The 114,341-nt window shown below is 70.1% G+C and carries 90 protein-coding genes and 13 pseudogenes; 53 read left to right on the forward strand and 50 right to left on the reverse strand.

Translation table 11 applies throughout. The features are described from left to right. Positions 1 to 1,290 precede the first annotated feature (1,290 nt). The gene (locus ACIP8Z_RS05170) at positions 1,291 to 2,166 is read left to right on the forward strand and encodes an IS5 family transposase (protein WP_402078948.1); all 876 of its coding nucleotides are present in this window, start codon (positions 1,291 to 1,293) and stop codon (positions 2,164 to 2,166) included. A gap of 14 nt (positions 2,167 to 2,180) precedes the next feature. Here the strand turns inward: ACIP8Z_RS05170 and ACIP8Z_RS05175 are convergent, their stop codons facing one another. Continuing rightward, positions 2,181 to 2,612 carry a hypothetical protein gene (locus ACIP8Z_RS05175; protein ID WP_402078950.1) on the reverse strand — a complete coding sequence of 144 codons (432 nt, stop codon included), beginning with the start codon at positions 2,610 to 2,612 and terminating at the stop codon, positions 2,181 to 2,183. Positions 2,613 to 2,902: 290 nt separating this feature from the next. Here ACIP8Z_RS05175 and ACIP8Z_RS05180 point away from each other — a divergent pair. After that, positions 2,903 to 6,032: pseudogene (locus ACIP8Z_RS05180) on the forward strand (Tn3 family transposase). Here the strand turns inward: ACIP8Z_RS05180 and ACIP8Z_RS05185 are convergent. Beyond that, a complete protein-coding gene (locus ACIP8Z_RS05185; RefSeq protein WP_402078953.1) occupies positions 6,029 to 6,541 on the reverse strand; it encodes a carboxymuconolactone decarboxylase family protein in 513 nt (170 codons plus the stop codon). The pseudogene ACIP8Z_RS05180 and the gene ACIP8Z_RS05185 overlap by 4 nt on opposite strands. A 181-nt stretch (positions 6,542 to 6,722) precedes the next feature. Here ACIP8Z_RS05185 and ACIP8Z_RS05190 point away from each other — a divergent pair, with 181 nt between their 5' ends. The 3 genes and pseudogenes from ACIP8Z_RS05190 to ACIP8Z_RS05200 form a co-directional block, all read left to right on the forward strand. Next, positions 6,723 to 7,625 carry an RNA polymerase sigma-70 factor gene (locus tag ACIP8Z_RS05190; protein WP_402078956.1) on the forward strand — a complete coding sequence of 301 codons (903 nt, stop codon included), beginning with the start codon at positions 6,723 to 6,725 and terminating at the stop codon, positions 7,623 to 7,625. Between the two features lie 342 nt (positions 7,626 to 7,967). After that, on the forward strand, positions 7,968 to 8,882 hold the full coding sequence (locus tag ACIP8Z_RS05195) for a recombinase family protein (RefSeq protein ID WP_402078958.1): 915 nt from the start codon (positions 7,968 to 7,970) through the stop codon (positions 8,880 to 8,882). A gap of 245 nt (positions 8,883 to 9,127) precedes the next feature. Continuing rightward, a pseudogene (locus ACIP8Z_RS05200) lies at positions 9,128 to 9,476 on the forward strand (IS21 family transposase); the annotation flags it as partial. A gap of 388 nt (positions 9,477 to 9,864) precedes the next feature. Here the strand turns inward: ACIP8Z_RS05200 and ACIP8Z_RS05205 are convergent. The 3 genes and pseudogenes from ACIP8Z_RS05205 to ACIP8Z_RS05215 all read right to left on the reverse strand — a co-directional run bounded on the left by ACIP8Z_RS05205 (position 9,865) and on the right by ACIP8Z_RS05215 (position 12,185). Continuing rightward, positions 9,865 to 10,803 carry a MerR family transcriptional regulator gene (locus ACIP8Z_RS05205; RefSeq protein ID WP_402078961.1) on the reverse strand — a complete coding sequence of 313 codons (939 nt, stop codon included), beginning with the start codon at positions 10,801 to 10,803 and terminating at the stop codon, positions 9,865 to 9,867. A gap of 161 nt (positions 10,804 to 10,964) precedes the next feature. Next, positions 10,965 to 11,626, reverse strand: a pseudogene (locus tag ACIP8Z_RS05210) (M15 family metallopeptidase). Continuing rightward, positions 11,623 to 12,185 (reverse strand): annotated as a pseudogene (locus tag ACIP8Z_RS05215) (GNAT family N-acetyltransferase). The pseudogenes ACIP8Z_RS05210 and ACIP8Z_RS05215 overlap by 4 nt, the downstream one beginning before the upstream one ends. 192 nt (positions 12,186 to 12,377) lie before the next feature. On the opposite strand from ACIP8Z_RS05215, the gene ACIP8Z_RS05220 reads away from it, so the two are divergent. Continuing rightward, positions 12,378 to 13,061: a maleylpyruvate isomerase family mycothiol-dependent enzyme gene (locus ACIP8Z_RS05220; protein WP_402078964.1), complete on the forward strand. Its 684-nt coding sequence runs from the start codon at positions 12,378 to 12,380 to the stop codon at positions 13,059 to 13,061. A 176-nt stretch (positions 13,062 to 13,237) separates the two neighbouring features. Here ACIP8Z_RS05220 and ACIP8Z_RS05225 read toward each other — a convergent pair. The 5 genes and pseudogenes from ACIP8Z_RS05225 to ACIP8Z_RS05245 form a co-directional block, all read right to left on the reverse strand. Further along, positions 13,238 to 14,050: pseudogene (locus tag ACIP8Z_RS05225) on the reverse strand (IS5 family transposase). A 1,770-nt stretch (positions 14,051 to 15,820) separates the two neighbouring features. Then, positions 15,821 to 16,078 (reverse strand): hypothetical protein, encoded by a 258-nt coding sequence (locus ACIP8Z_RS05230; protein WP_402078967.1) that lies wholly within the window; start codon positions 16,076 to 16,078, stop codon positions 15,821 to 15,823. 56 nt (positions 16,079 to 16,134) lie between these two features. Beyond that, positions 16,135 to 16,407: a hypothetical protein gene (locus ACIP8Z_RS05235; protein ID WP_402078970.1), complete on the reverse strand. Its 273-nt coding sequence runs from the start codon at positions 16,405 to 16,407 to the stop codon at positions 16,135 to 16,137. 283 nt (positions 16,408 to 16,690) lie between these two features. After that, on the reverse strand, positions 16,691 to 17,080 hold the full coding sequence (locus ACIP8Z_RS05240) for a hypothetical protein (RefSeq protein WP_402078973.1): 390 nt from the start codon (positions 17,078 to 17,080) through the stop codon (positions 16,691 to 16,693). A 53-nt stretch (positions 17,081 to 17,133) separates the two neighbouring features. Continuing rightward, positions 17,134 to 17,593: pseudogene (locus tag ACIP8Z_RS05245) on the reverse strand (transposase); the annotation flags it as partial. 419 nt (positions 17,594 to 18,012) lie between these two features. Here ACIP8Z_RS05245 and ACIP8Z_RS05250 point away from each other — a divergent pair. Next, entirely contained in the window at positions 18,013 to 19,236 is a 1,224-nt protein-coding gene (locus tag ACIP8Z_RS05250) for a hypothetical protein (protein ID WP_402078975.1), read from the forward strand. 151 nt (positions 19,237 to 19,387) lie between these two features. Next, entirely contained in the window at positions 19,388 to 19,966 is a 579-nt protein-coding gene (locus ACIP8Z_RS05255) for a hypothetical protein (RefSeq protein WP_402078977.1), read from the forward strand. Positions 19,967 to 20,428: 462 nt separating this feature from the next. Here ACIP8Z_RS05255 and ACIP8Z_RS05260 read toward each other — a convergent pair. From ACIP8Z_RS05260 to ACIP8Z_RS05270, 3 genes and pseudogenes are all read right to left on the reverse strand, one after another. Further along, positions 20,429 to 21,360, reverse strand: a pseudogene (locus tag ACIP8Z_RS05260) (IS5 family transposase). A gap of 818 nt (positions 21,361 to 22,178) precedes the next feature. Continuing rightward, a complete protein-coding gene (locus tag ACIP8Z_RS05265; RefSeq protein ID WP_402078980.1) occupies positions 22,179 to 22,535 on the reverse strand; it encodes a PRC-barrel domain containing protein in 357 nt (118 codons plus the stop codon). Positions 22,536 to 22,905: 370 nt separating this feature from the next. Continuing rightward, the gene (locus ACIP8Z_RS05270) at positions 22,906 to 23,067 is read right to left on the reverse strand and encodes a hydrophobic protein (protein WP_402078983.1); all 162 of its coding nucleotides are present in this window, start codon (positions 23,065 to 23,067) and stop codon (positions 22,906 to 22,908) included. A gap of 271 nt (positions 23,068 to 23,338) precedes the next feature. On the opposite strand from ACIP8Z_RS05270, the gene ACIP8Z_RS05275 reads away from it, so the two are divergent. Then, entirely contained in the window at positions 23,339 to 23,515 is a 177-nt protein-coding gene (locus ACIP8Z_RS05275) for a CsbD family protein (RefSeq protein WP_402078985.1), read from the forward strand. 765 nt (positions 23,516 to 24,280) lie between these two features. Then, the gene (locus ACIP8Z_RS05280) at positions 24,281 to 24,670 is read left to right on the forward strand and encodes a hypothetical protein (RefSeq protein WP_402078987.1); all 390 of its coding nucleotides are present in this window, start codon (positions 24,281 to 24,283) and stop codon (positions 24,668 to 24,670) included. A 65-nt stretch (positions 24,671 to 24,735) separates the two neighbouring features. Here the strand turns inward: ACIP8Z_RS05280 and ACIP8Z_RS05285 are convergent, their stop codons facing one another. The 4 genes from ACIP8Z_RS05285 to ACIP8Z_RS05300 form a co-directional block, all read right to left on the reverse strand. Beyond that, a complete protein-coding gene (locus ACIP8Z_RS05285; protein ID WP_402078989.1) occupies positions 24,736 to 25,128 on the reverse strand; it encodes a hypothetical protein in 393 nt (130 codons plus the stop codon). A 224-nt stretch (positions 25,129 to 25,352) separates the two neighbouring features. Beyond that, on the reverse strand, positions 25,353 to 25,622 hold the full coding sequence (locus ACIP8Z_RS05290; RefSeq protein WP_402080772.1) for a DUF6415 family natural product biosynthesis protein: 270 nt from the start codon (positions 25,620 to 25,622) through the stop codon (positions 25,353 to 25,355). Positions 25,623 to 26,267: 645 nt separating this feature from the next. Beyond that, positions 26,268 to 26,474 carry a hypothetical protein gene (locus ACIP8Z_RS05295; RefSeq protein ID WP_402078992.1) on the reverse strand — a complete coding sequence of 69 codons (207 nt, stop codon included), beginning with the start codon at positions 26,472 to 26,474 and terminating at the stop codon, positions 26,268 to 26,270. A gap of 281 nt (positions 26,475 to 26,755) precedes the next feature. Next, positions 26,756 to 27,007, reverse strand: coding sequence for a DUF5959 family protein (locus ACIP8Z_RS05300; protein WP_402078995.1), 252 nt, complete (start codon positions 27,005 to 27,007; stop codon positions 26,756 to 26,758). Here ACIP8Z_RS05300 and ACIP8Z_RS05305 point away from each other — a divergent pair. After that, a pseudogene (locus tag ACIP8Z_RS05305) lies at positions 26,951 to 27,430 on the forward strand (IS30 family transposase); the annotation flags it as partial. The gene ACIP8Z_RS05300 and the pseudogene ACIP8Z_RS05305 overlap by 57 nt on opposite strands. 9 nt (positions 27,431 to 27,439) lie before the next feature. Here ACIP8Z_RS05305 and ACIP8Z_RS05310 read toward each other — a convergent pair. Continuing rightward, positions 27,440 to 27,877: a hypothetical protein gene (locus ACIP8Z_RS05310; RefSeq protein ID WP_402078998.1), complete on the reverse strand. Its 438-nt coding sequence runs from the start codon at positions 27,875 to 27,877 to the stop codon at positions 27,440 to 27,442. 381 nt (positions 27,878 to 28,258) lie between these two features. On the opposite strand from ACIP8Z_RS05310, the gene ACIP8Z_RS05315 reads away from it, so the two are divergent. Next, the gene (locus ACIP8Z_RS05315; protein ID WP_402080774.1) at positions 28,259 to 28,723 is read left to right on the forward strand and encodes an alpha/beta fold hydrolase; all 465 of its coding nucleotides are present in this window, start codon (positions 28,259 to 28,261) and stop codon (positions 28,721 to 28,723) included. 630 nt (positions 28,724 to 29,353) lie between these two features. On the opposite strand, the gene ACIP8Z_RS05320 is transcribed toward ACIP8Z_RS05315, so the two are convergent. The 3 genes from ACIP8Z_RS05320 to ACIP8Z_RS05330 form a co-directional block, all read right to left on the reverse strand. Next, entirely contained in the window at positions 29,354 to 29,575 is a 222-nt protein-coding gene (locus ACIP8Z_RS05320) for a hypothetical protein (protein ID WP_402079001.1), read from the reverse strand. 267 nt (positions 29,576 to 29,842) lie between these two features. Next, a complete protein-coding gene (locus ACIP8Z_RS05325) occupies positions 29,843 to 32,062 on the reverse strand; it encodes an Orn/Lys/Arg decarboxylase N-terminal domain-containing protein (RefSeq protein WP_402080776.1) in 2,220 nt (739 codons plus the stop codon). A gap of 1,624 nt (positions 32,063 to 33,686) precedes the next feature. Continuing rightward, complete coding sequence (locus ACIP8Z_RS05330; protein ID WP_402079003.1) at positions 33,687 to 34,283, reverse strand: TetR/AcrR family transcriptional regulator; 597 nt, start codon at positions 34,281 to 34,283, stop codon at positions 33,687 to 33,689. 84 nt (positions 34,284 to 34,367) lie between these two features. Between ACIP8Z_RS05330 and ACIP8Z_RS05335 the strand changes: the two genes are divergently transcribed. Together ACIP8Z_RS05335 and ACIP8Z_RS05340 are read left to right on the forward strand one after the other, a co-directional pair. Further along, complete coding sequence (locus ACIP8Z_RS05335) at positions 34,368 to 34,817, forward strand: DUF1707 domain-containing protein (RefSeq protein ID WP_402079006.1); 450 nt, start codon at positions 34,368 to 34,370, stop codon at positions 34,815 to 34,817. A 180-nt stretch (positions 34,818 to 34,997) separates the two neighbouring features. Next, positions 34,998 to 35,501 carry a hypothetical protein gene (locus ACIP8Z_RS05340; protein WP_402079009.1) on the forward strand — a complete coding sequence of 168 codons (504 nt, stop codon included), beginning with the start codon at positions 34,998 to 35,000 and terminating at the stop codon, positions 35,499 to 35,501. A gap of 7 nt (positions 35,502 to 35,508) precedes the next feature. Here the strand turns inward: ACIP8Z_RS05340 and ACIP8Z_RS05345 are convergent. Next, positions 35,509 to 36,189: pseudogene (locus ACIP8Z_RS05345) on the reverse strand (transposase); the annotation flags it as partial. An 89-nt stretch (positions 36,190 to 36,278) separates the two neighbouring features. Between ACIP8Z_RS05345 and ACIP8Z_RS05350 the strand changes: the two are divergent. Then, a pseudogene (locus ACIP8Z_RS05350) lies at positions 36,279 to 36,970 on the forward strand (MBL fold metallo-hydrolase). Positions 36,971 to 37,056: 86 nt separating this feature from the next. On the opposite strand, the gene ACIP8Z_RS05355 reads toward ACIP8Z_RS05350, so the two are convergent. The 4 genes from ACIP8Z_RS05355 to ACIP8Z_RS05370 form a co-directional block, all read right to left on the reverse strand. Beyond that, the gene (locus ACIP8Z_RS05355; RefSeq protein ID WP_402079012.1) at positions 37,057 to 39,237 is read right to left on the reverse strand and encodes a hypothetical protein; all 2,181 of its coding nucleotides are present in this window, start codon (positions 39,235 to 39,237) and stop codon (positions 37,057 to 37,059) included. After that, entirely contained in the window at positions 39,234 to 40,022 is a 789-nt protein-coding gene (locus tag ACIP8Z_RS05360) for an ABC transporter ATP-binding protein (RefSeq protein WP_402079015.1), read from the reverse strand. The genes ACIP8Z_RS05355 and ACIP8Z_RS05360 overlap by 4 nt, the downstream gene beginning before the upstream one ends. A gap of 165 nt (positions 40,023 to 40,187) precedes the next feature. Then, entirely contained in the window at positions 40,188 to 40,556 is a 369-nt protein-coding gene (locus tag ACIP8Z_RS05365) for a hypothetical protein (RefSeq protein WP_030326431.1), read from the reverse strand. A 132-nt stretch (positions 40,557 to 40,688) separates the two neighbouring features. Further along, positions 40,689 to 41,678, reverse strand: coding sequence for an AraC family transcriptional regulator (locus ACIP8Z_RS05370; protein WP_402079018.1), 990 nt, complete (start codon positions 41,676 to 41,678; stop codon positions 40,689 to 40,691). 259 nt (positions 41,679 to 41,937) lie between these two features. Here ACIP8Z_RS05370 and ACIP8Z_RS05375 point away from each other — a divergent pair, with 259 nt between their 5' ends. Further along, entirely contained in the window at positions 41,938 to 42,333 is a 396-nt protein-coding gene (locus ACIP8Z_RS05375; RefSeq protein WP_402079020.1) for a DUF4259 domain-containing protein, read from the forward strand. Positions 42,334 to 42,556: 223 nt separating this feature from the next. Here ACIP8Z_RS05375 and ACIP8Z_RS05380 read toward each other — a convergent pair whose 3' ends face one another. After that, positions 42,557 to 42,730 (reverse strand): CsbD family protein, encoded by a 174-nt coding sequence (locus ACIP8Z_RS05380; RefSeq protein ID WP_402079023.1) that lies wholly within the window; start codon positions 42,728 to 42,730, stop codon positions 42,557 to 42,559. A 220-nt stretch (positions 42,731 to 42,950) separates the two neighbouring features. Here ACIP8Z_RS05380 and ACIP8Z_RS05385 point away from each other — a divergent pair, with 220 nt between their 5' ends. From ACIP8Z_RS05385 to ACIP8Z_RS05415, 7 genes are all read left to right on the forward strand, one after another. Next, a complete protein-coding gene (locus ACIP8Z_RS05385) occupies positions 42,951 to 43,112 on the forward strand; it encodes a hydrophobic protein (protein WP_402079026.1) in 162 nt (53 codons plus the stop codon). 364 nt (positions 43,113 to 43,476) lie between these two features. Further along, on the forward strand, positions 43,477 to 44,694 hold the full coding sequence (locus ACIP8Z_RS05390; protein ID WP_402079028.1) for a phosphatidylserine/phosphatidylglycerophosphate/cardiolipin synthase family protein: 1,218 nt from the start codon (positions 43,477 to 43,479) through the stop codon (positions 44,692 to 44,694). Between the two features lie 489 nt (positions 44,695 to 45,183). Then, the gene (locus tag ACIP8Z_RS05395; RefSeq protein ID WP_402079031.1) at positions 45,184 to 45,987 is read left to right on the forward strand and encodes an alpha/beta fold hydrolase; all 804 of its coding nucleotides are present in this window, start codon (positions 45,184 to 45,186) and stop codon (positions 45,985 to 45,987) included. Beyond that, positions 45,987 to 47,261, forward strand: a complete 1,275-nt coding sequence (locus tag ACIP8Z_RS05400) for a PP2C family protein-serine/threonine phosphatase (RefSeq protein ID WP_402079034.1) — start codon at positions 45,987 to 45,989, stop codon at positions 47,259 to 47,261. Before ACIP8Z_RS05395 ends, ACIP8Z_RS05400 begins: the two co-directional genes overlap by 1 nt. Further along, entirely contained in the window at positions 47,258 to 47,596 is a 339-nt protein-coding gene (locus tag ACIP8Z_RS05405) for an STAS domain-containing protein (RefSeq protein WP_402079037.1), read from the forward strand. The genes ACIP8Z_RS05400 and ACIP8Z_RS05405 overlap by 4 nt, the downstream gene beginning before the upstream one ends. A 1,196-nt stretch (positions 47,597 to 48,792) precedes the next feature. Further along, positions 48,793 to 49,113, forward strand: a complete 321-nt coding sequence (locus ACIP8Z_RS05410) for a hypothetical protein (RefSeq protein ID WP_402079040.1) — start codon at positions 48,793 to 48,795, stop codon at positions 49,111 to 49,113. Positions 49,114 to 49,277: 164 nt separating this feature from the next. Then, positions 49,278 to 49,586, forward strand: a complete 309-nt coding sequence (locus ACIP8Z_RS05415; protein WP_402079042.1) for a hypothetical protein — start codon at positions 49,278 to 49,280, stop codon at positions 49,584 to 49,586. Between the two features lie 444 nt (positions 49,587 to 50,030). Here ACIP8Z_RS05415 and ACIP8Z_RS05420 read toward each other — a convergent pair whose 3' ends face one another. After that, positions 50,031 to 50,432 (reverse strand): DUF5958 family protein, encoded by a 402-nt coding sequence (locus tag ACIP8Z_RS05420; RefSeq protein ID WP_402079044.1) that lies wholly within the window; start codon positions 50,430 to 50,432, stop codon positions 50,031 to 50,033. A gap of 2 nt (positions 50,433 to 50,434) precedes the next feature. Continuing rightward, entirely contained in the window at positions 50,435 to 51,061 is a 627-nt protein-coding gene (locus ACIP8Z_RS05425) for a DUF6000 family protein (protein WP_402079046.1), read from the reverse strand. A 215-nt stretch (positions 51,062 to 51,276) separates the two neighbouring features. Here ACIP8Z_RS05425 and ACIP8Z_RS05430 point away from each other — a divergent pair, with 215 nt between their 5' ends. The 4 genes from ACIP8Z_RS05430 (at position 51,277) to ACIP8Z_RS05445 (ending at position 56,431) form a co-directional block, all read left to right on the forward strand. Continuing rightward, complete coding sequence (locus ACIP8Z_RS05430) at positions 51,277 to 51,432, forward strand: hypothetical protein (RefSeq protein WP_402079049.1); 156 nt, start codon at positions 51,277 to 51,279, stop codon at positions 51,430 to 51,432. A 266-nt stretch (positions 51,433 to 51,698) separates the two neighbouring features. Next, on the forward strand, positions 51,699 to 52,382 hold the full coding sequence (locus tag ACIP8Z_RS05435) for a hypothetical protein (RefSeq protein WP_402079051.1): 684 nt from the start codon (positions 51,699 to 51,701) through the stop codon (positions 52,380 to 52,382). 1,473 nt (positions 52,383 to 53,855) lie between these two features. Then, positions 53,856 to 55,541: a SpoIIE family protein phosphatase gene (locus tag ACIP8Z_RS05440; protein WP_402079054.1), complete on the forward strand. Its 1,686-nt coding sequence runs from the start codon at positions 53,856 to 53,858 to the stop codon at positions 55,539 to 55,541. A gap of 626 nt (positions 55,542 to 56,167) precedes the next feature. Further along, positions 56,168 to 56,431: a hypothetical protein gene (locus tag ACIP8Z_RS05445; protein WP_402080779.1), complete on the forward strand. Its 264-nt coding sequence runs from the start codon at positions 56,168 to 56,170 to the stop codon at positions 56,429 to 56,431. A 1-nt stretch (position 56,432) separates the two neighbouring features. Here ACIP8Z_RS05445 and ACIP8Z_RS05450 read toward each other — a convergent pair whose 3' ends face one another. Next, complete coding sequence (locus ACIP8Z_RS05450; RefSeq protein ID WP_402079057.1) at positions 56,433 to 57,050, reverse strand: TetR/AcrR family transcriptional regulator C-terminal domain-containing protein; 618 nt, start codon at positions 57,048 to 57,050, stop codon at positions 56,433 to 56,435. A gap of 63 nt (positions 57,051 to 57,113) precedes the next feature. Here ACIP8Z_RS05450 and ACIP8Z_RS05455 point away from each other — a divergent pair, with 63 nt between their 5' ends. Then, positions 57,114 to 58,364, forward strand: coding sequence for a beta-ketoacyl-[acyl-carrier-protein] synthase family protein (locus tag ACIP8Z_RS05455; RefSeq protein ID WP_402079059.1), 1,251 nt, complete (start codon positions 57,114 to 57,116; stop codon positions 58,362 to 58,364). Between the two features lie 31 nt (positions 58,365 to 58,395). Here ACIP8Z_RS05455 and ACIP8Z_RS05460 read toward each other — a convergent pair whose 3' ends face one another. Then, positions 58,396 to 58,830: a DUF6892 domain-containing protein gene (locus ACIP8Z_RS05460; RefSeq protein WP_402079062.1), complete on the reverse strand. Its 435-nt coding sequence runs from the start codon at positions 58,828 to 58,830 to the stop codon at positions 58,396 to 58,398. 573 nt (positions 58,831 to 59,403) lie between these two features. On the opposite strand from ACIP8Z_RS05460, the gene ACIP8Z_RS05465 reads away from it, so the two are divergent. The 3 genes and pseudogenes from ACIP8Z_RS05465 (at position 59,404) to ACIP8Z_RS05475 (ending at position 61,156) form a co-directional block, all read left to right on the forward strand. Next, entirely contained in the window at positions 59,404 to 59,850 is a 447-nt protein-coding gene (locus tag ACIP8Z_RS05465; RefSeq protein WP_402079064.1) for a hypothetical protein, read from the forward strand. A gap of 340 nt (positions 59,851 to 60,190) precedes the next feature. Then, a pseudogene (locus ACIP8Z_RS05470) lies at positions 60,191 to 60,277 on the forward strand (type II toxin-antitoxin system PemK/MazF family toxin); the annotation flags it as partial. Positions 60,278 to 60,409: 132 nt separating this feature from the next. Next, positions 60,410 to 61,156, forward strand: a complete 747-nt coding sequence (locus ACIP8Z_RS05475) for a GNAT family N-acetyltransferase (RefSeq protein WP_402080781.1) — start codon at positions 60,410 to 60,412, stop codon at positions 61,154 to 61,156. A 687-nt stretch (positions 61,157 to 61,843) separates the two neighbouring features. Here ACIP8Z_RS05475 and ACIP8Z_RS05480 read toward each other — a convergent pair. Both ACIP8Z_RS05480 and ACIP8Z_RS05485 read right to left on the reverse strand, forming a co-directional pair. Continuing rightward, positions 61,844 to 62,527 (reverse strand): hypothetical protein, encoded by a 684-nt coding sequence (locus ACIP8Z_RS05480; RefSeq protein WP_402079067.1) that lies wholly within the window; start codon positions 62,525 to 62,527, stop codon positions 61,844 to 61,846. 761 nt (positions 62,528 to 63,288) lie between these two features. Next, the gene (locus ACIP8Z_RS05485) at positions 63,289 to 64,428 is read right to left on the reverse strand and encodes a PucR family transcriptional regulator (protein ID WP_402079070.1); all 1,140 of its coding nucleotides are present in this window, start codon (positions 64,426 to 64,428) and stop codon (positions 63,289 to 63,291) included. 88 nt (positions 64,429 to 64,516) lie between these two features. Between ACIP8Z_RS05485 and ACIP8Z_RS05490 the strand changes: the two genes are divergently transcribed. Further along, positions 64,517 to 65,572, forward strand: a complete 1,056-nt coding sequence (locus ACIP8Z_RS05490; RefSeq protein ID WP_402079071.1) for a ferredoxin reductase — start codon at positions 64,517 to 64,519, stop codon at positions 65,570 to 65,572. A gap of 7 nt (positions 65,573 to 65,579) precedes the next feature. After that, positions 65,580 to 66,698, forward strand: coding sequence for a fatty acid desaturase family protein (locus ACIP8Z_RS05495; RefSeq protein ID WP_402079073.1), 1,119 nt, complete (start codon positions 65,580 to 65,582; stop codon positions 66,696 to 66,698). A 361-nt stretch (positions 66,699 to 67,059) separates the two neighbouring features. Here ACIP8Z_RS05495 and ACIP8Z_RS05500 read toward each other — a convergent pair whose 3' ends face one another. The 3 genes from ACIP8Z_RS05500 to ACIP8Z_RS05510 all read right to left on the reverse strand — a co-directional run bounded on the left by ACIP8Z_RS05500 (position 67,060) and on the right by ACIP8Z_RS05510 (position 68,331). Next, on the reverse strand, positions 67,060 to 67,272 hold the full coding sequence (locus tag ACIP8Z_RS05500) for a hypothetical protein (protein ID WP_402079075.1): 213 nt from the start codon (positions 67,270 to 67,272) through the stop codon (positions 67,060 to 67,062). A gap of 293 nt (positions 67,273 to 67,565) precedes the next feature. Next, on the reverse strand, positions 67,566 to 67,769 hold the full coding sequence (locus ACIP8Z_RS05505) for a cold-shock protein (RefSeq protein ID WP_030303412.1): 204 nt from the start codon (positions 67,767 to 67,769) through the stop codon (positions 67,566 to 67,568). A 223-nt stretch (positions 67,770 to 67,992) separates the two neighbouring features. Next, complete coding sequence (locus ACIP8Z_RS05510; RefSeq protein WP_402079078.1) at positions 67,993 to 68,331, reverse strand: MerR family transcriptional regulator; 339 nt, start codon at positions 68,329 to 68,331, stop codon at positions 67,993 to 67,995. A 970-nt stretch (positions 68,332 to 69,301) separates the two neighbouring features. Here ACIP8Z_RS05510 and ACIP8Z_RS05515 point away from each other — a divergent pair. Further along, the gene (locus ACIP8Z_RS05515) at positions 69,302 to 69,550 is read left to right on the forward strand and encodes a hypothetical protein (RefSeq protein WP_402079080.1); all 249 of its coding nucleotides are present in this window, start codon (positions 69,302 to 69,304) and stop codon (positions 69,548 to 69,550) included. Between the two features lie 105 nt (positions 69,551 to 69,655). On the opposite strand, the gene ACIP8Z_RS05520 is transcribed toward ACIP8Z_RS05515, so the two are convergent. Beyond that, positions 69,656 to 70,849 carry a serine/threonine-protein kinase gene (locus tag ACIP8Z_RS05520; RefSeq protein WP_402079082.1) on the reverse strand — a complete coding sequence of 398 codons (1,194 nt, stop codon included), beginning with the start codon at positions 70,847 to 70,849 and terminating at the stop codon, positions 69,656 to 69,658. 537 nt (positions 70,850 to 71,386) lie between these two features. On the opposite strand from ACIP8Z_RS05520, the gene ACIP8Z_RS05525 reads away from it, so the two are divergent. The 5 genes from ACIP8Z_RS05525 (at position 71,387) to ACIP8Z_RS05545 (ending at position 79,121) form a co-directional block, all read left to right on the forward strand. After that, the gene (locus tag ACIP8Z_RS05525) at positions 71,387 to 72,223 is read left to right on the forward strand and encodes an SDR family oxidoreductase (RefSeq protein WP_402079084.1); all 837 of its coding nucleotides are present in this window, start codon (positions 71,387 to 71,389) and stop codon (positions 72,221 to 72,223) included. A gap of 210 nt (positions 72,224 to 72,433) precedes the next feature. Further along, complete coding sequence (lanKC, locus tag ACIP8Z_RS05530) at positions 72,434 to 75,097, forward strand: class III lanthionine synthetase LanKC (protein WP_402079087.1); 2,664 nt, start codon at positions 72,434 to 72,436, stop codon at positions 75,095 to 75,097. Between the two features lie 44 nt (positions 75,098 to 75,141). Next, positions 75,142 to 75,270, forward strand: coding sequence for a SapB/AmfS family lanthipeptide (locus tag ACIP8Z_RS05535; protein WP_015037662.1), 129 nt, complete (start codon positions 75,142 to 75,144; stop codon positions 75,268 to 75,270). 147 nt (positions 75,271 to 75,417) lie between these two features. Next, positions 75,418 to 77,241 carry an ATP-binding cassette domain-containing protein gene (locus ACIP8Z_RS05540; protein WP_402079090.1) on the forward strand — a complete coding sequence of 608 codons (1,824 nt, stop codon included), beginning with the start codon at positions 75,418 to 75,420 and terminating at the stop codon, positions 77,239 to 77,241. Beyond that, a complete protein-coding gene (locus ACIP8Z_RS05545; RefSeq protein ID WP_402079092.1) occupies positions 77,238 to 79,121 on the forward strand; it encodes an ATP-binding cassette domain-containing protein in 1,884 nt (627 codons plus the stop codon). The genes ACIP8Z_RS05540 and ACIP8Z_RS05545 overlap by 4 nt, the downstream gene beginning before the upstream one ends. A gap of 31 nt (positions 79,122 to 79,152) precedes the next feature. Here ACIP8Z_RS05545 and ACIP8Z_RS05550 read toward each other — a convergent pair whose 3' ends face one another. Then, positions 79,153 to 79,767, reverse strand: a complete 615-nt coding sequence (locus ACIP8Z_RS05550) for a LuxR C-terminal-related transcriptional regulator (protein WP_402079095.1) — start codon at positions 79,765 to 79,767, stop codon at positions 79,153 to 79,155. A 439-nt stretch (positions 79,768 to 80,206) separates the two neighbouring features. Between ACIP8Z_RS05550 and ACIP8Z_RS05555 the strand changes: the two genes are divergently transcribed. Next, positions 80,207 to 80,896, forward strand: coding sequence for a hypothetical protein (locus ACIP8Z_RS05555; RefSeq protein WP_402079098.1), 690 nt, complete (start codon positions 80,207 to 80,209; stop codon positions 80,894 to 80,896). Positions 80,897 to 81,090: 194 nt separating this feature from the next. Here ACIP8Z_RS05555 and uvrA read toward each other — a convergent pair whose 3' ends face one another. The 4 genes from uvrA to ACIP8Z_RS05575 form a co-directional block, all read right to left on the reverse strand. Beyond that, positions 81,091 to 83,559, reverse strand: a complete 2,469-nt coding sequence (gene uvrA / locus ACIP8Z_RS05560) for an excinuclease ABC subunit UvrA (protein ID WP_402079101.1) — start codon at positions 83,557 to 83,559, stop codon at positions 81,091 to 81,093. Positions 83,560 to 84,168: 609 nt separating this feature from the next. Beyond that, positions 84,169 to 84,384: a DUF6243 family protein gene (locus ACIP8Z_RS05565; RefSeq protein WP_402079104.1), complete on the reverse strand. Its 216-nt coding sequence runs from the start codon at positions 84,382 to 84,384 to the stop codon at positions 84,169 to 84,171. Positions 84,385 to 84,760: 376 nt separating this feature from the next. Then, on the reverse strand, positions 84,761 to 86,215 hold the full coding sequence (locus ACIP8Z_RS05570; RefSeq protein ID WP_402079107.1) for an RNB domain-containing ribonuclease: 1,455 nt from the start codon (positions 86,213 to 86,215) through the stop codon (positions 84,761 to 84,763). Positions 86,216 to 86,325: 110 nt separating this feature from the next. Beyond that, on the reverse strand, positions 86,326 to 87,663 hold the full coding sequence (locus ACIP8Z_RS05575) for a PLP-dependent aminotransferase family protein (RefSeq protein ID WP_402079110.1): 1,338 nt from the start codon (positions 87,661 to 87,663) through the stop codon (positions 86,326 to 86,328). Positions 87,664 to 87,763: 100 nt separating this feature from the next. Here ACIP8Z_RS05575 and ACIP8Z_RS05580 point away from each other — a divergent pair, with 100 nt between their 5' ends. Beyond that, on the forward strand, positions 87,764 to 88,387 hold the full coding sequence (locus ACIP8Z_RS05580; protein ID WP_402079113.1) for a DJ-1/PfpI family protein: 624 nt from the start codon (positions 87,764 to 87,766) through the stop codon (positions 88,385 to 88,387). Between the two features lie 281 nt (positions 88,388 to 88,668). On the opposite strand, the gene ACIP8Z_RS05585 is transcribed toward ACIP8Z_RS05580, so the two are convergent. Beyond that, a complete protein-coding gene (locus ACIP8Z_RS05585; RefSeq protein WP_402079116.1) occupies positions 88,669 to 89,517 on the reverse strand; it encodes a hypothetical protein in 849 nt (282 codons plus the stop codon). Positions 89,518 to 90,071: 554 nt separating this feature from the next. On the opposite strand from ACIP8Z_RS05585, the gene ACIP8Z_RS05590 reads away from it, so the two are divergent. Continuing rightward, positions 90,072 to 91,436: a DUF4157 domain-containing protein gene (locus ACIP8Z_RS05590; RefSeq protein ID WP_402079119.1), complete on the forward strand. Its 1,365-nt coding sequence runs from the start codon at positions 90,072 to 90,074 to the stop codon at positions 91,434 to 91,436. A gap of 310 nt (positions 91,437 to 91,746) precedes the next feature. Beyond that, positions 91,747 to 92,811: a sugar ABC transporter substrate-binding protein gene (locus ACIP8Z_RS05595; protein ID WP_402079122.1), complete on the forward strand. Its 1,065-nt coding sequence runs from the start codon at positions 91,747 to 91,749 to the stop codon at positions 92,809 to 92,811. A gap of 78 nt (positions 92,812 to 92,889) precedes the next feature. Here the strand turns inward: ACIP8Z_RS05595 and ACIP8Z_RS05600 are convergent, their stop codons facing one another. Further along, complete coding sequence (locus ACIP8Z_RS05600) at positions 92,890 to 96,690, reverse strand: helix-turn-helix domain-containing protein (RefSeq protein WP_402079124.1); 3,801 nt, start codon at positions 96,688 to 96,690, stop codon at positions 92,890 to 92,892. Positions 96,691 to 97,008: 318 nt separating this feature from the next. Between ACIP8Z_RS05600 and ACIP8Z_RS05605 the strand changes: the two genes are divergently transcribed. From ACIP8Z_RS05605 to ACIP8Z_RS05625, 5 genes are all read left to right on the forward strand, one after another. Then, a complete protein-coding gene (locus ACIP8Z_RS05605; protein WP_402079127.1) occupies positions 97,009 to 97,176 on the forward strand; it encodes a hypothetical protein in 168 nt (55 codons plus the stop codon). Positions 97,177 to 97,461: 285 nt separating this feature from the next. Continuing rightward, positions 97,462 to 97,770 carry a hypothetical protein gene (locus ACIP8Z_RS05610; protein WP_402079130.1) on the forward strand — a complete coding sequence of 103 codons (309 nt, stop codon included), beginning with the start codon at positions 97,462 to 97,464 and terminating at the stop codon, positions 97,768 to 97,770. Between the two features lie 248 nt (positions 97,771 to 98,018). Next, entirely contained in the window at positions 98,019 to 98,756 is a 738-nt protein-coding gene (locus ACIP8Z_RS05615) for a class I SAM-dependent DNA methyltransferase (protein WP_402079132.1), read from the forward strand. 281 nt (positions 98,757 to 99,037) lie between these two features. Beyond that, positions 99,038 to 102,850 (forward strand): helix-turn-helix domain-containing protein, encoded by a 3,813-nt coding sequence (locus ACIP8Z_RS05620; RefSeq protein WP_402079133.1) that lies wholly within the window; start codon positions 99,038 to 99,040, stop codon positions 102,848 to 102,850. 142 nt (positions 102,851 to 102,992) lie between these two features. Next, positions 102,993 to 104,270, forward strand: a complete 1,278-nt coding sequence (locus tag ACIP8Z_RS05625; RefSeq protein WP_402079136.1) for a pentapeptide repeat-containing protein — start codon at positions 102,993 to 102,995, stop codon at positions 104,268 to 104,270. A 279-nt stretch (positions 104,271 to 104,549) separates the two neighbouring features. Here ACIP8Z_RS05625 and ACIP8Z_RS05630 read toward each other — a convergent pair whose 3' ends face one another. Together ACIP8Z_RS05630 and ACIP8Z_RS05635 are read right to left on the reverse strand one after the other, a co-directional pair. Further along, positions 104,550 to 106,289 (reverse strand): lysyl oxidase family protein, encoded by a 1,740-nt coding sequence (locus ACIP8Z_RS05630; protein ID WP_402079138.1) that lies wholly within the window; start codon positions 106,287 to 106,289, stop codon positions 104,550 to 104,552. A gap of 612 nt (positions 106,290 to 106,901) precedes the next feature. Beyond that, positions 106,902 to 107,291, reverse strand: a pseudogene (locus ACIP8Z_RS05635) (cytochrome P450); the annotation flags it as partial. 42 nt (positions 107,292 to 107,333) lie between these two features. Here ACIP8Z_RS05635 and ACIP8Z_RS05640 point away from each other — a divergent pair. The 4 genes from ACIP8Z_RS05640 to ACIP8Z_RS05655 all read left to right on the forward strand — a co-directional run bounded on the left by ACIP8Z_RS05640 (position 107,334) and on the right by ACIP8Z_RS05655 (position 110,534). Beyond that, on the forward strand, positions 107,334 to 107,534 hold the full coding sequence (locus ACIP8Z_RS05640; protein WP_402080783.1) for a ferredoxin: 201 nt from the start codon (positions 107,334 to 107,336) through the stop codon (positions 107,532 to 107,534). Between the two features lie 667 nt (positions 107,535 to 108,201). Further along, positions 108,202 to 108,396, forward strand: a complete 195-nt coding sequence (locus ACIP8Z_RS05645; RefSeq protein ID WP_402079141.1) for a hypothetical protein — start codon at positions 108,202 to 108,204, stop codon at positions 108,394 to 108,396. Then, the gene (locus tag ACIP8Z_RS05650) at positions 108,393 to 108,965 is read left to right on the forward strand and encodes a GNAT family N-acetyltransferase (protein WP_402079144.1); all 573 of its coding nucleotides are present in this window, start codon (positions 108,393 to 108,395) and stop codon (positions 108,963 to 108,965) included. The genes ACIP8Z_RS05645 and ACIP8Z_RS05650 overlap by 4 nt, the downstream gene beginning before the upstream one ends. A 339-nt stretch (positions 108,966 to 109,304) precedes the next feature. Further along, a complete protein-coding gene (locus ACIP8Z_RS05655) occupies positions 109,305 to 110,534 on the forward strand; it encodes an aromatic acid exporter family protein (protein ID WP_402079147.1) in 1,230 nt (409 codons plus the stop codon). Positions 110,535 to 110,951: 417 nt separating this feature from the next. On the opposite strand, the gene ACIP8Z_RS05660 is transcribed toward ACIP8Z_RS05655, so the two are convergent. Beyond that, on the reverse strand, positions 110,952 to 111,479 hold the full coding sequence (locus ACIP8Z_RS05660) for a hypothetical protein (RefSeq protein ID WP_402079149.1): 528 nt from the start codon (positions 111,477 to 111,479) through the stop codon (positions 110,952 to 110,954). A 193-nt stretch (positions 111,480 to 111,672) separates the two neighbouring features. Continuing rightward, positions 111,673 to 112,410, reverse strand: a complete 738-nt coding sequence (locus ACIP8Z_RS05665) for a VOC family protein (RefSeq protein WP_402079152.1) — start codon at positions 112,408 to 112,410, stop codon at positions 111,673 to 111,675. Positions 112,411 to 112,439: 29 nt separating this feature from the next. On the opposite strand from ACIP8Z_RS05665, the pseudogene ACIP8Z_RS05670 reads away from it, so the two are divergent. Further along, positions 112,440 to 112,769, forward strand: a pseudogene (locus ACIP8Z_RS05670) (transposase); the annotation flags it as partial. 6 nt (positions 112,770 to 112,775) lie between these two features. Here the strand turns inward: ACIP8Z_RS05670 and ACIP8Z_RS05675 are convergent. Continuing rightward, the gene (locus tag ACIP8Z_RS05675; RefSeq protein ID WP_402079155.1) at positions 112,776 to 113,021 is read right to left on the reverse strand and encodes a hypothetical protein; all 246 of its coding nucleotides are present in this window, start codon (positions 113,019 to 113,021) and stop codon (positions 112,776 to 112,778) included. A gap of 354 nt (positions 113,022 to 113,375) precedes the next feature. Continuing rightward, positions 113,376 to 114,251 carry an endonuclease/exonuclease/phosphatase family protein gene (locus ACIP8Z_RS05680; protein WP_402079157.1) on the reverse strand — a complete coding sequence of 292 codons (876 nt, stop codon included), beginning with the start codon at positions 114,249 to 114,251 and terminating at the stop codon, positions 113,376 to 113,378. Between the last annotated feature and the right edge of the window lie 90 nt (positions 114,252 to 114,341).

Consider the following 114,341-nt stretch of genomic DNA (forward strand, 5'->3'; position numbering starts at 1 on the left):
GCGCGCGGTCTCCTGCGGAGACACGACGCGGAGTGACTGCGTCACTCCCAGTGCTGCGGCGCCGCTGCGCAGCGCTCGGCTGGCTGCCTGAGGGGCAGTCACCTTCGGTGTCTGCGGGGTGGTGAGGTGAATCGAGGAGTGCGGGCCATGGGGTGGGGCTAGGTGTTGGCGACCGCTTGTTGCACTCTATGAATTCAGTAAGTGGGTTGTTTCTCTTGGTTATTGATGATCTGTTGGGTGGGGGTCTGGATGTCGGTCCCTGGCGGTACCGGCCGGCAAAGGCATGCTTCCGCTTCGTACCGGAGGGCTCCAGGAGGCATCTGGAGCTCCTCGGACAGCGCTCAGGGGCTCCCTCGGTCCGCAAGAAAGGCTGTCACTCTAAGTAGAGATCGACAGTATCCCTCGACATCAAGTGGTCTAGACCGTACCTACTCGGAATGATCATGCGCGGCACCCCCAGAGTGGACACGTGACGTTCCGAAGCCGGAAGCATGCCGAAAACGCAAAACTGCACCTACCACCAACCCTCACCGCCAGACGGTCATATGACGACAACGCAAAACCTCCACCACCGGCGCCGCCTGGCGACACATCACCAGGCCATACGCAAGGCGCATAAGACAGCCCATCACCCACGCGGAACATCGCACCCTCCAGCACAGAGAACAGCAACAAACACAGGGCCTGCGGCCCCGCACCACAAGCCCCCAAGGCCAACCACAGGGCCCAGGGCCTCGACGTACCCCAAGCCCCAGCAAGCCCGAGGCAGGGCTGCCACCACCAGAACAACCCAGGTGCAGCAGGGGGGCGGGTGCAGGCATACGGCCGTCCTCGATGAGTCACTCACCCGATGACGGCCGGCACCACACAGGCAGGCAGGGCAGCGGGAGCAGCAACGGGCCAGGACGGGCAGGCGTCAGAGGCATTAGACCGCGTATGCAGAAAACGCAACAAGTCACAGCTCTGGAGCTGGGCGTATGCGCAAAACGCAAACACCGCCCTCTTCTTGTCCGTATGCAGGAACTGCATACGGACAAGATCACTCACAACTCAGCCCGCACACCTCAACCCCTCCATGACGCGAGCGCGGGGAGCAGCCACCTGCTCCCCGTCCCGGTGGCGCGTGACAGGACCATCCCCCCGGGAACGGGGAGCAGAGAATGAAATTCGTGGTCGTCGTCGCGACGTTGGGACCATCCCCGCGAACGCGGGCGTAGCAAGGCAAGGCGCACCCGGCCCTCCTAGGCCGTGTATCGAAAGTGGATCTTGAGCTGTGAATGATCACAGTTCATGGGTCGGGGAGATCTCACGGATGAGCAGTGGGCGGCGCTGGAGCCGTTGTTGCCAAAAGGTGCCAGGGCGGGGCGGCCGCCCGTCTGGCCTCGGCGGCGGTTGATCGACGGCATACGGTTCCGGGTCCGGACCGGTGTTCCGTGGCGGGACGTGCCGGTTGAGTACGGACCGTGGGGTCGGGTGTACGACCTCTTCCGCCGGTGGCAACGGGACGGAACCTGGCAGCAGATCCTCACCCGGCTCCAGTCCCTGGCCGACGCGAAGGGCGCGATCACGTGGGACCTGAGCGTCGACTCCACGGTCTGCCGCGCCCACCAGCACGCGGCCGGGGCCCGGAAACAGGGTGACCTGCAGAAGGAACCACCGGGCGGCATCTTCGTCGAGCCTGGTGATCACGCCCTTGGACGCTCGCGCGGCGGATTCACCACCAAGCTGCACCTTGCCGTCGAGCAGGGTCAGAAGCCCATGTCGATCGTGGTCACGGCAGGGCAGCGCGGGGACTCGCCGCAGTTCGAACCCGTGTTGGAGAAGGTCCGCGTGCCCCGCATCGGCCCGGGGCGGCCACGTGTCCGTCCCCACCGGGTCCGCGCCGACAAGGCGTACGCCTCTCGCAGAAACCGCGCTTACCTGCGCCGCCGCGGAATCCTCTGCACCATCCCGGACAAGGCCGACCAGGCACGCAATCGCCAGAAGCTCGGCTCCCGCGGCGGCCGACCGCCACATTTTGACGCGGTCGACTACCGCAAGCGTCACGCGGTCGAGTGCGGGATCAACCGCCTCAAGAGGCACCGCGCCGTCGCCACCCGGTACGACAAACTGGCGGTCCGCTACAAGGCGACCGTCCTCATCGCGGCCATCAACGAGTGGCTGTGATCGGCATCCCGTCGCTAGAGCTCGTAGTCCTGGGCCAGCTCCTCCCAGCGAATGCTGCGCAGCACAAGGTCGGCGTCCTCGCCCGACGGGACATCCAAGCCGGCCTGGAACCAGACCACGGTGAGAGCGGAACGGTGCAGCACCGAGTCGAGCTCAGAGGCGACCGCCGTCGAGCGGAAGGCACCGATGCAGGCCACGGAAGGCAGCACCTCAACGGGGCCGAAGGCGCCGGCAGTCTGGTCCGGGTACTCGAAGGAGGGTGGCACCAGATGGACCGGCGTGGAGGGAAACGCGCGTTCAGCCTGCCGCTGGAGGCCCCTGACCTTCATGTCATTGATGGGCTTGCAGGGGTAGCCCTCCAGCATCCCTCCGTAGGTCGAAGACATTCGCAGCTCGGTGAGCTCGATCGAACGTCCGGACGAGAGGGCTATGTGGCTCAGCGACATGCCGACACCATATGCGCAAGATCCACTTTCGATACACGGCCTAATGTTGAGGCCATCCCTGTGGCGCGGGGAGCAGGCAGCAGACGCCTCGACGCCCGGAGTCGTCCGGGGACCATCCCCGCCGGCCAGGACCAGCCGCCAGCCCATATATACGGCCTCGGGGAACATCGGTACAGCGGTTGTCGGTGAGAACGATCATGGGCGTCTAGCACACTGATCCACTTCGCCGCTGGGGTTCGGTGAAACGCCTCCGGGCCTGTTCTGGGGCTGGCTACGGTCCGGCTCGCCCGGTGGAATTTCTGAGCGACGAGCAGGCCGAGGCGTACGGGACGTTCGCCGAGGAGCTGACGAGGCCCGAGCTGGAGCGGTTCTTCTTCCTGGACGACGTGGACCGGGACTTGATCGCCCTGCGGCGGACGAAGCACCACCGGCTCGGGTTCGCGCTCCAGATGTGCATGGTGCGGTACGTCGGCCTGTTCCTGGAGGACCCGCTCGCGGTGCCGTGGCCAGTGGTCGAGCACCTGGCCGCGCAGCTCGGCATCGAGGACCCGTCGGTGGTCAAGCGGTACACGGAGCGGCGCCAGACGCTGTACGACCACGCGTGGGAGATCCGAGACGCCTACGGCTACCAACCCTACGAGGACGCCGAGTGGGGCCGGCAGTTCCGTACGTTCCTGCATGGCCGGGCGTGGACGCACGCCGAGGGCTCGAAGGTGCTGTTCGACCACGCAGTGGGCTGGCTGCGCCGTCACCGGGTCCTGCTGCCCGGGGTGTGGGTGCTGGCCCGGCAGGTGTCGGAGGCGCGGCAGGTCGCGGAGAAGCGGCTGCACGCCACGGTCGCGGGCGCCGCCCGCCGCGCGGATCCGGCGCTGCCTGGGGTTCTGGTGGCGACGCTGAAGACGCTGGAGGGCTCGCGGTTCTCGGAGCTGGAGCGGCTGCGCCGGCCGCCGACGCGGACCACCGGAACGGCGTTCGCCCCGTGCGCTGGAGCGGGTGGACGAGATCGGCGCGTACCGGCTCGGCCGGCTGAGGCTGTCGCGGATCCCGCCGAACCGGATGGCGGCGCTGGCCCGGTACGCGCTGGGGTCGGAGGCGCCGCTGCTGGAGCGGGCGGCGGAGCCCAAGCGCACGGCGATGCTCACCGCGGTGATGCGGCACCTGGAGGCCAAGGCGATCGACGAGGCCCTGGACCTGTTCCAGGTCCTCATGGCCACCCGCCTGCTGAACACCGCGAAGCGCAAGACGGAGAAGGAGCGGCTGTCGACGCTGCCGCAGCTGGGGAAGGCGTCACGGGTGCTCGCTCGGGCTGCGAAGGTGCTGTTCGAGGAGCTGGAGCTGGTCGAGGAGCAGGAGGCGGACCTGGACGTGGCCGCGCTGTGGGCAGCCGTGGAGGAAGTTGTCCCGCGCGCCACCGTGATGACGGCGGCGGCCACCGTGGTGACCCTGGTGCCCGAGGACGAGAACTCGGCCGAGGTTGCCATGCGGGCCGCGCTCGCGAACCGGTACGCGACGGTGCGTCCGTTCCTCGCGTTGCTGGGTGAGTCGAAGGCGCTGGACGCGGCGAGCGCCGGAGAGCGGGTCCTGGCCGGGGTCCGGGGTCTTCCGGTGCTGGCCTGGCGGAAGGTGGGCGTCAAGCCGCTGTTGCCGCGCGAGGTGGACGACAAGCTGGTGCCGCCCGCGTGGCGCAAGGCGGTGTACGCCAACCCGGATCTGCTGCAGGGCGCGGTGGACCGGGACGCGTACGTGGTGTGCGTGCTGGAGCAGCTGCACCGGGCCCTGAACAACGGCGACGTCTTCGCCGCTCCGTCGCACCGCTGGTCCAACCCGCGGGCCCGCCTGCTGGACGGGCCCGACTGGCACGCGGTCGAGGAGGACGTCCTGGCGGCCCTGAGCCTGGACGTGCCCGTGGAGGAGCACCTGGCGGAGCTGGTGCGGGGCCTGGACGCCGGATGGAAGCAGCTCGCGATGCGCCTTGAGGAGGCGGGGCCGGCGGCGAAGGTCTCCATCGAGGTCCAGGATGACGGTCGGGTGAAGTTGAACGTCGACAAGCTCGGCGCGCTTGGAGAGCCGAGGTCCCTGACCTGGCTGTGCCAGCGGGTCGGGAAGATGCTCCCGAAGATCGACCTGCCGGACCTGCTGTTCGAGGTGAACGCCTGGACCGGGTTCCTCGACGCCTTCGTGCACCTCGGCGACGGCACCACCCGGATGAAGGACCTGCCCACCTCGGTCGTCGCGCTGCTGGTGTCCGAGGCGTGCAACATCGGCCTGGCCCCGGTGGTGAACCCCGGCTATGAGGTCCTGATCCGCGCCCGGCTCGTGCACGTCGACCAGTGCTACCTGTGCGCCGACACCATCGCCGCGGCGAACGCCGCGCTGATTGCCGCCCAGGCCGGCATCCCGATCGTGCGCCACTGGGGCGACGGGCTGCTCGCCTCCGTGGACGGGCTGCGCTTCCAGGTGTCGGTGCGCACCATCAACGCCGCCCCGTCACCGAAGTACTTCGGGTTCAAACGGGGGATCGCCTGGCTCAACGCCGTGAACGACCAGGTCGCGGGCATCGGGCAGATGGTCGTTCCCGGCACCCCGCGTGACTCCCTGCACATCCTGGACGCCCTGCTGAACCTCGACGGTGGGGTGAAGCCGGAGATGGTGGCGACCGACAACGCCTCGTACTCCGACATGGTGTTCGGCCTGTTCAAGATCCTCGGCTACAACTTCAGCCCAGGGTTCCGCGACCTGGACGACCAGCGGTTCTGGCGGGCCACGATGCCCGGCGTCGCAACGGGCACCTACGGTGCGGTGGAGGTCCTCGCCCGCAACCGTGTGAACCTGAACAAGGTGATCACGCACTGGCCGGACATGCTGAAGGTCGCCGGTTCCCTGGTCACCAACCAGCTCCGCGCCTACGAGCTGCTGCGGATGTTCGGCCGCGACGGCCGCCCGACCTCGCTCGGGGCGGCGTTCGCGGAGTGCGGGCGGATCGCCAAGACCGAGCACTTGCTGCGGGTGGTCGACCCGGTGGATGACACCTACCGGCGGCAGATGAACCGGCAGCTCACCGTGCAGGAGTCCCGCCACAAGCTCGCGCGGGACGTGTGCCACGGCAAGCGCGGCACCATCCACCAGGTGTACCGCGACGGGATGGAGGACCAGCCCGGCGCGCTCGGCCTGGTCCTCAATGCCATCGTGCTCTGGACGACGAAGTACATCGACGCCGCCGTCGCGAAGCTGAAGGCCGAGGGCCACGAGATCCGGGACCAGGACATCGCGCGGCTCTCCCCGCTCGAGCACGGCAACCTGAACCTGCTCGGCCGCTACAGCTTCACCGCCTCCACCCCCGCCGCCGGCGCCCTGCGCCCGCTGCGTGACCCGGATGCGCCGGAGCTGGACGAGGACGACGACGGGGGCGGGCTGGACTAGCTCCCGCCCGCTCCCGCACGACCGAGACCGGCGACGGAGGTCAGGTTGCCGGGCACATGGGATCCACCCCGGTTGTTGAGGATCACGCCGAGCCGGTTGGTCGCGTTGATCATGGCGACGAGGGAGACGAGAGCGATAGCCTGCTCCTCGTCGTAGTGCTTGCGCACCTGGGCCCAGGTCTCGTCAGTGACCCCTACATGTTCGTCGATGATGCGGGTGCCCTCCTCGGTGAGGGCCAGCGCGGCCCGCTCGGCGTCGGTGAACACGGTGGAATGCCGCCAGGTGGCGACGAGGCTGAGCCGGGCCGCATCCTCGCCGGCCGCGGCGGCGTCCTTGCTGTGGATGTCGACGCAGAATCCGCACCCGTTGATCTGGCTGGCTCGCAGCTGCACCAACTCCTGGGTGGATTTGGGCAGCGGCGACTCCTGGATGACCTGGCTGACGGCGTAGATCCGCTTCCCGACCTTCGTGCCGAGCTCGGTGTCGAACAGGTTCATACGGGTTTCCATCGGGGTTTCCTCACTCGCGGAATCGTGTGGCTGATGCCCATGAGGCGCCGGGGGCCGCGCTCCTGTGACACGGGGCAGATGTGATGTGGGCCACAGGGCGCGGCTGTCACGGAACTGGGGTTAGCGGCGTCCCGTGTACGACATGCACTACACGTAGCGCGACAGAAGTCGGGAGCTGACGATGGCGGACAGGGATGCCGGCACCGATGCGGGGGCGGCCACGACCACGGCCACGGATACCTTCGTCGCCCACCGCAATCTGCTGTTCACGGTGGCCTACGAGATGCTGGGCTCGGCAGCCGATGCCGAGGACGTGCTCCAGGAGACGTGGCTGCGCTGGTCGGGCGTCGAGCACACCGCAATCCGCGACCCACGCGCCTTCCTGGTCCGCATCACCACCCGCCAGTCCCTGACCCGCCTTCGCACACTCCGCCGCCGCAAGGAGTCCTACGTCGGCCCGTGGCTGCCCGAGCCGCTGCTTATCGCGCCCGACGTGGCCGAGGACGTCGAGCTCGCGGACAGCGTCTCCATGGCGATGCTCCTCGTGCTGGAGACCCTCACGCCGACCGAGCGTGCCGTGTTCGTGCTGCGGGACGTCTTCGACCTGGACTACGACGAGATCGCGCTGGCCGTCGACAAGACCCCGCCCGCCGTCCGCCAGATCGCGCATCGCGCCCGCACTCACGTCGCCGCGCGCCGTCCTCGCGAGACAGTCTCCCCGTCCCAGACGCGCGACGCGCTCGCGGCCTTCCAGCAAGCGGTGGAAACAGGTGACTTGACCCGGCTCCTCGACATGATCGCCCCGGACGTCGTCCTTCTGACGGACGGCGGCGGAGTCGTCCGGGCCGCCGTGGAACCGGTGGTGGGCGTGGCCGACGTGACCGAGGTCCTGGCCAGGCTCAGCGGCGCCCTGCTGCAACCGACCCTGGTGAACGGCCACCCGGCCCTGATCATCCGCTGCGACGGCCGGATCGACACGGTCGTGGCCCTCCGCCTGGACGCCGGCCTCATCACCGGCCTCTACGCCGTCCGCAATCCAGAGAAGCTGTCACGCATGAACCGCGAGACGGCGATGGGCCGCTGACGCCGGGACCGCCGCCTGGGCTCCAGCGACGGAACAGGTCGTACACCCCAGGCCACGGACCGTACGGCTTGGGCACGCCGCGCCACGGCACACCCGCCTGCGTCCGGAGACCGTATCCCGTCGATGAGGTCCTCTAACTACCAGCCGCCCAGGAAGTGATGGCCTCCGGGTCAGCCTTACCTGTCGGCAAACGATCGTTTGACGACAGGTGGGCGGCGCGTCCAATGAACCCGTGCAATCCGGGGGTTCGGGGCGGCGCGAATCGAATCAGATCCGATGGTGATTGCTGACAGGGTTTGACGACAGATTTGGTCCGATCCTCCGCACGGAAGGGGCCTCTCGGTGGCGAACCTGGTCTACAAGCGGGTCTCGACGGACCAGCAGTCCACCGCCCGGCAGGACCTCGTCCTGGCCGGGGCAGGGATCGAGGACCCGGTCGTCTTCGAGGAGGACCCGGGCATCTCCAGCCGTCTCCACCCGCTCCAGCGTCCGAAGTTCGGCGCACTGCTCACCTGCGCGCGGCCGGGCGACACCGTGCACATCTCGGAGATGTTCCGCCTCGTACGCGGCAACCAGCACATTCTCGACGTGCTCGACGTCCTGCACCGAGACCGTCTCGCGCTACGCATCCACGACGGCGCGTTCTCCGCGATGGACCTCACAGCCCGCCACCCGCGCACCGGCGAGCTGCTGTCCACCGTGCAGTTCATGGTGCAGTCCCTCGCCGCCGCCGGCGAACTCCAACGCGACCTGCAGCGTGAGCTGACCTACGACGGGCTGCGCGCCGCCGAGGCCAAGGGCAGCAAGGGCGGACGCCGCCCCGCCGTCGCGGCCGCGCAGACCGCCGGCGTACGCACCGCGTACCTGGAGGGCCGCTCCATCGCGGCCCTGGCCCGCGACCACCGGGTCAGCCGCGGCGCGATCCGCACGGCCGTCGCCGACCTGCTTCCTGACCACGCCGCCGAAGAGAGCACGCCCGCCCCGGAGTTGCCGGTCACCCTCGACATGCCGGGCAAGGTCGCCGACTACCTCCGCACCACCGAGCTGGAGCCTGCCGAGCGGGCCGCACTCGACCAGGGCGTGGCCGTACGGCGCGGCCAGGGCTGCACCCTGCGCGTCAGCGCCGTCCCCGCCGTGCACCGCCAGCTTCTCGCCCGCTGCCAGCCGCTCGACGGCGTCCAGGGCGCCCCGGCGGTTCCGGCCCAGCGCAAGGCACGCCGCGAGTACGAGAACCGCGTCGGCACCCTCGTGCCCTGATCAAGATCGTTCTCGCCGATAACCGCTGCACCGATGTTCCCCGAGACCGATATAGCCGACCCGGCCCCATGGACCATCCCCTCCAGGGCGGGAGCAGCGGGCCCAGCAGCACCGGCGCCGGGGCTGTCGGCGTACACGTGAACGTGCAGGGCCCGCGTACGGATGAACGTGCAGGGTTGCTGATGTGCTGAGGTTCAGGGTTCGGCACTCTGCTGCCTGTTGGTCGAGGTCGCAGTGGGGTGGCCGTGGCCTTGGATCCGCAGCGCCGGCTGGAACTACGGCGTTTCCGTGGCCTGGTCGAGTCCGGAGCCATGAGTCTGACCGAGGTCGCCAAGGAGACGGGCCTGAACTGGCGGACGGTCAGGAAGTACCTGTCGCCCGCTGGACCCGCCTCGCGCCGCGGCGGTCACCGAACGGCCGGTCACGGGTCAGGGTCATCGACGACGGGTCAAGGTCACCGACGAGTTCGCACCGCTGGTCGACTCGATGCTGCGGGCGGAGATCTTGATGAAGGCCGCGGTGATCCACGAGCGGCTGGCCGCGGAGTACGGGTTCACTGGCAACTACCAGCGGACCAAGCTCTACGTCGTCGAGGTCGGGTCTCTCACCGGCTTACACCAACACCTCGCGCCCTTCGGCCAGCGCCCGCCAACTGTTCGCGAACTGAACCGGGTTGTACCTCAAGGACAGCGAAGCCGAACCGGTCCCCCGCTGCCCAGCCCTGCTGCTGAGCCTGCACCCAGCGTGTCCCGTCGGAATCGTTGTCCACGACAGAGCTCGCCCACCGGCGCAGTGCCCGATCCCGGCTCACCTCGACCATGCGGCAACGTCCTCCATGCACCAGGGACGAAGAACGAGAGCGGGAGAGACCGGCGAGGCGGTCACCTGAAGTACGACCGGGGACTCATCGACCGATGATGTGCGGCGGCGTTTTCACCCGACGCCGGCCGCATCCGCCCCATGCCGCCTTGTGACCGCCCCGTCATTGCCGTGTCCGGGCGCGCAGAGCCTGGACGGACCAGTCGAACACCGGAGCCAGGCTCTCCGGGGCCGGCCAGCCGTTGACCACTGCGAGCAGCTGGAGGTACCGCTCCCAGCGCGGATCGTTCACGCTCTCCAGCCGAGTAGCCAGCCAGCGGCGTAGCTCGACGTCGTCGGGGCGGCCGAGGGGGTGCGCGTAGTACGCCGTGAACTGCGCGACGATCGGATCAGCCTGGGGCGAGGCCGGGTCGATGCCGGCGGCCAGGGCCGGGCCGGCCTGGTCACGGACGGCTGCGGTGATGTCGCGGCGCGGGACCGTCATGCCGCTTCGGGCCTGCTCGGCGGCCTGGTCCTCGGCCATCCGCCGCACGACGGCGCGGAAACCCGGGTCCAGGGACATTTCGGCCAGCTCCACCCACGCCTGGACCTGCTCTGTCTTCGGGTTACGGGGCAACTCGGGGGTCATCGAGCGCATGACCCCCGCAAAGGTGGGGGCGGCGTCAAGGCCGCCGAAGACGGCGTCGAGGAAATCGCCGGTCAGACGGCTGCGTTCGTCCTCGGAAAGCCGGGCCAGCTGGTGCATGATTTCCGTCTCCTCAGGTGTGGACCCGCGCTCGGCCACCGCCGTCAGCACCGCGCGCCGCAGGCGAAGGACGCGGATCTGCACCGTCAGTGCTTCGGCGTGCGCTGCGGCGGCCTCCGGAAGCGAGAGCTCGCGGTCCACGACCTTGCGGATCGTGGGAAGGTCCAGTCCCAGCTCGCGCAGGGTGCGTACGAGGTCCAGGCGTGCGACGGCGTCGATGTTGTAGAGGCGGTAGCCGGCCGGGCTGCGGTCCGTCGGCGCCACGATTCCGCGATCGGAGTAGAACCGAATGGTCTTGACCGTGAGACCGGTCCGTCGAGCAAGTTCGCCGATCGAGTAGAGGGTGTCGCCGTTCATGTCCCCACCTTCGTGTCTCCTCCTACGGGAGACTCAAGTCCCTTCGCCTGTCGGCAGGCAAGCACTTCTCATCCACGAGTCTTGACAATTCCTCTTGCCGGACCAGGGCGGGCGGCTCGCCGTCGGTGCGCTGCCCGGGGCGGAACAGGAGGTCTGGTCGGTCAGTTGCGCGAGCCGAGCTCCTTGGGGCCGTAGAGGGCCGCGGGCTTTGTGGTGAGCAAGGCCCAGTAGCGGTCCCCGAAGGACCAGTGCCACCACTCCGTGGGGTACACCAGCCCTGCGGCCGTGAGCACGGTGCCCAGCAGCTTCCGGTTGGCGCGGGCTTCCTCGCTGATGTCCGGGGCGTGGGTGTAGCAGGCGCCGGCGCTGTCCTCCGGGTCCGCGTTCATGCGCGTGCCCAGGTCCAATTCGTGTCCGTCGGCATCGGCGAGGGTGAGGTCGACGGCCGCGCCGGCGCTGTGGGGCGCGATGTCGGGGGGGGTGAGACGTACCTGCTCGCCGCCGAGTGGATCTCGGGGGAGGACCAGTCGGGGTTGGCGGCTCGCAGTCGGCCTGCGCACTCCTCGAAGTACTCCTGCTGGAGGGAGGGGGGTCGGTATCCCTCGACGATCAGCAGCCGGATGTCCGCCGGCAGCGTCGTCTGTGCCGTGAGCAGCCGCTCCAGCACGCCTTCCCGCAGGTGCGCGAAGGCGTCCGCCGGGTCCTGCTTGCGGGTGTCGACGAGCAGTCGGCCGCCGGGGCGGACGTCCACGAGGTGTTCGCCGTTCTCGATCAGGGGCACGGCGGCGACCTTCGGACCCGACATCAGGACGATCGCGTTCATGGCGCCGCCCTTCGTCCGGCCGGTGTGGCCGGGGGGCGCACGCCGAACCACTGCTCGGCGCCGTACTCCTCGTACCGCTCGACCTCAGTGAAGCCCAGTCTCGCCGCGAGGCGCATCGCCCGGTCGTTGGCGTTCTGGATGGAGAGCACCACGGTTCGCCGGGCCGTGCGCCGGTGAACCAGTCGAGTGCCGCTGCGCACGCCTCGAAGGCGTACCCGCGTCCCCACGCCTGGGGCAGGAACAGGTAACCGAGTTCGGTCTCTCCGGCCTCGGGGCGGAGGTGTCCCAGGCGCTCGGCGCCGCGGGGGTCGAGCGTGATCATGCCGATCATCGTTCCGTCGAGTTCGACCACGAAACAGCCTGGGCGCCGGCCGGGCACTTCGTGTATCGCGCGTTCAAGTTCGTCGCGAGTCCGGGCGACGCCGATGCAGGTGCCCACCTCGGGTGAGGCAAGCAGCTCGACGAAGGCCGTACGGTCCCGGGCCTCGGACGCGCGGAGCACGAGTCGTTCGGTGGGTATCGGAGTCGTCGGCCAGGTGAAGGTTCCAGGTTCGATCATGGCGGGAACCGATCGCCCGCCCCGCGAGGACGATCGGCGGAGAAGCCTGGCGCCTGCTTGGCGCTTTTCCGGCGGTCTGCAACCGGGAGCGCTTCGGCGCGCGTGTCGATGATCTGAGAAGCGAGCGCGGAGCGGAACCGGCGGGACGGCGAAGTGAGCGCGGGGCGGCGAACGGACGGAAGGCGGCACAGCGTGGGTCGCGAGCAGGTTCTCGAAGCGTTTCAGCTGGAATGCGGAGCCCTCGGCGACGCCGTGGCCGGACTGTCCGAGGCCGAGTGGAACCTTCCGACACGCTGCGCTCCTTGGACCGTACGCGGCCTGCTCGGGCACGTGTGCGTGGTGATCGACTGGCTTCCGGCCATGCTGGACGCGCCGGAGCCCGGCGAGGCGGAGATCTCCGCGGTGGAGTACTACCGCCCGGACGAGCGCTTCTCACCGCAGAGCAACGGAAAGCGGATCGCCCTGGCCCAGGACCGTGCGGCGAGGCCGGCCGACGGCGCCGCCTTCGCCGAGGACTTCGCCGCGACGTGGCGGCGGGCCTACCGGCTATGCCGGGACCAACCCGGGGGCCGGACCGTGCGGACACGTCATGGCGACGCCATGCTCCTGTCGGAGTTCGTCCTCACCCGCGTCGTGGAAGTCGCCGTCCACGGTCTCGACCTGGCCGACGCACTCGGGCGCGAAGCGTGGCTCACCCCGGCGGGCGGTGACGCCGTGGCGGAGCTGCTCCTGGGCGCGGAGCACGCCACGGCGGCCGACAAGCTGGGGTGGAGCCGTTCCCGCTTGCTGGGCAAGGCCACTGGCCGGGAGCCGCTGAACGAGTCGGAGGCCGCGCAGGTCGAACGGCTCGGCATCCGCTGGCTCGCCTTGGGCTGATTTCCGTGTACCAAGTGGTCTGGGTCGGAGACCGCGCCGAGGTGGTGGTGGCTGGTCATGTGGCACCAGGCGGGCAGGTCGAGAGGGGTGGCCGGGAGGTGCTCGGGGCGGCGCGGTCGATCTACTTGCGTTGGCTCACCTGCGGCTTCGCGCTCTATGGGGCGTAGCTGATCGTCTCAGGACGAGGTTCGCAGGCGGCGCTGGCATATGAGGCTGCAGGCCAGTTCGGGCAGGCCCTGTTGGAGATCGGCGCGTCGTTCGTAGCGGGTGCGGAGCCGTTTGAACTGGTGCAGCGAGGCGAGGGCGGGCTCGACCACCCAGCGCACCTTGCCCAGTCCGGAGCCGTGGGCGGCGCCGCGCCGGGCGATCAGCGGCTTGATGCCGCGCTTCCACGGCAGGCGGCGGTACTTGTCGAAGTTGTAGCCCCGGTCCGTATACGGGTGCCGGGGCCTGCGGCGGGGAGGTCCGCGCAGGCCCCGGATCGGCGGAACGGCGTGCAGTAGCGGCAGCTGCTGGGTGATGTCGTGCTGGTTGCCGGCGGTGAGGGTTGCGGCGAGCGGGGTTCCGTGGCGGTCGACGATCGGGTGGTTTTGGAGCCTGGGCGGGCGCGGTCGACGGGCGAGGGGCGAGGGGCCGACGTGATCCCCTCTTGGAGGGCCCGGGTGTGTGGTCCATCCTCGGAGCAGTCGTCGAGGTTCAGCTGGTTGGCGCGGCGCAGTTCGGTCAGCAGGGCGGCGTGCAGGTGTGGCCAGACGCCAGCCTCGGTCCAGCCGCGCAGTCGGCGCCTGGGTGTCACTCCGGAGCAGCCCACCGTTTCTGCGGGAACGTCACGCCGCGCGATACCGGTCCGCAGCACGAACAGGACGTCGGCGAGTGGGGCCCGGTCCGGAGCGCGAAGCCGCCCGGGTTGCCGGGCGCCGTTCGGGAGCGGGCGGCAGCAGTGGGGCGACCCGCTCCCGCAGGTCATCGGGAACAAGATCAGCAGGCACGCCGGACGCCCTGCCGACCAAGATCGTCGAGTGCAAGATCTGCGAATCAACTCATTCTGAAACGATCAGTAAGGCGGCCCATCAGCCGCGCCGAGGATCGCCCCTCTCCAAGGTGGAGGCGGGCAAGAAGCGCAGGGCCTGCGGCCCTGCACCACAAGTCCGGCCCCCACAGGGGGCCCAGGATGTCGAGGTGCCCCGCACCGCAGATGTACGGGGCGAGGGCAGGAGTCCCCCGCATTGCGGGGCAAGGCCGCCGCCACGGGAGGAACGTCAGGGCGCAGCAGGGGCCCGTGGTTGCGAGCGCCGGGCTGAAGCGCAGGGTGTTGTGGCCGGCCGTGAGGAGTCGTGCACCTGATGGGCTCCGTATTCGGTACACAGGCCCGGAGGGCAGCGAGAGCTGCAATGGGCCAGGGCAGGGCGAGGGTACGGGCGTCAAGAGTTGCCAAGCCGCGTATGCAGAAAACGCAAACATCCACACTCTCTGGACCTGCACGTATGCGGAAAACGCAAGTCCTGGGGAGCGATCTCTCTTGAAGATGCGCGAACCGCATACGGTGACGGAGAACGAACGACCAGGCACTGGCCGGCCACACGGACCCGGGTCCGTACAGATGACCAACCGTGAATCCCAGTCGCTCCAGTCGCTCACGCCCAGGTCCCCTCCCCCAGCAGGCCCGGCTCAAGGAACAGGATGAGAGCGGTCCTCCGCTGGAGGCCGGTGAGATCCCGTCGTTGAACACGCCAGTGCGAAAGCAGGAGGCGAGGCGGCCGACGTCGTCGGCGCTGTCCGCCTAGTGAGCGTGGGCCGGGATGGGGCGGCTGGGGTGGAGGCAGGTGGCAACGTTCGGCAAGACCGGTCAAGGTTGGCGCAGTGCAGGGCCGGCTGCGTTCCAGCGTTGCCTCACGGCCCTGGCGCAGTGGGTGGAGCGCGAAGGTGCCCACCGGGCGGCCCCGGGTGGCGCGGTCGTCGAGGTCGACGGTGAGGCGGTGGCGGTGGCGGTGGCGGTGTCCGTATGACTGGGGGTGTGGGTCTCGAACGCCAAGGCGAGGTGGGACAAGCCCGGCCAGGAGCAACGCAACGCATTACGGGAACTCGGTGTCGGGTGGGTTTGACGGTCGTCGGCCAGGGCCGCCCGTATCCCGTATCCCGTATCCCGTATCCCGCCAGATCAGTGGTGCTACGCCTGGCGCGAGGGGGGGCGAGACGGGAGTCCTGTGGAGGGGGTCGCCGGGAAGACCGCGGCTCAGTGAAGTTCAGGTCGCCAGGCTGGAGCAAGAGTTGGGGCGTGGTCCATTGGCTCAGGGGTGGGCGGATCAGCGGTGGACCCTGGCACGGAACATCTTTTCGATAGCAGGGCGTGCCGGCATCACAGCGGGTCCTGAGGGGATCAGAGGGCGGATTTTGTCCCCGGCTCGCGCGCTGCAGCAGGGGGTCCGCATGTGCCGTTTCATGTCGGGCTTCGTTTCGGCCCTCCGTCCTCCTCCACCGTCACCGGCACCTGGGAGAGCAACGCGACCGCCGAGCAGAAGTCCGCCGGCCGCGAAGAGTCAGGCGCGCTCCGGTCCTGTGCCCAAGGGCCTGGAGCTGATGGGGCTGATGGGGCTGATGGGGCTGACGATGGCGAGGCTTTACGAGAAGGGCGGCCGCGGCCGGCATCCCGGGCCGCTCGTCCATGAACCACGAGCGGCTCGCCGACGCCCTCGCCCACGCCGGCCGCGGCCGGCGTAAGGCCTGGCCGCCGCGTGGTGGGAGGTCATGCGCGGTCGTGGTCAGGCCACCGTGACGTGCAGGATGTACGGCTCGCCTGTGCTGATCGCCTGTGCCTGTTCACGGAGGTCCGCGTCCGTGAAGCCGAGCAGTGCCTCGTCGGCGGCCCGGCGCAGCGGCGGGAGGATCTCGGAGACGGGCCGGCCTCGGTGCGCTTCGGCGAGTTGGGCGAAGGCCCGTTGGTAGGGGGCTTCGTACGTGCTCGTGCTGTCGGCCAGCAGATGGTCAAGGTGCTGTCGCTCGATGCTGATCTCGCCCATGGCCCGCTCCTTCGGTCCCTCTGGGGCCCGTCTGGTCCGGGGCCTCGTCTTCGACGCTACGAGGCCGGTCTGACATCGACCGCCGCCGCGGCATGGGGCGCGTTCCGGCTGATGAGGTCCTGGAGATGCTCTCGGACGGGTGGGGGCATCAGCCCGTCGGTGGCGAGGAGGTGCCACTGGCAGCCGGGAACGAGCCGGTCGAGCCGTTGGAATTCCTCGAGCTGGTAGAGCAGCACCAAGGTGTCGAGGGCGTGCGGGGCGGGTGGCCAGTCGCGTTCCTTCAGGGTGCTGGGCACGGCCAGGCCGGCCATCGCGTAGCGGCCGTTCATCCACTCCAGGGCCGCCTCGCCCAGGTGCCCTGCGGCGAGTTCTTCCTCGACGCGGCCGCACAGGTCCAGGGCCCACTGCCGTACGTCGGTGGCGGTCTTCCAGGCCCCCGCCAGGTCCTGGAGCGGAGCGGTGGCAGCCAGGTCGCGCAGGTGGTCTCGGGCATCGCGCGCGGAGCCGAGGGCCAGCTGACTGTCGTCGGTGAGGACCGCGTCGGCGGACTCGGGAACGTCTTTGCGGGTGGTCTCGATGAGGAACGCGATGGGTTGGCCGTGGCGGTGGGGTTCATCGCGCGGAGCAGGTCGCCGACGTCTTCCAGGGACATCGTCCCGTTGCTGGCCGCGGCAGCCGCGGCCAGCGCGGCGTCCTTGGGTGTGGTGGTCGGCGTGGCGGGGTTCTCGTCGAAGGCAGTGAGCTCGGGCGGGGCCAGGTGTGTCCGCGGGCGCGGGCGAGGCGGGCGATGCCTTCGTCGATCCGTCGGGCGCGGGCGGGGACCAGGGTCACGGTCAGGCCGGCGTCGGCGATGTGGTTGGCGAGGCCGTCGAGCCGTTGTTCCGGGTCGGTGTCCGGTTCGTCGTCACCGTGGACGGTGAGGGTGTCGACCGCGGCGGTGAAGGCGGCCCGTACCGTCTGCTCGGGTACCGGGAGCTCTTCGTCGAACAGGAGCAGTGCCACGTCGTTCGGGCGCTTGCCGCGGCCGGCGTGACGGGCGAGGCCGAGGAGGAGGTCGAAGCTCTCGGGTGCCGGGGTGGGGTACTGCCCTTGCCGCGGCCCAGGCCTCCGCCGGGGAGATTGCGCAGAACGCGGTCCGAGCGCATCCGGGCCAGCACCTGCACCGGCAGATTCTTCAGGAGAAGGGCGGGGCGGGGTGCGTCGTATCCGGCGTCCGCGATGACGGGAACGTCCGGGTCCCCGGCCTGCCACTGCCCTGCGGTGATCAGCCGCTCGATGAGTTCGCGCATGCCGGGCGGTGACGGTGGCGGTGTCGTCTCCAGGGGCGAGACGCAGCGCGTCCAGCGGCGCGGTCCACGAACTGCGGCCCGGCTCCAGCGCGCAGACAATCGAGTACGGCCAGCCCGGAACGGGGATGTGCTGGTCCTTGCCCCGGCCGCAGGTGTTGCAGAGGATCCGCTGTGGTGAGGTGTGGGCGTCCGGCCTGAGCCGGCACGTGACGTCGACGGCCAGGACCGTTGGCTCACTGGGTGACCGGATGACGCGGGAGTGTCAGGGGAAGAGACACGGCTGCCGGAGCACGCCGAGAACCTGCTCGGCGGCGGTAGGCCCTGAGTAAGAAACAAGTCCGGTCCGCGCAGCTCCACAGAAGGTGTGCCAGAACCCGTTCTCGTGGACAGAGCCACCCCGGGATCTCCGCCGCGCTTCGGCTGTGCCATCGCGGTCTCGGTCTGGGGCAGTGCGGGGTGTGCAGCCGGGCCCCAACCGACCCGGTACTTAGCGCAGTTGGCTTGTTCACCGTAGGGTCTGCTGCCGAGGGGGAAACCCCTCGCTCGGCGGGGGAAAGGGGAACCATGGAGATCTATGCCCACTGGCTTGATGGTGAGCACCTGCGCGTGTCCGGGTGGGGTCCGCAGGACACGTCCTTGGCCGTCATGCTGAAGATTCAGGCCCTGTTAGGGCACACGGTGGTGCTGAGCGACGTGCAGGTCATCGACAGCCATGCGGTACAGGCGCTGTTCGAGACGGAGGATTTCCGGTCCTTCGTGCGCGGCTGCCCGTCGTTCCTGCGCTGCACCACCGCCGCTCCGGTCGGCAGCGACCCCTTCGCCCTGGTCACCACCGGCCTGCACCGCGCCCTGGAGCCTGGCTGGCTCTCGTCTTCGTTCGACTCGGCGGAGCCCCTGGTCAGGCTGTCCGAAGCCGTTCTGGAGCGCGGGGAGGCGAATCCCGGGCCGCTGTTCGCGCGGGGTACCGCGCTGGGCGCACGGTACGAGGAGGGCGGGGTGATCCGGCGCAGGCTGGAGGCCGTGGCCTGGACCCTGCATCACTTCTCCCGCGAGGCGGGAGTGCCGCTGGGCACGAGCGCCGTGACGCGCCCCTGCTCGTACCGCGACGTGCTGGAGGAGGTGGCGGAGCTGCCGGGGCTCCCCGGCCACGACTACGCCCCGGTGGAACGCACCCTCGCCTATCTCGACGAGCACGTGGAGCGGTCGAACCGGCACCGCAGGGCCGCGCTCTTCGCCCAGCTCGACGCGGCGGACCCGCCCCACAGGACGGCAATGTGGAACACCGCGACGCAGGCCTGGAACGCAGCGGTGCAGCGGACGCTGGGCACCGACGGGGCGTCCCCGCGGTCGCTCCCGAAAGCGGCCGACATCGGGCTCTACCTCGGGCGTCCGACGGACGCGCTCTTCGAGCCCGCCGGCCCCGGGGCCACGGCCCCTGCGGAACACGGGATGGCCCCGGGCAGCCTGGCGGCGGTCGCCGAGCTGGGCTGGCAGGACATCGCGAAGATCCATCAGGACGAGGTCGTGACCCGTCGGCGCGACGCCTTCCAGGCGGCGCTGCGCGCCGGGGACGCGGCGGCGGCCGACGATGCCCTCCCCGCCCTGCTCCGGGCGGTCCGGCGGAAGCTGCCGGCGTGCGGAGAGCGGCCCGGGCGGCTGGCCTGGGCCGCGGCCGAGACCGGCCTCGGGCTCGCTGGCGCGGGGCTGGCGCTCGGCACCGGCGAGACCCTCGGTCTCGTGGGACCCGCGCTGGCGTTCGGCCTGGCGGCCGAGCGGCTGCTTCGGGGCGGCCGCAACCGGTCGCACATCGTCAACACGCTGATGACGGCGGGTGGAAGAGGGACCTGGGCCCGGCGCGGCGAAGCCTGACAGGCTGCTGGGTGCCGGGCGGTCGAGCGGTCCGAGCGGTCGGCGCCTCTGCCCTGACACATGCCGCAGGCGGCGCTGAACTGGTGGGCACGGCCGCCGCGCTCTCTATAGAGGCAGGGACGTTGTCGGTGGCGGCCGGTACGTTGCGATCATGGGTGTCTATCTGGTGAGTGTCACCGCGCGGGACTGGTCACAACCCGGGGAGGACGGATACGGGGACGTCGCCGCCGCGCTGAACACCGAGCTGGAGCGGCGCGGGCTGCCCCCTTACGAGCTGCGGCAGGTCGCAGGGCAGGCACCGGGCTGGTTCGAGGAGAAGGCCAGCCCGTCCATCGACGGCTTCGTGGCACTGTGCAGGACGCGGCTGACCGATGCGGAGCTGCCGGCCCTCCTCGACTGGAGTGTGCTGGTGCCGTTCGCGCTGGAGGAAGAGATCGTGCTCCCCGTCGGCACCGCGTACTGCGGCGAAGAGACAGTGGTCGCCGGGGCCCCACGGGTGCTCGCCCTGAGCGAGCGGCTCGCCGACGCCGTCGGACTGCCCCTGGACGCGATACCGGCGGGCGACACCCTCACACTGAGCTTGTGGTTCCTGCAGGGCGGGGCGGAGCGGACCGCCCGGACGCGGACAGGACCATGGGCCGAGGACCGCAACGCGGCCTTCTACGTGGCTCTCTGTCTACGCGCCGCGCAGTACTCCATACGGCACGGCTGCCCCATGACCTACTCCTGAACCACCACGGGGCCAAAGGCCAGGAGCCATGCCAGCACCCTCTTGCGCTGTGGCCAGCACGGGGAGCAACCGGGCCCGCGACGCTCAACACCCCCGAAGGCGGAACCGTACCCGCGGGCGCGGGTCGCAGACGGGATCGGCCGCGGCTGACCACGGCCGTCTGGGACCATCCCCACGCGAGCAGAGAGAAGCCGGATGGCGATCGAGCAGGCGAGCCTTGGCAGGGGCGATCCCCGCGCGAGCGGGGAGCAGGTGAGACCAACGATCCCCCTCGGCCGCCTGTGTCCGGTCCATCCCCGCGCAAACAAAGACCAGTGCGGACCGGACGAGTTGCCAGGCGAGCCGACAGGACCATCCTCCGGCTGCGAGGCCACCGGCAGGGGCGACGGTGACCGGCGGCCGACGACCTCCCTACGCGTGCGGGGAGCAGCGCGTTCCTAGGACTTGTCCGGGCGATCAAATTCATAGCCAGCGGGCGAGAGCTGCTGCGGTCGCGGTGCCGAGGTAGACGTAGCCGCCCTTGTCGTAGCGGGTAGCGACCGACCGGAACTGTTTCAGGCGGTTGATCGCCCGCTCGACGGTGTTGCGCTTTCTGTAGCGGACCTCGTCGAAGCCGGGTGGCCGTCCGCCGCATGTGCCTTTGCGCAGGCGGGCGGCCTGGCTGTCGGTCTTCTCCGGGATTGTGTGCCGGATACCGCGTCGCCTGAGGTGCTCGCGACACGGGCCTTGCTATAAGCCTTGTCGGCCGCAAGGCAGTCCGGCTTCCTGCGGGGCCTGCCCGGCCCCGGCCGTGGCTCCCGGATCTTCTCCAGGACGGACTTGAACTGGGTGCAGTCCGCCCGCGGCCTGCGGTGACGATCAGGGACAGCGGGCGGCAGCGGTCGTCCGCGCTCAGGTGGAGCTTGCTGGTGAACCCGCCGCGCGACCGGCCCAGGCCCTCGCCTCCAGCACCACCTCCACCAGGCAGGCAGGCAGGCAACCAGGCTCTGCCACGGCGATTCGTTTTGCTGTTCCGCCGGTTCGCCCCCCTTTGACGCGGGTGTCAGCGGCGGGCCGGTGCGGGCGCCGGCAGCATGCTGATGCGCGCGGACGATGGTGAAGTCGACTGAGATGTCCCAGTCGATCTCGCCCGCCGCGTCGGCTGCGGCCTGGACCTGCTGGAACAGTCGTTCCCAGGTGCCGTCGGCCGACCACAGCCGGTGGCACTCGTAGACGGTCTTCCACGGCCCGAACCGTTCGGGCAGATCACCCCACTGAACCCCGGTTCGCACCCGGTGCAGAATCCCGTCGATCACCTGCCGGTGATCACGCCACCGGCCACAACGCCGGTTGCTGACCGGCAGGAACGGCCGCAGTCGTTCCCACTCGGCATCCGTCAGATCAACCCGCCCCATGCCCGCACTAACGCCCTGGCGGCGAAGCAGTCACTCGGTCGGACTCCCGGGTACCGAGACATGCCAGAATCGGCGGATGGTGCTTGTAGGAGAGTTCTTCCTTGCTGGAGACGATGAGTCAGCAGTGCGGGTAGAACCGCGCAGGAGTCATGATTTTCCTGCCGTGCCGTGTGACGGCATCTATCCGGATGACGCAGTTCCGAGGTGGGAAGCCCTGTTGACGGGGGCTGAGAGTCCGCTCCGGCACGTGGCGCCTATGGCCAACGATGGCTTCACTGTCTTCGCTGTTCCGCAGACGCTCTCGACGGCCTTGGCCAGTGCAGGAACGGATCAGCTCAGAACTACCGCCCTCACGTGGGCCGAGACCGTCTCCGAGATAAGCGATGAGATTGGGCCGGACAGCGCCGTTGACCTCCTTGAGCGTCTGTCAGCCCTAGCCGTGAGTCGTGCTGAACAAGGCCAGAACCTGTACTGCTGGTACTTCGCGCCCTGACCTCACTTGCTGACATTCCTGTAGTCGTGATCCCAGCCCTCACTGGGACAGCGTGAGCGCCTTCTCGCCTTGGCGCACCTGGAGTGATCGGCCGGACAGGTCCTAGCCGTTGCCGGCTGCGGGAAGCCGGGACCATCACCAATGTCAAGAACCTTCGAATCACGTGTGACACGGGAAAGACGGATCTGCCGTTCGGCATACCCAGTCCCCTTGCGCATCTCCCAGGCGCGCAGCCCTCCGCGGTGACCACGTGCGGAGAGGACATGGGTGTGGGGCGGCAGCCCGGTGGCTGCCGCCCCACACCCGCACCGCCTCTGCGGCTGCCTCAGAGGCGGTTCGAGAGGCCCCCGTAGTAGTCGCCGACCTGCCGGTGGTAATCCTCGTTGCCGAGGTGCTTGTCCTTCTCGAACTCCGGAGCGGCCTTGATCTGGTCCTTGGTCCAGCCGACGTAGACCTTCTCCTCCCGCGCGTCGACCCGGTCGATCGTGCCCGCCGGCAGAAGAACCTCCTTGCCGAAGATCCACGGGCCGGTGTCGACCACGATGTACGAGGAGCCGACCTCGTCGGAGTGCTTGTCGACCTTGCCGATGGAACCGTCGGCCGCCTCGACCTTGTAACCCGTCAGGTCGGCTCCGACCGTACGACCGGACGTCTCGCGGTAGCCCCACACATTCTCAGTCATTCGGATTTCCTTCCGTGAACGGCAACCCGGTCGGGAATGGAATTCCCGTACCGGCCTTCCTCAGGTACATCACGTATGCAGCGGAACTCGCGTTCCGGCCTGGACTTCGACTGCCCCGTGTTCGCGGCGCTACACGTCCGCGCCTTTTTTCGGTTCGGGCCGGGACGGCCGCCGTTCTGCGGAGGCGAGCAGGTTCCCCGCTGCGTCACGGCCACCGCCCCGGCCCGCATACGGCTACCCGCAGCATCCGATGTCACCGGAAAGCAAGAGAAGAACCATTTCCCGGCATGACGGTGGCCGTCCACACCCCTTCGATCGGGGGTGGACGGCCACGTCATGCCGACCCTGAACCACGCCAGGAGCGGCCGTGCTACCAGCGGTACCAGCGGCCGCTGCTGTTCTTGGGCCGGGCAACGAAGCCGATCAGCCAGATCACCAGCACGGCGATCGCGACCCACCAGAGAATCTTCACCGCGAAACCGGCACCGAACAGCGCCAGAGCGAGCAGAAGAACAAGAATCAGGGGAACCATAGTTATCAACCTCCGAAGCACCGGATGCCCTACCACCCCTCACCCATGCAGATGAATTTCACTTGTTTCTTATCGGCGCAGATGGGCATAACGCGCGCCCGGCTCCCCACTCCCCCGCCACCCGCCTTTCCCGCCGCGCCGCGCCTCGGGCCGGCCGAGGCGCCTCAGGGAACCGGAAGATCTGACGCCGGCGAGCCGCACGGGGTTTAGGCCTCGGAATCGTGAGCAGGCGGTGGTCACGACCAATCCGGTACTACACGAGGAGGTCCCCATGTCGGGCACCGAGAAGGCCAAGGCACAGGCCGAGCAGACCAAGGGCAAGGCCAAGGAGATGACGGGCCGGGCACTCGGCAACGAGCGGATGACCGCCGAAGGACACGCCGACCAGGCCAAGGGCAACGCCCGCCAGGCCAAGGAAGACGTCAAGGACACCCTCCGCCACCGCTGAACCGCACACCTCGCCACTGGGCCCCGACCACTGCCCCGGTCGGGGCCCAGTCACGTCCCCCGCCCCCCGCCCGCTGCCCCGCGTCCCGCGTCCCTTCCCGAGACACAACTTCCTTGGCCGCCCTGGTACGGCCGCGCAGCGGATGTACGCCTGCGCCCGCCAGCCGGCCCGGCCAGCGAAGCAAGAGCGCTGACGGCGAAGGGGAAGCCCGGGTACGTGGCCGAGCCCTCGCCCACGTACAGATCCGCCCCCTGCGGCCCGACGCCGCAGGCGGTTCAGATGAACCGGTGATCCCTAGAGCTACCGCCGACGCCCTGCCACCCGTGCCCGAGGCTCGAGCGTTCCGGCATCGACACATTCGGCGACGGCTCCGTCGGCCTCGACGTACGCGACGAGGATGACCGTTGCGACGACGGCAGGGATGCAAGAGAGCACAGCGAACAGATCGCGGTCGGCGGCGGAGCGGAGCCGGTGACCGTGAAACTGGGCACATGGATTTCGAACACGCATGCGAGATGCGAGAAGCTCGCCGCTGGCCAGCTCGCCGCAATCGCGGCGCTGGGCGTGGACTGGGCGTGACACCGGCTGCGACTGGTCGTGAACAGGACGGTCAAGCGCAGTGCACCGAGAGGCCCCGGGCGTCACCGCCCGGGGCGTCGTGGTGTCGGCGGCGGCCCCGCCCGAACATGACGCGGGCCTGCAACGCGAGGTGCAACACCGGTTCCACGAACCTCTATCCGCAGCATCACCGCAGGTCAAAGCGCGGTGCGCGGCGGTGTTCGCACTGAACGTGTCGCCCTGGCCGCTATCGGCGCTGCGGCCGCTCCGTGGCGTGAGGCCCTCCAGGACCTGAACGAAGACGTCCTCGCCGAGACCGCCGCCGAAGCGCGGGCCTTCGGCGCCGGCCCGGCGGCCGCCGTCGACGAGCTGGTGCGCGGCCCCCTCGGGCAGTTGGCCCACGGACAGCAGTCGATCGGCGAGCCGGTCCGCGCGCTCACCACGGCAGCTAAAGGCCGACCGCCACCCGGCTGGACCACCGACGCCGGCCGCACCGAGAACATCGGGTGGCACCAGGCCCCGCACCACGCCGCTCGAGGCCGTCGCACGCCACCACCACGCTCACCTGCTCGCCGCCATCGTCGAGCTCGGCGGTGAGCTGAAGCTCCCAGCCACCCGTAACGGGCGCTCCAGCGGCGCGGCCACCCCAGAAGGCTGCGCGGTCAGCGACGCCGGCCGCCGCCGATGCGGCGGTCGTCGGCCAGCGCGGTAAGCGGGCCGAACTCGCAGGCAAGCTGGCTCCACGTCAGAACCTCGCCACAGCGGTCCGGGAACTCCTTCGGGTTGAACTCGGGCATGGTCCAGGTGCCAGTGCCCCGATCCCGCAGCCACAGGTCCCCGTCACCGTCGACCACAGTCGGCGGGACCGGAACGGGCTCGGCCTGATCGGTGGGGTCCCAGGTGACCCGGCCCGGGTGGGAAACGCGGCGCAGCTCGGTGGTGGCCAGCCGCGCGGCCACCTCACGGGTGGACTCTTCGGCGTCCTTGACCGACGCGAGCCGGAATGCGTCGTCAAGCACGGGCAGGGCTGGATTCTTGCTGCGCTTTGAACTCATACGCTGACTACCTCCGGTGGGGGGCGCCACATCCGATATGGCACCCCGCAGAGCAACACGGTATCCGAGGCGGGAGCCGGGCCAGGCCTCCTCCGCCGGAACGGTCGACAAGCCCGCCGACGCCCAGGAAGATGCTCTGCGCCAGGTCAGCGACTTGCCGGGGAGGCCAGGAAGGCACTCGACACGCCGACGAAGGACCTGGAAGCCACCGACCAGCCCACGGTTCAGCCCCCGCTCGGAACAACCCTCTCCAGGGCGAGCGCGACCCCAAGGCGCTCCAGCCGTTCACAGAGAGCGCGGAACGAGACGGCGCGGACCTGGACGCAGCGCACGGTGCCCTCCCGCGCCGCGGACAGCCGGCCCTCCGCCTCGCACACGACGACATCGGCGAGCGCCCAGGGGCCGCTGCTCTTCGCCAGCCGGCCGGCAAGGCGCCGCACGCCGGCGGCGAGCGCGCGGGCATGGCCGGTCAGCCGGAGGGCGATCTGCTCCAGGCCGCGGGTCGCGAGCGTGCCCTCGCCGGTCCACGCAAGGACAGCCTTGAAGAGGCACTCGCACGGCTCGCGGCCCGCGACCGAGCGGGAGCTCGGCTTCGATCAGGCTCGGGGCCCTACAGGACCCTGCGGACGCTGGTGTGCATGGCGGGCCTCGCTACCAGCAGCGCCGTGAGCGGACGGCCGGAGGCCACCGCTGGGAGTCCTCGCCCCCGCCATCCGACCACCAGACCCGGAGTTGGCAAGGAGAACGCCGTTGCCGCCATACCGTCAGACCCCACTGGACCGCCAGAAGATGCCGCTGCCACAGGTCAGCTCAGACCGTGAGACACCGGGCACGGGCACACACCAGGACCCGACCGGCATACGAAGCCCTCCTCCACAAGCACCGAAAACTCCATGCGATACCAGATATCGAGCATCTCCACGGCGACACCCTGCAGATTCTCATCTGCTGCCCCCACCTGCCGCTCTCAGGGTGGCGGGCAGCTCGACCAGGCGCGGGCGGTACACCCTTGGCGGATGGTCGCCCCACCTCCGCGATCAGCGCCGGCCCGAGGAACTCGTTAAAGATGCGCATGAACCTGTCCGTGGAGTACATCGCAGACAGCATGCCGTTCTCGACATAGTCGCCCTTGACCCAGTTCACGGTGCGCCCATGCCCTGCCCTTGCCCTCCCTGACAGCCGACCGCATCGGCCGACTTGAAGAAGACGAAGACCCGGCCGCCTTCATCTACGCGAGAAATGCCCCGACCTTGTTCCCGGCGCATCAACTCGATGAACTCGACCAAGGCGAAGTCCAGGCGGCCGACGCCCCTTCCGATCAGCGATCCCCGGGCCGGTACGAACACACCCCCTTGACCGGCCGGACAGGCCCACGCATCCGTCGCCGAGGCCCGCGAGCGCCGCGGCGAGACTTCGGAGGGCGGGAGCGAGGCAACGGTGCACGAGATGCCCAAGCCGAAGAAGAAGACAGCCGCGAAGAAGACAACGCCCAAGAAACGCCCGCGAAGAAGACCCCGGCAAAGAACGCCGCGTCCCGGCGGCGTAAACCCGCCCGAACGGCCAGGCCAGACGCGAGGCACAAGCAGCGCTGACTGGCCACTGCCGCGCCGATCAGGGGGCCAGGCAGCTACCGCAGTGCGGTTGGGTGCACATGTCTCCAAGCCCTGCGGATTCCGTGGAGCAGCTCACGCTGCTCTTCGATCCAACCACGGTTCACTTCCAGACTGATGGTCACCCGTGTTGTCTGCTGGTCGACGACCGTGACAGATATCTGGTCCTGGTCGTCTTCCCCCAGCAGCGTCAGCCCCGTTATCGGCACCCCATGGTGATGATCAGCGAACGTCCTGCCGAGGTCGCCGACCGCGCCGTTCCCGGCCACTGGGAAGGGGATCTGATCATCGGCAAACGGGTCCGCCATCGGCACCCTGGTCGAACGCACCACCCGCTACGTGATGCTCCTGCACCTGCCCAACGGCCGCGGCGCCGGGCTGGTCCGTGACGCGCTGGTGAAGGTCGTGACGTCTCTGCCGGCTCATCTCACGCACGAGTTCACCATCGCCACGGACGTTCCGGTCTACTTCTGCGATCCGGCCAGTCCCTGGCACCGTGGGTCGAACGAGAATACGGACGGCCTGCTACGGCAGCACTTTCCCAGGGCACCGATCTGTCGGTTCACAGCCGAGAGCACCTGGACGCTGTCGCTGCCGAACTCAACGGACGCCCACGCAAAACGCTCGGCAGGGAAACTCCAGCCGAGCGCCTCGCTGCACTGCTCGCGCGGCCGATCACCCCGTCTACATGAGGCAATGACTCATGATCGCTCTCCGGCGCGGAAGTGCAGCGCCGATACATATCGGCCCCGAATCCGTGCTCGCAGGTGCTCGCTCAGCACAACATCATGCGAAAGCCCGGCCAGCTCCTGCGCTTCCACATCCACGCCCTGCTGCGTGAGGATGCCGGCCAGGAAGCTCCAGTGGCCGGCCGCCACCTGCTCGTGTGTTCCGCTACCGGTCGGCTCGTCCGGCCCGACCACGGTCCGGGCCTCCTCCTCGATTTCCTCGGCGGAGATGTGCGACCAGGTGTCCGTGGGAGCCGATGAGGTCCAGCTCCACCCCCGGTCGTTCAGCAGCACCAGGCTGCGGTCATCTGCCAGTACAGCTTCAAGCCGCGCGGTCACCGACGTGTGCTGAGCGTCTGTGGCGGCCTTGTCCAGATCGACATAAGTGACCAAACGAGTCACAGCAGTCACTTTGCCCTCCTCTCAGCTCACCAACTCCTGGTCGAGCCATCGCGCTGAATGGCCACGATATCCGGGACCGGCTTCCGGCCCACACATCCGCCTCCCGGGCCGGGCCAGCCTTCGTCAACCACCGAGCGCCATCTACCCTGATCGCACCTACAGCCTCTGTGTTGCGACGACTGCTGGAATCCGCCCATGCGGGGAGTGGGGGCTTTCCCGCTGCGCTGCGGTGCCAGCCGGGCCGAACCAGGGTGGCGGCCCGGCTGGCACTCGGGGCGAAGAAGCGGTGCCCCGCCACCGGTGGTTCGGTGACGGGGCAACGAGGCGGAGGCTGACTCGGCTCAGGGCTGGTCGCCGGTGTAGCGGTAGATCTTGGCGTTGGCGCTGGCGTTGACGCCCCCACTCGGCGGTCACTCCTACGGGGTCTGGATCGCTGCCCACTACGCAGCCCGGTACCCGAAGCGGATCGCCGGCCTCGTCCTGCTCGACCCGGCGCGGGTTTTTGCCGGATTCCACCCCGGCTACGTCCTGACGGCGCTGCCGATGCTCGTGCGGCCCACTCCACGACGGATCCGTTCCTTCCTCGCCTGGGAGACCGGCGGAGCCACCCTCGACGCGGCCTGGCTCCGGCTCCCAGGAAGAGAGCGCAGCCTTCCCAACCATCCGCCCGGTCACTGGACCGCGGCCGGACCCGGCCCCCTTGCGGCAATCGCCGATTCACGTGCTGCTCGCAGGGCGGGCCCGCTGCCACAACCCCGGCCGCGTCGCCCAGGCCATCACCGAAGTACTCCCGGAAGCGCGGACCGAAGTCCTGACAGGAGTCTCGCACCATGCGTACCCGCTGGCCGCAGCTGACGCAATTGCCCGACGGATCGGCGTCAACTCAAGCTAGTGGCATCCAAGGAGGGCGCCCTGCCCCGTTCCCTCGGGGCGGGTCGACTCCGCCGTGAGGGGCGTAAAGACAGGTCCTTTCGCGTGTACAGGCCCGCGGTTGGGTCGGAGTCAGGCGACATAGGCGAGGGCGTCCTACCGGGATCGCCGGTGCCGGGCGGAAGGGGGGCAGGGGTAGTCGGCGGTCCAGTCTGTGGTCAAGCGCTCGGGTTACAGGCGCGTCGGCTCGGGGACGTTGGGGCCGGGCCGAAGGACCGACGTCGCGCGGTACTCACCGCCCCAGTCCCCCTGGCTTCGCACCCGATCATGCGGAAGGCCCACACATGGGCGGTGCGGGCCTTCTGGTCCTACAGGCGCGGGCCATGTCGCGGTGGCGCGGTCCAGGCCGGACGGGCGCACCAACACCGCGGGGGACAGCCGCCGCTCCGGCCTACGCTCCGGATGAGCCGGGCCCCCACTTGCGTTCGAAATCCTCGCGGTTGACCTGTCTCTCGCGCAGCGCCCACTCGTCGAGCCGGCGGGCCGCCGCTCTCCGCTCCCCGGGATCACCGGCGAAGTAGTCCCAGAGCACCCCTAGGTCCAACTCCTCGTCTGTCACAGGCCCCGGTTCCGGTTCCAACGCGAGATGTGCATGGCGTAGAAGACGTTCCCGATCCCGCAGGTAAGCATCAGCAGGACGCAGTGGAGCCCGAACGACTGGCGCCGGCGCCGGACCATCCCGTACCCGCCCACCACAGCCGCCGAGGCGGCGACGTTGTTGTTGATGATGATCGGCGGCTGCCCGACCGGAGCGGGAGGCTGACCCGGAGTCGTCATGGCGTTGTCCTTCGTGCGCAGTGATCAGGAAGACTCGCACGATAGGGCCGCCCCGCCCGCAGCGAATACGGAACGCCCAACCATCACACTGACCGGGGACCACTCGATCGCCAGTCCCGCAGCTGACGGCTCGTCCGCGACTAGGCTAGCGGCCGCGTCCCGGTCGTTCGCGTACGCCTGCCCAGCGACCAGGGTCCGTTGCCGGTCCTGGTGCCCCAGCGCCTGGACGGTGCCCAGAGCGCCGGGGGCGTGGTTGACGGTACGAAATCATTGCTCCTGGCGCAGGCATTCGATCAGGTAGTCGCCTGTGCGCGGTTCAAGGGTGACGCCGTGGGTCTCACTGTGGAATCCGGGGAAGCGGCGGTCGAAGCCTTCCAGCGCGCGGAGGTAGCGCAGCAAGGGGCCGTCGGTGGTGCCGGTGGACTCGCCGGGCATGAGCACGGGGATGCCGGGTGGCGTGACGGTGACCATGGCGGCGGCGACGCGGTCTGCGGCCTTGGCCACGGGCACGCGTTCGGTGCCACCGCGGATGAGCTGCTGGTAGCAGTGCTGCGGTGGCAGTACGGGCGCGGGCAGGTGGCGGAACGCTGCGTCGAGTGCGTCGATCAGTTCGGCGCGAGTCAGATGTTCGTGCATCTGCCGGCACAGCTGTTTGAGGGTGAGCCCGGCGTAACGGTCGGGGTGCTCCGCGGTCAGGGTGGGCAGTACGCGCTCTAGCGGTGCGTCGTTGTCGTGGAGGGCCTTGAAGTCCATCAGGGCGTCCATGAGGGTGCCCCACTTGCCCTTGGTGATGCCCATGGAGAAGAGGATCAGCGTGCTGTAGCTGTCGGTCTTCTCCACGACGATTCCGCGGGTGGCGAGGTAGGAGGTGAGGATGCGTGCGGGAATGCCCAGTTCGGAGCGCTGTCCGGTGGCGGTGACGCCGGGGCAGGTGATCGTGACCTTGATCGGGTCGAGCAGGCCGTAGCCTTCGTCCAGTCCGGTGAAGCCGTGCCAGTCGGCGTCGGGTTCGAGATGCCAGCAGCGCGGCTCTTGGCTGAGTACGGAGGTGGGGACGTCGGTGAAGTCGATCCGTTCGCCGGTGCGAGGGTCGGTGATGGTGTCTGGCTGCCATACGCCGAAGAACCATGTCGGCCTGTCGGCCGCCTCGGCGATCCGCCGTCCGGTGGTTACGACGGCCTGTCGGAAGCGGATGGCTTCGGTGATGGCCTCGTCGATCAGTGATCGGCCCGGTGCGCCGTCCATCATGGCCGTGGCCACGTCCAGCGAGGCGATGCCCGGGTAGAACGGTGAGGTGGTGCCGTGCATCATGAACGCTTCGTTGAACCGGTCGTGCTCGACCGGCGCCCGCGGCGCGGATTTCACATGCACCATCGCGGTCTGGGACAGGGCTGCGAGGAGCTTGTGGGTCGACTGGGTGGCGAACACCGTGGGCCGCACCTCGTCGTCGAGAGCGTCTGGGCCGACCGCCATCCCGTACCGGCCCTCGTAGAGCGGATGGAAACGCGCATAGGCGAACCACGCCTCGTCGAAGTGGAGGCGCGGTGTGCTGGGCGCGAGCTGACGGGCGGTGCGAATCGTGTCGTAGCACAGACCGTCGTAGGTGGAGTTGGTGATCACCGCGTACTGCGCCTCGGAAGAGACGGCGCCGGCCGTCAACGGATTCGCCGCCACCCTGGCCCGCACCGCCGCCGGCTCGGTGTGCGCCGGCGGCAGCGGCCCGGCCAGCCCGTATCCGTTGCGGGTGGGCACCAGGTAAACGGGACGGGCACCGGAGATCACCAGGCCGTGCAGGACAGACTTGTGGCAGTTGCGGTCCACAAGAGCGATCTCGTCGCAGGTGACGCTGTAGTGGCCCACCATGCGGTCGGCGGTGGAGTCGCCGTGGAGCACGAAGTAGGTACGGTCCGAACCGAAGACGCGTGCCGCGTTGTGTTCGGCCTCACCGATCGGGCCAGTGTGCTCGAACAGGGATCCCAGATCGCCGACCGAGATCGACAGGTCCGTGCGGAACAGGCGCTCACCGTAGTAGTCGAAGAACTGCCGGCCGACCGGGGACTTCAGGAAAGCGACCCCGCCGGAGTGCGCTGGGGTGTGCCACGAGTACTCGTGCGCCTGGTCGAAGCGGCGTAGCGCCCTGAAGAACGGCGGCAGCATCTCCTCGTGGTAGGCGCGAGCTGCGGAGGCCACCCGCCCCGCGACGAAAGCCGGGGTGTCCTCCAGCGGCCAGAGGTACCCGGAAACCACCTCCGAAACCCACAACGGCAGCTGCTCGAACGCCCGATCGGCATCCATCTCGTGCGACATCACCAGCAGCACCGGCAAGTCTTTGAACCGCCGCCCGATCAGCCGTAGAACCGCCGCACCACCGCTCTCCTGGTCCAGATCACCGCCACCAGGCAGGTCCCATGCCACCACCGCCCCCGCAAGCCCCGCCTCCGTCTGCAGGACGGCTCGGGCGTCCTCGGCCTGGGAAGCCCACCGCACCTCCAAGCCCTGAGCTTCCAGTTCCTTACCGATCCTGGCCAGCTGCTCGCCGACGCGGACCGGCCCTCGGGTACCGCCACAAGGATCGCACCGTTCACCATGCCCAGCGCTCCTACCGATTCCGGGGGTGTCAACGACGCTCAGTGTCCTCGTGGCGAGAGGCCGACCGGCGGTATACGGAACCGGCTCGCCTGAACGAGTGATCAACAGCCTCGCCTCCCAGGTCACCACATCCCAGGCCTCACCGCACAGCTCGTGGTGAACGGCGGCCAAGACGGCGCTTCGGGGGAACTCAGCCTCCAGCACATCGAGAACGCCCCGTGCGAGCAGGCCGAATGGGCGGACTGATGCAGGAGCGGTAGATCGTGAGGCGCCAGCTGACCACAAGCGGAAACAGGTCGGAGAAAAGCAGACACCTGCCGCGCTGGCCTCCACCGACTGCTCGTATGTCGAGGACCGGGCGCCCGATGCCGTCGTCGAACGGCACCACATCACCCAGACGCAGCTCCCACGGCATAACGTCCTGCGCCATCAAGCCGGGAAGGGGCCGCGGCAACACCGTGGTGATCACCGGAACCGTACCGCGGCATTCCTCATGGTCGATGACCCATGTCTGCTTCACAGGGAGCAGCCCTACCCCTGTTCACCAGCCCTCCACACATGACAGGCCTGCACGCTTCACGTACCTCAAGGTCAGACTGCCGACGCGCCCGAGTCCCGCTCACCCGTGCGGAAGCAGGCCTTACCGTCGCCTCCCTGCTCGTCCAGGACGAAGCGCACCGCACTCAAGCACCGCCATCACATCTGGCCGACACCGCTCACACCAGGTAAGGGCAGGCCGGTATCCGGGCCGTGATCCAGTTCGCTTCAGTCCGCCTGAGGAACAGATGGCAGGCGCGGCCCCCCCGTTCCCCTGGGGCCCCCGCAGGCCGTAGCCGGGCGCACGCCGACGCTGATGGGCGGGCCGGAGTCGTCGACGGCGGTGTTGCGGGTGACGAAGAAATGAGGGTTGGAGCTATCGGGCCGGCGCCGGTGGCGCCGGAGTTCCCAGGCTGTGGCCAGGCGCAGAGTGAAGGCGTTGAGGTAGACGACGTGGTCCATGCGTCCCGGCCGACACAGGCGCAGTCGGCCCTTGCTGCGGTCGAGGTTGGTTCGCCGGAGGTGGGTGAGCTGTCCGGGGAGAAGGGCGTAGATGGCGACGAGGGCGACCATGAGGCGGTCGCGCGGGTCCCCAAGGCGGCCAACACCACCAGCACCACCGCACCCGCACCCATACCCCGCTCCTCCCCCACTGCCGCCAACCAGCTACTGCTCCCCACCCACAGCCCGCCCTACGCATCAGCGGCTCCCGGCCCACAGGGCCCGCCGTTCCGGCCGACAGCTCCAGTAGCGAGGGGCGGACCGTTCGGGAGCTGCGGAGCGTGCCCCATTCGTTCGAGCGCTGGCTGGGCAGGAGAAGGCCGTCGTCGTGCGGCGAAGACGGTCGTCATCCCCCTGGCTGGGCTCCACTTCGCTGGCACCTTCCTGTGGTCCGCCCGATGCTCCGATGAAAGCCCCGATCTGAGGTTGACGGCCGCCTTCCGGATCGACGGCGGCGTCTCCGGCACGACCCGGTCTCCACGGCCTACTCGCGGAGATGCCGGACTGCCCCATGGCCCGGGATCAGGGTGTCCAGCGCGTGGTCCAGGACTGTGAGCAGGTGCTCCCGTTGCTGTGGGGCGTACAGCATGCGCAGTGCCAGGCCGTCTGAGAGTGCGATGACGGCATCAGCGACGGTCGGCGCATTGGTCGCGTGCCCGGCTGACTCCAACCAGTTGGCCAGTGCCTGACGGATGTCTCGGTCGACCTGCTGCCGGATCGCGGCAAGGCGGGGGTGATGTGCGGCGTGGACGGCAAAGGCGAGTTGTGCGGTGGCCTCAGCGCGTCGCTCGGCGTCCATGGGGAGCGTGGTGAGGATCAGGTCGCGCAGCGCTTGGCGCAGCGGCAGTGCGGTGTCCACCTCGGCCATCCGGCGCTCGACGCGCTCGCCGACCAGCTCGGCGGCGAACGTGAGCATCTCGTCCTTGGTGCGGAAGTACTTTTGAACGGCGCCGGGGGAACGGCCCGTTGCGGCAGCCACGGTGCGCACGCTGACCTCGTCGAGGCCACGTTCGGCGACCAGTTGGAGCAGGGCCGCACCGATCTGCCGACGCTGTTCCTCCCTGTCGACGGTCTTGGGCATCGTCGCGCTCCCATCTTTGAGATACAGTCGTATTCTAACCTGCCGTCAGGTGAGACGTTGCACGGAGCCGCAAGGAGACTGGTGATGGATATCCGACGTGAGCCTCCGGTGCCCGCAGTGCGGGTTTCGGACCGCGACCGCGACGAAACGCTCGGCGGGCTGGCCGCGGCGCTGGCCGAGGGGAGACTCGATCCGCACGAGCACGAGATCCGTTCCGAACGTGCCCTGCGGGCGCGTACAGCAGAGGATCTCGCTGTACTGACGGCCGACTTACCCGCACCGGCGCCGACCCGCTCGGAGCAGGACCGTAGAGACCTCAGGGACTGGCTGGCCGAATGGCGCTACTGGCTCGGCGGGGCGGTGATCATGTCCGGAATCTGGGCCGCACGCTGTGCACAGAAGGGAGAGCTGACTTACTACTGGCCGGTTGCGCCGCTGGGGGTGTGGGCGGCTGTCCTGATCGCCATCGCCATCTGGCCACGCGACACGGACGACAGCGACGAAGGCGATGGTGGTCCTACTGCGGTCCACTAAGGGCTGTCCCGCAAACGAGTCTGGTGCCGCTTGGAACACGCGGTCACTGAGCGATCGAGGTGGGGTTCCAGTGGCCACCTGGTCTCGTCTGCCCTGCGCTGACCAGCTGGTTCACACCTGCCTTAGTCCCCACACCGGCTTCGATAGTCTGCGCTAGTGGCTGACGCTTCGCTGAGATTCATGATCGATGCCGATCACGGGCAGTTCTACGTCCAAGACCTTGATCCCTATGACGCGTGGATCGCCGAGCACGCTATGGACCCTGACCTTGCACCCGCCAGCTGGACGGACGACGCGGTCTACGTCCACCGCATCGGTGTGGAACCGCACTCGATCTCTGTCGGCACGGCTCGGGTCGACATGGTCGAGTCGCTCATCACTGTTCACGCGTCCGCGCCAACGACGGAGCCAGCGGCCGAGCACATCGTGGAGACCGACCTTGACGCCCCCACGGGTCAGCTCACCATGTCCAGCCCCGGGACGGATCCCGCCGACGGGCCGAGCCTGACTGTCCCCGCTGGATTGCTCCGTGCTCGGATCTCCAACGTCCCGGCCGAACCTCCACCAGTCGACACCAGTGGAGGTCCCGGTGACCACTTCCTGTACCAGGTGGATCTCTGGCCCTCCGACCGGACGTACGGACTCGTCATCGTCAAGCAGGGGCCGGAAATCTGGGCAGGGTAGGTCCTCCTCATCTACCGCGCGCCTGCCGGCTGGGTGCGAGGTTGGGCAGGCGGCCGATGCCTCTCATCGCGTGATGGACGCCGTCGCCCTTCAGCCGGCAGTCCCGCAGGATCTTCCAGGTCTTCATGCGGGCGAAGGCGTGCTCGACACGGGCACGGGCCTGGCGGTGGGAAGCGTTGTGCTCTTCCTTCCAGGCCGGCAGTTCGCTCTGCCCGTGCTCGCGGCGATGCGGGATGACCAGGCCGGTGCCCCGGTAGCCGCCGTCGGCGATCACGGTGGTGTTGCCGACGGCGTTCTTGGCGCCGGACAGTGCCCATGCCTTGCAGTCGTTGCGGTTGCCGGGCAACGGCCGGCCGACCACGACAACGCGCTGGGTGTGGGCATCGATGACGACCTGGTGGTTGGTGGAGTACCGGTAGTTCTTCGATCGCTCGGCCACCGTATGGTCGCGAGTGGGGACCAAGGTGCCGTCCACGATGAGGACGGTGCTCTTGCGGAATCGCCTGCGGGGCTTGAGCGCGAGCAGAGGGCCGAGGTGGCTGACGATGCGGTTGGCCGCGGACTTCGAGACACCGAACAGCGGGGCGAGCTGCCGCAACGTCAAGTTGGCACGCCAGTAGGTCGTGACCTTCAGCACCCGGTCCTCCAGCGGCAGGCTCCACGGTCGACCTCTGCGAACCGCGCAGGATCCTGTCCGCCACCCAGCGGTGACGCACCCCGACACCACAACCCGCCCCGCTCCCCGGCCCCCGTCGCCTGCACTCCAGCCGCGCCCACGTGGACAACCTGCCGCTTCTGGACGCCGTCGTCATCTCGCACGACCACTACGACCACCTCGACGCCCCCACCATGCGCGCACTCACCCGCCTGCAGAGCGCACCGTTCGTGGTGCCGCTCGGCGTCGGCGCGCACCTGGAAAGCTGGAACGTCCCCCAGACCGCATCATCGAACTCGACTGGGACGAGAGCGTCACAGCCAACCGTGTACGGCTGACCGCCGCCGAAGCCCGGCACTACTCCGGCCGCGGCCTCACCAGCGACAAGACCCTGTGGGCCTCCTGGGTCCTGGCCGGCGAGAACCGGCGCGTCTGCTACAGCGGCGAATCCGGCTATTTCCCCGGCTACGCCGACATCGGATCCGCCCACGGCCCGTTCGACGTCACCCTCATGCAGATCGGCGCCTACGGCGACGCCTGGGCAGACATCCACATGACACCGGAACAAGCCCTCACCGCCCACCACGACGTCCCCGGCGACCTCCTCATCCCCCGAGCGGGGGGCGACGACGTCGCTCGGGCGTCACGCCGTCTACTACCACTCCACCTGTGGCCAAGGTCTGGCTGGCCAAGCGGCGCCTGCCCGTCTGGACTGACTCAGTGGTGGGCCGGATTCGTCAAAGGAGTCTGTGCCCTGCGCCAGCCGCAGCGCCCGATCCGGTGGCGGCCGGGGCCAGCCACCGAGTATCTGTAGGAGCCTTCCCTCACCAGTCCGGGACCTCAAGGCAGCGCTTCAGCATGGCCCGGGCACGGGGGGGGCGCCCGGGTCGGTGGCGGGGTTCAGTCGCCGACCGGCCGCCACCCGGTTGCTGCCCGTAGCGCCGTGGCTGCCCCCCACACCGTGAGCGCGAGGGCGCACACCAGCGCGCCCGAGGTGAGGGACGCCAGGCCCAGGGGGTCGCTGGGGGCGACGCTCCTGACCGGCGCGGCCAGCCACCAGGCCAAGCCGACCCCGGCGAGCGAGGCCAGGGCTGCCGGGAGCAGGAGCGACCAGCCCGCGACCGCACCGTAGAGCCGCCTTCCGGGCGCTATCACGGACAGTGGCGCGAGTTCGCGTCCGAAGCGCAGGAAGTCCGTTATCGCGCCGATGCCCGCGCTCAGACAGACGATGGTGATGCCGGCCGTGGACAGTAGACGCAGCCAGCCCGCCGCGATGGTCAGTTTGCCCAGGCCGCCGCCGTTGAGCACGTAGTCGACTCTGGCGGTCATGGCGAGGTGGCGGTGGGCAACCCCGTTCAGCGTGGCCAGCGGAAGTTGCTGGCCGCCGGTGCCGAAGAGAACCAGCTCGCGTCCGGCATCGGCCGCCGCGGCTAGCTGCGCGATATCGCCAGATCGCACCACGACCTCCATGCCGTCGGCTGCGCCGACACCGCCGAGGTACTCCCGCAGCCGTGACTCGGATGTTGCGAAGGAGATCGGCTGCGGACGCTCGTTGCAGGCTATGCGCAGCTCGCGCAGCGCGGGACAGTCGCCGACGAGTTCGACCTGGCCCTTGCCTTCTGCGTGCACCTGCACCGCGAGTGCGTGCACTTCCGGCGGTAGCGCGTCGTGGAACGCTTGCACCTTGGCGGGTTCTGCGTACGGGGCGACCCGCAGCACACTGGTGCCCAGCTGCTCGCGCGAGTCGACCGCTCCCTGGCCTGCCGCGGTCAGGGATGCCGTCCACACCTGGATCTGAACGGCGATGCCGATGGCGATGACGAGGGCGGCGACCAGGCGAGTGACCGTGTGGGGCGCCGCGGCCATCCGCCGCCCGGCGAGTAGCAGGCCGGCGGCGCCCCTCCGGTAGCCGAGGGTCGCGAGATGCGGTCCCAGCAGGCTGACGCACGTGCCGATGGCGCTGGGGAGGGTGACCAGGACGAGCAGGTACCCGGTGGCGTAAAGGACCACGACGGTGTCGGGAGGCGCCAGGTCGACGACCCGGACCGTGAAGAGCAGCGCGACGGGGAACAGCCACAGACTCCAGGTGGCTCTGCGGGTGCGGGCTGCCGTCGGGCGGGTGGCCCGCGCGCGGCGGCGCGGTTGCGCGAGGGCAGTCACGAGGAGGATGGCGGCCGGGACGGCTACCAGGATTCCTGCCAGCAGCGGGGCTGCCGCACGTACGTCCCGGGCGGCCAGGATGAACGTGGTGGAAGGGAGGGGGATGTCGATGATGAGGGCGGGCAGCGTGGCGACCGCTCCTGCGGCCGCGCCCAGTGCAACCGGCCGGGCCGCCTCGCCGGCTGTGCAGCAGGCACGCGCGAACCAACTGCTGCCGAGTGCCGCGAGCAGCATGGTCCTGCGGTCCCGGGCAGTGGCTCCCGTGCGGACGGCAATGACGACGAGCAGGGCCACGGGCAGGAGCACGAACCCGGCGTAGGCGGCGAGGAACTCGCCCTTCCCGAAGTAGTGCAGGTGCTCGCCCAGGACGCCGGTACCGGTCGTCTCGCCGAAGCCGCTGATTCCTTGCATCACAGAGCGGTCCAGCATGGCTGCGGTGGGCCGGGTGTAGACCAGGAACTCGCCGGGGGCTTCCAGACCGGCGGGGTCGATCACACCGGCGAGGCGGCCGTACTGCGCGGCCACCGCGTCTTCGCCGGAGGCGTCGAGCAGTGCCCGGGATGCGAAGGCTTCACCGGGCAGGGGCCAGCGTGGCAGGCCGGGTGGGGGCGTCAGTCGGTCCGTGAGCGGCTCGAGGTGGATGACGTCGTAGGCCAGGCCGTCGGCCTCGGCGGGATCCCATCTCCACAGGGCTCGCACCGGCTCGTCGGGGTAGGCCGCGGTCTGACGGGGAGAGCGTTCCAGAGTGCGTTGTGTGCGGCCGTCGAAGGAGGCGTCGGTGACCGCCAGTCCGCTGACGGCGAGGGTGAGCAGGGCGGTGGCCAGGGCCAGGGCCCAGGAGCGGATGCGGCCGGCTTCCGCACGGTGTGCGGTCGACGCACCGATCCTCCACAGCTGCGAAGCGAGCCTGCCTGTGGTCATGAGCGGGCCCTGGAAGGGGAGGTGGAGCGAGCGCCGGGTAGCCGGTTGAGCGGCGCGGTGCGTTGTCGGCCGGTGGAGGTGTCGGGTGGTTGCGGTGTGGCGGTGGCGTCTTGCGGCACCAGGCGCCCGGCATCGAGGGTGACGCGCCGGTCGGCGCGCCGGGCTACTGCCTCGTCGTGGGTGACGAGCAGCAGGGCGCACCCTCGGGTGGCGGGGAGGGTGTGGAGGAGTTCTGTGACGGCGTGGCGGTGGGCGGGGTCCAGCGAGCCGGTGGGTTCGTCGGCCAGCAGCAGTGCCGGTTCGTTCATCAGAGCGCGGGCGACCGCGGTGCGCTGGCGCTCGCCGCCGGACAAGGTGTCCACGGGTCCGTCCACCGGGTGGACGCCGAGCTCGCCCAGCAGATCCGTCGCGCGGCGGTCTGCCTCCTTGGGCCGCATGCCGCCGAGCAGGCCGGCCAGTGCCACGTTCTCCAACGGGGATAGTTCGGGGAGGAGTTCACCGAACTGGAAGACCATGCCCATGTTGCGGCGCCGGTGCCGGGCGAGCGCACGTGAGGACATCGCGCCGAGGTCGGCGCCCGCGACTCGTACGGTGCCCTCGGCCGGGCGGATGAGGCCGAGGACGCTCATCAGGAGCGTGCTCTTGCCGCTGCCGCTTGGTCCGGTGACAGCCACGGACTCACCTGCCCCGATGCTCAGGGTGACGTCCTCGAAGAGCGTCCGGCCCGGCACGTGGCAGGTCAGCCCCTGGATGTCGAGTACCGGTGGGTCGTCTTGGCCTTGCACTGCGCGGTCTCCCCGTTCTTCTCGATGGCTGCATACACTGCACGTCGGCGCCGGGAGGCGGCCTGTGAGAGAGGTCGCCTCCCGGCGCGCGACGAGCGGTTGTCAGGTCCTGCGGGGTGACGCCCCGGTAGGGAACGGGCGTTCACGGGCCGCAGGGCGGCCGGCTCAGAAGGACTCCATACCGCCGCAGAGGTCGGGCAGGTTGTTGCGGACCTCGCAGGCCTGGCCGCGGAAGATGGTGGAGTGCTTGCCGCTCTCCACCGTGCCCGGGTTGCCGTCGTTGTCGGCCGGGCCCTCAGCGCCGGCCTTGTTCCACAGCGTGAGCTTGTCGGCCGGGTGGGCGTTGCGGTAGTACTCGGCCTTCACGGAGTTGCCGTCCGCCTCCAGGTCGCGGATGTTCATGACCGTGTCGGACTGTTCGGTCCACGCCTTGGCCCCGTAGTGCGTCTGCGACCAGGCGAAGGCCGGGGACGAACCGGCGATCGCCGCGAGAGCGAAGAGACCAACGGCGGCACGACGCATGCCCATCTTCATGGGAGCTCCATTTCCTTGACTGCCACAGGGATCCACACCGGACTCGGCGGGCCCCGCTCGAACGTGAATCATTGTGTGGAACGGAGCCGGCCGAGTCGTTGGCCAGGCGTCGACAGCGCCTTGACGATCCGTCTACTCGCCGCCCCCGGTGGTCGTGGGCGTCGTCTGGCGGTAGGCGGTGGGGGTCATCGCGTAGGCGTCGCGGAACGCGCGGCTGAAGGCAGCCGCGTGGCTGAAGCCACGGCGTGCGGCGATCACGTGCACGGGCATTTCCCGCAGCAGCGGGTCGAGCAGGTCACGACGCGCGTGCTCCAGGCGCTGCCGCAGCAGGGCCCTCCCCACCGTGGTGCCGTCCCCCTCCTGCTGGAACAACCGGTGGAGGTAGCTGACCGAGATGTGGTGCGCGGCGGCAATCGAGGGGACATCCAGCCGGGAGTCGTCGGCGTTCTCCCGGATGAAGGTCCTGATGCTGAGAGCCAGTGTCCGCCGGTGCGTCTCGTACGGCAGACTGCGCTCCGCGTCGAGGGCACCGGCGAAGACCGCGGCGACCAGATCAGCCAGTACGGTCCGCAACCGGGGTGCCTCAGATGGCCGGTACGACCTGCTGTCCGCCACCATCCGGGTCAGGAACTGCGCCAGCAGCGCCCCCGTCCCCTCTCGTGCCGACAACCTCCCACCGATCACGCGGTCGGCTTCCCGCGCGGGCAGGGGCAGCAGCGCCTTGGGTATCTCCACGCCGATGAAGCGGAGGGGCTCACGGCCGGTTTGGATCTCCCAGACCCTGGAAGTGTCGCTGGTGTGCAGGTCGTACGCGCGGTGCGTACGGGTCTCTTTGCCGAGGGTGACGTGTCCTTCCCCGCGCTGGATGAGGGAAAGGTGGTACGCCTCGGGATCAGCCTTCCGGATGAGCTTCGCGGTGCGACGGAAGACAAGGGGTTGGCATTCCGCTGGGTAGACCGCCACCTCCCCCAGAGAAATGACGCGCTGGTTCACTTGGAATTCGGTGGCATAGTCGCTTTCCATTTCCATCGGCGCGTGTGTCTCGGCCATGAGGGCCGCGAAACAGTCGAATCGGTCACCGGGTGCCAATTCTTCACTGCGGAACGATCTCTCGGGCAACATGGCCAAGGGTTTACAGCGACACGAACAGCAGGCGCAAGTGACCCGGGCGGCCCCGAGCGGATCCCGGGCAGGGCCAGAACAGCAGGGCCGCCGCTACACACTCCTTGATCATCTTCCGGATACCACGTTCCAGCGGACGCACCGAGAGAACACCTTGGGAATACGCTTTTCCGGATGACCCTGCAGCGATCACCAAGGCGCACGTATAAGCGCCGATTCGCCCGGCTGATCCCCCGCTCACGCCGTAAGCGAAAACGTCATGAAGCGCCGGGTGTGCACCCACGCCTGGCCCTGTCGCGGCACCGGCCCAGCGGTTCCGCTTTTTGGAAGCAGGACCACCGCATCAGGAATCCAGACTCCGGAGGAAGTGTCAGAAGAGGCAGTGGCCGCCGCTGCCTTGATCGCGGCGCAATGCCTGGGAGGCGAACCCGGCGACATGTCCTACGGTCCGGAAACACCCATGCCCGTGTTCCCTTCCGACCTTCGGGCACTCGCCGACGAAGCCCTCGCCCGCATCGCCAGCGACGAGGACGGGCCGGCCTCAAACTGGGCCGACCCGGAGGACTGGAAGCAGTGGCGAGCCGTACTCACGCACCTTCGCGCAGTGCTTGCCCCGCCACCCCCTTCCCTTGCTCTCTTCGACGGCCAGCCGTAACGGAGCGTCACTCAGCACGGAAGTCGAGCCAGAACCGCTGCCCGTGAACAAAGCCAGGGGAGCATTCGAGGAGTCCGGCGACCCGGGCCTCGAACTGAGGACCCTCCCCGCGCGCGGGGGCGTCAGCCGGTGGCCGCACCCGCCTCCGCGCCGTGTCGTCCCGCACGTGGCTGGGCCCCGATCTGAGGAGATGGATCGGGGCCCAGAGCGCGATGGCGAACTGTCAGTGCCGGAAGTTGTCCTTGACGTCTTCCTTGGCCTCACGGGCCTTGCCCTTGGCCCGGTCCGCGAGGCCTTCGGCGGTCAGCCGCTCGTTGCCGACCGTGCGCCCCGCGGCCTCCTTGGCCGCGCCCTTGGCCTGCTCGACGCGCGCCTTGCTCTTCTCCGTGCCCGACATCGGGACCTCCTCCTGTAAGAACTGAATTGGTCTCGACCGGCACCTGCTCCCGATCACCGCACCCAAACCTCATGCATGTCACCGGCGATCGGGCGGCGCGGTTCGCCTCCCGTGCCGCTGCAGGCCAGGCAGGACGACGCGTCGCCCAACGAACTCCCCCGAACATCGCACGCATGACCGAAGGTCGGTGGGGCATACGGCGCCTCGGAGGTTGATATCTATGGTTCCCCTGCTTCTCGTTCTTCTGCTCGTGCTCATCCTGTTCGGCGCCGGCTTCGCACTGAACGTCCTGTGGTGGGTTGCCGTCGTGGTACTGGTCCTGTGGCTGATCGGGTTCGTCGCCCGACCGAAGGGAAGCAGCGGCCGCTGGTACCGCTGGTAACGACACCACGCATCCCCGAACCGCATGGCCGTGGGCCCACTACCCGAGGGAAGGTGGGCTCACGACCATGTGTGCAGACAACTAGCCCTCCACGATCTCCGGACGCGCCCTGGTGGTGAAGCAGCACGGAGAGGCCAGGCATGCCTCCGGGGGGCGAGGGCCGACCTCCACATCCAGGCGCTCCCACAGATGGCGGTCGAGCCTCCGTCGGCACACCGTCCCGGGAGGCCGACGAGGACCTCCCCGTGATCTGTCTGCGCGGGCGGGAGCGTTTCGCCCCGGGCCGCTCCGGAGTCCGGCACCAGAGTCATCGACGCCATCGGGCAGGGGCCGGAGTCCCCCTGGCCCGACCGAGGAGTGCGGTATGACCGACAGAGACCACCCGCTCGCCATCGCAGCAGGCGCCGCTACAAGACACGGCACGCCGGAGGAGCGGATCCACCGCATTCGCCGACGTCTGGAGCGGCTCATCGGCATCGCGGCCACCGAGGGGAACTCGGTACGGCCCCTGCGCAACGGGGACGAGATCTTCGCCGGGATGCTCCACGCGATCGGAAGCGCCCGCCACACCATCGACATGATGACCTTCGTGTACTGGCGGGGCGAGATCGCACGGCGCTTCGCCGACGCCCTGACCGACCGGGCGCGCGCGGGGGTGAGAGTGCGGCTGCTCCTGGACGGTTTCGGCAGCCGCCTGATCGAGCAGGACCTGCTGGACCGGATGAGCGAGGGCGGGGTAGAGGTCGCCTGGTTCCGCAAACCGCTCTACCTCTCCCCCCTGAAGCAGAACCACCGTTGCCACCGCAAGGTCCTCGTGGTCGACGAGGAGACGGCCTTCACCGGAGGTGTCGGAATCGCCGAAGAATGGTGCGGTGACGCACGCAACCCCGGCGAGTGGCGGGACACCCACGTCGAAGTGCACGGGCCCGCCGTCGACGGCATCGCCGCCGCCTTCGCACAGAACTGGGCCGAATGCCACGCGGAACTCTTCGACGAGCACGACCGGTTCGTCAGCCACGAGCCCAGCGGGGGCGCCATCGTGCAGGTGGTCCGCGGCTCGGCCAGCTTCGGCTGGCAAGACATGCAGACCCTGATGCGCGTGATTTTCGAGTCGGCTGAGGAACGAGTCCGTCTCGCGACCGCCTACTTCGCCCCCGACACCTACTTCGTCGACCTGCTGTGTGCGACGGCCCGGCGCGGCGTCGAGGTCGAGCTTCTCCTGCCAGGCCCCCACACCGACAAGCGAGTGTGCCAGCTGGCCGGTCAGCACCACTACGAAGCGCTGATCGCCTGCGGCGTACGCATCCACGAATACCAGCCGACCATGATGCACGCGAAGGTCATGACCATGGACGGAGTCGTCTCCCTGATCGGCTCCACCAATTTCAACCGCCGGTCCCTCGATCACGACGAAGAGGTCATGCTCGCGGTCATGGACACCGAGTTCACCTCCACCCTCGACACACACTACGACGAGGACCTCAAGGCCAGCGAGCCGATACATCCGGACCGCTGGAGGCGGCGCTCGCTGCTGCGACGAGCCGGAGAGGCCGCGGTACGCCCCATCCGCCACTACCTGTAACCACACCCGACGAACACGGAGCTCCGGCCCATCGCCGACCCGGGCACGGCTCCGGCTGCTTCAGGAACCCCGCCTTCGTCCATGGTCACTCCGCCGTGCACGTCGATCACGAGTACCCCTGTGCGGACGGACACGGCGTCCACCCCCTGCTGGAGCACCGCCCCCGCGTGTCCATCGAGGCTTACCCCCGCTCTGCTCAGGACCGAGCTGCCCCAGCACTGAAGATCCGTAGTGATCACGCGCACGCCTTCCCCTCGTACGCATCAAAGCCACACGCACGCACCCTGGCACTCACTCGTGTCGGTGACGCGCGCTGAACCCCGGCCGGCATCGTGCGGCGCACCTGCGGCCAGCGGGCTGGCGGCGTCGACAAACGTCATGCCGTGCCCTCGAGGCTGCCTCAGGGACATGTGAAGGCGGGGGGGTGGAGTGTGGGGGGCGATCCCAGGCGTGCGGGAGCGGTCCGCCGGGCCTGAGAGACTGCTGGGTATGGATATCCAGCGCAGGAACAATGTCACGGTCACCGGCAATCCCCATGGCCCGACGGTGGTTCTGGCGCACGGGTTCGGCTGTGACCAGAACATGTGGCGCCTTACCGTCCCTGCCTTGGTCAAGGACTACAGGGTGGTGCTTTTCGACTACGTGGGCTCGGGGCGCTCGGATCTCTCCGCGTTCTCCGAGACCCGCTATGCGTCGCTCAGCGGCTACGCGCAGGACGTGGTGGACGTGTGTGATGTGCTCGACCTTCGAGGCGCGGTGTTCGTGGGGCATTCGGTTTCCGCGATGATCGGTGTGCTGGCCGCCCAGATCTCGCCGGAGCGGATCGGGGCGTTGGTGATGGTGGCGCCCTCCCCCCGGTACATCGACGACGAGGGATATCGGGGCGGGTTCAGCGCGCAGGACATCGAGGAGCTGCTCGATGCGCTGGAGTCGAACTATCTCGGGTGGTCGGCGGCGATGGCCCCGGTGATCATGGGGAACGGGGAGCGGCCCGAGCTCGGTGAGGAGCTGACCAACAGCTTCTGTGCCACCGACCCGGCGATGGCACGCGTCTTCGCCCGCACCACCTTCCTGTCCGACTCGCGGGAGGACCTCAAGAAGGTGAGCGTGCCGACGCTGGTGCTGGACTGCACCCAAGATGCCATCGCCCCGCGCGAGGTCGGCGCCTTTGTGCACCGGACGATCCACGGCTCGACGCTGCTCACCCTGGACGCGACCGGGCACTGCCCGCACATGTCCGCGCCCGAAGCCACCAACGAGGCGATCACCGGTTTTCTGGCAGGCCTGCGTTGATGTGCCGCACGGGTCAGCACAGCGACCCGCACGACGCCGACGACGAGGACATCTCGGGCGCGGCGTTCGCCGCGCTGCTGGAGGACAGTGCCGAGGAGCTGTACGAGTGCGCGCCGTGCGGGTACCTGTCCACCCTGATGGACGGGACCATCGCGAAGATCAACACGACGCTGCTCGACTGGCTTGGTCTGGACCGGGAGATGGTGGTGGGCCGGCTGAGGTTCACCGACCTGCTGACCGTGGGGGGCAAGCTGTATCACGAGACGCACTTCGCGCCGCTGCTGCGCATGCAGGGCGAGATCGGTGGCGTCGCCCTGGAGATGAAAACTGCCGACGGCGCCCGGATGCCGGTGCTGGTCTCGTCCGTGATCAAGCGCGGCGCCTCGGGTGAGCCCCTGCTCATCCGCACCTCTCTCTTCGATGCCCGCGACCGCCGCGCCTACGAAGAGGAACTCCTGCGGGCCCGCAAGGCCGCCGAGGAAGCACACCGGCAGGCCGAAGCCGACCGGGCGCGCCTTCAGGACGCGCTCGCCGTACTCCAGTCATCGCTGCTGCCCGACACCCTGCCGCCCATACCCGGCATGGAGAGCACGGCGCACTACCGGACCGCCTCACCCGACCGGCTCGGCGGCGACTTCTACGACGTCTTCCCCCTCGACACCACCCGCTTCGCCTTCTTCCTCGGTGACGTATGCGGCAAGGGCCCGCAAGCCGCTGCAGTCACCTCGCTCACCCGTTATTCCCTGCGCACCGCAGCCCTCCACGACCCCGACCCCGTCTCCACTCTCACGACTTTGAACAGGGTTCTTCACGAGCGCTACAGCGGCGGCGACCCCCGCTACTGCACCGCCATCTTCGGCACCCTTGAACCGCAGCCGAACACCGGGCAGGTCACTGTCCGCCTCGCCTCCGGCGGCCACCCGCCTGCCCTGGTCCTGCGCGCCGACGGCACGGCCGACTTCCTCCCCACCCCCGGCGGTCTTCTCATCGGCATCCTGCCCACCGCCCCCTTCACCCCTGCCACCACCACCCTGGGCCCCGGCGACACCCTCCTGCTCTACACCGACGGCCTCACCGAAGCACGCACCGGCGAAAGCCGGACCGACCTGTACGGAGACGAAGCCCTGCGCGCGTTCGCCACCGACCACGCCGGCCGGTCCCCGGCCGCAGTCATGGAGGCGCTGACCGGACTGCTGGACGACTTCGGCGACGGCCTCGACGACGACACCGCCCTCCTTGCCCTTGGCGTCCCCGCCCTTGAGGAGTCGGTATGAGCCCACTCGACATCGCGGTCCGGGACACTCCGAAAGGGCCGGTGGTGGAAGTCATCGGGGACCTCGACTTCGACACCTCGGCAGCCCTCCGCGCGCTCCTCGAAACCCTTCCGCTGGAGCGGGGCCACAGGCTCGTCCTGGATCTCGCCCGCATGGAGTTCTGCGACTCCAGCGGCATCAGTGCACTGATCGCCGCCCGCAACCACGCCCATGCCGTCGGAGCCGACATTGCGCTCGCCGCGGTTCCGGCCCATGCTCTTCGCGTCCTGCGCGTCGTCGGGCTGGACCAGGTCTTCCCGCTCCATCCCGACGCCGAATCCGCGTTCGCGCCCTGACCTCAGAGCCCCGGGCTGTGTTGGAAGCTTTGGGCTGCAAGGGCGCCGCACATATTCGTGACACCCAAGACGGACCGTCGCAGGGCGAGGTCGATGCGCCGCTGGCCGCGCAGTGTCGGAAGGCTGCCGGTGGGGACATCGACCTGTCGTAGCAATGTAGGGGGCGTGAGGAACCGTGGGACTGGGGCGGGCAGGCCATGAATGTGCGGCCCCACCCGCCTCCCGACCACTCCGAGCTCCCGGGAGCCCGCCATGCTCTCCGCACCTCAGGTCCCGCAGTGGGACGTCCACCGGCTGCTGCCTCCTGCCGGGGGCAAGAATTTCCTGGTCACCGGCGGATGCATGAACGGAACCCTTCGTGCAGGCAATTTTGACGCCTGCCCGAGTGGGCGGGCTGAATGGCCGTGATCTGCTAGTACGCCGTTCAATTCACCAGAACAGTGCCTGCACGGATCATCAGTCATGCGGCCGCGGTTCGCGACCCCGCCGATCCGGTCCCGCCGAGGACGCAGCGACGCAAGCCGAGCGAGCTCCACGGCTGGCACGTACGGCTGACCGCACAGCGCGCCACCGAGCCGGTCCCCCACCCGCAGCAGGGCGACACGGGTAGCTTCTTGTGCGGCTGCGCGCCGACCGCCGTGCCGGTGTCTGCGTGCCCGCATCCGGGCCGGACTGAGGCAAGGCCCTTGAGGACTCCCGCCGCAGCCTGCGGCCTCACCCCGTTGCACGACATCGTGCGCACCCGGCAGGTGCGGCTCGTCGCACGCGGCTCCGGCCGTCGACCAGTCCACGGACTCCGCACGGGACGAGACCCGCTTCGTCGACCTCGGCGACGGCTTCCGGCCCCGCCGGTGACCGCTGACCGGGCGGTGCGGCTGCACCCCGGCCGCCGCGAAGACGCCTACCGGGCTCCCCCGCACCCGCCAGGGAAACGGTCCGCGACGTCCTCGACATCATGCTGCAGTCCCGTGGGGCCGGCCGCAGGGGAACACCGGCGCCCCTGAGGGCGAAAACGAGCGCGCCGAAAGCATCGGGCAACCGTCCGCCGTCTGCGTGATCAACCGGTCTCTCCCGGCACCTGTCCGTACCGGACATCGTCTGGATCGGTGAGCAGCACCAAGAACGGGCCTCATGACCGGCCGAACAGTTCCCAGCAGCCGCTGATGGACAGCACGGATCGGGGTACACGGGCGTGCATGTCGACGAAGACTGAACGCCTCATGCTCTTGCGGGCCGCACGGCAACTGCGCCGGGTTCGCGACTTCTACTCGGCCGGCGTCCTCCTGTGGGCGGCAGCCGCGGCCTGGACCGGACGGACCCATCCCGGAAGTCGGCAGATGTGGGTCTCCCTTCTCCTCCTGGGAGTTTTCGCCGGCCTGCTCGCCACTGCCTCCGTCTGGCTGCGGCGCTTCCAGACCGCCCCGGGCGACAAGCCCGCACACCACGCCGCCCCTGGCCGCGCACGCACGCATCGCACCGCCCCCGGGCGCGCACGCACGCATCACGTCGCCTCGTGACGCGTACCCCATCCACCTCACATGAACGCCTGAGATCAGAGCCGCGACACACCAACTCTCCACTGCGGCCCGATGCCATGTCAGAAGCCTCCCGGACCAAGGTCATCACCGAGGATGAGGCAAGCAGAGCGACGCACACACTCCGTCCCACGCGAGGAGCCCCCATGACCACGTTCGTCATCACCGTTCCCGGCACGTTCACCTCGGACATCACCGACTCCCAGCGCGCCGCCCTCGAACGGAAACTGTCCCCCCAGCACACAGACGTGAGCGAGAACGAGGGCGTGAACCTGCTGACACTCAACGAGGACGGCACGTTCGCCATCCGACTCGAGGTCGAAGCCGCCGACCGCTACGAGGCCAAACTCGACGCGACGAGGCTCGTCTCGACCGCACTGCAGGAGGCAGGAATCGCGGAAGCCGACGCCCCACTCGCACAGCCGGCCGTCACAGGCATCGACAGCGACCTCTGACCTGCCGGAGAACAGCCGACTCGGCCTACAGGGGGACTGATACGGAAGCTTACGGACACCACCCTGCGGTAGGAGCCCGGGCACGTTGGGCTAGATGCGGCGGTGCTGTTCTTCATCGCCTTCCTCATCAACGCGGCTCCGCCTCCCGTCCGCGTCTTGACCGGAACTTCGCCCGCTTCGTCTGACTGCCGCGAGCGTCACGCGGTCGAGTGCGGGTTGCCCGCTCCGAACGACACGGGGTCGACGCTGCCGGCGTGGATGAACGCAACGGCCTCGACGGCGCCCGCGGTGGGCAGCGGCATCCCGGACAGAGCTGCGGGTCCCGGGCCATCCGGTACGCGGCCGTGTGCCGCAGGTCGTGGAGCGGCTGCCCGGGCCGAAGAGCTGCTGACGAGCCGCCAGCGTGAGTGCAGGGGCGGAGAACAGCAGCGCGGGGACTCTTCATCACCCGTCGACGATGGGCAGGTTGTGCCACCAGTGACCGCATCCGCCGCAGCAGATGCGTTCGCGGCGCCGTTCGTCCGCGACCGCGAGTACCGCGACCAGCAGCCGGAACGCCTTGCGGCGCTCATCGGCAGGGGTGAGGCCGGCGATTTTACCCAGTTGCTGGTCGATCGGGCCGCGGGTGATCAGAACTGCAGGTGTGTGCGTCGGGCGCAGCCCGGCACGGCGGATGCTCTCAGGTCCGTCTTCGGTGACGGCGCGGGCCTGGACGCAGTGATGGCGCAGGAACAGGAGTATCTCGGCCTGCTCCTTCGGGCCGTGAGTGTCGAACCACTCGCTGCCCTGTGACATTGGGCGCAGACCTTGGGCGAGTTGGTTGAGGATGATGTCTCGCTCGGTCATGATCAGCTATCGGAATCCAGCGAGGCGAAGACCTCAGCGGTCTCGTCGACGAAAGCGCAAAGTTGCTGCACGGCCTGCTGGCAGTCTTGCGGGTCGAGGGCCGCCACGGCCCGGACTTCGAGCCATCGACCCCATGGGCCGCCCGGGGCGTGGAACCGTGCTGCGTACTCGGATCCGAGCATCTCATCGAGGTACAGGAGCGTCCCGAGGACGACTGCCTGGTCGTAGTCGAGGTCGGGACGCGACAAGTAGTGATCGAGGTATGCACTGAGGAGTTCGGCGTCCGCTGCAGTACCGAACTTCGCAAGGGCGACGCAGTATGCCGCGCCCGCGTACGGCCCCTCGCTGGCCAGTAGGAGCTGGCCTATGAGCTCGCGGTACTCGGACCTGTGGGCCACAGCGACCATCCAGGCGGCAGTCTTGCGCTCGCGCCATCCACCCTCGAAGAGGACGTCGAGCTCCGCCGGAGTGATTTCGTACGCAGCCTGAGCCAGACCCCGCACGAACGCGGAGCGCTCGACCGGGCTCAACCGGAAAACGCTCCCGCCCAACCGAAGGTATCGCCGATCAGGCGTGACGAACCGCCGAACCAGACCCTGCAACTCGGGATCACTCCTGACATCACGCATAGCCGCATCCTGGCCCGAGACGGACCGCATCTGCCACAGGTTTGCCGACTGCTTCAACGGACCCTGATTACTGGTTCAGAGAAGTCACCGGACCAAAGCTGATGGCGCCGTTCCACATCGCTCGGGGCATCGGGTCGTGCTCCTTGCGGGGCATCGGGTCGTGCTCCTTGGGGACGCCCCCTGGGGTCCGCCCTCAGGCTATGCAGACTCCCGCCGTGATCGGATGCCCCGGCAAGGTGGACGCGGCCATGACCACCTGCGGGGACTGGTTCCTGTGCCTGCCTTGCGAGGCCGAGAACTTCTCGGGCTACCTGGGCGCACACCTCCAGCCCCGCCTCCCCGACACCTCCCGGGTCGTGTGCGGTACGTAGAGACAGTCAGTCGTTTGGTGGCATCGGTGAGTCGACTTTACGGCGTAGATATCCAGCTCTACGGGCGCAAGCCTCCCAAGGTTCCGACGAACCCGCGCCCCCTTACGATCACGTCCATGACAACCACACCGTCTGCCCCTGTCCTGCGCGGCCGCGGCGGCACCGTTCTCCGTTATGAGGATGACGCACTGACGCTGCGCCGCGGGGACGAAGAGACATGCCTACCTCTGCGGGCAGTTCGGGACGTCGTACCGGACGGCCGGGCCGTGACTGTGAAGCTGCGGGTCCCGGCCGGAGCCACGCCCGTCGTCCACCGGTTCGAGGGCAGCAACGCGGCCGCGGTCAGCCTGTTCGCGACGGCGGTGGGCACGGCTCTGGCCAGGCTGCCGGAGTCGGACCCGTCCTTCGACGGCGCCGCGCTGGTGACGACCCGCTCCCTGCGGACTCCGCCCACGCCCCTTACACCCGTCAGCGCAGGCGCGCAGGCACGAGCCGGGGTGTGGCTCCTGGTCACCCTCGCACCCGGTCTCGCGACGCTTATCGGGACGAGCGTGCTGTTCGTCATGCACGGGGAGCCGGGCATGCTCCTGCTTGCGGTGCCGATGGGAATCGTGACGGTGCTCTTCAACGCCGCGAGCGGCGTCACGGCACAGCGGGCCACGAAGATGTGGCTCCTCCCGTGGCGCGGCATCACGGTGATGGCCGTGCGCACCAGTCCGGACGGAAAGAGGGGGATCTACGAGTACACGGACCCGAGCGGCAAGACCCACAGCTACTACCGGGACGCGTACGCGAGCGAGATCGAGATCTGCTACCACCCGGGCGACCCCGCGGAGAGCGTCGGTGTCTACCCCGTCTACATGCGCGTGCTGGCCACGCTCGGAGCGCTGGTGCTGTGGGCCGTGACGGCGGGCCTCATCTTCGTGGCGATCACGGCCGCCACCGAGTGACCGTCACGTGCGGAATGCAGGGCGTCGTAGCCAACGCGGTGAGGCACCCTGCTCATCGGCGGGAGCATGGCCGGCAACGGCAGGTCGACAGACGGGCGGCCTTGGGGACCGCCCACCGACCCTGGTGCGGACGGAAGCAGCGACAGCCGTCAGGTGAGCGGCTCCGGCGCGGGTACCGGTCCAGGCAGTGGACCGGGATGGGGACCTGGCTCCGGGCGCGGGCCGCCTGGCTGGGGGTCCGGCTCGGGCTGCGGTGGAGCCGGCGGCACGGGGTCAGGGCCGCCCGGCGCGGGTACCGGACCGGGTACCGGTCCCGGCTGCGGGCCAGGACCAGGTCCAGGGGCAGGGGTGGGGCTCGGCGGGACCGGGTCGTTGGGCGGCGTACCCATCGTCGCCTCTGTGTGGCCGCGATCGGGACTCGGCTCCGGCGGTGGGGCCGGCGGGCCGGGAGGGACCGTATTCGTAGGGGGCGCCAGCTGCGGCTCCCACGGGCCTGGACAAGTCGGAGGGGCGGTCTGGACGTCGCTTCCCATGATCACACCAGCTCGCTAGGTCGGGATGGATGGAGCTCTCTCCCCATTCGGGTGCCCGAGGAGGCCCCTCTCATGCACTCGCCCGTCTCCCGGCAGGCATACATGCATGCGATTCGGGAGGTACCCCAGTCGAGGCGAGGTACCGACGCGACGCAACGACCTGCTCCCCGCCTTCAACGTGACGGGGAGCTTCGGTTCCCGGGCGAAAGCCACTGAGGGCGTAGCACCTGCACGAGGCGCCAGATCGAACCTCGGCCACACCACTCGCCACGTCCGAACCACGTTCCCGCCTCCGCTTCGAGAGCCGCCTACTGACAGCCGGTACCCTTTCCGCCGAGGCCCAGCGCCACCCCGCCCTCCACATGCGGCGGCGAGGGTTGACGCCTGACGCTGACACCGGCCACTCCCCCGCCGCGGTTCGCCGTCTGCTCGCATCCCGTACCGTCCACAGGCACGGAGTCCGGCTCCCGCAGCAGACGACCTGGAGGCCGGCGATGATCCAGAGTGCGCCACAAGGCAGAGGTGGATCGGGGGGCTGAGGGCCTGTTCGCAGACCACGCCGTCGCGGTCGAAATGCAAGCTGCCAGTCCGCTGAGTGAGCCGGCTGGCGAGGGCCGCCAAGAGGAGCAAGCAGCGGCCATCCTCATCAGGGGTGGACCGGCGAAACCGCCTGCCAGGCGAAAGCCCAGGCTGGTGCCGGCGGTCGGCTGCCTCGGCTGCCTCGGGTGCGCGAAACGGCCGGAACACTCGCCGGCTCAGTGCACGATCGGTTCCGGGGTCCAGGGGCAGGCAGGCCCCTCGTCCTGCAGGGGTGCGGGGTGAGGGGCAGGCAGGCCCCTCGTCCTGCGGGGGTGCGGGGTGCTCCTGGCCGTCCAAGCCGCGTGATCTACTGAGACGGTTCTGTGGACCTGTCAATCCGAGGCGCGAAGGGTGCAACCGTATGCGAAGGCAGGACCCGGCGCGAGCCACACCGACAGTCACTGCTCCCGCTGTCGGTGAACTCGGCAGCTACGTGGTGGACGAGGCTGGGCGGATCGTCTCGGTCAATGACTGCGCCCTGAAGCTGCTGCGCCTCACTCTCGAGGCCGCGCTAGGCCGCGACCACCACGAGCTGCTGCATCGCGACTCCGGCGGCAACACCGGCCCCCGGGCGCTGTGCCCGGTCATGCACGCGGTTTTGTCTCGCGCCGCGTGCAGCGGCGAGGGCCTGTGCTTCCTCCGCGGAGACGGCCTGCTGCTGCCGGTCCACTGGACTGCCATCCCCTACCCTGCCGCGAACGACTCCGGCACGCTGGTGCTCTTCCACCCCTGTCCGGTCGAGGTGACCGCCGAGGCCGAGGGCACACTGCCGGAGCTCGACCGCCTCGCTCTCCTCGCCGAGACCACCACCTCCCTGACCTCGACGCTGAACGAGCAGGAGACCGTCGACCGGCTGGCGCACCTGGTGCTTCCCCGTCTGGCCGACTGGATGATCGTGGACCTCATAGCGGACGGCGGTGACATCCGACGCACCCACGCCGTCGAGCACCAGGCAGGCCGTCTACTCAGGCACCCGGAGCTGGAGGGGCCGATCCCCGCCGTCACTGCGCAGTCCCCCCTGCCTCTGTCACGGGCCCTGCGCGGCAGCGGCGCCTCCCTGGCCGGGCCGCAGGTCTACCAGGGCGAGCCCGACTCCGGTATCGCCGTGGTCCAGCACGAGCTGTTCGCCGCCACCGGCATGCACTCGGCTGCCATCGCCCCGATCCGCGGCCCGCGCGAAGTCCTGGGTGCCCTCACCCTGGGCCGCGGCGACAACCCTGTGCCGTTCGCCACCCGTGACCTGTCGCTGTTGGAAGACATCACACGCCGCGCTGGACTGGCCATCTCCAACTCACGTCTCTACCAGCGCCAGCGCCGGATCTCCGAAACCATGCAGCGCCACCTGCTGCCTCGCCTGCCCGATGTACCAGGGGTGGAGCTGCATGCGAGCTACCTGCCTGCGCCCGACGCCTCGCAGGTCGGAGGCGACTGGTACGACGCGTTCCCGCTTCCCGACGACACAACCGGCCTGGTCATCGGCGATGTCGCCGGCCACGATCTGGAGGCGGCCGCCCGGATGGCGCAGCTGCGCAACATGCTCCGTGCCCTGGCATGGTCCGAGCCGCACCCGCCCAACGCGGTCGGTCAGCTCGATCAGGTGATGGCGCGCGCCGCCGACCTGTCCACAGCCACCCTCGTCCTGGGCCGCCTCGCCTTCTCCACGCAAGCCGGCTGGACCTGGGAGTGGACCAACGCCGGCCATCCGCCGCCCCTGCTGCTCACCCACGACGGCCGCGCCGAATACCTGCACACTCCGCACAGTGTGCTCCTGGGCACCGGCATCAGCGTCGCCCGGGGACGGGACCGCGTCCACCTGCCGCCCGGCTCGACCTTGCTCCTGTACACCGACGGGCTTATCGAGTCCCGGAAGCACGGCATCGACCACGGTCTCGCCCGACTCCGCCGCTACGCCGCGGCTGCCGCCCATCACACTCTCGGCGTCCTCTGCGAACGGCTCATCGACGAGGTCCGGCCTTCGGACAACGACGACGACGTCGCCCTCCTCTCCGTGCGTGTACCCGCCGTCGACATGCCATCCAACACCTGACCGACCGGCACTCCACGGCACGGGAGCGGCGAAGCATCGTTTCGCGGCCACCTGTTGTGATTCTGTTCGCGCAACGGCTTGCGCCGGGACCCGGGACGAGCACCATCGGCCGGGCCGCGCACCTGGATAGAACGTTGGCGAGCCGAATCGGTGAGTGCTCGCGGTCGGGTGCCGGGTCGCTGGTGTGGGTGAGGTGCACGGCGAGGCCAGCCCGGTGAAGCGGTTGGCGGTCCACGATGCCGTTCATGATCGATTGGATGAGTCCGACTCCGCTGGACGCGGGCGGCACCACGGTGGGCTGCACCGGGGAGCATCCCGGCTTCGCAGACCCGGCCTACGTGCGCCGCAGGAAATCTGATCGCCGAACGGGCGGAAAGCCACCCGGTGGGGAAACCCTCACCTGAGGTGCACTACACCGACGCCGAGCATGCCACCTGGCGCGCCCTGCACGGCGCGCTGCTGCGCGCGCAGGACCTCGGGGCCTGCCGGGAAGTTCTGGGGGCCCGGGGCGTCGCGCCGATTCCGGCCGTCGGTGTCCCACAGCACGAGGAGGTCTCCAACCGGCCGCCGGCCCTGACGGGCCTCCGCTTCACCCTGGCAGGCGGGATCGTTGCGAACAAGCGTTTCTGGGCCCGACGGCCAAGGGGTATGTCCATGCCGTGCCGTACGTACGGCATTCAGCGATGCCCCTGTACACGCCGGAACCGGACGTCCTGCACGACGTGTTCGGGCACGGCATCCATCTCGCCGATCCGTTCTTCACCGACCTCTATCGCACGGTGGGCCGGGCCGCGGCCCGGGTGGACACGGCCGACGCGCTGGATCTCCGACAGCGACAGGGCCACCGTCGGGCGGGAGCCGCGCGCGTCGTCGCCGGCCTGTTCGGCTGAGTCAACCGGGATCGGGTTCGTCGTGGATGGTCAGTGCTCCGGCGAGGTCGAGGTCGGCGACGGTGCCATGTGCCCCGGCGCGGACGAGCAGCACCGCGCCGAGCGCGGTGCTCCAGAACGTCCTGGCTTCCACGTTGAGCGGCCGGCGAGCTCTCCAGCCGCGACTGTCGATGAGCTGGCTTACGAAGCGTTCGGATTGCCGGAACAGCAACTGAAGGTGCTGGTCGACCACGGGGGCGAGTTCGGGCTTGGAGATCCCGGCGGCGAGTGCTCGCGTGACTGACGGGAGCGAGGGCATGGCCAGCACGGCGCGGGCGATGTTGCGCCGGAACGTCGCCGCATCGGGGGCCTGGCGACCGATGCGCTCGATCCGTCGGGCGTCGTGCAGCAAGCCGAGAAAGGCGGCGTGCACGAGGAGCGAGTCCTTGGAGCCGAAGTGGTACGTGACCTGGTTGGGGAAGACGCCTGCCGCGTTCGCGATCTCCGCGACACTCACCTCGGCGCCGGGCCGTTCCATGCAGAGCCGTGCAGTCGCCTCGATCAGCCGGTGCCTCGTCGCGCGACCTCGGTCACGCGACCGTGCCGACGTTGATCGGACTTCGGTTCGCTTCTTGTCCACACACAAATTGTATGTGATACAACAAGGACGTTGACTTGTATCGCATACAAGAAGGTAGAGGGCATGCACGGGACTGAAGTCGTCGTGACCGGACTCGGCGCGATCACACCACTCGGGGCAGACGTGGCGTCCACCTGGGACGCCCTGCTTGCCGGCAAGTCCGGCATCCGCGGCGGCGTCCTACGTGGCCACGAAGGTGTCGGCCTTCCCGACATCGTCGCGGGGACGATGGCGGTCGACCCCGCGGAGTCGCTGCTTCCGGCGCAGGCCAGACGGCTCGACCGTTCGCAGCAGGCGGCCTTGGCCGCAGCGGCCGAAGCCTGGGCCGATGCCAGCGCCCCAGAAGTGGACCCGGACCGGCTCGCAGCGGCGATCGGCACGGGGATCGGCGGCGTACGGACGCTGCTGAAGGAAGACGACGTACTGGAGGCGGCCGGGACGCGGCGCGTCTCACCACGCACGGTCCCGATGCTCATGCCCAATGCGGCGGCGGCGCTGATCAGTATCGAATACGGTGCACGGGCAGGGGTCTACACGCCCGTCTCGGCCTGCTCCTCGGGTGCCGAGGCGATCGCTCTGGGAGCCAGGCTCATCCGTGCTGGCGAGGCGGACGTGGTCATCGCGGGCGGGACCGAGGCCGCCATCACACCGATCACCGTCGCCGGCTTCGCCCAAGCACAAGCACTGTCGCGGCACACCGTCGAACCCGCCTCCGCGTCCCGGCCGTTCGCCGCGGACCGCAGCGGATTCGTCCTCAGCGAAGGCGCGGCTGTCGTGGTGCTAGAAAGCGCCGAGCACGCCGGCGCCCGGCGCGCGCGCGTCCACGCGGTGCTCGCCGGCGCCGGCATCGCAGCCGACGCCCACCACATCACGGCACCCGCCGCGGACGGCTCCGGTCAGATCTCGGCGATGCGCAAAGCCCTCGCGCAAGCCGGTCTGACTCCCGAGCAGATCAGCCACATCAACGCCCATGCCACCGGGACTCCGATCGGCGACATCGCCGAGGCACACGCCATCGGGGAGGTCTTCGGCCGCGCCACCGTGACAGCTCCCAAGGCGGCACTCGGTCACCTCTTCGGCGCCGCCGGCGCGATCGAAGCACTCATCGCCATCCTCAGCGTGGAGCACGGCGTCATCCCTCCGACCCGGAACCTCACCGCGGCCGGCATCGCTCCCGACATCGATCTCGATGTCGTCACAGAGCGACGAGACGTCCCCCAGGAGGCCGTGCTCAGCAATTCCTTCGGCTTCGGCGGGCAGAACGTCTCGCTCATAGTCACCGGCGCACGGCCTTCTCCGGCCGGGTCCCGCTGAGGGCGGCGGGCCGCGAAACGGGTGCGAGGGCTTAGTCGGTATCGATGCCGCGTGCGGCGAAGACCTCCGCCGCGTCCGGCACGGCCAGGACGCCGTCCTCCACGAAGGTGACCTCCCGCAGGTTGGGCAGCAAGGCGAGGTCGTCGAGCGAGCGGACGTCGAACAGGTCGTCCTCGCCGTCCCAGGCGGGGGCGCAGTGTCGGAAGACGTCCGCCCCGGCGTCGAAGCACAGCTCCTCGACGCGGGCGAGCAGCTCGGCCGGGATGTCCAGGGCCTCGAAATGGGCCCGGGACTGCGGCAGTACCTTCGCGTGGAGGCCGTTCTTCAGGGCGTAGGAAGCGGGGTCGGCGATGCCCCGCTCGGCCAGCCGCGCGGGCAGGTCGTAGACGGGGAGGAGCGGCTTGGGGCCGTACATGAGCTGCTCGATGACGAGCAGCTTGAGGTTGAAGTCGCGGAACTGGCGCATGGGACATGGGTACCACAGAGGTACGACACGGGTCCTCCGCTTAGGAGCGTCTTTCCGATCATCGGATCGCTGGTCCGGTCGTGAGAGATGGGGAGATTCCTGACGCCGCGTGGGCGGTGATCGAGCCGTTACTGCCGCCTGGGGGCCGGGCCGGTGGCCGGTGGCCGTGGCGGGATCACCGCCAGGTCGCATCGTGTCCAAGTACCGCACCGGGCTGGCCTGGAGGGACCCATCAAGGCCACCGTCCCCGAACGCGTTGACCAACTCACCGCCGCGAACGGCGCCGCGAACGGCCGTGCGGGTTCCACAAGACGCCTACCCGCGCCGCAACGTCGTAGAACGGCGCTTCCACCGCCTCAAACTATGGCGCGGCATCGCCACCCGCTACGACAAACATCCCGACCGCTACCTCGCCGCCATCACCCTCGCCAGTACCCTCACCTGGCTCGGCCGATGACCGACAAGACGCTGCCTGGGATCTGTCCGGGCGACCACGCGTGGGGGTGGATACAACTGATCCTGCCTCGACATATACAAGCCCTGGAAGGCTGGAGGATGGCCTATCGTCGCCGTATGACGGCGACAGACGGCGCTGAGATCGCCTCCGACGATGTCCTGACTCTGCTGGTCCAGCGCATTCCTGAAACCCGGCGTCTGGTCGAGGAGAAGCACGGGCTGCGGCAGGACGAAGCGCCGCCGACAGTCGACACAGGGGACGATCTGTACGGGAACCTGCTCAACCTCTTGACGAGGCCGGTCCTCCAGCCGGCCCTGGAACGTGCGGAACCGGACAGCGACCTGCTGTGGCGATGTTTCGGCTTCGTGGAGGACGTCTACGCCGACACCAGCGAGTATCGGCGCGGAGCCGTCTATTTCCAGGTTCTGGAGTGCCTGCTTGAGGCAAGGCCGTACCTGGAGAACGCCATCCCCTACCTGCGAGGGCCGGTTCGGGAGGCGGTCTCGCACATGCTCATGCACTACGAGGTCGAGGGCTACGAACACGGCCTGCCCTCGACCTGAACGAACAACGAGGGAGCAGCCGTTTGTCCCCCGGGTGATCATGTGTGGAGCCAGACAGTGAGGGGATCGCCTTGGCCGGCCCCGGGACCGTTCGGCGCGACCGGCGACCGGCACCGCCTTCGCCGAGGACTTCGCCGCCACCTGGCGGCAGGCCGATCTGCTGTGCCGGGCCCCACCAGGCGGTCGCACCGTGCGGACACGCCATGGCGACGCCATGCTCCTGTCGGAGTTCCTCCTCACCGCGTCGTGGAGGTCGCCGTCCACGGCCTCGACCTTGCCGACGCACTCGGACACGAAGGACCTCGGCGCCCGTCCGTAACCCCGTCTCGTACGAGGACCTGTGCGGTGTGGTGAAGTCGGGTGGGTCGAGTTCGACGAGCGGCGGCCGGTCGTACCGCTGCCGGGAGACGGCGCGTCCGGGATCCGGGTGGAACTGTGGGAACGAGGCCCGAAGGTGGCCCAGTCGGCCCACATGGAATTGGCCTGTGTGAGCGGGCAGTCGCACAGTAGCGTAGGCGTAATGACAACAAGATCCACTTCGGCTGACCGGCCCACGTCCGTGGCCTTGTCCGAGGCGCCGACGCGTCAGGCCCGTAACTCCGCCGCCTTCTGGATCGCCACCGGGCGATCCCGGGGCCATGAGATCGTCCGGCGCCGCGGATTCGTCGCCGTCGACGGCGACGAGCGTGCCGGCACGCGGGTCCTGATCCAGGAACCCGGCCTCGACCCGGGCGAACTGGCCGAGCTGAGCGAGCTGGTCCGCCGGGCCGTGGGCCCGGTGAACGCCGAGGATCCGTTCGGCTCGACCGACCTCAGCCACCTGGGCATGCGCAACTGGCAGATGCCGGTCATGCTGCGCCCGCCCGGGCCGGTCGACACACCGGCGCTGGAGGTGATCCGGGTGCGGCGGCCCGAGGACCTCCGGGCGGCCGAGCGGATCGTGATCGAGGGCTTCGAGCTGGCCGGATTCGAGCCCTACCGCCCCGGCGAGTTGTTCCCGACCGCGCTGATCGAGCAGCCGGGCGTGGACGTGTTCGTCGCCCTGGACGGCGGCGTGGCCGCGGGGGCCTGCGTCAGCGTCGTGGACGACGGCGTCGGCAGCCACTACTGGGTCGGTACGTCGCCGGCCTTCCGGTCGCGCGGCGTGGGGCGGGCCGTGATGCTCGGCTCCCTCGCCCACCTGGCGGACCTGCCGGTCACCCTCACCGCTTCGAAGCTGGGCAGGCCGCTGTACGAGTCCCTGGGATACACCGTCGCGGCCCCCTCGACCTGGTGGGCCTCGGCTCCCGTGACTCCGTCGCGGTAAAGCCGCCGGCTCGCCAGTCCCCCCGCAGGATCCCGACCATGTGACCAGGTCTGGACAACGACGAAGCCCCAGGTCACTGACCTGGGGCCAAGGCGGACCGGATCGCAACGTCCGCTGGGGTCTCCGTGAAACGTCGTGGCTCTCGTACCGTCTCTCGGCCCGCAAGGGGGTGCCAGTGCGCCCACAGAAGTCCCGGCGGGCCCGTTGAGTCCGTCGGCGCAGCTTCTTCAAAGTCCGCGACAGTCGCACAGCGGATCCAGAAGCAAGTCGGAGTGCTGGCATCTGACCTGCAACCCGCTGGCCACCGCGACCACAGTCGAGAAAGACGGCACCCTGTCCCGCCGGGACCCTGGCCGACCAACGGCAGGAAGGCGGACAGGCGGCTCTACGGGGCCGCGCTGACCGGCCCCGGTACGCACTGGAGCAGATACCAGCCGTCATCAGATGAGCGGCTCGGGCGCGGGTACAAAGCCGGCCGCGACGGTCGGTTCCGGTGGTGGTGGTGGAAGCGGTCGCGGGCACGCGCGGACGACGCCGGGTCCGGGGTTCGCAGACGGGCGGAGGACCTCCAGCGCCGCGCGACGACCCATTCCGTGCTGGCCGATGGCCAACAATGGGTGAGACTCCCGCACCAGGGCTCCCCACCCTCGCTGGACCGGGCCGCCAGCCGCTCCCACCGGCTGTTCGTCAGGCGTCGACATGGTCGGTCAGGATGCAGCCCTCGACGATTGCCGGCTGGGTGGTGGACTGCGGCGGAGCCACGTAGTGGGGCGCGCAGTTCAAGCCGAGGGTGCCGAGGGACAGCATCTCTCTCTCGTCGCTATCGGTGGCGAAGATCCGGGCAGCGAAGTTCTGTCCAATGAACCAGCGGGTCCGCGTATCGCCCTCACCTGCGGCCAGATCGGCTGCCTGGCGTGCCTTGAAGGCAGCCTCGAAGCGGGCCATGTCGCTGACGACCAGCAGTTCGTGGCCGTTGGCGCCGGCGTCTCTCCCGTCGCAGGTGACCCGTTCCCTGATGCCCCACTCGGCGTTCGTCTTCGCCGTGTCGGAAGCGGCGTCCTCGGAGGTGGCATCGATGTCGCTGAAGGCCGTGTCCTCGGGCTTCGTGGAGGCGGACGTGCAGGTCGTGACGTTGCTGATCAGCCGTATCAGCTCGTCCGCACCGGCAACCTTCGCGAGCTGGGCTTCAGCCCCGGCGCTCGCGCCCGCGGTACCGTCACCATCCGAGCCACTTCCACCCTGGCCCCCGCTCTTGCCGTCGGGTACCCGGCTGCTCTGGTCACCGGACGATCCTGCGCCGTCCGCGCAGGATGTGGTGCCCATGAGGGCCAGGAGAGCGACGGTCGCCGCAACGGCCTGCTTGGTACGCATGAGGGGCCTTACCTGAGGTCGGGAATCGGAAGACCACCGGAACCTAACCGAATTGATCAACGAACAGCAAAGGTGTACCAGCCGCGCGAGACCACACCCGTCGGGCACATGCCGAAACGCTCTCGGCCCAACACTCACTCGTATGGTCCCGGCGCACTGGCGGGTGGGTCGGGTTCATAGGCGCAGCCGCGCGTCAGGTGGTGACCTTTCAGCTTGTTGATCTTTATCAACGTTGAAGCCGGGGTCGCGGGAGCGGGCGGGAGGCGCTGGACGGGGCGTTGGCGGTCTTGGCCCGCGCGCTGCCGGGACCGCTGCGATGCTTGGGCTGGTGAACGGGGGCCCCGGGGAGGCACCGATGTCCGGATTCGCGAGGAACCCGAAGTCACGGCAGCCAAGGACGCGGTCCGCTGATCTGCGCCCCTGCGGGCAGCCCCATCGACGGGGATGCCGTGAGGGCAACGCACTCGCGTCCCCCACTCGGTTGCGCTCTGAGCTCAGGGCCAGGGCCGCCTGTTCGTGGAGTGTGCGGGCCCGGCCGGGTGCTCATGAACCGAAGGACAACCCGCCGCAACAACGAAGCAGAGTACGGGCCAACGTCCCCGGCTCTGGCCGCGGGCGGCGGCGGCAGCACGGCAGAGGATCTCATTGAGATCCTCAGGATCCAGTCTCTCGCCTGTCCAGGATCAGGGGTCAAGGCCCCGAGAACGAGGCACGATTCCTGGACCGCTCGCGGACGCGGTCGTGGACGGTCGACGTACGTGTCAGCTGACCCTGAAACCGACCGCCATCGTCAGTTCAAGGACCCGCTGTGGCGATGCGAGATCCGGAAACAGCTCCCGCAGTTGCGACATCCGGTACCGGACCGTCTGGGGATGGACGAACAACGCCGCCGCCACCTCGTCCCGCCTGCCCTGGTGCAGCAGCCACGCCCGCAACGTCTCCTCCAGCCGCCGTGCGGTCGCGACAGGCAAGGTCCGCAACGGTGCGAGGGCTCGGGCGCGCAGATCTGCGAACGCGTCCATATCGGCGCTCAGCACCAGCTCGGGCAGGTGGTCCTCGACGTCGCGAATATCGCTGGAGAGGGAGCGCGCGCGTACGGCTCGTGCGTACGAGGCGGACGCACGAGTCCATGGCCGGGCCGGTCCGACCACCGCAGTGCGGTCGGTCAGCTGCCGCAAGAGATGTGATCGGTCGGCATCGGGGACGAGCAGCACACCGGTGGCGTCCGGCAGATCGTCGAGGACGAGGGTGCTCGGGTCGAGCGCGCGGTAGGCAGGCCGGGCCTGGGCGGCGGGCAGCAGGACCGCGGTCAGCGAAACCGGAGGCTGCCACCCGGCCTGTTGAGCAGAGACCAGCAGCACGTCCGGGCTCGCGCCGGCGAGGAGGTCGCGGGCCAGGTGTTCCAGGTGGCGCTCGTGGGCTCTGCCCCGGGCGGCCAGTTCGTCGGCGTGGCCCGCGGCGCTCGCGGCGGAGAGCTCGTCGATGTAGGCGAAGGTCAACTCGGCGAACTTGGCGACCTGGGCGGCCGGCAGACCTGCGGGTACGGCACCTGCTGCCAGGCATCGCCAGGCCACGCGGGCACCGACGCGGTAGGCGCTGAGCAGGGCGTCCATCGAACGGCCGTCGCGCACCTCGCCGCGGCCCAGCTCGTAGGCTGCGTCACCGGCGTCGCCGCCCGTGGCGTTCCCGCTCGCGAGGTCCAGGTAGTGCCCCAGGGCGGTGCGGACCGCTCGGCGGATGGTGGCACCCATGTGGCCCGAGAGGGCGTTGGCGTAGGGAGGGACCTCGTCGATGATCGCCTGGACGACCTCGTCGGCGGTGGTCTTGAGCGCGGCCCGAAGTGCGGTGACCGTCGTCTCGTCCAGGGCCAGTTCGCTGGCCCTCCGGATTGCATGGCTCACGATTTTGTTTCCTGCGAACAATTCAGGCGATCAGTTTTACGTCTTGCGGTCAGGACTTTACCCCTTGAGGCACAGCAAGCTGGGAGCCATGACGAGTGCAGCCCTTCGCAGCAGGGCGTGGAAACTGATGGAGATGGTCACGACGCCGCTGCTGCCGTCGGACTACCTCGACCTGGTCAGCCCGCTGCGTGCGGGCGCTGACCTGCGTGGGCGCATCGAGGCCGTGCAGCCCGAGACGGGTGACGCCGCGACGATCGTGATCAGGCCGGGGCGGGGCTGGCGCGGCCACACAGCCGGTCAGTACGTGCGGATCGGGGTCGACGTCGACGGGGTGCGCCTGTGGCGTGCCTACTCCATCACCTCGCCGACGAACCGCCAGGACGGCCGCGTCACGATCACCGTGAAGGCGATCCCGGACGGCAAGGTCAGCAACCACCTGGTCCGCAGGGCGAAACCGGGCACGCTGATCCAGCTCGACCAGCCGGCCGGTGACTTCGTGCTGCCGCAGGCCAAGCCCGCCAAGGTGCTGTTCCTGACGGCCGGCAGCGGCATCACGCCCGTGATGGGCATGCTGCGCGACATCGACTTCGACGACGTCGTCATGGTCCACTGCGCGCCACAGCCGCAAGACGTGATCTTCCGCGACGAACTGCACGACATGGTCGCGGACGGGAAGCTGCTGCTCACCGAGGTGCACACCGACACAGACGGCATGCTCGACATCACCCGTGTCGACGAACTCGTGCCCGACTGGGCCGAGCGCGAGACCTGGGCTTGCGGGCCCGCGGGCCTGCTCGACTCCGCCGAAGAGCACTGGAGCGAGCACGGCGTACAAGAGCGCCTGCACACCGAACGCTTCCGCCCCAGCATCGTCGTCGCCGGCGACGGCGGCGAGGTCACGTTCAGCGCCACCGGCAGGACCGTAGACGCGGACGGCGCCACGCCGTTGCTGGACATCGGCGAGGAGGCCGGCGTGCTCATGCCCTCCGGGTGCCGCATGGGCATCTGCTTCGGCTGCATCACGCCGCTCAAGGCCGGCGCCGTCCGCGACCTGCGCACCGGCACGATCACCGAGGCCGAGCCGGGCGTCCTCATTCAGACCTGCGTGTCCGCCGCGGCGGGCCCCTGCGACATCGAACTGTAGGAGCAACTTGACCGCCATCGACCCCACCGCCCACCTGACCGCGGAGCAGATCGAGGACCTTGGCCGCGAGCTGGACGCGATCCGCGACGAGGTGATCGCCAGCCGTGGCGAGAAGGACGCCGCCTACATCCGTAAGGTCATCTCGGCGCAGCGCAAGCTCGAGCTGATCAGCAGGGGGGTGCTGCTGTTCTCGATCTTCCCGCCCGCGTGGCTGCTCGGCACCGCCGGCCTGTCCGTGGCGAAGATCATGGACAACATGGAGATCGGCCACAACGTCCTGCACGGCCAGTGGGACTGGATGCGAGACCCGAAGATTCACTCCACCACCTGGGAGTGGGATCACGTCTCTCCGTCCGAGCAGTGGAAGCACTCGCACAACGAGCTGCACCACACGTACACCAACGTGATCGGCAAGGACAACGACCTCGGCTACGGCATCATGCGCGTCGACGAGGACCAGAAGTGGCACCCCTTCCACCTCGGCCAGCCGCTGTGGAACTTCATCAACGCCTGCTTCTTCGAGTACGGCATCGCAGCGTACGACCTGGAGCTCGGCAAGAACCTGCACAAGCGCCGCCGCAAGAACCCGGAGTTCCGCACGCGGGCCAAGGCGGTGGGCCGCAAGATCCGCAAGCAGGTGCTCAAGGACTACGTGATCCACCCGCTGCTGTCGGGCCCGTCGTTCCTCAGCACGCTCGCCGCCACGTTCACCGCGAACCTGGTCCGCAACATCTGGTCCCACTCGGTGATCATGTGCGGGCACTTCCCCGAGGGCGTACAGGTCTTCGAGCGCCGGTCGATCAAGGGCGAGACGCGCGGCCAGTGGTACCTGCGCCAGATGATGGGCTCGGCAAACATCAGCGGCAGCAAGGCCATGCACTTCATGACCGGCAACCTGTCGCACCAAATCGAGCACCACCTGTTCCCGGACCTACCGAGCAACCGGTACGCCGAGGTCGCGGTAAAGGTGCACGCGCTGTTCGAGAAGTACGAGCTGGAGTACGTCACCGGGCCGCTCCCCAAGCAGGTGTTCTCCGCGTGGCGCAAGGTCTTCCGGCTCTCCATGCCGAACAAGAAGCCCAAGGTCAAAACGCCGGACCGCGAGCGGGAGCTCGTCGCGACCTGATTCCCTGTATGGGTTCAGATCTTTCGGCCGTACCGGCGGCACCGCCGGTCCGGTCAGCCGCGGTGGAACGGGTCTGCGCCTGCCGGCCGGTGCCTTCCTGTCGGCGCGGTTCCCTCGCCGCCGGGAACCTCCCGGCCTTCCCGGCGCCACTGCCGCCCGAGGGCGTCGTAGATCGGAGAATCCGACACCCACCCTCCGCCGCCCGCCGGCACGTCGGCGAAACTCTCTGCGCTGAAACGTTCCGGTGCTCCATGAGCAATCCAACGACCCCACGCCGGGCGCCGTGGCGGCCCGTATCCCGACCGTCACCAGGAGCCCGCGACGGGGTGACGGGCCTGCCTTGGGCGCCGACGGTTCGCGGTCAGTTTCCGAGGACGAGCAGCACGCGGGCCGCGTTGGCCAGGTCTTCAGGGACGGTGGCGGTGCCGGTCGGGGGCATGAGGTGCCCGTTGGCGCAGTCGCCGGGCTGCTGATGGTCGATCTCCCAGTCCCAGCCGGCCGGAATCGCGGGGGAACTGGTGGCGTAGAGAGGCTCTCGGCAGGAGCGACACCCATAGAAGGACTGCCCCCTCACCCCGGCGCCCCCTCACGCGGACGCGCCACGACTGCCCCACGTGGACGCTAGGACCCGGCCCGGCATGCTGCTGTGCATGGCGGCGGTACCCGGCCCCTGCTCGATGGGGCGACCGCGCGGGAGAGGGCGATGCACCACCACGGACGAGGGCCACGCGCAGTCGCGCAGCCCTCGTCCGGTGCGCGTCCATTGCCTCTGGGACGCCGGCCTGGCTTCCGTCGTTCGGGTCGCCCGCTACCGGGCGGCGGGGAAGCCGAGCCGATCTCGGTGCCCGAAGGCGGAGGTGGGGAGGGTCAGGCCGGGGTGATGTTCTCGGCCTGCGGACCCTTCTGGCCCTGGGTGACGTCGAACGTCACGACCTGGCCCTCCTGGAGCTCGCGGAAGCCCGAGGAGTTGATCGCGGAATAGTGGGCGAAGACGTCCGGGCCGCCGCCGTCCTGGGCGATGAAGCCGAAGCCCTTCTCCGCGTTGAACCACTTCACAGTTCCCGTAGCCATATCCATGCCTTCCAGTCGATGAACGCCTCCCACGATGCGCGGAAGGCGGAGGTGATCGCCCTGGTTCCTGCGGCACAGCACAGCAAAACACCCACACCGAGGGTGTGGGAACTTCCGAACCACGACAGCTAACGGGGACGGTACACGTCCGCACACCCCGTCACCAGAAGGGCTCCCCCAAGTGGGAACGGACCCGCCGAGGTACGGCGGATCGCGCACCGTCTCAGGCCGCAGCCGGCGGGTCGGCCGATTCGGCGGCGCGGCGGTATTCGGCGTTGATGCGCTGGGCTTCCTCGAGCTGGTCCTCGAGAATGATGATGCGACACGCGGCCTCGATGGGGGTGCCCTGGTCGACGAGTTCACGGGCGCGGGCGGCGATGCGCAGCTGATAGCGGGAGTAGCGGCGATGGCCGCCTTCCGAGCGGAGCGGGGTAATGAGGCGGGCTTCGCCGATGGCGCGGAGAAAGCCCTGGGTGGTGCCGAGCATCTCGGCAGCCCGCCCCATCGTGTAGGCGGGGTAGTCGTCGTCGTCAAGACGGCCAAGCATGTCTTCTGCGGTCATTTCACCTCTCTGCGAAACGCGTGGAGGGGCCCGGGGGCCAGCTGGCACCCGGGCCCCGAAGGAACTGCTACACCATCTGCCGGCCCTGTTCTTGCGCCGGCCTTCTGTTTCCGCCGACCCGACCTGAGCTTCGTCGGGGATGCGGGGATCGCGGATGCGTGACCGGAGACCACCTCACTGACGATGTCCTGCGGTACCCGGACTCGCGTGGCGTCCGGGCGATCCTGATGGCGCCTCAACTCCTCCGTTCTTCCCTCTGGTGATCAACTGTTACCTGCGGGAACTTCTGTACTGCTGGTGATGCGAACTGCGGGTACTGCTCCACTCGGTACTACTGGTGATGCGAACTGCTGAGTGGCCTGCAGTAGCGCCACTCTTCGGCAGCCAGCCCCGTCGCCCATCCTGCGTCTGCTCTGGCTTAGAACCCCACTGCCGAACTTCCCGGTGCGCGCGCCCGCAGCCCGACGCCTTCACCAGGGGTACCGCTCACTGACTCACTGCTGGGTACTGCGCACTGCACTCACGGGTACCGCACCTGCCATGACCGCGGTCCCGCGCTGCGGCGGCCCCTGATCACTGCGGGCCACCCGGTCCGGCCGTCAGTCCCGTCACCGTCCTGCAAATTCCCTGGCTTCGGAACTCCACCGCCGCACCGTCCTGCGAACTGCAACTACCTGTACTGCTGGTACCGCTTGCCGGCAGTTCGTCTCTGCCAGGCCCTGCTGTCTCTCTGGGCTACGAGAGAAACCATAACCACGCCACCGTCTGATGTCTACTCCGGCCGACATAGATTTTCGTGCGTTCGACAGCGAGGTAATCCCTCTCGAACGGTGATGGTTCCGGGACGAGCCGGGTCAGCGGGCGCCAGCCGGGGCACAAGCCGACAGGACCAGACGTCGACGATCCAGAACCGGGGCGCACTCATGGGCACGACGAGTGTCAAAATCGCACCCGTCCTCGGGCGACATCCGTGGCCGGCGCCCGCGACAGCGCTCGGGAGTTCCTCGGAGGTCTCGTACCGGCGCTCGCACCCGAGACCGCCGACGCCGTGGTCCTGCTCGTCTCCGAGCTCGTCACCCACGCCCTGCGCCACGGCGGCGGGGCACCGGAGGCTCGGCTGGCCCGTGGTCAACCGCCTCAGAAGCGCGGCGCCGGGCGGACAGTCGACCAGACCGGCCGCGTCTCCCCCGCGAGAACACCGAGCTCCCCCGCGACGTGACCGGGCTGGTCGACCTCCGTCACCGCGGCCGTCGTTCCCGTTTCATGGGGTCCTCTCGTCCTCCGCCCCAGGTCCATCCGAAAGAGCCACTTCACACGGCTCGGGTCAGTCGATCTCCATCGCCTGCGCCGCGTCCGGTACCTGTTGGGCGGTCACGCGGTGGGACAGCGGGTCCACGACGCTCCGGCTCCCGGCGGGGGCGGCGCCGATGGAGCCCGTCAGCGTGACGCCGAGGGCGGCCAGGGCCGCGCTCTTGGCGAGCAGTCGTCCCGGGCGGTGGGGCGACCTGGTCCTCGGCTCCGCCTTCGTGGGCGTGGTCCGGCCGCTCGGGAGCGTACCGGGCGAGCGCCGGACTCCGGAGGGGTGCCCGGGGTCCCCGGGCGCCGTCGCCGGCTGCGCGGCGTGCGGGGCGTCGCACGCGTCGGGGATCGGCAGCACGGCGAGGGCCTTCTGGCACGTGCGGGCGTCGGGTCGGCGGGAGGCCTCGTGCGCTGTCATGGCCGTCAACAGCTTGCCGAGTTCCGGGGGGAGTCCGTCGGGTATCTCCGGCGGACGGTGCAGCCGTGCGAGCGCCGCCTCCAGGGGCGGGCCGCCGTACTCCCGTTCGCCCTTGAGGGCCTCCAGGAGTACGAGTCCGAGGCTGTATACGTCGGCCCGTGGCCCCGTGGTCCGGCCGAGTGCCTGTTCCGGTGCCATGTAGCAAGCCGTCCCCATGAGGATGTCCTCGCCGTCGGTGGCCGGGGCGGCAGCGCCGCTCGCGGCGTCGCCGGGCGCGGCCGTGGGGGCGTCGGCGGTGGCGAAGCGGCGGGAGATCCCGAAGTCCGTCAGGCGCGGGGCGCCGGTCCGGTCCAGGAGGATGTTCGACGGTTTGACATCACGGTGGACTATTCCTGTTCCGTGCACATGGGCGAGTGCGGAGGACAGCGCGACCCCCATGCGGCAGGTCTCGGACACCGAGAGCACGGAGCGGGCGAGGCGCCGGCGCAGGGTCGTCCCTCTGACGAGCTCCATCACCAGGAAGGGACGGCCTTCGTCGCGACCGGAGTCGAAGAGGGTCACCAGACCGGGATGCTGCAGCTGGGCCAGGAGACGTCCCTCGTTGTCGGAGTGCTCCTCCGTCCGGGTGTCCCTGCGGCGGAAGACCTTCACCGCGACGGGCCTGCGCAGCCGGAGGTCCACGGCTTCGTAGACGTCGGCTGCTCCGCCTCTCCCCAGCAGGCCGTCGAGCCGATACCGGCCGGCGATGGCGTGAGCCGTCAGCCGGGTGTCGGGTTGGACGCGCCACGGACGGACCTGCATCTCGGTTCTCCCTGTGTTCTGTTCCGTTGCCGCCTTGTGCCGTCCGCCATTTCGTCGACGAGCGGTGTGCCGCCCTTCGCCCCGCCCGGTGCGGACGATCCGGTCTGGGCTCTTGTCGCCTCCGAACGTCTCGGCCGTGCGGCCTCCGCGTGGGGACCTCGGGGTACGGGTGCCCCGGATGCCACGGGACATCCCTGTGACGTCCGCGCATTCGGCCGACGCGAGCGGCCGGTCGCTTTCGGGCGTCCGCGCTCGGGCGGTGGAGGGCACCTTCCGGGTGCTCCCGGGGGAGGCGGCGTGAGCTCTCTGCCCCGTCGCGGGTGGTTCGCGGTATCGGAGGGGTCGGGGAACGGGCGCCACTGCGCCCGTCCGTGCGCCCGCGCGCCCCTGCGTGAGGGATGGCCGTGGCCGGATCTCGCCTCCACGATGAACCGCGTCCCGTCCCGCCCGCCGCGGCCGGGACGGTGCGCGTCCGGCGGCGCCAGAGGACAGGCCCGTACACGCGTCACCACTTCGGCGATCCATACGGGGGGATCCATGGGCAGGCGCTGGTTGATCACGGGGTGCTCTTCAGGCCTCGGAAGGGCGTTGGCCGCCGCGGCGGCACGGGCGGGGCACGAACTCGTGGTCACCGCCCGCAAGACCGCGGACCTGGAGGACCTCACCGCCGCCTGGCCCGGACGGATCGTCCCGGTGCCACTGGAGCTGCGGGACCCGGCCTCCTGCCAGGAGGCCGTCCGGACGGCCGTGGACCGCCTCGGAGGCATCGACGTCCTCGTCAACAACGCCGGCGTCGGTCTGTTCGGCGCGGTCGAGGAGGTCTCCGACGCCGAACTCCGGGAGCAGCTGGAGATCCTGGTCGTCGGGCCCTGGAGACTCACGCGGCTCGCCCTGCCCCTGATGCGGGCCCAGGGGCACGGCCACATCCTCAACGTCTCCTCCGTCGTAGGCCGGATGGCCTTCCCTGGCCTCGGCGCCTACGTGGCCGCGAAGCACGCGCTGGAAGGCATGAGCGAGGCTCTCGCGGTGGAGGCGGCCCCGCACGGCATCCGTGTCACGGTCGTCGAACCCGGCATGTTCGCCACCCGCTACGGCACCGCCATGACGGAAGCCGCCCACCGGGTCCCCGCCTACGACGTGACCAACCGCGAGATGCTCGAAGGCGCGCGCGGACTCGCCGACAGCCCCGAGACCGGACGTCCCGACGACTACGCGGCACGAGTCCTGGCCATCGTCGACACCGAGGGCCCCACGCCCCTGCGCATCCCGGTCGGCGCCGACGCGTACGGCTATCTGGACGCTGCGGAACAGGCCGCCCGCGAGGAGTACGCCGCGGCGCGGGCTCTGGTCGACGGGCCACCGCCCGCGGTCTGACGGACCGTCGCACCGCGGCCTGGGCCGCGAGGCCCCCGTCGTGCCCCGGCCGTCGGCCGTCAGGAGCGGGGCCGTTCGTGCGGACCGGAGTCATGCGCGGGGCCGTTGTTACCTGTGCGTTCCGCATAGGTGGAAGGTGACAGCGGCGACTGTCGGGGGCCTCGGGGGACGTGACAGCGTCGTGTCCGTCACCGACCGAGGGAGTGCGCAGTGAACAAGGGGTACGCGGTGTTCTGCGACGCCGACCGTCACTTCTACGACGCGCCGCACCGTCTGGTCTTCGCCGAGGGAGCGGGTGACGCGCTCTACCGGGCGGCCGCCCTCCCCGTACCCGAGGGCTGGACATCCCACCGTACGGGCGACTGGCTCGCCCTGCGCCCCCTGGACCACGCGCTCCCGTCGCAGGGCTGGAAGATCCACGTCTCCGCCTGTCTCGACAACGCGGAGGCGATCCTCGCCACGGTCCGCGAGTACTGTCTGGGACAGGACGTGGCCTTCAAGTTCGTCCCCAGTCGCTACCTGCTGCACCAGCGCAACGCCAAGTACGCGGACCGCTCGGCGAGCGGCAAGTTCATCACCGTGTATCCGGCCGACGACGAGCAGTGCGAGCGCGTGGCCACCGATCTGGCGGGGCTGCTGGAGGGCCGACCGGGTCCGTACATCCTCAGCGATCTGCGCTGGGGCCAGGGCCCCGTGCACCTGCGGTACGGCAGCTTCACCCTCCGCCACTGCTACGACGAGCACGGGGAGCTGCGGCCGGCCGTCGAGGACGGGTCAGGCACGCTCGTACCCGACCGGCGCGACCCCGTCTTCCACGTGCCCGCCTGGGTGGCTCCCCCCGCCTTCCTGCGTCCGCACCTGGAGGCCAGGGCCTCGGTGACCGTCCAGGACATGCCGTACGACATCGAGAAGGCGCTGCACTTCTCCAACGGCGGTGGAGTGTACGAGGCCCGGGACCGGCGGACCGGGCGGCGGGTCGTTCTGAAGGAGGCGCGGCCGTACGCCGGCCTCGCCGCCGACGGGGCGGACGCCGTGACGCGGCTGCACCGCGAACGAGAGGCGCTGGAGCGGCTCTCGGGGCTCGCCTGCACGCCGGAGGTCCTCGACAGCTTCACGGTGGGCGACCACCACTTCCTGGCGCTGGAGTTCGTGGAGGGCAAGCCGCTCAACACCTTCTTCGCGCGGAGGCATCCGCTGATGGAGGCCGATCCGTCGGCGGAGCGGCTCGCCGAGTACACGGAGTGGGCGCTGCGGATCCACGGGCTCGTCGAGCGGGCCGTGGCCGCGGTGCACGCACGCGGGATCGTCTTCAACGACCTGCACCTGTTCAACATCATGGTGTCCGAGGACGAGTCCTCGGTGGTGCTTCTGGACTTCGAGGCGGCCCAGCCCGCCTCGGAGGGCGGTCGCCAGACCGTCGCCAACCCGGCGTTCGTGGCGCCCGCCGACCGGCGGGGGTTCGATGTGGACCGGTACGCCCTCGCGTGCCTCCGGATCGCGCTGTTCATCCCGCTCACGAGTCTGCTCGCGGTGGACCGGGGCAAGGCCGCGCACCTGGCGGAGACCGCCGCGGCGCGGTTCCCGCTGCCCCCCGGTTTCCTGGCCGAGGCGGTTCGGGAGATCACTCGCGACCCGGCCGGCGGCCGGTCCGGCGGGAGCTCGCGGGCGCCCGGCCGTCCGGCGGACCGCTCCCGGTTCCTGCCCATGGAGCCGGGCGACTGGCCGAACAGCCGTGACTCCATGGTGGGCGCGATCCTGGCGTCGGCGACGCCCGAAAGGGAGGATCGTTTCTTCCCCGGGGACATCGCGCAGTTCGCCACCGCCGGCGGGGGCATGACCTTCGGACACGGCACCGCCGGAGTGCTCCACGCCCTGCACGAGAGCGGGGCGTCCCGATGTCCGGAGGCCGAGGACAGGCTCCTGCGGCACGCCAAACAGCCCGACTCCGGCACACCGCTCGGCTTCTACGACGGGCTCGCCGGCGTCGCGTGGACCCTCGAACGACTCGGGCACACGGCTGCCGCGCTCGAACTGGCCTCACTCGTCGCCGAACAGGACCACGAGGGCCTCGCCCCCGACCTGTACGGAGGGACGGCCGGTGTCGGCCTCGCCCTGGACGCCCTGGCCACCGCCACCGGTGAGAGCGGCCTCCACGCGGCGGCCCTGCGCTGCGCCGAGCTGTCCGCCCGCCCGCTCCGGACGGGCGGGCGACCGGCGGGAGCAGCGGGAACGGCGGGAGCGGCGGGAGCGGCGGGAGCGGCAGGCAAGGTGCGCACGGGACTCCTGCACGGCTCCGCCGGACGGGCCCTGCTGTTCGTGCGGCTCTATGAGCGCACCCGGGACACCTCCCTCCTCGACCACGCCGCCGAGGCACTCCACGACGACCTGAGCCGCTGCGTCCGCGGTGCCTCCGGGACCCTGCAGGTCGACGAGGGCTGGCGCACGATGCCGTACCTCGGCGCGGGCAGCGTGGGCATCGGCATGGTGATCGACGACTACCTGATGCACCGGCGCGACGAAGCCCTGGACCGGGCGCGCCGCGAGATCGTGCGGGCGGCGCAGGCCACCTTCTACGCCCAGCCCGGTCTCTTCCGGGGCGTCGCCGGAATGGTGCTCCACCTCGCCCGTACGAACGTCCGCGGGCCCGGCACGACACCGGAGGACGTACGCCGCCAGATCGGCTGCCTGAGCTGGCACGCCATGTCCTACCGGGGCCGACTCGCCTTCCCCGGCGAGCAGATGATGCGCCTCTCCATGGACCTCTCCACCGGTACGGCGGGCGTCCTGCTCGCCCTCTCCTCGGCCCTGGGCGACCGCCCGGCCCACCTGCCGTTCCTTCCGCCGCTCCCGCGGCCCCACGAACCGGCCCCGTGACGGGGTCGCCCCGCACCACCCGTCCCCTACGAAAGGAAACGATCATGAACCTCTTCGACCTTCAGTCGCTGGAGACCCCCAAGGACGAGGCCATCGGCGATGTCGAGACCGGCAGCCGCGCGAGCCTCCTCCTCTGCGGTGACAGCAGCCTCAGCGTCACGACCTGTAACTGACCCGATCCGGCTTCCCGCACGGCGCCCCGAGCGCCGGTGAGGAGTCACGGAGCCCCGGGAGCGCTGCTCCCGGGGCTCCGGCCGTCGGGGCCGGACACCGGCGGCCCGACGGGAACTTCGCTCCCGGAGGGGAAGAGAGGAGGTCGGATGGCCTCGCCGACCGGTTCCGACCGGCTGCTCCGCGGCTCCGTACGGCACACCGCGGGCACCACAGCGGCGCTGCTGCTCTGCTCGGTCGCCGGCGCGGCCTGCTCACTCGCCGTACCCGCGCTCGCCGGCAGGACCCTGGACCTGCTGCTACGCCACCGGCCCGAGGCGGGGACGTGGCTGCTGTGGACCGCCATACTGCTCGCGGCCGAAGTGCTCCTGGAGACCGGCGCGGTGCTTCTGACTCAGCTCAGCAACGCCCGCGCCACCGCCTGGATCCGGCTGCGCGCCCTGGGCGGTCTCCTCGGCACCGCGCCCCACCGGGCAGCACCCCACTCGGGCGGCGACGTCGCCGCCCGGCTGTGCGTCAACGCCACCGACAGCGGCACCGCCCCGGCGGCCCTCGCGACCTCGGTGTCGTCCGGGCTCGTGCCGATCGGCGCACTCGTCGCCCTGGCCCTCATCCACCCCTGGACCGCCGCCGTCTTCGTGGCCGGTCTGCCCCTGCTCCTGCTGCTGCTCCGCGCGTTCGCCACCCAGTCCTCCGACTCGGTCGGCCACTACCAGCGGGCGCAGGGCGCCGTCGCCGCCCGACTGGCCGAAGCACTCGGCGGCGCCCGTACCATCGCCGCCGCCGACACGGCACGGCACGAGGAGGAGCGCATCCTCGCCCCGCTGCCGGACATGACATGGCACGGCACCCGCATGTGGCGCGTCCACGGCCGCGCCGTGGCCCGCAGCGGCGTCCTCCTGCCACTGCTCACCACGGCCGTCGTCGCGGTCGCGGGAGTCGCTCTCGCCGCCGGCGAGGTCAGCGTGGGCGGGCTGCTCGCCGCCTCGCGGTACGCGGCGCTCGCCGCCGGGATCGGAGGCATCGCGGCACCACTCGGCACGCTGGTCCGAGCGCGCAGCGCGGCAGGCCGCGCCGCCGAACTCGCCGATCTGGCGCCGATGTCGCACGGCTCCGCGGTCCTGCCACCCGACGCGCCCGGGGACCTGGAACTGCGGGGGGTGCGGGTGACGCGCGGCGGCGTCCCCCTGATCGCGGACGTGACGCTCACGATCGGCGGCGGGTCGACGGTCGCCGTCGTGGGCCGGTCCGGAGCGGGCAAATCGACCCTGGCCGCCGTCGCGGGCCGACTGACCGACCCTGACGCCGGGAGCGTCCGCCTGGACGGAGTCGACCTGGCGGAACTGTCCCGGTCGGAGCTGCGCGGGGCGACCGCGTACGCCTTCGCGCGGCCCGTCTTCGACGGCGGGGCCACCCCCACCATCGGCGCCGCGCTGGCCGCCGGGACCGGGCCCGCCCGCCCGACCACGCCGACGAGCGTCCGGGACGCCGCGGGGGCCGCCTGCGCCGACACCTTCGTCCGACTTCTGCCGCTGGGCTACGAGACCCCGGTGGACGACGCCCCGCTCTCCGGCGGCGAGGCCCAACGCCTCGGTCTGGCAAGGGCGTTCATCGGCCGGGGCCGTCTCATGATCCTCGACGACGCGACGTCGAGCCTCGACACGGCCACCGAACGTCAGGTGGAGACCGCCCTCGCCACACCGTCACGGGCGTGCACCAGGCTGATCGTGGCCCACCGGGTGTCCACGGCCGCCCGGGCGGACCTGGTCGTCTGGATGGAGGCGGGCCGCGTGCGGAGGTCCGGACCGCACAGCCTGCTCTGGGAGGAACCGGAGTACCGCGCGGTGTTCACCGCGGAGGCCCGTCCTGCGCACGCCCCGCGCTGGTCCACCGGGCCGGAGGCTGCCCCGGAGACCGCCGGCTCCGGCGCTCTGCCGTCGTCGGTCGTCCCGGGGACGGGAGCGGGCGAGTGACGCCCGCTCCGGGCCCCGGGCGGGCGAAGGAACCGACCACGCCGAAGGCGACGGACCGTCCGGCACCGGCCGACGCCTCCGACGAGACGGACACGGCACAGCGCATCACTCGTCCGGCACCGGCCGACGCCTCCGACGAAACGGGCTCGACCCGGCGCGTCACGGCCTCGCTCCGGTCCCTCCTCATGCGCCGCAAGGCCGTCCTGGCGAAGCTGGCGGCCTGGTCGGCCGCCGAATCCGCGCAGACGTTCCTCGGCGGCTACTGCGTGGCCCGCGCCCTCGACGACGGATTCCTGAGGGCCGCACCCTCGACCGGGCTCCTCTGGCTGGCGGGGGCCGCCGTGGCCATCCTGCTCGGAGCTCCCGTCGTCCGGGGCGTGTTCGCCCAGCTCCCCCACCTCACGGAACCACTGCGCGACCAGCTCGTACGGGGGTCGGTGGTACGCGCCCTGCGCACCGCCACGACCGCGGGCGGGGGCGTGGACGCCACGGCGGTGTCCCGGCTGACGAGTCAGACCGAGATCGCCCGGGACAGCTTCGCCGGACTGGTGCTCGCCACCCGCTCCTTCGTCTTCGTCGCCGTGGGGGCCCTCGTCGGCCTGCTGTCGCTCGCGCCGCAGTTCCTCCTCGTCGTGGTTCCGCCCCTGGTCCTGGGCCTCGCTCTGTTCACGGTCTCCCTGCGGCCCATGGCGCGGGCCCAGCACCGGTACCTCGACGCGGATGAGGCCGTCGGCCGGCGCGCCGAGATCACCCGCACCGCACTGCGGGACATCGTGGCCTGCGGGGCCCAGGAGACGACCGCCGCGCAGAACCGCCGTGCCGTCGACGAGGCGGCCGCCGCCCAGCGCGCCCTGGCCCGCTGGGCGTCCGTCCGCACGTTCTCGGTGGCGACGGCCGGACAGCTGCCGGTCCTCCTGCTGCTCGTCACGACGCCGTGGCTTCTCCGCCAGGGCGTCACGGCCGGGTCCGTGGTGGGCGCGCTCACCTACGTCCTCCAGTCGCTGCTCCCCGCCCTGCACACACTGATGACCGTCCTGGGCGCGGCGGGCGCGCGGCTTTTCGTCGTCCTCGACCGGCTCACCCAGCCGCTGCCCCCGACGCCGACCCCTCCCCCAGCCCCCGCCGCCGCCCCGCCCGGCCCGCGCCGTAAGGGCCGGGCCGCCACGGCGCTGGAGCTGCGCCACGTACGCGCCGCGTACGGCCCCGGGGCACGCCCCGTACTGGACGCACTGGATCTGACCGTCGAGCAGGGGGAACACCTCGCCGTGGTCGGCCCGAGCGGCATCGGCAAGTCGACCCTGCTGCACGTCGCGGCGGGCATGCTCACCGCCGAGCGGGGCGACATACGGCTCTTCGGCCACGCCGTCGCGGCCTGCCCGCCTTCGGAGCTCACCGCACTGCGCGTGCTGGCCCCCCAGGAGGCGTACGTCTTCACGGGCACCCTGCGGGACAACCTGCGGTACCTGCGGCCCGACGCCGACCGGGCCGCCGTCGACCGGGCCGTGGACGCGCTCGCCCTGGAACCGCTCGTCGACCGGGTGGGCGGGCTCGACCGTACGCTGACGCCCGACGCCCTGTCCCTCGGCGAACGCCAGCTGATCGCGCTGGGGCGCGCCCATCTGGCCCCCGCCCCGCTGCTACTGCTCGACGAGGCGACCTGCCACCTGGACCCCGCCGCGGAGGCCACGGCCGAGCGGGCGCTCAGCGCCCGGCCGGGAACCCTGGTCGTGGTCGCCCACCGGTTGTCGTCGGCACTCCGAGCCGACAGGATCCTCGTCCTCGACGGCACCCGGGCCCAGCACGGAACGCACGACGCGTTGCTCGCGCGCTGCGCTCTCTACCGCGATCTCGTGGGGCACTGGAACCAGGTCCGAGAGTGAGCGGACCGCGCCGCGGACGCCGCGGCGGTGCTCAGGTCCACCCGGCGCCCTGGGCGATCCGGATGGCATCCACGCGGTTCCGTGCGCCGACCTTGCGGATGACGCTCGCCATGTAGTTGCGGACCGTGCCCTTGGTCAGGAACAACGTCGCGGCGATCTCAGCGACCGGCGCTCCGTCGGCGGCCAGCGAGAGGACGCTCAGCTCACGCCGGGTCAGGGGCATCTCCGCGGCCTGGAGGAACCCGAGCGCGAGCGTGTCGTCGATGTAGCGCTCCCCCTTGGCCAGACGGCGCACGGCCTCCAGTAATCGATGCTTCGGGGCGTTCTGGTCGACGAAGCCGCTCGCCCCCGCGGCACGGGCCCGCCGCAGAACCCCCGGCCGCTGCCCGGCGACGAGGGCCAGCAGGGCCGGACGGACACCCGAGCCCTCCCCCGAGGGCGGTGCGGCAGCGGCCACGGGCCGCATCGCCGAGGGCGGCAGACACTCGGCGTCCGCCACGTACACGTCCGGTTCGGACGCCCCCGTCGCCGGGTCGTGCGGCCATCGGGGCAGCGAGGAGACCACCATGACCCCGCCCGACCTCAGCAGTTCGACCAGCGCGGTCCGCAGGAGCTGCGCCTCGTAGACCACCGTCACTCGTATCATTCCCACCCCTTCGGTCCTCCGCCGTGCCAGAGGTGCACGACGCGAGCAATCACCCCCACCCCTCTGCCCTTGCCACACCAGGCGGAACACCGCACCGGGCGCACAGGGGGCGCACTCGGGGGGCGCCTCGGCCGGATCCGGCTCGTCCCTCCGATGGCGAAGCAGGCCGACGGCGTGTGATGCCTGCCGCGCCGAACCAGGAATGTCCAGATCGAACCCGTACGGCGCGCGGGCGCGGGAGCGCGCGGGGGTCCGGCGGGTCGCCAGAACGCCGTTCTCTCGACCACCGACCGATGCAGGCCCAGCCGCTGCGAGGACTCGACACCCTTGTGGGGCCTGGCTGCCGTCACCCGTCCAGGAGCCGTAAGCGCACTGTTCTACGATCATGGTTCTGCCGTCATGCGGCGCTGTACGAGTACGGGATGGACTGGGGGACGGAATGGCGATCGACAGGCCTGGCCGGCCGGAGAACCTGCCGGCAGCCGAAGTGTTGTGGGCGCGCTGGGCCCTGGTCGCCGTGCTGGAGGCCACGGCGAAGGCGGAGGCCCAAGGCGTTCGCCGCGGCGGGACGTGGATTGACGACAGAGGTCTGCACCTCGATGATCGCGGCTGCACCTGGTGGACGTTCCAGCAGATGGGAGAAGGCCGCTACCTGCTGTACGGCGAGGACGAGTCCAGTGCCGTGAAGTGGCACGAACCCTCGATCGACATGCTGGCGCAGGCACCGGACTGGCTGCCGTACGAGCACCTGCGCGAGCTGTTGGAGGGCTGGGAGCTGGGCTGCGTGTACTGGTACGAGAACGGTGCCTGGGCTCGTGCGCCCTACCCGGACGACTTGGACGATGACGGCCTCGACTGCGGAATGAGCCGTTTCGCGGTGCGCGATGAATTGCTGCGCGACTTGATCGCCTCGGAGCGCGGCCTGCCCCGAGGCCGGGCTGACGGTGTTGTGGCCGCGGCGGAGGCGCGCGGCCTGACGGCCGTCGAAATCCGGGAGGTGCTGGACGCGGCTGCCGCCGCGGACGAGTACGTGCCGGCGGACCGGGAAGCGCTGCTGCGGTCCCTGGAGCTTGCGGCGCTGGCTGCCCCCGGTTCCGTCGCTCCGGCCGCGTCGAACGAGCCCGGCTGAGGCCCGGGAATCCGTTCCGCCGGCCCCTGTGCCGGAGGGGACGGGCGGGGAAAGCGAGCCCGGGCTTCGGAGTACGCGTCCGACGGTTGGGGCTCCGGAAGCAGTGGACGTTCCACACCCGTTCCAGGGCGGTCGGTCCGCACACCGGCGGGGGTCGCGCGGAGCTGACCGGTGCTCAGTCGCTCGCGCTGTCGTCAGGAGCGCGCCAGCCTGGCCGCGAGATAGGGCGCGGTGGCGCTGCGCCGGGCCTTCGCCACCTTGGTCGGCGGGCCCGCCGCGACCACCCGCCCGCCCGCGTCGCCGCCGCCCGGGCCGAGGTCGATGATCCAGTCGGCGGTGGCGATCGTGTCCAGGTCGTGTTCGACAAGGACGACGGTGTTGCCGGCGTCGACGAGGCGGTGCAGCTGTCGCAGCAGTAGCGCGATGTCCGAGGGGTGCAGACCCGCCGTCGGCTCGTCGAGCAGGTAGAGGGCGTGCCCGCGGCGGGCTCGTTGCAGTTCGGTGGCCAGTTTGATGCGTTGCGCCTCACCTCCGCTGAGTTCCGTCGCGGGCTGGCCCAGCCGCAGGTACCCCAGTCCCACCTCGCGCAACGTCTCCAGACTGCGGGAGGCTGCGGGGACGGCGGACAGGAACTCGGCGGCGTTGTCGACGGACAGCGCCAGTACTTCCGCGATGTTCTTGCCGCGGTAGGTGACTTCCAGCGTTTCGGCGTTGTACCGGGCGCCTTCGCAGGTCGGGCAGGGCGCGTATGTGCCGGGCAGGAACAGCAGTTCCACCGCGACGAATCCTTCGCCCTGACAGGTCTCGCACCGCCCCTCGGGCACGTTGAAGGAGAACCGCCCGGCCGAGTAGCCTCGTGCCCTGGCTTCGTCGGTCGCCGCGTACAGCTTGCGCACCGCGTCGAACATCCCGGTGTACGTGGCGAGGTTGGATCGGGGCGTTCGGCCGATGGGCCGTTGGTCGACCCGGACCAGCCGGTCGAACGACTCGACCCCCGACGCGTTCTGGACGTCGACCTCCAGCTGCGCCTCGGCGGGCTCCTCGGGTACGAGTCCGAGGTGGCCGCGGACGACCTCGGCGAGCACCTGCGTCACCAGCGTCGACTTCCCGGAACCGGACACACCCGTCACCGCCGTCAGTACGCAGAGCGGCACGTCGACGGACACGTCGTGCAGATTGTGCCGGGAGACGCCGCGCAGGTGCAGCCAGCCGTTCGGCGTGCGCGGGCGGCGATCGAGCGGCGGGACGCGCCCGAACAGGTGCTGGCCCGTGGCCGACTCAGCGACCCCCTCAAGTCCGGCGACCGGGCCGCTGTACAGCACGCATCCGCCGCCATCACCCGCGCCGGGACCGATGTCGACCACCCAGTCCGCCCGCCGTACCACGTCCATGTCGTGTTCCACGACGAACAGCGAGTTGCCCGCCGCCTTGAGGCGGTCCAGCACCTCCAGCAGCGGTTCCGCGTCAGCCGGGTGCAGGCCCGCGGAGGGTTCGTCGAGGACGTAGACCACGCCGAACAGCCCCGAGCGCAGCTGGGTGGCGATCCTCAGGCGCTGCGCCTCGCCCGGCGACAGGGTCGTCGAGCGGCGCCCGAGGCTGAGATATCCCAGGCCCAGGTCGAGCAGTACCTCGATTCGCGCGACGATGTCGCCGCAGATCCGGACCGCGACCTCGGTCGTCTCCCCCGATCGGGCGGTCGACGTGGTGGCGTCGGCCTCGGACCGCCCCGCGACGGGCCGCAGCAGCGCCACGACCTCGGTGAGCGGCATCGCGTTGATCTCGGCGATGGAACGTCCGGCGAAGGTCACGGCGAGCGCCTCGGGCCGCAGTCCGCTGCCCTGACACGCGGGGCAGGGCACACTCCTGACGAACCGCAGCGCCCGTTCGCGTGACTTCTCGCTCTTGGAGTCGGCGAGGACGTGCATGACGTGCTTGCGGGCGCTCCAGAACTTCCCCTGGTAGCCGTAGTCGACGCGGCCCTCCTCCGGCTCGACGTATACGGAGGGCTGCTCGTCGGTGTACAGCAGCCAGTCCCGGTCCTTCTTCCTGAGCCTGCGCCACGGCCGGTCGATGTCGATTCCCAGGCCGCTCACGACACTGCGCAGGTTGGCGCCCTGCCAGGCGCCCGGCCAGGCGGCGATGGCCCCCTCGCGGATGCTCAGTGAGGGATCCGGGACGAGCAGGTCTTCGGCGACGTCGTGCACGGCACCCAGCCCGTGGCACTCCGGGCAGGCTCCGGCCGCCGTGTTGGGGGAGAACGACTCGGCTTCCAGCCGTGCGGCCCGGGGCGGATAGGTGCCGGCGCGGGAGTACAGCATGCGCAACAGATTCGACAGCGTGGTGAGGGTTCCGACCGTCGAGCGCGAGCTGGGCGACCCACGTCGCTGCTGCAGGGCCACGGCCGGCGGCAGTCCGGTGATCTCCCGCACGTGCGGTGCGCCGACCTGTTGCAACAACCTTCGGGCGTACGGTGCCACGGATTCGAAGTAGCGCCGCTGGGCCTCCGCGTAGAGCGTGCCGAACGCGAGCGAGGACTTACCCGAACCGGAGACGCCGGTGAAGGCGACCAGCGCGTTCCGCGGAACGTCGACATCGATGTTCCGCAGGTTGTTCTCGCCGGCGCCCCGGACATGCACGAAAGGGTCGGTCGCGTCCTCGTTCACGCTTCCTGACTACCTGATTGCGCCGCGAACCGCGCGACAGGCGCCGTCCCCGGCCCCCGATCTTGGGGAACCTTCGAGAGTGCTTGACCGTGGATGATCCGGCCGGGGGCTCCCAGCTCCTGCTCGTGATGGCGCACGCAACCCGTGTGGCCCGGTCGTGGGACAGGCCGCTGCACGCGGAGATCCGGCCGGACCGGCTGTGCCTGCGCGCAGAGTTCGAACCGACCCTCGTCGCATATGCCGGAGGCCAGTTCGTGCACGCCTCTGGCGTACCTGGTCGGCGCGGTGGCAGGGTGACTCCCAAGCGGCCCCCGCAGCCCCGATCCTGCGGCGCATGGCCGCCGGCCCGGCCCCGTGTCGCCCGCGGGGGGCCGGGCCGCGCCCGCCTCCCGGCTCCCCACGGGAGGCCGCAGGCGCGTCCAGCAGCCCGACCACCACCACGAGCCTGTCAGCGCCCCATGCCACCCTGTACGGGCCCGGCGGCGCCCATTCTTGAAGACAGCACAGTTCCGGTACTGCGACAGAGTCCCGTTACTGCGGCAGGGCCCGGACCGCGCGTTGCGGTCCGGGCCCTGCCCCTGTGCGGTACCGCCCCGCGGCGGCGGTGCGTCAGCTCTGCGCGTTGTCGTCGCTCGCCTCCGCGACGTCCTCAGTCGCGCGAGTCTTCTCGCGCATCTTGCGCACCAGTTCCGCCTTCTTGTCGGCTGCACTCTGGCGGTCGAGGTTGCGGTGCGGACCGTTGTTCTGCCGTTCGGCGCGTGACAGCTTCTTGCGCTGGCCGCCGCCCTGGCCGACGGGGTTGTTGATGTTCTTGCTGTCGGTCACGGGTTCTCCCGGTGGTGGTGTGAAGTGATCTGCGGATTCATCGGCGGGGGGACGGGGCGGCTGCGTCGAAGGACAGCGGGGCCCGTCACGCTCTCACTCGTAAATCGGCATCTGGAAGAACATGACAAATACGTTACCCGGTTCCGGCGGGCCCGGAGACCAACCCCTTTCCGGGGCGCCGCGGGCGTAGTCAGTGGTCTCGGGGACGCTGCCGACATGAGGATTCGTCTCGCTTGCTCCCTCTTTCGCCGCTTCGCACCCGCGACGCATGCGATGTCCCCAGGGTCGGGAGAGAACGGTCCGTGGGCCGCCCGGGGCGGCCCACAGGTCGGCGGGCGGGGCCGCCCCCCGCACACCATGAGGGGGCCGCGAGCCGCTACACCGTGGTGAAGAGGATCTTGTTCCTGCCTGAGAAGAAGGGGTCGGCACGTGTGAGTTTGGCCCGGACGCTCACACCCAGGTCGAGCTCGGCGCCGGACGTGAGTCTGCCCATCACGGCGGGCTCCGCCAGGTGCACCGTGCCCTCCTTCGGTTTGTCGTCCTCCGCGTCGGTGTTGATGACCAGGCCGGCGAAGACCTCGCCCACCCGGCTCTTCAGCACCGCGGCCTCCGCAAGGTCCACCGCGCGCCGGTCCGCCACCTTCCCCTTTCCCCGCGCCATGTCGCACGGCAGGCACTGCAGGGCGTCGAGCACCCAGTTCGGCGGTGCCTGGCCGGCGCACGCGGCCACGCACAGTTCACCGGTGTACCGGTCGATCAGACGCCGCAACGGGGCCGTGCAGTAGGTGTACGGGGCCGCGATCGCCGCGTGGTCCGTGTGCTCGGGGAGGTGGTGGTCGCGGAAGCTGGTGTACTCCGCCTTGAGCAGCATGGCAATGGCCTCGCTGAGGAAGGCCATGTGCTTGTGGTCAGCCGGATCGAGGGAGTTGGCCAGCGCGGCGTACGAGACGCCGGGCCTCCAGTCGATGCCCAGGTGCTCCGCGACGGCGTGCACGCGCCGGACCACCTGCGGGTCGGTCTGCTCCTTCTGCGTCCGCAGGATCCCGGTGCCGCTCTCCAGCATGATCCGGGCCGCGGCCATTCCGGTCATGAGGGAGATCTGCTCGTTCCAGCCCTCCACGGGCAGTGCCGCCACGTAGCTCAGCCGGAACGAGCCGTCCTCCTCCAGCGTGACCTCCTGGTCGGGCAGGTTCACCGCGACCCCGCCGCGCGCGGCCTCGACGGCTTCCCGCAGCTTGCCGATCTCACGCAGCAGGGCGACGGGCTCCTCGGCCGTGCCGGCCTCGATGTCCTGCTGGACCCGCGCGTAGTTGAGCTTGGCCTGGCTGCGGACCTTGGCCCGGCTCACGGTCGAGTCGGTCACGTTGCCTGCGGCATCGAGGTCGTGCTGCCACAGCAGGGCGGGCACGACCTGGCCCGGAAGCAGGCTCGCCGGCCCTTCGGAGATCGAGGGCGGGTGCAGGGGCACCTTGAGGTCGGGAAAGTACAGCGTCTCGATGCGGTCGTGAGCCTCGGCGTCCAGCGGACTGCCCGCTTTGACGAAAGCGGCCACGTCCGCGATGGCGTAGTGCACGCGGTACCCGCCACCGGGCCGCCGCTCCAGGAACATGGCCTGGTCGAGATCCTTCGACTCCGGTGGGTCGATCGTGAACAACGGCAGATGGGTCGCGTCCCTCTCGGGCAGCCGGACCTCGGCTTTGGCGACCTCCGCCGCTTCGAGCACATGAAGGGGAAACTCCGCAGGGGCCTTCAGCTCCGACCGTAGCTGCTGCAGTGCCTTGAGCAGGACGTCCTGGGCCTCGCGGGACATGTGCATCTGAGGGCGTCGCATGACTCGAGCGTAGGACGGCGACCACGGAGCGGCGCAGTGAGCGGGTCCGGGCGAGGGAAATGAGCCGCTGCAGTCTGGGGGCGCAAGGATGCCGGCTCGTCGAGAGGGGATCAGGTGCAGGCGTCCTCGAGGACGACCTGTCGCACCGTGCGCAGCGTCGACCGGAGACGGTCCAGGTCGGTCGAGCCCAGAGCGAGGCGGAGCGCCTGTGGTGTGTGGATCGAGGTGGTGTACGGCTCCGCCGTGGATACCGAGATGTGCTGACGGGCGAGCGTGGCGGTCAGGCGGTCGGCGCGTGCGTCGTCGGGCAGCGGCAGCCATGTGAAGTAGGACGAGGGATGGCTGACGAGAGGTAGGCCTGCCAGCTCTCGTCCGGCGAGTGCTTGGCGGGCCTCGGCGTCGCCTCGCTTCTGGGCTTCCAAGTGGTCGACCGTGCCGTCGTCGAGCCAGCGGCAGGCGACCGCGGTGGTGAGGGCCGGGGTGTTCCAGGTGGTCGCCCGGATCGCGCGTTCGAGCGACGGCAGCGTCGCGGGCGGGGCGACGACGAAGCCGACCCGCAGGCCGGTGGCGATGCTCTTGGAGAGTCCCGAGACGTAGACGGTGATGTCCGGCGCGGTGGCGGCCAGCGGCGGTGGCGGGTCCTCGACCAGGTAGGCGTACGAGGCGTCTTCGATGACGAGTGGACCGTACTGTCGGGCGATCTTGATCAGCCGGCTGCGGTCGGCTGCCGGCATGACCCAGCCCAGAGGGTTGTGCAAGGTGGGCATGGTGTAGATCGCGCGCACGGGGCGGGTCGCGCACAGCTTCTCCAGGGCGTCGAGATCCGGCCCGTCGGGGGTTGCGGGTATGGGCTCCAGGTCGAGACGAAAGGCATGCGCGAGCACCTTGAATCCCGGATAGGTCAGTGCGTCGACCGCGACGACGTCGCCGGCGTTGAGCGTGGCCATGACGGTGATGGCCAGGCCGTGCTGAGCACCGCCCGCGATGAGGACCCGATCCGCGTCCGTGGTGATTCCTCGACGCCTCAGGTGCCGCGCGATCGAGGCTCGGTCCTGGGGACGCCCCCGATGCGGTTGGTAGCGGAGCAGCGAGTCGAGATCACCAGAGGCGGCCACCTCTCGCAGGGCCTGGCGCAGGAGGTCGGCCTGGCCGGGCAGCGCCGGATAGTTGAAGCTGAGGTCGACCGCGTCCGTGGCCACGGCCCGCTGATCGACGCCATGACCAGCGGGAACCGTGATGTCGCGCACGAAGGTGCCGCGGCCTTGTTCCCGGCTCACCAGGCCCATCGCCTCCAGCTCCGCGTACACCCGAGTCGCGGTCACCACGGCGATGCTCTCGCGGGCGGCGAGAGCGCGGTGTGTGGGCAACCGTGCGCCCGCGGCGAGTCGCCCGCACCGGATGTCGGATGCGAGCGCGTCGACCAGCTGTTTGTAGCGCGGGGCTGCCATGCGCCGAATTGTATCCATGACAATTCTTTGACTGTCCTGTTCGTGGCTCCTTACCGTCAAGACCCACTCGCCCACCCACCCGGCCGGAAGGACCTCCGCCGTGCACATCGCCATCCTCACCTTCGAGGGTTACAACGAGCTCGACTCCCTGATCGCGCTCGGTGTTCTCAACCGCATCAAGGCCGACGACTGGCGCGTCACCATCGCCACGCCCAGCCCCAAGGTGACGTCGATGAACGGGGTCGTCATCGAGCAGATGTCCACGCTCGAGGAGGCGTGCGCCGCCGATGCCGTCATCGTCGGCAGCGGCGTCGCCACTCGCGAGGTCGTCGAAGACCCGGCGATCATGAAGGTTCTGCGCGGCCTGGACCCCTCGCGCCAGCTCATCGCGGCACAGTGCTCCGGCGCGCTCGTACTGGCCAAGCTCGGCCTGCTCAACGACATCCCCGCGTGCACCGACCTGATCACCAAGCCCTGGGTCGCCGCCGCCGGCGTCGAGGTGCTCAACCAGCCCTTCTACGCCAAGGACAACATCGCCACCGCCGGCGGCTGCCTGGCCTCGCAGTACCTCGCCGCCTGGATCATCGCCCGTCACCGGGGCAACGACGCCGCCGAAAGCGCACTGCACTACGTCGCCCCGGTGGGAGAGAAGGAGGAATACGTCGAGCGCGCCTGGCGCAACATCACCCCGTACCTGCCCGCTCCCGCACAGACACTCGCCTGACGCGATGACTTCGGGCGTGGTCGGCGGACGCGTGCATATCGGAGAACGAGTACGGCTTCGCGGATGTCGTCGGGTATCTCTTGATACCTCGGTGGGCGACCTGGCGACACGCCGAGGCCTCGGAGCAGCCGACGGTGCGTGTCCCCGTCGTGGATGCGGCCGCCCAGCACGACGCCGGGTCACAGAAGTTGAGCCAGAACCGGGATTGGGCTGCGGTTCAGGTTCTGTGGTGCGCCTCCGCTTCTCCTGCACCTGGACCGGAGGCGCCGGAGCGTGGCGTTTCAGGGGCGGGTGTTCTTCGGCAGGAAGGCGAGGCCCGTCGGTGTGTTCAGGCCGGTGGCCGGGAGGGTGGTCTGGCCACCGCCTGTCTCCTCGACGCGGACCACCCGGTTGTTGAAGCCGTCGGCGATGTACAGGCCGCCGCAGCCGTCGAGCGCGAGACCGAGCGGGTCGCTGAGACCGCGGGTGGGGACGGTGGTCTGGCCGCCGCCCTCCGCGATCTTCACCACGCGGTTGTTGCCGCTGTCGGCGATGTAGAGGTCCCCCGCGGCGCTGAGTGCCAGTCCCGTCGGCTGGGAGAGGCCCACGGTGGGGATCGTGGACTGGCCGCTCCCGTCACCGGCCACCTTGACGACACGGTCGTTGACGAAGTCGGAGATGTACAGGCTTCCGGAGGCGTCCAGCGCCAGCCCCCAGGGGTGCAGCAGCCCTGTCGTCGGCACGGTCGTCTGGGTACCGTCGGCCAGGGACACCTTCACGACCCGGTCGTTGAAGCTGTCGGCGACGTAGAGATTCCCCGCCCGGTCCAGGGCGAGGCCCAGGGGGCGCGACAGGCCGTCGGTGGGGACGGTGGACTGGCCGCTCCCCTGCGGTGCCATCACGACCACGCGGTTGTTGCCGGTGTCAGACACGTACAGCCGGCCCGTATCGTCCCCGACCATGCCCGTCGGCCGTACGAGACCCTCGAAGGGCACGGTCACCTGGTCGCCGACCCTCGCCGGCAACGCCACGACCCTGTTGTTGCCGTAGTCGGACACGTACAGAGGCGCATGCGCGGAAGGCCGACCCTCCTGCGGCGGGGTCGCGCCCGCCGCGGTCGTGGGCATCGTGCACAGCGCCACGAAACCCACGGCGGCGGCGAGCCTACGGGCCCATCGGCGCGAGGCACGCCCCTTCAAGAGCGCGAGCGTCACCGTTCCGGACCCGTCCGTCGTACCCACCATGGCTCCCCATCAGATCTGAGCGGCCGGCCCACCGCCGCACCTGCTCCGACCCTAGGAAGCGGCACCGCCCCCTGCGGGAACCACGCCGCCCGCCCGGCTCCGAGCCACCCCAACGTCCCAGACACCGGTCAGGCAGGACGGCGACACACCGGTCGTCGAGAGGGCTCCCTCTGCTTGGCGCGCGCCTGGCCGGCTGAGCACTCCTCCTCGTTCCGTCCCGGTGCCCGGCAGGTCCGTATCCGTGCCTCGACGTCTGCCCTAACGGACCTGGCGACGGGCAGGGCCCGCGGGTCATGTTGCCTGGACCGCTCCTCTTGAAAGGCAGCCCGTTGCAGCAGAACCGACGCCAGGCCGACCAGACCACCAGCGATCCATCCCCGGTGCCCCGGGGTACGGTCCCAGGGGACCAGACCGGGCTCCTCGCACTCCAGCGCACGGCGGGCAACGCCGCGGTCCTGCGCATGCTGCAGCTCTCCGGACACCCCTACGCCCAGCCATCCGTGCAGCGAGATGAGCAGCACCGGCACGGAGCCGGATGCGGCCACCAGCAGACCGCCCAGCCCGCCGCCGTACAGCGCTCCGCCGTCCACGATGTGCTGAACGGAGGCGGCCGTCCTCTCGACGAGCCGGTCCGCGAGGAGATGGAAGCCCGCCTCGGCGCCGACTTCTCCGACGTCCGCATCCACGACGACAGCACAGCCCGCGCCTCAGCCGCCGAGGTCGGCGCCCGTGCCTACACCAGCGGCAGCCACGTCGTCATCGGCGACGGCGGTGGTGACAAGCACACCCTCGCCCACGAACTCACCCACGTCATCCAGCAGCGTCAGGGACCGGTGGCGGGCACGGACAACGGCAGCGGCCTGAAGGTCTCCGACCCCTCCGACCGGTTCGAACGGGCGGCTGAGGCCAACGCCACACGGGTCATGAGCAGGCCCGTGGGCCCGGTTCAGCGAACCACGGAATCCGTGGAGGCCAAGGCCCGCACCGGATCCGGCATCATCCAGCGGGCCGGAGGCCACGCCCAAGGAGACCACGTATTCAATAAATTCTACCGAGTCGGAGATGCGGTGATCACCGCACTGAAAGCCGACTGGGCGGCATTCTGGGGCAACCTCGACACTGACACCAAGCGACAGTTCAACCCCCAGAAGTCGACCTCACCCGCCCTTGTCACCGCCTTTGCCACCAAATTCGCCGCCCTGCAAGCAAATTGCGCCGCGATCACCCCTTGCATCGGACCTGCCCACGAATGGGGGCATCCGGAAGCACCCAACCAGAGGTTCTACGACTTCATGGCCACACTGGCGAAGGACTCGACCACCGGAGCGGACGCGAACTCCGTGTCGTACGGAGCGTTCTCCCAGAACCTGCCCGCCGAGATCGCCAACACGGGAACCGCAGGATGGACTCTTCCCAACGATCTCAGGGCCAGCGGGACACCTACCTTCGCCGATACCGACGCCCTCACGGCTCTCGCCACGATCCATACCTACGCGGAAACCCAGGCGACATGGGGCGAGGTGCTGACGCGCAATACGTTCGACGCGGTCGCCGCGGACAAGACACGAAACAGGCGCGTTCCTGCCTCGCGCCGCGGCGCTTTCGACATCTGGATCAACGAGACCAAGCAGCATTTCGCAAATCTGCATCAAGCGATAACGGTGGCCATTCTGACGCAGCACGTCGTCAAGGTCTGGGTGACGGCGACCCAGACCCGAATGTACGCCCTGACCGGCCCGGTCTACGACGCCGCCGACCCCAACCCGCCCGGCGCCGCCGGCCAAGCGCCTCAGAATGCCGCGGCCGAGGGTGAGAACGGGGGCTGAGGCGGTCAGCAGGAGCCTCCACGACAGTCAGGCACTTGATCCGCTGGTGCGCGGCACTCCTCCGGTCCGTCCGCGTCGCGGGTCGCGCCATCGGCGGCGCGCCGGGCTCCGCACCGCACGGACCAGGGTACGACCGGATCCGACAGCGGGCGTCGCCGCGATCGCTTCCCGGCCTTCTATTCACCTACATAACGGTAGACACCGTTGCGATCTCGTTAAACGTTTACTTCTTGACGACAAAGTGGCGGCCGAGTTGACTTCGTGCACCTCGGCCGCAACGTCGCGGCCTCGTCAGGGAGGCACAACCCCAATGAACGCAGTGACGCGTCGCGCCGTCATAGCCACGGCCGCGGTGTCGATGGCCCTCTCGCTCGCCGCCTGTGGCCAGGCCGGTGGCGACGACAGCGGTGACAAGGGCAGCTCGACCAAGATCGGCCTGCTCCTTCCGGAGAACAAGACCGCGCGGTACGAGGCGCTGGACAGACCGCAGTTCGAGAAGGCCGTCAAGGGCGCCTGCCTCACCTGCGAGATCGTGTACAACAATGCGGTCTCGGACGTGGTCAAGCAGAAGCAGCAGTTCGACCAGCTGATCGCCGGCGGCGTGCGGGTCATCGCGCTCGACGCGGTCGACGCGACCAAGGCCGCCGGCTGGGTCAAGGAGGCGCAGGGCAAGGGCGTCAAGGTCGTCGCGTACGACCGTGCGATCGCGGGCGCGGACGCCTACGTCAGCCACGACAACAACAAGGTCGGCGAGCTCCAGGGCCAGGCGCTCCTCGCCGCCCTCGGCGCCAGGGCCGCCTCCGCCAACGTCGTGATGATCAACGGTGACGAGAAGGACACGAACGCCGCGCTGTTCAAGCAGGGCGCCCACACCGCCCTCGACGGCAAGGTCGGCAAGATCGCCTACGAGGCCTCCGGCGAGTGGGACCCGAAGATCGCCGGCGAGAAGATGTCCGCCGCGATCTCCTCCGTCGGCAAGGACAAGATCGACGCGGTCTACTCGGCCAACGACGGCATGGCCGGCGGCATCGTCACCTCCCTCGAGAACGCCGGCATCAAGAACATCCCGGTCGGCGGCCAGGACGCCGAGATCGCGGGCATCCAGCGCATCATCGCCGGCACCCAGACCTTCACCATCTACAAGAGCCCGCTCGAGCTCGCCCCCAAAGCCGCCGAGCTCGCGGTCGACCTGCTGATGGACGTGCCGCTCCGCGCCAAGGGCGAAACCGACGGCGTCCCGTCGACCCTCCTCGACCCGGTGGTCGTCGACAAGACGAACATCCAGGCCACGGTCATCGAGGAGGGCATCTACACGGTCGCCGACATCTGCTCCGCAGAGCTCGCCGCCAAGTGCACCAAGCTGGGCCTCAAGTAGCCTCCCGGCCGCCTCAGTTGGAGCCGGTTCGGCGTGCTCCGTGTACAAGAGGTGAAGGTTCGACCCGGCGGAGGTACCTCAGCAGATCGACCGGTACGGCACGTCCGGGATGTAGGTCCTCCACTCGTCGGGTGCGAGCGGGCCGAAGCGGGTGCAGAGGTCGGTCACGAGCCGTTCCGGGTCGAGCGCGTGGGTACGGAGGGGGGTGTGCGCTCCCTGGGCGTACAAGGACCGGCCGTCCGGCGATACGGCCAGGGCGCGAACCCGGTCGCCGGCCGTGGGCAGGGGTGCGCCGATCACCGTACGGGAGGGGATGTCCCAGAGCTGGACGCGGCCGGACCGGTTGCCGGCCGCGAGGGTGCGGCCGTCCTGCGAGAACGCGAGAGCCGTGACGGGCAGGGGGCTGCCGTCGGGGCCGTCGGACGTCCCTTCGCTCAGGACGCCGCGGGGCCGTCTCATCTCCCCGTCGTAGAGCAGGATGCGCCCCGATCCGTCGGCCACGGCGAGCAGATCGCCGCTCCGGCTGTACGTCATGGCGTTGCCGAAGTCTCTCTCCGTCCGTTCGCGCACGACCCGGCCCCGGGGCAGTTCCAGCACGGTTCCGTCGTTGAGCGTCATGAGCGGAAGCCGTGGGTGGATCGCCAGGCGGGTCGCGGGTGACCCTTGGGTGAAGCGGGTGAGGGGCTTGGCGTGGGTGAGGTCCCACACTGAGCCGGAGACCAGGCCGTACACGACCGGTGCGCTGCCGACGGTCGTCATGCCGAGCGCGTCGGGCGGGTCCTGGCCGGCGGTCAGCGGGACGTCCGCCGCCGGACGTGCGGCTCGTACGTCCCAGACCCGAACGTGGGTCGAAGCGACGCCCATCCCGTTCTCCCGACCGGAAGCGGCGGCAGCGGCGGTGAAGGCGAAGAACCTTCCGTCGGGGCTGAACGACGCCACGGCCCGGACGTCGGCACCACGCCGGAACCGCACCCCCGGTGTGGTGCCGAGCAGCCGGCCGCCCCGTGTCTCGCGGAGTTCGAAGGAGAGTTCGTCCGCCGTGGCCCTGGCCACGGCCATGACGCCCCCGTCGGGGCCGAACCGGACGGGGTCGTCGTTGTCGTCGTTCCACTCGCCGGTGAGGACCGCGCGAGCGTTCAGCGTCCGCACGGTCCGTCCCGTCGCGCCGAGGTAGCGGATGAGGCCCGCGCGGGTGTCCACGCGTACGTGGTAGGGCTTCTCCTGCGGAAGAGGGACGCTCAGTACGGGATTGCCGTCGTACTCGTCGAACACATCGGGTGCGTCCGTGGACTGACGGAGGTTGCGCCACAGCAGCAGCCTGTCGTTGGTCAGACCGGCCAGGAACGCCGAATCCGGGCTGAAGGACACCTCGGTGAGCCCGCCCTGGTGGAGCGGTTCCAGGCGGGCACCGGTGACGGTGTCGATCCGTTCCACTTCTTGTTCTCTGAGCACGGACAGGGTTCTGCCGTCCGGGCTGAACTGGAGGGTGCCAGGTCGGCAGGAACGCTGCTGCTGCACCTCGGTCGGGATGCCGAAGGCCTTCAGAGGTCGCACGTTCCCGCCGGGCAAGCTTCGGAGCTCGATCCGGCCCGTGGGTCCGCACCGGGCGAACAGGGTGCCGTCGCGGCTCATGGCGACGGCGCTCGGGGGCGTGGGCCCGGGCAGCACGAGAAGTCGCTTCCGGGTGGGCAGGTCCCAGACCTCGACGCGCGTGTCCGTCGAGATGGCCGTCCGGTTGGCGCCGTTCCCCAGGGCGATCTGGAACACGGCGTCGCCGTCGCGGAGGGGCAACAGGTGGCGCACCCCTGTCGGCACGTCCCACACCACGATCGCGCTGCCGTCGGTGGACTGGTCCGCCGCCCTCCTGCCGTCCGGGCTCCACGCGGCCAGTCCTGGATGGGCGCCGAGCGAATCGTCCACCCGTGGGTCGTCCGTGCCGTACACGGTCGGCGCGCCCCGGAGGGTGTACGGGTCCTTCTTCGTGCGCGTGGCGACGTTCCATTCCTGGACCCGTTCACCCTGCTGGACGCGCAGCGTGGAGCCGTCAGGGCTCAACGACGCGTGCGACGTCTCGGAGTTGTGCGACAGCGGGGTGAAGTCCGGCTCGACCGCCTGTCCCAGGGCAGCGACCAGTGCGGAGCGCGTCTCCGGTGCCCGGGCGAGCCGCCATGCCGCGATGCTGAGCCGCCCCGCCAGCACGGGATCGGTGGTCCGCAGGCTGTCGGCCACCGTCACCGTGCGGCGGGCCGCGTTCTGTGTCCGCTGCTCGTCCTTGGCGCGGGTCTGCTGGACGGCGATCGCCGTTCCCAGGACGGAGAGGACCATGAGCAGGCTGAGCGTGCCGATCGTCGCACGCCGGATCCGGCCCTGTCGGCGACGGGCAGCGGTGCTCCGGGCCAGGAATTCGCTCTCGGCACCGGTCAGGGTGTGCTGATGCTCTGCCGGCTCGAAGGCCTGGGCCGCGGCGGTCAGCCGTGCACCGCGCAGCAGCGCCCCCCTCTCGCGTCCCGATTCCTGCCACGCCTCGGCGGCCTCGGTGAGGCGGCGGTGCAGCCGGAGCCGGTCGCGGTCCTCCTCGATCCATCTCGCGAGCCGCGGCCAACCTCCGATCAGTGCCTCGTGCGCCAGGTCGACGCGTTCGTGGTCGAGCGTGACCAGCCGGGTCCGGCCGAGATGGTCGAGCACCTCCCCCGCCGCCGGGCCCATGTCCTCGATCTCGGACCGCGGGGCCGGACGCCGGGTGTCCGGGACGCCCTCCCCCGGTGTGACCAAGCGGAGGAACATCCCACGAGCGATCCGTCGCCGGTCGTCGTCCAGCAGCCCGTACATGGCCTCCGCGGTCTGGGCCACGGCTCCCTGGAGCCCGCCGGCCTGTTCGTACGCCGCGAGGGTGAGCACGGGCCCGTGGCGTCGCCGCCATGTCTCCAGCAAGACGTGGGACAGCAACGGCAGCGCGTGCTGCCGCGCCCCGACATCCTCAAGGAGACGGGCTGTCAGCGTCCGTTCGACGACCAGGCCGTGTGCGGTGGCCGGCCTGGTGATCACCTGCCGGAGCTCCGTCTCGCTCATCGGACCGACAGGGAGAGCGGCGTCGCGGATCACGGCCGCCAGTTCGGGGTGCTCCAGGCACCGGGCGTAGAAGTCGGCCCGCACGCCCAGCACGACCCGCAGCCGGCTCCCGGGCTCACGCGCGCCGAGCAGCATCTCGACGAAGGCCGTCCGCTCGCCGGGGTCAGCGCACAGGGTGAAGATCTCCTCGAACTGGTCGACGATCACCCAGGTGTCTCCGTCGCTGTCCGCGGGGACGAACGCGGCCGCGTGCCGGGCCGGCGGGCCCGCTCCGGGGGTCAGTACCCGGACCGCCGCCGGACGCGGCCGGGCGCACTCGGGTCGCACCGGGCCACGGAGCCGTGGGACCAGCCCGGCGCGCAGCAGGGACGACTTGCCGCTCCCCGAAGGGCCGAGCAGGACGACCACCCGGTGCTCGTGGGCCAGCGCGTACAGATCGGTGCTCAGCTCGTCGCGCCCGAAGAACAGCTCCTCGTCGCCGGGCTCGAACCGGGCCAACCCTCGGTACGGCGCAGGGCTTTCGCCCGCCTCCTGCTCGCGTGCGGCCAGCTCCTCGCGGGCTGCGTGCCAGCGCGTCTCCCAGACGTCGGGATCCGCGGCGCAGGCCGTCGCGTACGCCCGTACGACCGGAAGAGACGGCATCTGCTCGCCCGCGGCGGCCCGTGACAGGGTCGCCGCCGAGTACCCGGCCCGACGGGCCATCGCCGCGTACGTGGGACCTCCCGCTTCCTGCCGCAACCGGCGCAGCTCATGGGCGAGCCGCGCCGCTGGTCCCTCACCGAGATCCAGCGGCTTCTCCGGACGCCCCACTCCCCCGCCCCTCTCCTGGGGCAACCGTCGCCCCACTCCCCCGTCCTGCTCTCCCCTGCCGCTCACGCACTCAACCGCCACCGCGGTGGGCTCGACAAGGCGCTTTCACGTCGTACGGGCCGGCGGACGGGATTGATTCATCGCCGGAACGGGGCTGCGCAACAACGTCCCGCAAGCCAAAACTCGTGGTGCGGGGCGGGGCGTCGGGCCTTCACCGGCCCATCCGCACCGGCCGGGCCGCCTGGACGGGCGGGCCCGGGTCGCCCCGGATCCATCGCGAAGATCCCATCGAGAGAACCGTGGACAGGAGAGAACCTCATGCCTCTGAGCGACGACGAACTCCGCTTCATCGAGGAATGCCGGCAGCGCGCCGAGCGCGAGCACGCCGAGTTCCAGGCCCGACAGGAAGCCGACCGCCAGGCCCGTATCGCCGAGGAGGAGGCCCGCCGGCGCGCGGAGCAGCCGCACTCCGGCCCCACCTGGTAGACGTCCGGCGCCGTCACGTCGGCGGGCCTCGATCACAGCCGGCACGAGTCGGACCTGAGATCGGGCCGTGAGCTGACGGGGCGGCAGGCCCGCACCGTGTGTGAGGGACGGCGAGGGTGCGACGGCGGCCACGGGGGTGCCGCCGATTCTCCTCCCGTCCCCCGCCATCACCTGCTGGCCGTGTCCCCGGAGAGGACGTCCGGTGACCGCTCTCGGCGAGCGGGCGGCACGTCCGGAGAACGCCATACGCAACGTCACACGGAACGTCACACGAGAGGAAATCCGATGAGACACACCCTCCGCGCCGCGGCCACCGCCGCCGCCCTCACGGTCGCAGTGACCCTTGGCCTCGGTGGCACCGCCCACGCCGCGGCGGCCCCGTCCGCCGTGAAGGCCGCGGTCACGAGTCCCACGGCGGGCTTGGCTGTGGCACCGGCCGCCGCCCGATACCGGTGGATCTGGGCCGCTGACACGAACCTCCTGTTCTGCCACGCCTACGGCATCTACTACCTGCGGTCCGGCGTGGCCCTCGACTACTACTGCATCCCGCACTCGGCCTGGAAGGCCTACCTGCGCCTGCTCGTCCGGTACTGAGCCCGTCGCGTCATCTTCCGCGCGGTTTCGGGCGTGGGCGGCCTCCAGCAAGCAGCGCCCGGGCCGCGCGGGCCAGTCGCTCCCACTGGCGCTGCTGATCGTGTACGCCGTCTCAACGGGGCCCTGCGGACGTTCCTGGTGAGAGGGCTCGGCGGGGTCCCGCGCGAAGGCGTACGGCATCGGCTCCCGTACTCGACGTGCCAGAAATGCGTCGACAGCGTCCTCCGCACCCGGCAAAGTGGCCGCCCGTGACGAGCAGTGAGCTGTGGACCCGTGCGACCGCCGAACGCTACGACGCCGAGGAGGCCGAGACGTCCTCGATCGCCGCTCTCGGACCGACTCTCGCCTTCCTCGCCGAGCTCGCCGGAGACGGCCGGGCACTGGAGTTCGCCATCGGGACCGGGCGAGTCGGCGTCCCGCTCCGGGAGCGCGGTGTGCCGGTGGTGGGCATCGAGCTGTCGGAGCACATGGCAGTGGTGCTGCGGCGCAAGGTCGACGCGGACACGCTGCCGGTGGTCATCGGGGACATGGCCACCACCGTCGTCCCGGGCGAGTTCGCCCTGGTCTATCTCGTCTACAACACGATCACGAACCTGCTCACTCAGGACGAGCAGGTCGAGTGCTTCCGCAACGCCGCGCGTCATCTGGCGCCCGGCGGCCGATTCGTCATCGAGCTGGGCGTGCCGCCGCTGCGGCTCCTGCCGCCCAGCCAGGTCGCGGTGCCGTTCGACGTCTCTGAACGGCACCTCGGCTTCGACACCTTCGACCTCGTCGAGCAGGTTCTCGTCTCGCACCACTTCACCCGCGACGCCGACGGCCGCTACCGCCGCGACAACTCCCGACACCGCTACGCCTGGCCGGCGGAGCTCGACCTGATGGCACGTATCGCCGGCCTCGAACTGGAACGTCGCGCCGCGGACTGGGACGGGGCGCCGTTCACCCAGGACTCTGCGAAGCACATCTCCGTGTGGCGCAAACCGAGCTGAGGTCGGCCACCGGGCCATCCACGTACTTCGCGCCTGTCGTGAACCTGAGCGTTGGGGGGGCAGTCCTGCGCGTGCTCCCGCAGCTGTCGAGACGGAACCGCTGGTGCGTGGCGTGCCGGCCGTCCTGGGGCGGGCAGTCGACGTGGAGCGGGCCCACGTTCCGGAGTGGCGGGGCAGCGGACGAAGGCCGCGGGAGGAGAGGCGGGATTGGGGCTTGTCGTGCGCCGGCGTCCGGTGGTGGGCTGACCTTGATCGGACGGTCCGCGGGAGGTACGGGGGGCATGGTGGGACGTCAGGAGAAGCCGCTGGACGCCGCGTCGGGACCGGTGGCCGGCTTCGCGTTCGCGTTGCGCCGGCTCCGGCAGGAGGCCGGCGGGCCCACCTACGGTGTGATGGCGCGCCGCAGCCCCTACTCGGTCGCCACACTGTCCCGTGCGGCCAGTGGGGAACAGCTGCCGACGCTGCCCGTGGTGCTGGCCTACGTGAGGGTGTGCGGGGGCGACCCCCAGGAGTGGGAGGCACGCTGGCGGCAGGTGTCCGAGGAGCTGGCCGCCGCCCAGGTTCGGAACCGGTCCGACGAGCGGCCTCCCTATCGGGGCCTGGCCCGCTTCGAGGCGGGTGACCACGCGCTCTTCTTCGGCCGCGACCAGCTGGTCGAGGACCTCGCCGGCCTCACGGCCGAGCACCGGGTCGTCACGGTCTTCGGTGCCTCCGGCAGCGGGAAGTCCTCCTTGCTGCGCGCGGGACTCATTCCCCGGCTGCGGGACGCCGGTTCGCACGGGCTGCCGTGCCCTGCCGTGGTCCGCGTCCTCACCCCGGGCGAGCACCCGCTGGACACTCACGGCTCCGCACTCGTCCCGGCCGCCGGGAACGGCGACACCTGGCTCGTGGTCGATCAGTTCGAAGAGGTCTTCACACTCTGTCACGACGAGGCGGAGCGCGCCCGGTTCATCGACGCGCTCCTCGAAGCCGGGAGCCCGGCCGGGGGCCTGCGCGTGGTGCTGGCGGTCCGGGCGGACTTCTACGCCCGCTGCCTCGATCACTCGGGCCTGGCGGCGTCGGTCCGGGACGCGAGTCTGCCCGTCGGCCGGATGACGCAGGCGGAACTCCGCCAGGCGATCACCAAGCCGGCCACCGCCCACGGCCTCGTCGTCGAACGCGCGCTGACCGAAACCCTCGTCGAAGAGGTCTCGGCCCTGACCTGCGGGCTGCCGATGCTGTCCCACGCCCTGCTGGAGACCTGGCGCGGGCGCCGGGGCCGTACCCTCACCCTGGGGGCCTACGAGCGGACGGGCGGCATACGCGGGGCCATCGCCCAGAGCGCGGAAGCGGCGTACGACGGCATGGACGCGGACCAGGCCGAGACCGCCCGGCAGGTGATGCTGCGGCTGATCACCCCTGGCGACGGCGCCCCCGACACCCGCCGGCCCACCATCCGGGCCGAGCTCGAGGCCATCGGGGACGGCCGTCAGACCCACGCGGTCCTGGAGATCCTGGCCCGTGCCCGGCTGATCACCCTTGGCGAGGACAGCGTCGACCTCGCACACGAGACACTGATCACCGCTTGGCCGCGGCTGCACGGCTGGATCGAGGCCGACCGCGAGAAACTTCGCCTGCACCGCTGGCTGACCGAGGCCGCCGCCGCGTGGGAGTCCGTCGGCCGGGACCCCGGGGTGCGGATCTCGCCCGTACGCCTCGCCCAGTTGCGTGACCCCCTGACGATGGCGAAAGGCGGCGGGAGCGAACTCACCCCCCTCGAAGCCGACTTCCTGGCAGCCGGGTCCGCCACCCATCGCCGTACCGTACGCCGCAGGCGGCTGGCTCGGGCGACGATGTCCCTGCTCGCGGTGGTGGCCTTTCTCGCCGGGACCGTCGCATGGCAACAGAGCCGTTCGGACAAGGAACGCCGGCTCCTGACCGAGGCCCTGCGCACGGCCGCCGTCGCGGACAGCCTCCGGTCCACCGACCCGGACCACGCCGCCCGACTGGGTCTCGCGGCATGGAGCATGGCCCGTACACCGGAGACGAAGGCAGCCCTGTACGCGGCCCACACCAACCGGGCCGAGCCCGACATCCAGGTGGCCACGGGTGACGCACAGCGGAAGAGCGGGTGGCTCGGACCGGACGGCACCACCCTCATCCTGCACGAGGAAGGCGCGGTGGAGCAGTGGGACCTGCGCACGAGGCGCCGTACCGCCAGGCACGCGATCGACGGCGCACCCAAGCCGCTCGCGTCGATCACGTCACGTGACGTGGAAAGGCTGGACCCCAGCGGGCGGCTGAGGCCCAGTCCGGACGGACGGTGGGCCGTCGCGACGACACACGGCGGACGCATCGACGAGCAGCCCTTCAAGCCGGTGGAGATCCGCTTGTGGGACATCGCGGCCGGTACCCGCCACACGATCGTGCGGGAGAACAAGTCGGCGGTGACCAGCACGTCGTGGGGCGGTGGCAGCCGGCTGCTGGCAGCGGCTGTGGAGGGCCGGGCGGAAGTGTGGGACGTCTCCACCAGAAGACTGGTGCTGGCCGCCGACGCGGCCGAGGACGGCTTCGATGTCGCCCTCAGCGCGGACGGGCGGCGCCTCGCCCTCTGCGCGCCCGGCGGCGTCGTCGAGATCTGGGACGTGGCCCGGCGCAGGACCGTCACGGCCCCCGACCCTGACCTTCTGCGCCTTCATGGCGGCGAATGCCCGAGGGGGACGCTCTCCCTCAGTCCCGACGGACGGAAGCTGGCCCTGAAACTCCCCACCGGGATACGGCTGATAGGCCTGTACCCCGGAGCCGACAACTCCAGCGCGGAGATCGCCGGACGCGATGTCACCGAGCTGTCCTTCAGCGCCGACGGGACCTTCCTCGCCGCGCTCCGCAAGGACGCGGTCCTGCTCTGGCGGACCGCCGATCGCGGAGGAACGTCACTGGTCTTCTCTCTGCCGCTGCCCAATGAGATGCCCTCGGACATCCGGTTCGACGCCGCGGAGGGGAAACTCCGGTACCTCCGCGCCGGCAGCCTGAGCGTGGCCACCATCGACCTCGGTCAGGCGATGCGGACCCCGTGGTCCCGGCTTCCCTCGGACCCCGTGTACACCAGCCCCGACGGCGCTCACACGATCAGCATGCGCAGGGAGGGCACGGAGTACGTCCTCGAGCAGCGTTCCCTCACCAGGGGCATGGCCGGCCCGGGAGTACGGCTGCCGCCGTTGAGCCTGCCGCAGGGGCCGGAGGGCCTCACCGATCCGGCCCGGGGCACGTTCAGCCACGACGGAAGCCTCTTCGCCTATGGCTTGCTGGATGCCGAAGGCAGGTCGGTCAGAGTGTGGGACGTCCGGGGCCGGCGGGTGCTGTCGGATCTCCCGTTGCCCGCCGGAACCAGAATGGTCATGGCCGTCGAGCCCGTCCTGCAGGAGCGAACTCCGGTCGTCTACGCCCTCCTCGGCGGGGATTCCTCGGCCGTGTGGGACCTCACGCGCCGCCGACGGATCACGGAGTTTCCCGGCGGCTCGTCGAGCATGGCGATCAGGCCCGACGGGAAGCTGCTCGTCCTCGGTGACGGGACTGTGGTGACCCTGCCCGAGGGCCTGGTCCGGCGACCGACATCGCAGCGGGAGCTCGGCTCGGCGCTGGCGTTCAGCAGGGACGGGGGCCTGTTCGCGCTGGCCGACGGTGTCGGCCGGGTGACGCTGTCGAACGGCCGGATCCAGCGGCTGGGAGTGCTCAGCGACGCCCTGCCCACGGCGGCGGGGGAACCCGCGCCCGTCACGGCGCTCGCCGTCTCCCATGACGGCTCCACCCTCGCGACCGGCGACGAGCTGGGCCGCATCCGCCTGTGGGACGTGGCATCCCGCAAGGCCCTGGGCACCACGCTCCTCAGCCCCGGGGACGAGGTCACGCGCCTGGCCTTCGGGCCGGACGGCCGTACGCTTCACTCCCAGGGCCGCTACACCGCGCCACGGGAGCACCGCGTCGCTCCTGAGGACGTGGCCGCGGCTCTGTGCGCTCGGCTCGGCGGCGGCCTGGACCGCAACCAGTGGCGTGACCAGATCGGCGAGGTGCCGTACCGCGAGAGCTGCCCGCGGACGGCCCGCGCGGTCCGATGATCCCGCGTGGGATCACGCCCGGCGCGGCCGGACGCCCTTGTCGCGGTGGTGGGTGGCGGGCGCCGCGGGCGGGATACGTCGATCGGGTGCACAGGCGGTGTGGCGTCGGGCCGTTCCGGGCCCGGTCGACTCCGATGGGCGGGTGACGGGACGAACGCGCGGTGAAGGACCGGCTCGGAGCGCGTACCTGCGCGAGGTGCGGCGCAGGCGCCGCGGCCGCGGTGCGGGCGCTCCCGATGCCGGTGGCCGTGGCCGGTCGCAGTGGCCCGTGCTCGCGGTGGCCGTCCTGCCCGGTCTGGCGGCCTTGGTGGCGCTGCTCTTCACCTGGCGGGAGGTACGGGTCGCCGAGCAGGGCCAGCTCACCGCCCGGTTCAACGACGCGATCACCAATCTCGGTTCCCCGTCGCTGGACGTGCGCTTCGGTGGGATCTACGCGCTGGAACGCATCATGCAGGACTCACCGCGCGACCAGCCCAGGATCGTCCTCGTCCTCTCCGCGTACGTACGGCGTCACGCGGGCGTTCCCGCGACCGGCTTCGTGAAGGAGCCGGCGGAACCGCAGCCGGGGCAGGAGCCGCCGGCCGACCGCCGGCCGCCCACGGACGTCGTGGCCGTGGTGGACGTGCTGGCCCGCCGCTCTCCCGGCCACGACGGGGACGCGCAGATCGACTGGAGCCGGGCGGACCTGCGGGGGCTGTCCCTCTCCACCTGGAGCTTCAAGGACATCGCGAAGGTCCCTGAGGGCGGCGCCCTCCCTGCCGAGCGTGCCCCGTTCGGGTACGTGAACCTCGAAGGGGCGGATCTGCGTCACGCCACGCTGTCGGGGGTGGATCTGAGAAGCGCCTTCGCCGGCGAGGCCAACCTGACGGGGGCGCAACTCCTGCGGTCCGACCTCCGGGACGCCGACCTGACGTTCGCGGACCTGTCCGGCGCGAACGTCGTGGACACGAACCTGGCCGGCGCGGATCTCAGTGGCGCGGTGCTGCGGGAGACGTTCCTGGGGCGACCGGACACGCTCGTGCGCCTGAATCCGAGCGACCTTTCCCGCGCCCTGCTCTGGGACGCGGACCTCACCGGTGCGAACCTGTCCGGGGCGAACCTGACGGAGGCGGTCCTGGTCGATGCCGACCTGACGGGCGCGTCCCTGGTGACCGCCCGCCTGCGCGGTGCGAAGTTCAGCACCTTGGACACGTCTCTCCAGGCGCGGATCATTTCAGGCACCGTCACGGAGAGCGCGAACCTCACCGACGCGAATCTCACGGGAGCCGATCTCAGGGGCGCCGACCTGCGCAAGGCCAACCTGACCGGGGCGATCTTGAACGGAGCCGACCTGACGGACGCGGACCTGCGGGGCGCCCGGCTCACGGGCGTGACGCTCGACGGCGCCAGGACGGAAGGGGCGCGCGGTCTGCCGAGCTAGGGCGGATGTCAGGCGGATGTGGCCGGGCGAGCCACGCCCGAGGGTCCAGGCGGCCCCGATTCGCCCGCCCCTCTGCTCGGGCGACTGCTTCACAGGCGGGCGGGGGGCCGTCGGCGAGCCCCGCCTGATGCCCGGCATCGGCGAGGACTCGGGGTGCTCGCCCATGCCGGGGAGCGGAACCCTGCTCCGGATGACGACCGAGCCGGCCCGGTGGGGCCGGCTCGGTGGGGCCGGCTCGGTGGGGCCGGCCCGGTGGATGCTGCGGGGATCGCCCTGTGGTCAGTTCGCGTTCACGAGGTCGTGGGCGGGGACGGTGACGGTCCGCCGGTTGGGGGTGCCGCCGAGGACGACCTTGCGCAGGGCGCTGTTGTTGTCGAGATTGGTCTCCTTCAGCCGCTTGGCCGGGTTGGCGAGGACCTGGATGTAGTACGTGCCGTTGGGCAGGTCCGTGATGTCGAAGGACTGGCCCGGCAGGTCCTGGGTGTAGGTGTCACCGGAGCCGACGTCCAGTACCTCGCGGACGGAGATCGAGTTCTCCTGGCCGCAGGCGGTGGACAGGTCGGTGTTGTTCGGGTGCCAGTTGGCGTTCTTCACCGTGTAGTCGACGGCGTCGGTGTTGGCGAGGCAGAAGGCCTCCTTGCCGCTGCGTACCGCTTCCTTCTTGTCGGCCTTCAGCAGCCGGTAGCTGGCGAAGTCGGTGAAGTGCCAGTGCACGTGGCCGGGGCGGGGGTCCCACTCCATGGTGCCGGTGGGCGTGTAGCCGACCTGCTTGCCCTGGGCGTCGTAGAAGTACTGGTAGGCGTCCATCTTGGCCTTGCCGGGCGAGCGGAAGCCGTCCACGACGAGCTGGGCCGGGCCGGCGTTCCAGACGTTCGCGCTGAAGGCGAGGTAGTCCTTGCCGGGGATGTCCTGGGGGCCGCCGTCGCTGATGGTGATGCCGTAGGCCGGCAGGGACCGCAGGTCGGGCTTGGGAACGTTCGGGACGGAGGGGGTCCCGGTGGGCCGCGCGGACCGGGGAGCGAGGGCGGGGGCCCTGCGCGAGCCGTCGGTCTGCCCGGGGGTGTCACCGGCGGCCTGGACGCCGGCGCGCCCTGCCTGCCGCACCTTCAGCGCCCACGGCAGGGCCGGGGGCGCGGCCTTCAGCGGCCCGTGGCCCACGTTGTACGAGGGGCCCGCGCCGCTGGTCTGCGGTGCGCCGGCCTGGGCGGGGGTCGGGGCGTGTCCCGCTCCGTGCCCGGCGTGGGCGGAGGGGGCCTGATGCGCGGAGCCGTGGCCGGCGTGTTCCCCGGCGGCGGCCGACCGGCCGTTCTCCCAGCTGCGTTCCTCGACGGTGAGCTTCACCGAGGCGGGCTTGTCGGCGATGCCGAAGAGGTCCCGGTACTTCTTGGCGACCCTGACCTTCGCCGTGTACGCGCCCGCGGCGAGTTGCACGGGCGCGGTGTAGGAGCCGGCGTAGGTGTTGGCGGCCCACCCCTTCTCGACGCCCCACACGGAGCCGAGGGTGAAGGCGTTGGTGGGGCAGCTCTCCGGATACTTCGAGGTGGCGGGCGCGTCGGGCCGGATCCGTCCACTGGCGTTGTTCGGGCAGAAGTTCTCCGCGCGGCTGACGACCACCTTGCCGTTCTTGTCCGTGACGGTGATCTCGGCGAAGCCCGGAAGTCCGGAGAAGTCCTTCACGGTGCCCAGGGGCAGCGTTTTCGCCTTGGTCCTGCCGCCCTCGAACACGGTCTGGGTGACCGTCACCGGATCCTTGTAGGACTTCCGGGTCACCTTCAGCTCCAGCGGCCGCCCCTCGGCGGTGAGGTAGGTGCCGAGGTCCAGGTAGACGCCGGGCTCCTCCTTCCACGAGGTGAGCGTGACCGAGCCGGTCGCCGCGACGAGGCTCAGTGTCGGCCCCGCGGCGGCCGTCGCCCGCTCGGGCGCGGCGGTCATGAAACCGAGGGTCACCGCCATGGCGGCGACCGCCGTGGTCCCCACGAGCAGCGGCCGCCGTAGCCGGTTGGTGCGCGTCGTACTCATCGTTCTCTCGTCCTCCGGATGCGGTGCGGAAGCAGATCGGCCGCCGGCCCGGGGGAGGTCTCCACCCCGGGGCTCACGCGGTGTGGGGCGCTCGGTGCACCCGCGCTGTGAGAGGAGGGCATGGGACGTCCGGTTGTCCGGAGAAACGAAACGTCACGATGTTGGCCGGATGACGCTCCCGCGACGAAAGCCGGACGCCGCTGCCGAAGCGGCATCTCACCATGGGAAAGAGGTCCGGTTTCGGGAAACGTCGGGAAGATCTCGGGTGGCCCGAAAACACCGGTCGCGATCCGGTGCGGCAGGGAATCACCCGGGGCGGCGTGGATGCGGCTGATACGGGGACCCAGCCGAACAGACAGTCGGGAGGCCGCACATGACGTCCCGACAGATCGCGCCACGGTCGGACAGGAGCAGCCAGGACCGGACAGATGATCGATACGTCCCGGTCCTTCACCGTCCGGCTCCGGGCCGGTCCGTCGGCCGATGGTCCCGCGGGTCGGGCCGCACGCCCTCCCTTCCGAGGCGGCGAGGTCGGGCGGGACGAGGCGGTGCGGCGCGCGACGCAGCAGGGGGGAGGCGCGGCAGGGCGGGACCTCGCGCCCCGTCGTACCAGGGTCGGATCCCGTCGCAGGCGATCCGTAGACGGCGCGGCCCGCGCAGTACGGCGTTCTGGCGGCACGGGGGCGGGTCGTCGAGCAGGCGTGGGTTCTCCAGTCTCCGTGCCGGCTCCGACAGCGCGAGTTGGGCCTCCAGTCGGGCGAGCAGTGCGCCGAAGCAGCCGTGGGTGCCGCTGCCCAGGCCGAGGTGCTGGATGTCCGGGCGGTCCGGGTCGAAGCGGTCCGGGTTCTCGAACCGCTGCGGGTCGCGGTTGCCGGACGCCAGGACCAGCCAGAGGGTGGAGCCCTTGGGGACGGTGACGCCCCGGACCTCGATGTCGGCGAGGGTGGTGCGCCCCGGAAGCAGTGGCACCGGCGGCTCGAAGCGGAGCAGTTCCTCGACGGCGCAGGGGGCTCGACCGGGCCATTGGAGAGGACCGATCCCGTGGTGCGCCTTGCCGTCGATCTCAACCGCTGTCAGGGGTACGCGCAGTGCGCGTTCCTCGCCCCCGAGGTCTTCACCACGCACGGCGACGAGGTGCTGCTCTACGACTCGGACCCCGACGAGGCGCAGCGCGAGAGGCTGGCCCAGGCCGCCGCGGCCTGCCCGGTGCGGTCCATTCTCGTCGAGGGAGGACCGATCGAGTGACCGGTGCGGCCGGATCAGGTCGAGGCGGCGGGCGGTGACGCGGCGGTGGGCCCGCCCTTCGGCTCCTGTGCCGTCCGCGCGCCCGTATCCCGTCCTCGGTCTCCGTCGACGCGAACGCCGGAGGGGGAGCCGCACCGTCGGCGGGCCAGTTCGCCCGGCCCGTGCGGGGAGACCGGCACCCGAGTGCTGTGCGGCCGGGGCTGGGCGCTCGCCGGCGACCGGGTCGACGGCCGCGACGGCACGGCGGCGGTGCTCGCCGGCGCCGTCGAGGCCCGGCTGCCGCTGCCGAGCCGCGTCGAGGCCGACGGCCGCCCGGTCGCCGAACGGCACCCCGCCGCGCTGCTGCGGGCCGCCTTCGAGGTGTACGGGCGTCCTTCGCCGAGCAGCCGCGGGCCGCGTACGCGGCGGCCGTCGTCGACACGCGCACGACACCGGTCCTGGTGCTCGCCGCCGACGACCCGGGCACGGTCCCGCTGTACTACGACTGGAGCACCACCCGCGAGGTGCTGTCTTTCTCCACCGAGGTCCCGGCGCTGCTCGCGCTGCTCCCGGACCCGCCATCCCTGTCGACGCCCGGCCTCGACGCGTACCTCACCATCGGCGCCGTACTGGGCGGGGCCACTCTGTTCGAGGGCGTACGGCTGCTCGCGCCGGGCACGACCGCCGTGTGCGAACGCGGGCGCGCGCCACGGCTGATCCGGCGGGAGCGGGCGGGGGCTCGGAGGGTCCCGGGGCCGGGGTCACCGGACCGGGAGCTCGCGGGCACCCCGACATCGCGCACCGGCTGCTGCGCCTGCTCGTCCTGCTCGGGGTGTTCGAGACGGACCCGGACGGCGCCCTCCGTGACATCGTGGCGTCATGACCATCGTGGTTCGCCCTGCTTCCGTCTTCGAGGATGTCCGTACCCTGGTCGGTCCGAAGTCACCCGGGGCCAACGTCTGCTGGTGCCTGAGCTACCGGATCCCGTCCAAGCTCAACAACGAACTCCGTGGGCCGGCCCGCGGCGAGTACGTGGCCGAGCTGTGTCGGTCGACGCCTGCTCCGGGGGTGCTCGCCTACGACGGTGACGAGCCGGTCGGATGGGCCGCCGTGGCGCCACGCTCGGACACCTCCTTCGCGCACAGCCGCAAGATCCCGCACGTGGACGACCTGGCGGTGTGGTCGCTGTGGTGCATCCGCGTACGCCCCGGACATCGCAAGAGAGGGATCTCGCACGCCCTCATCGCCGGCGCGGTCGAGTTCGCCCGCACTCACGGCGCACCGGCGATCGAGGCGTACCCGATCGACAACGGCGGTGCCAGGGTCGACCTGACGATGGCGTACGCCGGGATCCGGAAGAACTTCGAACGCGCCGGGTTCACTCACGCCGCCGACACCACTTCGGTACTGGCCGGCCTCCCCCGGGTCGTGATGCGACTCGATCTACGCTGATCCGCGCTGAGGCCTCCGCGGCCGGCAGACCAGCGGTCAGCGCGCGAACGCGGTCACGACACAGCGGGGACGGCCGAGAGAAGATCCCCAGACACAGACGGCACGGACGGCAGACTGGCCAGACGGACAGACGGACCAGACGGACCAGACGGCTGAAGCTGCCGGAACGGCCACGGCCACGGCCACCGGTACCGACGCCGTCCCTTCCCGAGCGTCCTGTCCCCGAAGCGGGGGTGATCCCTCCCCCGCCCGGGCGTACCCGCGCATGAGCCCGGGGCCGTACGGGCAGGCGGGTTGTCCAGAGGTCACTTGTGCGGCGGCGACGGGACGAGGTGGGGCGTGGCACGCGGCGAACGACGGCACGACAAGGGCGAGGGGCTGCTCGCGCGCGTCCGGCGCGACCCCTTCGCCGTCCAGACCGTACGGTCCACCGCGGCCGCCACCCTCAGCTACGTCGTCGCCCTCCAGCTCAGCAGGGAACCGGTCCCCCTCACCGCACCCCTCACCGCCCTCCTCGTCGTGCAGGTCACGCTCTACTCCACCGTGACGACCAGCCTGCGCCGCGTGACCTCCGTCGTCGTCGGCGTCCTCATCGCCATCGCGTTCAGCGCCGTCGTCGGCCTCTCCTGGTGGAGTCTCGCCCTCGTGATCCTCGCCTCGCTGCTCGTCGGCCGGCTCGTCAGGGTCGAGGAGTTCATCCCCGAGGTCGCCATCAGCGCCATGCTCGTCCTCGGCGTCACCCAGGTCTCCGACACCGCCTGGGACCGCGTCCTGGAGACCCTCATCGGCGCCGTCGTCGGCATGCTCTTCAACCTGCTTCTCGCCCCACCCGTCTGGGTCGACACCGCGGGCGAATCCATCGAGGACCTGGCCCGGCGGATGCGGCTGCTGCTCCTGGACGTGGCGGACGAGTTCACCGGCGCACCCCCCGTCGAGCAGGCGGCCACCCGGCTCCACGAAGCCCGCCGCCTCGACAACGACGTCGCCGACGTCGACGGGGCCCTGAGGACCGCCGAGGACAGCCTGCGGTTCAACCCCCGCGTCAAGGAAGGCCTCCTGCACCGGGTGGTGCTGCGTACCGGCCTCGACACCCTGGAAATCTGCGCCGTCGTCCTGCGCGTCCTCGCCCGCACCCTCACCGACCTGGCCAAACACCGCAACGGGCACCAGCTGCTGCCCGACCCTGCCGCCCTGGCCATCCGGGAGACCGCCCAGTACACCGCCGACGCCCTCGTCAGCTTCGCCGTACTCGTCACCGCGCCCGGCAGCAAGGACGCCGAGGCCGCGGAGACCCGGCTCGCGGGCGAGCTGCAAGCGGCCAGATCATGCAGAGACCACGCCGCCGACCGGCTCCTCGCCCTCGCCCTCGCCGACCCGGGCCGCTGGCAGCTGTACGGGGCACTGCTCACCGAGGTCGACCGGATCCTCGACGAACTCGACCCCGAACATCGCGGCCAGCGGCTGATGGAAGAACTCGACCGACGGGTCCGTGAACGCACTGACCGCAGGCGCCGCCTCGCCCTCCGCGACCGACGGGACACGCGCCGGCGCACTCGCACGGACGGATGACCACCCGCGAGGGGTACGCCCGACCGGGTACGCGCGCTGGTCACCCCGTGCGACGGAACTCGGCCGGGCGGGACGACGAGGACGATGGGGAGGGCTGAACGTACTCAGGGGCAGGGCTGGCTGACCGTACTCAGGGGGAGGGCGTGCGCAGTCCTGTGAGGAGCGCTCGACGCGTGATCTGCCGTTGCCGGGCGTCCGAAGGTCGAGCCGGCCATCCGCATGCACGCCGCCATGTCGTCGGCGGCACGGGGAGGTGCGGGTGCCGAAGCACGTGGCGGCACCGGCGGACCGCCTCGCCGTCATCCCCGACGGCGTGGACTCGGCCACCGCGTCCACGCTCCCCCCGGCCGGACGCGTCGCCCGCCGGATGCTCGCGGACGCGTCGACGCTCTGGGCTCTGAACCGGCTCCGCCGACATCAGCCGTTCGGTGCCTCGAACGTATGCACCGCGGTCCGGAAGGCTCCCCACCCGGGCTGAGCAGGGTTGATCAGCACCACGAAGTCCGGCAGGGCTCCCGGAACGGGACGCCCGGCCTCGTCCTGGCTGCCGGCTTCCGCCTGCCAGTCGATCAAGTGGACGACCACGGCATGACGGCCTTCGGAAACGGGGTGCTCGACCACGCCGTCCGAGGCATCTCCGCCGACGTCTTCGATGCCACCCACGAGCGCGCGCCCGCTGGAGACGAAGAGGTAGGGCTGGGAAGCGACCAGCTGGTGGGCGGTCTCCCGCTCGGTCAACCCGGCCGGCGCGGCCGCAGTACCCGAACGGACCAGAACACCGAACACGCCGTCCCCGCCGACATTGAGCGGAACAAGAGCGCCCGCCCGGATATGACGGACGATGTCCTCGTCCTCCAGGAGTTCGTCCTCCCAGCTGTCGTCATCGACGATGGCGTCGAAACGCTCCGGATCCCACAGAACGAGCATTCCGGCATCCGTGGCCACCGCCACCGGCACCTCATGACGGGGTTGCCGAGCAGCCACTCAGTCCTCCGGTCGTCTCACTCGTCACATTCGAATCGCCTGATTCTCCCCGCACAAAACTACGACAGACCTGACGGGTCCGCGCCACCCTCACCGGGGCCGCTTCGGACCGCCCGACGGGGCCGCGGCTCGAACCGTCACGGCGGGCTGACGGTCACCGAGGGGTGAGCAGGCAGAACTCGTTGCCCTCCGGGTCGGCCAGAACCGTCCAGGAGATCGCGGACCGGTCGATACCGGGGTCGGTGGCGCCCAGAGCGCGCAGTCGGGCTTCCTCCGCGGCCAGGTCGTCACCGGGGTAGGGGCAGACGTCGAGGTGGACGCGGTTCCACACGCTCTTGGTGTCGGGGGTACGGACAAACTCCAGGTAGGGGCCGACGCCTTGGGCGGACCGCATGGAGGCGTGGTCGTCGGCGACCTCGTGCAGCGTCCAGTCCATCGCCTGGTCCCAGAAGCGGGCCATCCCTCGTGGGTCGGTGCAGTCGACCACCACTGCTGCGATCGGCCCGGTGTCCTGGTAGATCGGACGGGGCTCCAGGACGCAGAACTCGTTGCCCTCCGGGTCGGCCATGACCGTCCAGGGAACGTCGCCCTGACCCACGTCGGCGAGCGTCGCGCCGAGGTCCTTCAGGCGTGCGACCAACTCCGCGTGATGGGCCGTCGAGGTGGTGGCCAGATCAAGGTGCACCCGGTTCTTGACCGTCTTGGGTTCCGGGCGGGCGATGATGTCGATGCAGACGGCCACGGGGTCGGGGTAGGCGAACCCCACCGGTTCGAGATTGGTCACGCCGGGCCCCTCGCTGTCGACACCCCAACCGAGTGCCTCCGCCCAGAACCGGCCGAGCGCGGAGTCGTCCTGGGCCTTCATGTTGATCTGCACGAGTCTTGTAGCCATGCGGCAGATCCTAGAAGCCGCCGCCGGGCGACCGGCTTCAGCTCAAGGCCCTACAGACGAACTGCCCTGGACTGGACGCACTCGCGGGGCACGTGCGCTCCTTCGCCCACATGCTCACTCAGCTGCGAGGCCACCACCTGCCGACGTGGAACCGGGCAGCGGCCACCACCGACTTACCCAGCCTCCAACGATTTGCCCGGCGTCTGGAGCGTGACCTCGAAGCGGTCACTGCCGGACCCTCACCGCCGTGGAACTCCGGAGTGGTCGAGGGCCATGTCCACCGGATCAGGATGCTGAAGCGCCAGATGTTCGGCCGCGCAGGCTTCCAGCTCCTCCGCGAGCGGGTCGCGCTCTCCTGAAATCGCTCAGGACTCATCGTCGATGAGCCCGAAGCTCTCCGGGAAATCTGCCAGGAACTCACGGCGAGCCAGGTGGGTCTCGGCGGCTGCCATCTCCCCGACCAGGGAGATCAGTTCCTGCTGCTGATCATTCGACAGCGTGCTGAGCACCTGGGCGACTCCCTCCGCCGCCTTGACCGCGTCGTCCGGATCGATCTGATCATCGTCGCTGCCATCGATGAACCACAGGACATCGACCAAAGCCTCGGCCAAGGCACGAGTGAGGGATGGGTACGAGGACGTCACGAGACGCTCCCACAAGATCAAAAGCGCAGTCCGGCCATTCCACCACACACCACTGACATCACTGTCGGGCCGCGCTTCTGACGAGTGGGGCCAGAAGGCGTTTCTGCCGCTACACCTGGGTCCCGACCGCGGAGGGTCGCTGAAGCCGGGTCATCGTGCGGAGAAGTTCGAATCCGGCGCGCCCATAAAGCTGCCGCTTGATCTTCTTGATGGGATTGACGGTGTGATGCCCCTGCTGTTCTGCCCCGCAGCCGCCATTCGCGTCCAGTCACCGACTGCTCCGCGCACAGGCGCCGCGGGGCGCACCGTCGGGACCAGCGCTCAGCGCAGTGTGATCCTGCCGATGACAGGTAGATGGTCGCTGCCGGTGCCGGGCAAGGCGCGAACGTGGGCGACGGTCGCAGAGCGGGCCATGACCTGGTCGATCCGGGCCAGTGGGAAGGCGGCGGGGAAGCTGAAGGCGAAGCCCCGTTCCGCCATGTTCATCCGTGAGGTCAGCGGGTCCAGCCCGCGGTCATCGGCCGTGCCATTGAGGTCGCCCAACAGGATCACCGTCCGCACCTCCTCAGCCGCGAGGGCCTTGCCCAGCAGGCCGGCGCTCTCGTCACGCCAGGAAGACGCGAGACCGCTCGCCCGCACGCGTACCGAGGGCAGGTGCGCGACGTACGCCGCGATCTCCCCGCGCGGCGTGTGGACCACGGCCCGCAGCCCACGGCTCCACGGCCCGGCAACCCCCTGCGGTTTGACATCCAGCAGCCGCACACCGGTCAGCGGATGCTTCGACCACAGCCCTACGGTGCCCCGGACCGCGTGGTACGGGTAGGCCGGGGCGAGTGTCTTCTCGTAGACCCGCAGCGCCGGGGGAACCAATTCCTCCAGCGCGATCAGATCGGGCTCGGCGTCAGCCAGGGCAAGGGCCGTGCCCGCGGGGTCGGGGTTCTCGTCGCTGACGTTGTGCTGCACCACCAGCAGATCGTGTGCGCCAGGCTTCCCGCCGGGAAGGAGCAGCCCGCCGAAGAGGTACGTCCAGGCTGCCGTCGGCAACAGCAGGGCCACCAGCGCGGTGGCCGAACGGCGCAGCAGCGCCACGCCGAACAGGACCGCGACAGGCAGGCCGAGCCATGGCAGGAACACCTCCAGCAAACTGCCCAGACGGCCCGGGGAGTTGGGCACCGCCCGGTGGAACGCCAGCAGCATGGCCGTCAGCACGGCGCATGCGGCAGGCACCCTCCCCCGTGTCCAGACCGATCGTCCCCTCACTTCCCCGATCGCACCCGCACCCGTACC

Origin of the sequence: Streptomyces sp. NPDC088553, assembly GCF_044752965.1 — a bacterium.
In the GTDB taxonomy this organism is placed as follows: Bacteria; Actinomycetota; Actinomycetes; order Streptomycetales; family Streptomycetaceae; genus Streptomyces.

What these genes read in the sequence shown, in the direction of transcription:
- ACIP8Z_RS05525 (WP_402079084.1), top strand. Translation starts at nt 71,387, where the DNA reads ATGGGCAGGCGCTGGTTGATCACGGGGTGCTCTTCAGGCCTCGGAAGG.
- ACIP8Z_RS05575 (WP_402079110.1), bottom strand. Translation starts at nt 87,663, where the DNA reads ATGGCAGCCCCGCGCTACAAACAGCTGGTCGACGCGCTCGCATCCGAC.
- ACIP8Z_RS05335 (WP_402079006.1), top strand. Translation starts at nt 34,368, where the DNA reads ATGGATATCCGACGTGAGCCTCCGGTGCCCGCAGTGCGGGTTTCGGAC.
- ACIP8Z_RS05540 (WP_402079090.1), top strand. Translation starts at nt 75,418, where the DNA reads ATGGCCTCGCCGACCGGTTCCGACCGGCTGCTCCGCGGCTCCGTACGG.
- ACIP8Z_RS05250 (WP_402078975.1), top strand. Translation starts at nt 18,013, where the DNA reads ATGCTGAAGATTCAGGCCCTGTTAGGGCACACGGTGGTGCTGAGCGAC.
- ACIP8Z_RS05455 (WP_402079059.1), top strand. Translation starts at nt 57,114, where the DNA reads ATGCACGGGACTGAAGTCGTCGTGACCGGACTCGGCGCGATCACACCA.
- ACIP8Z_RS05505 (WP_030303412.1), bottom strand. Translation starts at nt 67,769, where the DNA reads ATGGCTACGGGAACTGTGAAGTGGTTCAACGCGGAGAAGGGCTTCGGC.
- ACIP8Z_RS05275 (WP_402078985.1), top strand. Translation starts at nt 23,339, where the DNA reads ATGTCGGGCACCGAGAAGGCCAAGGCACAGGCCGAGCAGACCAAGGGC.
- ACIP8Z_RS05555 (WP_402079098.1), top strand. Translation starts at nt 80,207, where the DNA reads ATGGCGATCGACAGGCCTGGCCGGCCGGAGAACCTGCCGGCAGCCGAA.
- ACIP8Z_RS05330 (WP_402079003.1), bottom strand. Translation starts at nt 34,283, where the DNA reads ATGCCCAAGACCGTCGACAGGGAGGAACAGCGTCGGCAGATCGGTGCG.
- ACIP8Z_RS05235 (WP_402078970.1), bottom strand. Translation starts at nt 16,407, where the DNA reads ATGAACGGCCGCTACGCGATGGCCGGCCTGGCCGTGCCCAGCACCCTG.
- ACIP8Z_RS05570 (WP_402079107.1), bottom strand. Translation starts at nt 86,215, where the DNA reads ATGCGACGCCCTCAGATGCACATGTCCCGCGAGGCCCAGGACGTCCTG.
- ACIP8Z_RS05590 (WP_402079119.1), top strand. Translation starts at nt 90,072, where the DNA reads ATGCTGCAGCTCTCCGGACACCCCTACGCCCAGCCATCCGTGCAGCGA.
- ACIP8Z_RS05400 (WP_402079034.1), top strand. Translation starts at nt 45,987, where the DNA reads ATGTGCCGCACGGGTCAGCACAGCGACCCGCACGACGCCGACGACGAG.
- ACIP8Z_RS05425 (WP_402079046.1), bottom strand. Translation starts at nt 51,061, where the DNA reads ATGCGTGATGTCAGGAGTGATCCCGAGTTGCAGGGTCTGGTTCGGCGG.
- ACIP8Z_RS05375 (WP_402079020.1), top strand. Translation starts at nt 41,938, where the DNA reads ATGAAGCGCCGGGTGTGCACCCACGCCTGGCCCTGTCGCGGCACCGGC.
- ACIP8Z_RS05205 (WP_402078961.1), bottom strand. Translation starts at nt 10,803, where the DNA reads ATGAACGGCGACACCCTCTACTCGATCGGCGAACTTGCTCGACGGACC.
- ACIP8Z_RS05385 (WP_402079026.1), top strand. Translation starts at nt 42,951, where the DNA reads ATGGTTCCCCTGCTTCTCGTTCTTCTGCTCGTGCTCATCCTGTTCGGC.
- ACIP8Z_RS05365 (WP_030326431.1), bottom strand. Translation starts at nt 40,556, where the DNA reads ATGAAGATGGGCATGCGTCGTGCCGCCGTTGGTCTCTTCGCTCTCGCG.
- ACIP8Z_RS05185 (WP_402078953.1), bottom strand. Translation starts at nt 6,541, where the DNA reads ATGGAAACCCGTATGAACCTGTTCGACACCGAGCTCGGCACGAAGGTC.
- ACIP8Z_RS05680 (WP_402079157.1), bottom strand. Translation starts at nt 114,251, where the DNA reads ATGCTGCTGGCGTTCCACCGGGCGGTGCCCAACTCCCCGGGCCGTCTG.
- ACIP8Z_RS05595 (WP_402079122.1), top strand. Translation starts at nt 91,747, where the DNA reads ATGAACGCAGTGACGCGTCGCGCCGTCATAGCCACGGCCGCGGTGTCG.
- ACIP8Z_RS05460 (WP_402079062.1), bottom strand. Translation starts at nt 58,830, where the DNA reads ATGCGCCAGTTCCGCGACTTCAACCTCAAGCTGCTCGTCATCGAGCAG.
- ACIP8Z_RS05270 (WP_402078983.1), bottom strand. Translation starts at nt 23,067, where the DNA reads ATGGTTCCCCTGATTCTTGTTCTTCTGCTCGCTCTGGCGCTGTTCGGT.
- ACIP8Z_RS05255 (WP_402078977.1), top strand. Translation starts at nt 19,388, where the DNA reads ATGGGTGTCTATCTGGTGAGTGTCACCGCGCGGGACTGGTCACAACCC.
- ACIP8Z_RS05390 (WP_402079028.1), top strand. Translation starts at nt 43,477, where the DNA reads ATGACCGACAGAGACCACCCGCTCGCCATCGCAGCAGGCGCCGCTACA.
- ACIP8Z_RS05285 (WP_402078989.1), bottom strand. Translation starts at nt 25,128, where the DNA reads ATGAGTTCAAAGCGCAGCAAGAATCCAGCCCTGCCCGTGCTTGACGAC.
- ACIP8Z_RS05520 (WP_402079082.1), bottom strand. Translation starts at nt 70,849, where the DNA reads ATGCAGGTCCGTCCGTGGCGCGTCCAACCCGACACCCGGCTGACGGCT.
- ACIP8Z_RS05230 (WP_402078967.1), bottom strand. Translation starts at nt 16,078, where the DNA reads ATGGGCGAGATCAGCATCGAGCGACAGCACCTTGACCATCTGCTGGCC.
- ACIP8Z_RS05665 (WP_402079152.1), bottom strand. Translation starts at nt 112,410, where the DNA reads ATGGCTACAAGACTCGTGCAGATCAACATGAAGGCCCAGGACGACTCC.
- ACIP8Z_RS05510 (WP_402079078.1), bottom strand. Translation starts at nt 68,331, where the DNA reads ATGACCGCAGAAGACATGCTTGGCCGTCTTGACGACGACGACTACCCC.
- ACIP8Z_RS05320 (WP_402079001.1), bottom strand. Translation starts at nt 29,575, where the DNA reads ATGACGACTCCGGGTCAGCCTCCCGCTCCGGTCGGGCAGCCGCCGATC.
- ACIP8Z_RS05170 (WP_402078948.1), top strand. Translation starts at nt 1,291, where the DNA reads ATGGGTCGGGGAGATCTCACGGATGAGCAGTGGGCGGCGCTGGAGCCG.
- ACIP8Z_RS05610 (WP_402079130.1), top strand. Translation starts at nt 97,462, where the DNA reads ATGAGACACACCCTCCGCGCCGCGGCCACCGCCGCCGCCCTCACGGTC.
- ACIP8Z_RS05550 (WP_402079095.1), bottom strand. Translation starts at nt 79,767, where the DNA reads ATGATACGAGTGACGGTGGTCTACGAGGCGCAGCTCCTGCGGACCGCG.
- ACIP8Z_RS05395 (WP_402079031.1), top strand. Translation starts at nt 45,184, where the DNA reads ATGGATATCCAGCGCAGGAACAATGTCACGGTCACCGGCAATCCCCAT.
- ACIP8Z_RS05490 (WP_402079071.1), top strand. Translation starts at nt 64,517, where the DNA reads ATGACGAGTGCAGCCCTTCGCAGCAGGGCGTGGAAACTGATGGAGATG.
- ACIP8Z_RS05410 (WP_402079040.1), top strand. Translation starts at nt 48,793, where the DNA reads ATGTCGACGAAGACTGAACGCCTCATGCTCTTGCGGGCCGCACGGCAA.
- ACIP8Z_RS05480 (WP_402079067.1), bottom strand. Translation starts at nt 62,527, where the DNA reads ATGCGTACCAAGCAGGCCGTTGCGGCGACCGTCGCTCTCCTGGCCCTC.
- ACIP8Z_RS05465 (WP_402079064.1), top strand. Translation starts at nt 59,404, where the DNA reads ATGACGGCGACAGACGGCGCTGAGATCGCCTCCGACGATGTCCTGACT.
- ACIP8Z_RS05265 (WP_402078980.1), bottom strand. Translation starts at nt 22,535, where the DNA reads ATGACTGAGAATGTGTGGGGCTACCGCGAGACGTCCGGTCGTACGGTC.
- ACIP8Z_RS05370 (WP_402079018.1), bottom strand. Translation starts at nt 41,678, where the DNA reads ATGTTGCCCGAGAGATCGTTCCGCAGTGAAGAATTGGCACCCGGTGAC.
- ACIP8Z_RS05440 (WP_402079054.1), top strand. Translation starts at nt 53,856, where the DNA reads ATGCGAAGGCAGGACCCGGCGCGAGCCACACCGACAGTCACTGCTCCC.
- ACIP8Z_RS05420 (WP_402079044.1), bottom strand. Translation starts at nt 50,432, where the DNA reads ATGACCGAGCGAGACATCATCCTCAACCAACTCGCCCAAGGTCTGCGC.
- ACIP8Z_RS05620 (WP_402079133.1), top strand. Translation starts at nt 99,038, where the DNA reads ATGGTGGGACGTCAGGAGAAGCCGCTGGACGCCGCGTCGGGACCGGTG.
- ACIP8Z_RS05355 (WP_402079012.1), bottom strand. Translation starts at nt 39,237, where the DNA reads ATGACCACAGGCAGGCTCGCTTCGCAGCTGTGGAGGATCGGTGCGTCG.
- ACIP8Z_RS05190 (WP_402078956.1), top strand. Translation starts at nt 6,723, where the DNA reads ATGGCGGACAGGGATGCCGGCACCGATGCGGGGGCGGCCACGACCACG.
- ACIP8Z_RS05405 (WP_402079037.1), top strand. Translation starts at nt 47,258, where the DNA reads ATGAGCCCACTCGACATCGCGGTCCGGGACACTCCGAAAGGGCCGGTG.
- ACIP8Z_RS05415 (WP_402079042.1), top strand. Translation starts at nt 49,278, where the DNA reads ATGACCACGTTCGTCATCACCGTTCCCGGCACGTTCACCTCGGACATC.
- ACIP8Z_RS05380 (WP_402079023.1), bottom strand. Translation starts at nt 42,730, where the DNA reads ATGTCGGGCACGGAGAAGAGCAAGGCGCGCGTCGAGCAGGCCAAGGGC.
- ACIP8Z_RS05535 (WP_015037662.1), top strand. Translation starts at nt 75,142, where the DNA reads ATGAACCTCTTCGACCTTCAGTCGCTGGAGACCCCCAAGGACGAGGCC.
- ACIP8Z_RS05340 (WP_402079009.1), top strand. Translation starts at nt 34,998, where the DNA reads ATGATCGATGCCGATCACGGGCAGTTCTACGTCCAAGACCTTGATCCC.
- ACIP8Z_RS05630 (WP_402079138.1), bottom strand. Translation starts at nt 106,289, where the DNA reads ATGAGTACGACGCGCACCAACCGGCTACGGCGGCCGCTGCTCGTGGGG.
- ACIP8Z_RS05175 (WP_402078950.1), bottom strand. Translation starts at nt 2,612, where the DNA reads ATGTCGCTGAGCCACATAGCCCTCTCGTCCGGACGTTCGATCGAGCTC.
- ACIP8Z_RS05650 (WP_402079144.1), top strand. Translation starts at nt 108,393, where the DNA reads ATGACCATCGTGGTTCGCCCTGCTTCCGTCTTCGAGGATGTCCGTACC.
- ACIP8Z_RS05605 (WP_402079127.1), top strand. Translation starts at nt 97,009, where the DNA reads ATGCCTCTGAGCGACGACGAACTCCGCTTCATCGAGGAATGCCGGCAG.